At 61.8% G+C, this 112,108-nt stretch carries 107 protein-coding genes and 1 riboswitch (2 of these 108 running past the window's edge); of the genes, 48 read left to right on the plus strand and 59 right to left on the minus strand.

Features of this window, described 5'->3' with window-relative positions; genetic code table 11:
• Together PRI8871_RS09705 and PRI8871_RS09710 are read right to left on the minus strand one after the other, a co-directional pair.
• Positions 1-2,687 carry the 5' portion of an Rne/Rng family ribonuclease gene (locus tag PRI8871_RS09705; RefSeq protein ID WP_108886027.1) on the minus strand. It extends 319 nt beyond the left edge of the window, so the window shows 2,687 of its 3,006 coding nt (coding positions 1-2,687); the start codon lies at positions 2,685-2,687; the stop codon falls past the left edge of the window.
• 535 nt (positions 2,688-3,222) lie between these two features.
• Complete coding sequence (locus PRI8871_RS09710) at positions 3,223-4,098, minus strand: NAD(P)-dependent oxidoreductase (protein ID WP_108886028.1); 876 nt, start codon at positions 4,096-4,098, stop codon at positions 3,223-3,225.
• Positions 4,099-4,209: 111 nt separating this feature from the next.
• Here PRI8871_RS09710 and PRI8871_RS09715 point away from each other — a divergent pair, with 111 nt between their 5' ends.
• On the plus strand, positions 4,210-6,669 hold the full coding sequence (locus PRI8871_RS09715) for a penicillin acylase family protein (RefSeq protein WP_108886029.1): 2,460 nt from the start codon (positions 4,210-4,212) through the stop codon (positions 6,667-6,669).
• Between the two features lie 158 nt (positions 6,670-6,827).
• Here the strand turns inward: PRI8871_RS09715 and PRI8871_RS09720 are convergent, their stop codons facing one another.
• From PRI8871_RS09720 to PRI8871_RS09730, 3 genes are read right to left on the minus strand one after another with little or no spacing between them, the layout of a single operon-like run.
• Positions 6,828-7,493 carry an alpha/beta hydrolase gene (locus PRI8871_RS09720; protein ID WP_108886030.1) on the minus strand — a complete coding sequence of 222 codons (666 nt, stop codon included), beginning with the start codon at positions 7,491-7,493 and terminating at the stop codon, positions 6,828-6,830.
• On the minus strand, positions 7,490-8,131 hold the full coding sequence (locus PRI8871_RS09725; RefSeq protein WP_108886031.1) for a DNA-3-methyladenine glycosylase family protein: 642 nt from the start codon (positions 8,129-8,131) through the stop codon (positions 7,490-7,492). Before PRI8871_RS09725 ends, PRI8871_RS09720 begins: the two co-directional genes overlap by 4 nt.
• The gene (locus PRI8871_RS09730) at positions 8,113-8,919 is read right to left on the minus strand and encodes a precorrin-6A/cobalt-precorrin-6A reductase (RefSeq protein ID WP_181389432.1); all 807 of its coding nucleotides are present in this window, start codon (positions 8,917-8,919) and stop codon (positions 8,113-8,115) included. The genes PRI8871_RS09725 and PRI8871_RS09730 overlap by 19 nt, the downstream gene beginning before the upstream one ends.
• On the opposite strand from PRI8871_RS09730, the gene PRI8871_RS09735 reads away from it, so the two are divergent.
• The gene (locus PRI8871_RS09735) at positions 8,918-10,195 is read left to right on the plus strand and encodes an MFS transporter (protein ID WP_108886201.1); all 1,278 of its coding nucleotides are present in this window, start codon (positions 8,918-8,920) and stop codon (positions 10,193-10,195) included. The two genes, PRI8871_RS09730 and PRI8871_RS09735, sit on opposite strands and share 2 nt — an antisense overlap.
• 90 nt (positions 10,196-10,285) lie before the next feature.
• Here PRI8871_RS09735 and PRI8871_RS09740 read toward each other — a convergent pair whose 3' ends face one another.
• From PRI8871_RS09740 to PRI8871_RS09765, 5 genes are all read right to left on the minus strand, one after another.
• On the minus strand, positions 10,286-11,053 hold the full coding sequence (locus PRI8871_RS09740; RefSeq protein WP_108886032.1) for a squalene/phytoene synthase family protein: 768 nt from the start codon (positions 11,051-11,053) through the stop codon (positions 10,286-10,288).
• On the minus strand, positions 11,043-12,020 hold the full coding sequence (locus PRI8871_RS09745; protein ID WP_108886033.1) for an alpha/beta hydrolase: 978 nt from the start codon (positions 12,018-12,020) through the stop codon (positions 11,043-11,045). The genes PRI8871_RS09740 and PRI8871_RS09745 overlap by 11 nt, the downstream gene beginning before the upstream one ends.
• Before the next feature lie 3 nt (positions 12,021-12,023).
• Complete coding sequence (gene cimA / locus PRI8871_RS09750; RefSeq protein ID WP_108886034.1) at positions 12,024-13,643, minus strand: citramalate synthase; 1,620 nt, start codon at positions 13,641-13,643, stop codon at positions 12,024-12,026.
• Positions 13,644-13,920: 277 nt separating this feature from the next.
• Complete coding sequence (cysS, locus tag PRI8871_RS09760) at positions 13,921-15,336, minus strand: cysteine--tRNA ligase (protein ID WP_108886036.1); 1,416 nt, start codon at positions 15,334-15,336, stop codon at positions 13,921-13,923.
• 168 nt (positions 15,337-15,504) lie between these two features.
• Positions 15,505-15,885 carry a VOC family protein gene (locus tag PRI8871_RS09765; RefSeq protein WP_108886037.1) on the minus strand — a complete coding sequence of 127 codons (381 nt, stop codon included), beginning with the start codon at positions 15,883-15,885 and terminating at the stop codon, positions 15,505-15,507.
• Between the two features lie 213 nt (positions 15,886-16,098).
• Between PRI8871_RS09765 and PRI8871_RS09770 the strand changes: the two genes are divergently transcribed.
• Genes PRI8871_RS09770 through PRI8871_RS09780 form a run of 3 tightly spaced genes read left to right on the plus strand, consistent with a single transcriptional unit; the run spans position 16,099 to position 18,292 of the window.
• Complete coding sequence (locus PRI8871_RS09770; RefSeq protein WP_108886038.1) at positions 16,099-16,764, plus strand: alpha/beta fold hydrolase; 666 nt, start codon at positions 16,099-16,101, stop codon at positions 16,762-16,764.
• The gene (locus tag PRI8871_RS09775) at positions 16,764-17,954 is read left to right on the plus strand and encodes a pyridoxal phosphate-dependent aminotransferase (RefSeq protein ID WP_108886039.1); all 1,191 of its coding nucleotides are present in this window, start codon (positions 16,764-16,766) and stop codon (positions 17,952-17,954) included. Before PRI8871_RS09770 ends, PRI8871_RS09775 begins: the two co-directional genes overlap by 1 nt.
• The gene (locus PRI8871_RS09780) at positions 17,954-18,292 is read left to right on the plus strand and encodes a TfoX/Sxy family protein (protein WP_108886040.1); all 339 of its coding nucleotides are present in this window, start codon (positions 17,954-17,956) and stop codon (positions 18,290-18,292) included. The genes PRI8871_RS09775 and PRI8871_RS09780 overlap by 1 nt, the downstream gene beginning before the upstream one ends.
• On the opposite strand, the gene PRI8871_RS09785 is transcribed toward PRI8871_RS09780, so the two are convergent.
• The gene (locus PRI8871_RS09785; protein ID WP_108886041.1) at positions 18,289-18,825 is read right to left on the minus strand and encodes an NUDIX hydrolase; all 537 of its coding nucleotides are present in this window, start codon (positions 18,823-18,825) and stop codon (positions 18,289-18,291) included. The two genes, PRI8871_RS09780 and PRI8871_RS09785, sit on opposite strands and share 4 nt — an antisense overlap.
• A gap of 84 nt (positions 18,826-18,909) precedes the next feature.
• Entirely contained in the window at positions 18,910-19,332 is a 423-nt protein-coding gene (gene ndk, locus PRI8871_RS09790; protein WP_108886042.1) for a nucleoside-diphosphate kinase, read from the minus strand.
• Positions 19,333-19,521: 189 nt separating this feature from the next.
• Here ndk and PRI8871_RS09795 point away from each other — a divergent pair, with 189 nt between their 5' ends.
• The gene (locus PRI8871_RS09795) at positions 19,522-21,375 is read left to right on the plus strand and encodes an ABC-F family ATP-binding cassette domain-containing protein (RefSeq protein ID WP_108886043.1); all 1,854 of its coding nucleotides are present in this window, start codon (positions 19,522-19,524) and stop codon (positions 21,373-21,375) included.
• Here the strand turns inward: PRI8871_RS09795 and PRI8871_RS09800 are convergent.
• Positions 21,372-21,971: a class I SAM-dependent methyltransferase gene (locus PRI8871_RS09800; RefSeq protein WP_108886044.1), complete on the minus strand. Its 600-nt coding sequence runs from the start codon at positions 21,969-21,971 to the stop codon at positions 21,372-21,374. The two genes, PRI8871_RS09795 and PRI8871_RS09800, sit on opposite strands and share 4 nt — an antisense overlap.
• A gap of 64 nt (positions 21,972-22,035) precedes the next feature.
• Between PRI8871_RS09800 and PRI8871_RS09805 the strand changes: the two genes are divergently transcribed.
• Positions 22,036-22,665: a MarC family protein gene (locus tag PRI8871_RS09805; protein WP_108886045.1), complete on the plus strand. Its 630-nt coding sequence runs from the start codon at positions 22,036-22,038 to the stop codon at positions 22,663-22,665.
• A gap of 102 nt (positions 22,666-22,767) precedes the next feature.
• Here the strand turns inward: PRI8871_RS09805 and PRI8871_RS09810 are convergent, their stop codons facing one another.
• On the minus strand, positions 22,768-23,307 hold the full coding sequence (locus tag PRI8871_RS09810) for an RSP_2648 family PIN domain-containing protein (protein WP_108886046.1): 540 nt from the start codon (positions 23,305-23,307) through the stop codon (positions 22,768-22,770).
• Positions 23,304-24,503 carry an RSP_2647 family RNA methyltransferase gene (locus PRI8871_RS09815; RefSeq protein WP_108886202.1) on the minus strand — a complete coding sequence of 400 codons (1,200 nt, stop codon included), beginning with the start codon at positions 24,501-24,503 and terminating at the stop codon, positions 23,304-23,306. The genes PRI8871_RS09810 and PRI8871_RS09815 overlap by 4 nt, the downstream gene beginning before the upstream one ends.
• Positions 24,504-24,690: 187 nt before the next feature.
• On the opposite strand from PRI8871_RS09815, the gene edd reads away from it, so the two are divergent.
• Positions 24,691-26,496, plus strand: a complete 1,806-nt coding sequence (gene edd / locus PRI8871_RS09820; RefSeq protein WP_108886047.1) for a phosphogluconate dehydratase — start codon at positions 24,691-24,693, stop codon at positions 26,494-26,496.
• Positions 26,497-26,558: 62 nt separating this feature from the next.
• On the opposite strand, the gene PRI8871_RS09825 is transcribed toward edd, so the two are convergent.
• Complete coding sequence (locus PRI8871_RS09825) at positions 26,559-27,299, minus strand: hypothetical protein (protein ID WP_108886048.1); 741 nt, start codon at positions 27,297-27,299, stop codon at positions 26,559-26,561.
• A gap of 233 nt (positions 27,300-27,532) precedes the next feature.
• Between PRI8871_RS09825 and eda the strand changes: the two genes are divergently transcribed.
• Positions 27,533-28,174: a bifunctional 4-hydroxy-2-oxoglutarate aldolase/2-dehydro-3-deoxy-phosphogluconate aldolase gene (gene eda, locus PRI8871_RS09830; RefSeq protein ID WP_108886049.1), complete on the plus strand. Its 642-nt coding sequence runs from the start codon at positions 27,533-27,535 to the stop codon at positions 28,172-28,174.
• Here eda and PRI8871_RS09835 read toward each other — a convergent pair.
• Entirely contained in the window at positions 28,171-29,253 is a 1,083-nt protein-coding gene (locus PRI8871_RS09835) for a PA0069 family radical SAM protein (protein ID WP_108886203.1), read from the minus strand. The two genes, eda and PRI8871_RS09835, sit on opposite strands and share 4 nt — an antisense overlap.
• A 198-nt stretch (positions 29,254-29,451) precedes the next feature.
• Here PRI8871_RS09835 and PRI8871_RS09840 point away from each other — a divergent pair, with 198 nt between their 5' ends.
• The 5 genes from PRI8871_RS09840 (at position 29,452) to PRI8871_RS09855 (ending at position 32,413) form a co-directional block, all read left to right on the plus strand.
• Positions 29,452-30,156: a cobalamin B12-binding domain-containing protein gene (locus tag PRI8871_RS09840; protein ID WP_108886050.1), complete on the plus strand. Its 705-nt coding sequence runs from the start codon at positions 29,452-29,454 to the stop codon at positions 30,154-30,156.
• Positions 30,157-30,253: 97 nt separating this feature from the next.
• A complete protein-coding gene (locus PRI8871_RS19585) occupies positions 30,254-30,427 on the plus strand; it encodes a hypothetical protein (protein WP_181389433.1) in 174 nt (57 codons plus the stop codon).
• A complete protein-coding gene (locus PRI8871_RS09845) occupies positions 30,411-31,055 on the plus strand; it encodes a DUF1638 domain-containing protein (RefSeq protein WP_108886051.1) in 645 nt (214 codons plus the stop codon). Before PRI8871_RS19585 ends, PRI8871_RS09845 begins: the two co-directional genes overlap by 17 nt.
• Positions 31,056-31,092: 37 nt before the next feature.
• Positions 31,093-31,782: a M48 family metalloprotease gene (locus PRI8871_RS09850; protein ID WP_108886052.1), complete on the plus strand. Its 690-nt coding sequence runs from the start codon at positions 31,093-31,095 to the stop codon at positions 31,780-31,782.
• Positions 31,783-31,831: 49 nt separating this feature from the next.
• Positions 31,832-32,413, plus strand: coding sequence for a retropepsin-like aspartic protease family protein (locus PRI8871_RS09855; RefSeq protein ID WP_108886053.1), 582 nt, complete (start codon positions 31,832-31,834; stop codon positions 32,411-32,413).
• Here PRI8871_RS09855 and PRI8871_RS09860 read toward each other — a convergent pair whose 3' ends face one another.
• The gene (locus tag PRI8871_RS09860; RefSeq protein ID WP_108886054.1) at positions 32,414-32,878 is read right to left on the minus strand and encodes a DNA polymerase III subunit chi; all 465 of its coding nucleotides are present in this window, start codon (positions 32,876-32,878) and stop codon (positions 32,414-32,416) included. It abuts the gene before it with no gap.
• 1 nt (position 32,879) lies between these two features.
• Entirely contained in the window at positions 32,880-34,346 is a 1,467-nt protein-coding gene (locus tag PRI8871_RS09865; protein ID WP_108886055.1) for a leucyl aminopeptidase, read from the minus strand.
• 151 nt (positions 34,347-34,497) lie between these two features.
• Here PRI8871_RS09865 and lptF point away from each other — a divergent pair, with 151 nt between their 5' ends.
• From lptF to rsmA, 7 genes are read left to right on the plus strand one after another with little or no spacing between them, the layout of a single operon-like run.
• Complete coding sequence (gene lptF, locus PRI8871_RS09870) at positions 34,498-35,607, plus strand: LPS export ABC transporter permease LptF (RefSeq protein WP_108886056.1); 1,110 nt, start codon at positions 34,498-34,500, stop codon at positions 35,605-35,607.
• On the plus strand, positions 35,604-36,698 hold the full coding sequence (lptG, locus tag PRI8871_RS09875; RefSeq protein WP_108886057.1) for an LPS export ABC transporter permease LptG: 1,095 nt from the start codon (positions 35,604-35,606) through the stop codon (positions 36,696-36,698). Before lptF ends, lptG begins: the two co-directional genes overlap by 4 nt.
• Positions 36,698-38,809 (plus strand): LPS-assembly protein LptD, encoded by a 2,112-nt coding sequence (locus PRI8871_RS09880; protein WP_108886058.1) that lies wholly within the window; start codon positions 36,698-36,700, stop codon positions 38,807-38,809. Before lptG ends, PRI8871_RS09880 begins: the two co-directional genes overlap by 1 nt.
• Positions 38,800-40,020 carry a SurA N-terminal domain-containing protein gene (locus PRI8871_RS09885; protein ID WP_108886059.1) on the plus strand — a complete coding sequence of 407 codons (1,221 nt, stop codon included), beginning with the start codon at positions 38,800-38,802 and terminating at the stop codon, positions 40,018-40,020. The genes PRI8871_RS09880 and PRI8871_RS09885 overlap by 10 nt, the downstream gene beginning before the upstream one ends.
• On the plus strand, positions 40,017-40,970 hold the full coding sequence (pdxA, locus tag PRI8871_RS09890) for a 4-hydroxythreonine-4-phosphate dehydrogenase PdxA (RefSeq protein WP_108886060.1): 954 nt from the start codon (positions 40,017-40,019) through the stop codon (positions 40,968-40,970). The genes PRI8871_RS09885 and pdxA overlap by 4 nt, the downstream gene beginning before the upstream one ends.
• Before the next feature lie 3 nt (positions 40,971-40,973).
• Positions 40,974-41,423 carry an HXXEE domain-containing protein gene (locus tag PRI8871_RS09895; protein ID WP_108886061.1) on the plus strand — a complete coding sequence of 150 codons (450 nt, stop codon included), beginning with the start codon at positions 40,974-40,976 and terminating at the stop codon, positions 41,421-41,423.
• Between the two features lie 6 nt (positions 41,424-41,429).
• On the plus strand, positions 41,430-42,269 hold the full coding sequence (rsmA, locus tag PRI8871_RS09900) for a 16S rRNA (adenine(1518)-N(6)/adenine(1519)-N(6))-dimethyltransferase RsmA (RefSeq protein WP_108886062.1): 840 nt from the start codon (positions 41,430-41,432) through the stop codon (positions 42,267-42,269).
• 59 nt (positions 42,270-42,328) lie between these two features.
• Here rsmA and PRI8871_RS09905 read toward each other — a convergent pair whose 3' ends face one another.
• The 3 genes from PRI8871_RS09905 to prfA form a co-directional block, all read right to left on the minus strand.
• Positions 42,329-42,979 (minus strand): DUF4167 domain-containing protein, encoded by a 651-nt coding sequence (locus PRI8871_RS09905; RefSeq protein WP_108886063.1) that lies wholly within the window; start codon positions 42,977-42,979, stop codon positions 42,329-42,331.
• A gap of 212 nt (positions 42,980-43,191) precedes the next feature.
• Positions 43,192-44,034 (minus strand): peptide chain release factor N(5)-glutamine methyltransferase, encoded by an 843-nt coding sequence (gene prmC / locus PRI8871_RS09910; RefSeq protein ID WP_108886064.1) that lies wholly within the window; start codon positions 44,032-44,034, stop codon positions 43,192-43,194.
• The gene (gene prfA, locus PRI8871_RS09915; RefSeq protein WP_108886065.1) at positions 44,031-45,083 is read right to left on the minus strand and encodes a peptide chain release factor 1; all 1,053 of its coding nucleotides are present in this window, start codon (positions 45,081-45,083) and stop codon (positions 44,031-44,033) included. The genes prmC and prfA overlap by 4 nt, the downstream gene beginning before the upstream one ends.
• A gap of 85 nt (positions 45,084-45,168) precedes the next feature.
• On the opposite strand from prfA, the gene PRI8871_RS09920 reads away from it, so the two are divergent.
• A complete protein-coding gene (locus PRI8871_RS09920) occupies positions 45,169-45,456 on the plus strand; it encodes a hypothetical protein (RefSeq protein ID WP_108886066.1) in 288 nt (95 codons plus the stop codon).
• Here PRI8871_RS09920 and PRI8871_RS09925 read toward each other — a convergent pair.
• From PRI8871_RS09925 to PRI8871_RS09935, 3 genes are all read right to left on the minus strand, one after another.
• Positions 45,400-45,798, minus strand: a complete 399-nt coding sequence (locus PRI8871_RS09925; RefSeq protein WP_108886067.1) for a DUF1499 domain-containing protein — start codon at positions 45,796-45,798, stop codon at positions 45,400-45,402. The two genes, PRI8871_RS09920 and PRI8871_RS09925, sit on opposite strands and share 57 nt — an antisense overlap.
• A 63-nt stretch (positions 45,799-45,861) precedes the next feature.
• The gene (gene speB / locus PRI8871_RS09930) at positions 45,862-46,824 is read right to left on the minus strand and encodes an agmatinase (protein ID WP_108886068.1); all 963 of its coding nucleotides are present in this window, start codon (positions 46,822-46,824) and stop codon (positions 45,862-45,864) included.
• Positions 46,825-46,912: 88 nt separating this feature from the next.
• Complete coding sequence (locus tag PRI8871_RS09935; protein WP_108886069.1) at positions 46,913-48,079, minus strand: M20 aminoacylase family protein; 1,167 nt, start codon at positions 48,077-48,079, stop codon at positions 46,913-46,915.
• A gap of 63 nt (positions 48,080-48,142) precedes the next feature.
• On the opposite strand from PRI8871_RS09935, the gene mazG reads away from it, so the two are divergent.
• The 6 genes from mazG to PRI8871_RS09965 all read left to right on the plus strand — a co-directional run bounded on the left by mazG (position 48,143) and on the right by PRI8871_RS09965 (position 53,550).
• Positions 48,143-48,943, plus strand: a complete 801-nt coding sequence (gene mazG, locus PRI8871_RS09940) for a nucleoside triphosphate pyrophosphohydrolase (RefSeq protein ID WP_108886070.1) — start codon at positions 48,143-48,145, stop codon at positions 48,941-48,943.
• Between the two features lie 79 nt (positions 48,944-49,022).
• On the plus strand, positions 49,023-50,030 hold the full coding sequence (locus PRI8871_RS09945; protein WP_108886071.1) for a Fe(3+) ABC transporter substrate-binding protein: 1,008 nt from the start codon (positions 49,023-49,025) through the stop codon (positions 50,028-50,030).
• Positions 50,031-50,244: 214 nt separating this feature from the next.
• Positions 50,245-51,186 (plus strand): nucleoside hydrolase, encoded by a 942-nt coding sequence (locus tag PRI8871_RS09950; protein WP_108886072.1) that lies wholly within the window; start codon positions 50,245-50,247, stop codon positions 51,184-51,186.
• A 2-nt stretch (positions 51,187-51,188) separates the two neighbouring features.
• Positions 51,189-51,629 (plus strand): GNAT family N-acetyltransferase, encoded by a 441-nt coding sequence (locus PRI8871_RS09955; RefSeq protein ID WP_306418448.1) that lies wholly within the window; start codon positions 51,189-51,191, stop codon positions 51,627-51,629.
• Entirely contained in the window at positions 51,626-52,090 is a 465-nt protein-coding gene (locus tag PRI8871_RS09960; protein WP_245897820.1) for a GNAT family N-acetyltransferase, read from the plus strand. Before PRI8871_RS09955 ends, PRI8871_RS09960 begins: the two co-directional genes overlap by 4 nt.
• A 38-nt stretch (positions 52,091-52,128) precedes the next feature.
• Positions 52,129-53,550 (plus strand): protein adenylyltransferase SelO, encoded by a 1,422-nt coding sequence (locus tag PRI8871_RS09965; protein WP_108886074.1) that lies wholly within the window; start codon positions 52,129-52,131, stop codon positions 53,548-53,550.
• Here the strand turns inward: PRI8871_RS09965 and PRI8871_RS09970 are convergent.
• Positions 53,526-54,434, minus strand: coding sequence for a DMT family transporter (locus PRI8871_RS09970; protein ID WP_108886075.1), 909 nt, complete (start codon positions 54,432-54,434; stop codon positions 53,526-53,528). The two genes, PRI8871_RS09965 and PRI8871_RS09970, sit on opposite strands and share 25 nt — an antisense overlap.
• Positions 54,435-54,552: 118 nt before the next feature.
• On the opposite strand from PRI8871_RS09970, the gene PRI8871_RS09975 reads away from it, so the two are divergent.
• Entirely contained in the window at positions 54,553-55,392 is an 840-nt protein-coding gene (locus tag PRI8871_RS09975) for a DUF533 domain-containing protein (protein ID WP_108886076.1), read from the plus strand.
• A gap of 79 nt (positions 55,393-55,471) precedes the next feature.
• Here PRI8871_RS09975 and PRI8871_RS09980 read toward each other — a convergent pair whose 3' ends face one another.
• From PRI8871_RS09980 to PRI8871_RS10010, 6 genes are all read right to left on the minus strand, one after another.
• Positions 55,472-56,500, minus strand: a complete 1,029-nt coding sequence (locus PRI8871_RS09980; protein ID WP_108886077.1) for an ABC transporter ATP-binding protein — start codon at positions 56,498-56,500, stop codon at positions 55,472-55,474.
• Positions 56,500-57,744 carry an MGH1-like glycoside hydrolase domain-containing protein gene (locus tag PRI8871_RS09985; protein WP_108886078.1) on the minus strand — a complete coding sequence of 415 codons (1,245 nt, stop codon included), beginning with the start codon at positions 57,742-57,744 and terminating at the stop codon, positions 56,500-56,502. The genes PRI8871_RS09980 and PRI8871_RS09985 overlap by 1 nt, the downstream gene beginning before the upstream one ends.
• Positions 57,741-58,943 carry a carbohydrate ABC transporter permease gene (locus PRI8871_RS09990; protein ID WP_108886079.1) on the minus strand — a complete coding sequence of 401 codons (1,203 nt, stop codon included), beginning with the start codon at positions 58,941-58,943 and terminating at the stop codon, positions 57,741-57,743. The genes PRI8871_RS09985 and PRI8871_RS09990 overlap by 4 nt, the downstream gene beginning before the upstream one ends.
• A gap of 205 nt (positions 58,944-59,148) precedes the next feature.
• Entirely contained in the window at positions 59,149-60,393 is a 1,245-nt protein-coding gene (locus PRI8871_RS10000) for a carbohydrate ABC transporter permease (protein ID WP_108886081.1), read from the minus strand.
• A 108-nt stretch (positions 60,394-60,501) separates the two neighbouring features.
• Positions 60,502-61,851: an ABC transporter substrate-binding protein gene (locus tag PRI8871_RS10005; protein WP_108886082.1), complete on the minus strand. Its 1,350-nt coding sequence runs from the start codon at positions 61,849-61,851 to the stop codon at positions 60,502-60,504.
• Positions 61,852-61,888: 37 nt separating this feature from the next.
• A complete protein-coding gene (locus PRI8871_RS10010; RefSeq protein WP_245897821.1) occupies positions 61,889-62,953 on the minus strand; it encodes a LacI family DNA-binding transcriptional regulator in 1,065 nt (354 codons plus the stop codon).
• Positions 62,954-63,124: 171 nt separating this feature from the next.
• On the opposite strand from PRI8871_RS10010, the gene PRI8871_RS10015 reads away from it, so the two are divergent.
• The gene (locus tag PRI8871_RS10015; RefSeq protein WP_108886084.1) at positions 63,125-64,504 is read left to right on the plus strand and encodes an FAD-binding oxidoreductase; all 1,380 of its coding nucleotides are present in this window, start codon (positions 63,125-63,127) and stop codon (positions 64,502-64,504) included.
• A 54-nt stretch (positions 64,505-64,558) separates the two neighbouring features.
• Here PRI8871_RS10015 and PRI8871_RS10020 read toward each other — a convergent pair whose 3' ends face one another.
• Both PRI8871_RS10020 and PRI8871_RS10025 read right to left on the minus strand, forming a co-directional pair.
• Positions 64,559-65,443 (minus strand): methylenetetrahydrofolate reductase, encoded by an 885-nt coding sequence (locus PRI8871_RS10020; protein WP_108886085.1) that lies wholly within the window; start codon positions 65,441-65,443, stop codon positions 64,559-64,561.
• A 112-nt stretch (positions 65,444-65,555) separates the two neighbouring features.
• Positions 65,556-66,932 (minus strand): aminomethyltransferase family protein, encoded by a 1,377-nt coding sequence (locus PRI8871_RS10025; protein ID WP_108886086.1) that lies wholly within the window; start codon positions 66,930-66,932, stop codon positions 65,556-65,558.
• A gap of 97 nt (positions 66,933-67,029) precedes the next feature.
• Here PRI8871_RS10025 and PRI8871_RS10030 point away from each other — a divergent pair, with 97 nt between their 5' ends.
• Entirely contained in the window at positions 67,030-68,217 is a 1,188-nt protein-coding gene (locus PRI8871_RS10030; RefSeq protein WP_108886087.1) for a LysR family transcriptional regulator, read from the plus strand.
• Positions 68,218-68,294: 77 nt separating this feature from the next.
• Here PRI8871_RS10030 and PRI8871_RS10035 read toward each other — a convergent pair whose 3' ends face one another.
• The 8 genes from PRI8871_RS10035 to PRI8871_RS10070 form a co-directional block, all read right to left on the minus strand.
• Complete coding sequence (locus tag PRI8871_RS10035; RefSeq protein WP_108886088.1) at positions 68,295-68,618, minus strand: YciI family protein; 324 nt, start codon at positions 68,616-68,618, stop codon at positions 68,295-68,297.
• Positions 68,619-68,622: 4 nt separating this feature from the next.
• Positions 68,623-69,297: an alpha/beta fold hydrolase gene (locus PRI8871_RS10040; RefSeq protein WP_108886089.1), complete on the minus strand. Its 675-nt coding sequence runs from the start codon at positions 69,295-69,297 to the stop codon at positions 68,623-68,625.
• A complete protein-coding gene (locus tag PRI8871_RS10045; RefSeq protein ID WP_108886090.1) occupies positions 69,294-70,598 on the minus strand; it encodes a TRAP transporter large permease in 1,305 nt (434 codons plus the stop codon). Before PRI8871_RS10045 ends, PRI8871_RS10040 begins: the two co-directional genes overlap by 4 nt.
• The gene (locus PRI8871_RS10050; RefSeq protein ID WP_306418449.1) at positions 70,595-71,023 is read right to left on the minus strand and encodes a TRAP transporter small permease; all 429 of its coding nucleotides are present in this window, start codon (positions 71,021-71,023) and stop codon (positions 70,595-70,597) included. The genes PRI8871_RS10045 and PRI8871_RS10050 overlap by 4 nt, the downstream gene beginning before the upstream one ends.
• A gap of 75 nt (positions 71,024-71,098) precedes the next feature.
• Positions 71,099-72,082, minus strand: a complete 984-nt coding sequence (locus PRI8871_RS10055) for a TRAP transporter substrate-binding protein (RefSeq protein WP_108886092.1) — start codon at positions 72,080-72,082, stop codon at positions 71,099-71,101.
• A gap of 201 nt (positions 72,083-72,283) precedes the next feature.
• Positions 72,284-73,693, minus strand: a complete 1,410-nt coding sequence (gene ligM / locus PRI8871_RS10060; RefSeq protein WP_108886093.1) for a vanillate/3-O-methylgallate O-demethylase — start codon at positions 73,691-73,693, stop codon at positions 72,284-72,286.
• A 136-nt stretch (positions 73,694-73,829) separates the two neighbouring features.
• Positions 73,830-74,564 carry a GntR family transcriptional regulator gene (locus tag PRI8871_RS10065; RefSeq protein WP_108886094.1) on the minus strand — a complete coding sequence of 245 codons (735 nt, stop codon included), beginning with the start codon at positions 74,562-74,564 and terminating at the stop codon, positions 73,830-73,832.
• 57 nt (positions 74,565-74,621) lie between these two features.
• Positions 74,622-76,445 carry a feruloyl-CoA synthase gene (locus PRI8871_RS10070; RefSeq protein ID WP_108886095.1) on the minus strand — a complete coding sequence of 608 codons (1,824 nt, stop codon included), beginning with the start codon at positions 76,443-76,445 and terminating at the stop codon, positions 74,622-74,624.
• 90 nt (positions 76,446-76,535) lie between these two features.
• Between PRI8871_RS10070 and PRI8871_RS10075 the strand changes: the two genes are divergently transcribed.
• The 11 genes from PRI8871_RS10075 to PRI8871_RS10125 all read left to right on the plus strand — a co-directional run bounded on the left by PRI8871_RS10075 (position 76,536) and on the right by PRI8871_RS10125 (position 86,738).
• Positions 76,536-77,315 carry a crotonase/enoyl-CoA hydratase family protein gene (locus PRI8871_RS10075; RefSeq protein WP_245897822.1) on the plus strand — a complete coding sequence of 260 codons (780 nt, stop codon included), beginning with the start codon at positions 76,536-76,538 and terminating at the stop codon, positions 77,313-77,315.
• Complete coding sequence (locus PRI8871_RS10080; protein ID WP_108886096.1) at positions 77,312-77,782, plus strand: MarR family winged helix-turn-helix transcriptional regulator; 471 nt, start codon at positions 77,312-77,314, stop codon at positions 77,780-77,782. Before PRI8871_RS10075 ends, PRI8871_RS10080 begins: the two co-directional genes overlap by 4 nt.
• Complete coding sequence (locus PRI8871_RS10085) at positions 77,779-78,654, plus strand: amidohydrolase family protein (protein WP_108886097.1); 876 nt, start codon at positions 77,779-77,781, stop codon at positions 78,652-78,654. The genes PRI8871_RS10080 and PRI8871_RS10085 overlap by 4 nt, the downstream gene beginning before the upstream one ends.
• Positions 78,655-78,682: 28 nt before the next feature.
• Entirely contained in the window at positions 78,683-79,807 is a 1,125-nt protein-coding gene (gene dctP / locus PRI8871_RS10090; RefSeq protein ID WP_108886098.1) for a TRAP transporter substrate-binding protein DctP, read from the plus strand.
• 76 nt (positions 79,808-79,883) lie between these two features.
• On the plus strand, positions 79,884-80,384 hold the full coding sequence (locus PRI8871_RS10095) for a TRAP transporter small permease (RefSeq protein ID WP_108886099.1): 501 nt from the start codon (positions 79,884-79,886) through the stop codon (positions 80,382-80,384).
• A complete protein-coding gene (locus tag PRI8871_RS10100) occupies positions 80,381-81,682 on the plus strand; it encodes a TRAP transporter large permease (RefSeq protein WP_108886100.1) in 1,302 nt (433 codons plus the stop codon). The genes PRI8871_RS10095 and PRI8871_RS10100 overlap by 4 nt, the downstream gene beginning before the upstream one ends.
• A gap of 59 nt (positions 81,683-81,741) precedes the next feature.
• The gene (gene nanR, locus PRI8871_RS10105) at positions 81,742-82,443 is read left to right on the plus strand and encodes a transcriptional regulator NanR (RefSeq protein ID WP_108886101.1); all 702 of its coding nucleotides are present in this window, start codon (positions 81,742-81,744) and stop codon (positions 82,441-82,443) included.
• Between the two features lie 69 nt (positions 82,444-82,512).
• The gene (locus PRI8871_RS10110; RefSeq protein ID WP_108886102.1) at positions 82,513-83,757 is read left to right on the plus strand and encodes a ribulose-bisphosphate carboxylase large subunit family protein; all 1,245 of its coding nucleotides are present in this window, start codon (positions 82,513-82,515) and stop codon (positions 83,755-83,757) included.
• Positions 83,754-85,118, plus strand: a complete 1,365-nt coding sequence (locus tag PRI8871_RS10115; protein ID WP_108886103.1) for a four-carbon acid sugar kinase family protein — start codon at positions 83,754-83,756, stop codon at positions 85,116-85,118. Before PRI8871_RS10110 ends, PRI8871_RS10115 begins: the two co-directional genes overlap by 4 nt.
• Entirely contained in the window at positions 85,115-85,951 is an 837-nt protein-coding gene (locus tag PRI8871_RS10120) for a phosphogluconate dehydrogenase C-terminal domain-containing protein (RefSeq protein ID WP_108886104.1), read from the plus strand. Before PRI8871_RS10115 ends, PRI8871_RS10120 begins: the two co-directional genes overlap by 4 nt.
• A gap of 190 nt (positions 85,952-86,141) precedes the next feature.
• A complete protein-coding gene (locus PRI8871_RS10125) occupies positions 86,142-86,738 on the plus strand; it encodes a class I SAM-dependent methyltransferase (protein WP_108886105.1) in 597 nt (198 codons plus the stop codon).
• 53 nt (positions 86,739-86,791) lie between these two features.
• Here the strand turns inward: PRI8871_RS10125 and PRI8871_RS10130 are convergent, their stop codons facing one another.
• Positions 86,792-89,014 (minus strand): NADP-dependent isocitrate dehydrogenase, encoded by a 2,223-nt coding sequence (locus tag PRI8871_RS10130; RefSeq protein WP_108886106.1) that lies wholly within the window; start codon positions 89,012-89,014, stop codon positions 86,792-86,794.
• A gap of 449 nt (positions 89,015-89,463) precedes the next feature.
• Here PRI8871_RS10130 and PRI8871_RS10135 point away from each other — a divergent pair, with 449 nt between their 5' ends.
• Entirely contained in the window at positions 89,464-91,212 is a 1,749-nt protein-coding gene (locus PRI8871_RS10135; RefSeq protein WP_108886107.1) for a sugar phosphorylase, read from the plus strand.
• A 43-nt stretch (positions 91,213-91,255) separates the two neighbouring features.
• Here PRI8871_RS10135 and PRI8871_RS10140 read toward each other — a convergent pair whose 3' ends face one another.
• Both PRI8871_RS10140 and PRI8871_RS10145 read right to left on the minus strand, forming a co-directional pair.
• Positions 91,256-92,503, minus strand: a complete 1,248-nt coding sequence (locus PRI8871_RS10140) for a glycosyltransferase family protein (RefSeq protein WP_108886108.1) — start codon at positions 92,501-92,503, stop codon at positions 91,256-91,258.
• Between the two features lie 13 nt (positions 92,504-92,516).
• Positions 92,517-93,290, minus strand: coding sequence for an HAD-IIB family hydrolase (locus tag PRI8871_RS10145; protein ID WP_108886109.1), 774 nt, complete (start codon positions 93,288-93,290; stop codon positions 92,517-92,519).
• A 210-nt stretch (positions 93,291-93,500) separates the two neighbouring features.
• A riboswitch (FMN riboswitch) is annotated at positions 93,501-93,630 on the plus strand.
• 36 nt (positions 93,631-93,666) lie between these two features.
• Between PRI8871_RS10145 and PRI8871_RS10150 the strand changes: the two genes are divergently transcribed.
• Positions 93,667-94,170: a 6,7-dimethyl-8-ribityllumazine synthase gene (locus PRI8871_RS10150; RefSeq protein ID WP_281258631.1), complete on the plus strand. Its 504-nt coding sequence runs from the start codon at positions 93,667-93,669 to the stop codon at positions 94,168-94,170.
• A gap of 36 nt (positions 94,171-94,206) precedes the next feature.
• On the opposite strand, the gene PRI8871_RS10155 is transcribed toward PRI8871_RS10150, so the two are convergent.
• The 9 genes from PRI8871_RS10155 to PRI8871_RS10195 form a co-directional block, all read right to left on the minus strand.
• A complete protein-coding gene (locus PRI8871_RS10155; RefSeq protein WP_108886111.1) occupies positions 94,207-94,974 on the minus strand; it encodes a hydroxypyruvate isomerase family protein in 768 nt (255 codons plus the stop codon).
• Entirely contained in the window at positions 94,971-95,621 is a 651-nt protein-coding gene (gene otnC, locus PRI8871_RS10160) for a 3-oxo-tetronate 4-phosphate decarboxylase (protein ID WP_108886112.1), read from the minus strand. Before otnC ends, PRI8871_RS10155 begins: the two co-directional genes overlap by 4 nt.
• Positions 95,618-96,889, minus strand: coding sequence for a 3-oxo-tetronate kinase (otnK, locus tag PRI8871_RS10165; RefSeq protein ID WP_108886113.1), 1,272 nt, complete (start codon positions 96,887-96,889; stop codon positions 95,618-95,620). The genes otnC and otnK overlap by 4 nt, the downstream gene beginning before the upstream one ends.
• On the minus strand, positions 96,886-97,791 hold the full coding sequence (gene ltnD, locus PRI8871_RS10170; RefSeq protein ID WP_281258629.1) for an L-threonate dehydrogenase: 906 nt from the start codon (positions 97,789-97,791) through the stop codon (positions 96,886-96,888). Before ltnD ends, otnK begins: the two co-directional genes overlap by 4 nt.
• A gap of 1 nt (position 97,792) precedes the next feature.
• A complete protein-coding gene (locus PRI8871_RS10175; protein WP_108886115.1) occupies positions 97,793-98,746 on the minus strand; it encodes an SMP-30/gluconolactonase/LRE family protein in 954 nt (317 codons plus the stop codon).
• On the minus strand, positions 98,743-99,699 hold the full coding sequence (locus PRI8871_RS10180) for an ABC transporter permease (protein WP_108886116.1): 957 nt from the start codon (positions 99,697-99,699) through the stop codon (positions 98,743-98,745). Before PRI8871_RS10180 ends, PRI8871_RS10175 begins: the two co-directional genes overlap by 4 nt.
• On the minus strand, positions 99,696-100,661 hold the full coding sequence (locus PRI8871_RS10185) for an ABC transporter permease (protein WP_108886117.1): 966 nt from the start codon (positions 100,659-100,661) through the stop codon (positions 99,696-99,698). The genes PRI8871_RS10180 and PRI8871_RS10185 overlap by 4 nt, the downstream gene beginning before the upstream one ends.
• Positions 100,654-102,165, minus strand: a complete 1,512-nt coding sequence (locus PRI8871_RS10190) for a sugar ABC transporter ATP-binding protein (protein WP_245897824.1) — start codon at positions 102,163-102,165, stop codon at positions 100,654-100,656. The genes PRI8871_RS10185 and PRI8871_RS10190 overlap by 8 nt, the downstream gene beginning before the upstream one ends.
• A gap of 65 nt (positions 102,166-102,230) precedes the next feature.
• Positions 102,231-103,316: a sugar ABC transporter substrate-binding protein gene (locus tag PRI8871_RS10195; protein ID WP_108886118.1), complete on the minus strand. Its 1,086-nt coding sequence runs from the start codon at positions 103,314-103,316 to the stop codon at positions 102,231-102,233.
• A gap of 257 nt (positions 103,317-103,573) precedes the next feature.
• Between PRI8871_RS10195 and PRI8871_RS10200 the strand changes: the two genes are divergently transcribed.
• Positions 103,574-104,599, plus strand: a complete 1,026-nt coding sequence (locus PRI8871_RS10200; RefSeq protein ID WP_108886119.1) for a LacI family DNA-binding transcriptional regulator — start codon at positions 103,574-103,576, stop codon at positions 104,597-104,599.
• Here the strand turns inward: PRI8871_RS10200 and PRI8871_RS10205 are convergent, their stop codons facing one another.
• Both PRI8871_RS10205 and PRI8871_RS10210 read right to left on the minus strand, forming a co-directional pair.
• Positions 104,600-105,937, minus strand: coding sequence for a histidine kinase dimerization/phospho-acceptor domain-containing protein (locus PRI8871_RS10205; protein WP_108886120.1), 1,338 nt, complete (start codon positions 105,935-105,937; stop codon positions 104,600-104,602).
• Positions 105,934-106,596: a response regulator gene (locus PRI8871_RS10210; protein ID WP_108886121.1), complete on the minus strand. Its 663-nt coding sequence runs from the start codon at positions 106,594-106,596 to the stop codon at positions 105,934-105,936. The genes PRI8871_RS10205 and PRI8871_RS10210 overlap by 4 nt, the downstream gene beginning before the upstream one ends.
• Positions 106,597-106,749: 153 nt before the next feature.
• On the opposite strand from PRI8871_RS10210, the gene PRI8871_RS10215 reads away from it, so the two are divergent.
• The 3 genes from PRI8871_RS10215 to PRI8871_RS10225 are packed head-to-tail and all read left to right on the plus strand — an operon-like array spanning position 106,750 to position 110,336.
• The gene (locus tag PRI8871_RS10215) at positions 106,750-107,220 is read left to right on the plus strand and encodes a DUF2271 domain-containing protein (protein WP_108886122.1); all 471 of its coding nucleotides are present in this window, start codon (positions 106,750-106,752) and stop codon (positions 107,218-107,220) included.
• A gap of 4 nt (positions 107,221-107,224) precedes the next feature.
• Positions 107,225-109,426, plus strand: a complete 2,202-nt coding sequence (locus PRI8871_RS10220; RefSeq protein ID WP_181389434.1) for a PepSY domain-containing protein — start codon at positions 107,225-107,227, stop codon at positions 109,424-109,426.
• Positions 109,407-110,336, plus strand: a complete 930-nt coding sequence (locus PRI8871_RS10225; protein ID WP_108886124.1) for an FAD:protein FMN transferase — start codon at positions 109,407-109,409, stop codon at positions 110,334-110,336. Before PRI8871_RS10220 ends, PRI8871_RS10225 begins: the two co-directional genes overlap by 20 nt.
• 65 nt (positions 110,337-110,401) lie before the next feature.
• Here the strand turns inward: PRI8871_RS10225 and PRI8871_RS10230 are convergent, their stop codons facing one another.
• The 3 genes in view from PRI8871_RS10230 to PRI8871_RS10240 are tightly spaced (at most 18 nt apart) and all read right to left on the minus strand, a layout consistent with a single transcriptional unit that may run on beyond the window.
• Entirely contained in the window at positions 110,402-110,713 is a 312-nt protein-coding gene (locus tag PRI8871_RS10230) for a cupin domain-containing protein (RefSeq protein WP_108886125.1), read from the minus strand.
• Between the two features lie 18 nt (positions 110,714-110,731).
• Positions 110,732-112,012: a TRAP transporter large permease gene (locus PRI8871_RS10235; RefSeq protein ID WP_108886126.1), complete on the minus strand. Its 1,281-nt coding sequence runs from the start codon at positions 112,010-112,012 to the stop codon at positions 110,732-110,734.
• Positions 112,012-112,108, minus strand: partial view of a TRAP transporter small permease gene (locus PRI8871_RS10240; protein ID WP_108886127.1) — the 3' end only. 398 nt of this gene lie beyond the right edge of the window; only the last 97 of its 495 coding nucleotides appear in the window; its start codon lies off the right edge, out of view; it ends in the stop codon at positions 112,012-112,014. Before PRI8871_RS10240 ends, PRI8871_RS10235 begins: the two co-directional genes overlap by 1 nt.

Raw genomic sequence — 112,108 nt, forward strand, 5'->3', positions numbered from 1 at the left:
GCAGGCTCCTCAGTGGTCGTTTCCGCCTCGGACTGTACTTCAACCACTTCGGCGCTTTCTTCCGGCGCAGCATCAGCAGGTGCTTCGGCGGCCTCGGTCACCTCGGCCTCAGTGGCCGCTTCCACGGCTACAGGCGCTTCGGCCTCAGTTACGGCCTCGGCAGATGCGTCACCCTCGGCCGCAGCGGTTTCGACAGGGGTCTCTTCCGACGCGGTCACCTCAGATGCGGCCTCTTCGCCCTCACCCTCAGCGCCGTCATTGCCTGCGCCTTCCTCGGTGGGCTTGTCCTTACGACGACGACGCGAACGGCGGCGCTTCTTCGGCTTGGCCTCTTCTTCGCCATCCTCGGACGCGGCGGCTTGATCGTCGCCTTCATCTTCAGAACCGTTATCATCCGCATCAGAGTCATTGTCCGACCCGTCCTCAGACGATGTACCATCCCCATTGCCACCTTTCCGGCGGCGACGACGACGACGGCGCTTTTTGGGCTTCTGATCGTCATCCGCCTCATCGCGATCTGCTTCGGTGTCGGCTTCGACCTCCAGATCTTCGGCTTCGACCTCCTCGTCGATCTCATCCATGATCGAAGTGTCAACCGACACAACGGGGGTTTCGACCGGGGTGACATTGCGCGTGGCGGTCTTGAACTTTTCAAGCGTGAAATCGGGGCTGACCAGATGCGGGTCGCCTTCGATGCGGACCGACAGACCATAGCGGCCTTCGATCATCGCCACATGTTCGCGCTTTTGGTTCATCAGGTAGTTGGCAATGCCAACCGGGCAGCGCACCAGAACTTCACGCGACCGGTTGCGAACGCCTTCTTCTTCGATCTGGCGCAGAATGCTTAGCGCCATGTTATCGTCCGAGCGGATCAGGCCGGTGCCGTGGCACGACGGGCACGGTTGGGTCGTGGCCTCAATCATACCGGGGCGCAGACGCTGGCGGCTCATCTCCATCAGGCCAAAGCCCGAGATGCGGCCAACCTGAATGCGGGCGCGGTCGGTCTTCAGCTTGTCTTTGATGCGCTTTTCGACGGAGGCGTTGTTCTTACGCTCATCCATGTCGATGAAGTCGATCACGATCAGGCCCGCAAGGTCGCGCAGACGCAATTGGCGCGCGACTTCTTCGGCCGCCTCAAGGTTGGTCTTGAGCGCGGTTTCCTCGATCGAGCCTTCTTTGGTGGCCCGGCCCGAGTTCACGTCGATCGCAACCAGCGCTTCGGTCACGCCGATCACGATGTAGCCACCAGATTTCAGCTGAACCACCGGGTTGAACATACCGCCCAGATAACTTTCGACCTGATAGCGGGCGAAAAGCGGCATCTGTTCGTTGTAATGCTTCACGTTACGGGCATGGGACGGCATGATCATCTTCATGAAGTCCTTGGCGATGCGGTAACCGCGTTCGCCTTCCACCAGCACCTCGTCAATCTCACGATTGTAAAGATCACGGATCGAGCGTTTGATAAGGTCGCCTTCTTCGTAGATCTTGGCGGGCGCGACGGATTTCAGCGTCAGCTCGCGGATCTGTTCCCAGAGGCGTTGCAGATATTCGTAATCGCGCTTGATTTCGGTCTTGGTGCGTTTGGCGCCAGCGGTCCGAATGATCAGGCCCGCGCCCTGCGGCACGTCGATCGAGGTGGCGATTTCCTTGAGTTTCTTACGGTCGGCGGCTTGGGTGATCTTACGGCTGATGCCGCCGCCACGGGCGGTGTTCGGCATCAGGACGCAGTAGCGACCTGCCAGCGACAGATAGGTGGTCAGGGCCGCGCCCTTGTTGCCACGCTCTTCTTTGACGACCTGCACCAGAAGGATCTGGCGCACTTTGATGACTTCTTGAATCTTGTAGCGACGCGCGCGCGGTTTGCGCGGCGGGCGAATGTCTTCGTGATCGTCATCATCGGCGACGGATTCGATGGATTCGTCCTTGGCAGCCGCATCTGCCTTGGTGTCATCTTCATCTTCTTCGGCCTCTGCGTCGGCTTCCTCAGCCTCTTCAGATTCGACCTCAACCTCAGCCGGGGCTTCGGCGGTTTCTGCCTCTGCTTCGGGGGCTGCTTCAACCGCAGTTTCGGCCTCAGCCTCTACCGGTGCCTCTGCTGCGCCCTCTGCGACGGCGTCACCGTCTGCCGGGGTGTCCTGCGGTTCTTCAACCGGAGTTTCGGCAACGGTTTCCATCGGCGACAGACCTTCTTCGTCGTCGCTATCTGTGTCCAGATCGATGGTTTCCATACCCGAGATGGTGTCGGACACGTCTTTAGAGGCCGTCACATCCTTGGGCGCCGACTTTTCAGCCTTGTTCGAGGACCGACGACGACGGCGGCGCGGGCCGCCTTCTTCTTTGTCCTTTTCCTTGCCTTCCTTGCTGTCACCATCTTCCGACTCGCGGATGGATTCGGCATAGACGCGTTCTTCCTCCATCAGCGCCTCACGGTCGGCGACGGGGATCTGGTAGTAATCCGGATGGATTTCCGAGAACGCAAGGAATCCGTGGCGGTTGCCGCCATAGTCGACAAACGCCGCCTGAAGCGACGGTTCGACCCGTGTTACCTTTGCAAGATAGATGTTGCCAGCAAGCTGGCGTTTGTTTTCGGATTCAAAGTCGAATTCCTCAACCTTGTTTCCGTCAACCACCACGACGCGGGTTTCTTCCGCGTGGGTGGCGTCGATAAGCATTTTCTTAGCCATGTGGTCCGTATGCACGTCATATGCAGCCCTTTCCCGGGGGTCTGGAACTAATATGACGGTGACTTGTCTGGGCGAGCGGGCGCACGCAGGTCAAGGGCCGGACCCGTAGGTCTCGTGCTGTTTGCCTCAATCCGGTCGCGCGCTTCATCGCGGTTCTTCTCCGACGCATGCCTTATGGGGGCTGCGCCCGTTTCATGCCCGTCGCTTGCGCGGTCCGGGCGGGGTATGTCGGGCCTTTGCGGGGCCTTTCAAGATCCGGCGCGGCTTGCGGTTTCGCGTCAAAGCCAGCACCGGCGAATCTCAGGGTTAGGCCAGCAGTCGCCTGATAAGGCGGGGCCATAGATCACCATATGCAGATGCAAAGCGATTTTACAATGGCCAAATGACGGCGCTTACCGGCCTAAGCACCCCCAAATGCGCGGTTTTTACAAAAAATCAGCCATTTCCATAGGATTTCGGCGCGCCAATGCTCAAAAAGAAAAAGGCCGCCTCAAATCTGGCGGCCTTTGCGTTGTCCCAAGCGCGGGTCGCGCCATCATCCATCCAGTGCGCGTAGGCGCTTGATCAGGCTCGACGTGTCCCAACGCCCGCCGCCGATTTTCTGCACGTCCTTGTAGAACTGATCGACCAACGCCGTGACCGGCAGGCTTGCGCCGGTTTCATCGGCGGTATCAAGGCAAATGCCCAGATCCTTGCGCATCCAATCGACGGCAAAGCCGTGGTCGAACTTGTCATCAATCATGGTTTCATAGCGGTTGACCATCTGCCAGCTGCCAGCCGCGCCGCCGCCAATCACTTCAACCACCGCGCGGCCATCAAGCCCGGCCTTCTCGGCGAAATGCAGCCCTTCGGACAGGCCCTGTACCAGACCGGCAATACAGATCTGGTTCACCATCTTGCACATCTGACCCATACCCGTATCGCCAAGGCGTTTGCACAACTTGGCAAAGGCATCGATGATCGGTTCGGCCTTGGCATAGGCGTCTTCGTCGCCGCCGCACATCACGACCAACTGGCCGTTTTCCGCACCGGCCTGACCGCCAGACACGGGCGCATCGACAAAGGAAATCCCGGCGTCCTTGGCCATAGCGTACAGTTCGCGCGTCACTGCCGCCGAAACCGTGGTGTGATCAATAAAAATCGCGCCAGCGGCCATTCCGGCAAAGGCACCGTCATCACCAAGGCAGACCGAACGCAGATCGTCGTCATTGCCAACGCAGGACAGAACGAAATCGGCACCGGCCGCCGCCTCGCGCGGGGTTGCGGCGAAGGCGCCACCGTGATCCGCCGCCCATTTTTCGGCCTTGGCCGCTGTGCGGTTGTACACCGTCACCTCGTGACCCGCTTTCGCCAGATGCCCAGCCATTGGGTAACCCATCACCCCAAGCCCCAGGAATGCAACTTTTGCCATGACGTCCTCCGCGCATTGAATTGGTATACCGTTTGTTGCCGCTCTGCCGCCCCTTGGCAAGAGGCCCTGACCGGGTTAGTCCCAAAACATCGACACAAGCGGGGATTTAGGATGGGCACGCTGTTTCGTTGGCTGGTCAAGATCGTATCGGCACTGATCGTGCTGGCGGTGGTGGCCGTTGCGTTGGTCTATTACCTGACCTCGCGGTCCCTGCCCGATTACAACAAGACCATGCCGGTCGCGGGCCTCACCAGCGAGATTGAGATCATTCGCGACAACAATGACGTCCCGCACATCTTTGCCGGAACGGACCGCGACGTGTTCTTTGGCCTTGGCTATGCCCATGCCCAAGACCGTCTGTGGCAGATGACCATCCTGCGCCGCACCGCCCAAGGCCGCCTGAGCGAGATTTTCGGCGCGCGCACAGTTGAGACAGACAAGTTGCTGCGCCGCCTCGACCTCTACACAGCCGCCGTGCAATCGGTCCCGTCACAAGACGCTCGCACGCTGGACGCGCTTGAATCCTACGCCGCCGGGGTGAACGCCCGCATCGATGAGATCAACCGCGACAGCCTTGGTCGTGGCGCGCCCGAGTTCTTCTTGTTCAACGCCGCGATCTCGCCATGGCAACCGGCGGATTCACTGGCGATCATCAAGCTGATGGGCCTGCAACTGTCTGGGCATCTGCAAAGCGAAGTGCTGCGCGCGCGGGCCTCGCTGCTGCTTTCGCCCGAGCGTTTGGCCGATCTGCTGCCCGATATGCCTGGCGCCCCCATTGCCGCCCTGCCGGACTATGCCGCGCTTGTGCCCGGCGTCCTGCCCGGCCAATCGGGCCAGCCCCTGCGCAGTGCCGCGCTCTGGCCGGTCCCCGAACCGGCCCTTGCAGGCGCTTCGAATGCCTGGGCCGCCGCCCCGCACCGGTCCGCCAGCAAAGGCACCCTTCTGGCCAATGACCCGCATCTTGGCCTGACCGCCCCGACCATCTGGTATCTGGCGCGGCTAGAGCTCAGCTCTGGCGGCGTCATCGGCGCGGGCATTCCGGGCGTTCCGGCCATCATGGTGGGCCGGTCGGAACAACTGGGCTGGGGGCTGACCTCGGCCTATCTTGATGACCAAGACCTGCTGATCGAAGAATTGAACCCCGACAACACCGAAGAATATCGCACGCCCGATGGGTTCAAACCCTTCCGCACGCGCAAATCCATTGTCGAAATCAAAGACGCAGCCCCCCTGACCATGACCCTGCGTTGGTCCGACAATGGCCCGGTTCTGCCCGGCACCCAGTTCGATCTGGCCACCGTTACCCCGCCGGGCCATGTGGCCGCCCTGTCATGGACAGCCCTCAGCCCCGCCGACACGTCAATGAGGGCCGCCGTCGGCCTGATGTTCGCCCAAGACATCCCGCAGGCGCTTGAGGCCTCGCGCAGCTATGTCGCCCCGGCGCAGAACCTGACGCTGATCGACCAGACCGGCATCGCCATGCAGGTGATCGGCGCCATGCCCGCTCGCGATCCGGCGCACCAAAGCAAGGGCCGCCTGCCCGCGCTTGGCTGGATGCCCGAAAACCGCTGGTCCGGCACCCTGCCCTATGAAGACAACCCGTCCTTCATCAACCCCGAAGGCGGCATCGTCGGCAACACCAACAACCGCACCACCGATGCCCCCTTTCCCCGCCATGTCAGCTTTGACTGGGGTGACAGCCAGCGCGTCTATCGCTGGGAACGGATGATGCAAAACCGCAAGGTCCACACCCGCGACAGCTTTATCGAAGCGCAGCTTGATACGGTCTCGGTCACGGCCCGCACGCTTTTGCCGCTGATCGGCGCGGATCTGTGGTTCACCGGAGAGGCCGCCCCCGAAGGCACGCCCGCCCGCCGCCGCCAACAGGCGCTGGACATGCTGGCCGCCTGGAACGGCGAGATGAACGAACACCTGCCCGAACCGCTGATCTATGCCGCATGGGTGCGCGCCCTGCAAAAGCGCCTGATCTCGGATGATCTTGGTCCGCTCACGGGCGAATTTGACCATATTGAACCACTGTTCATCGAACGGGTGTTCCGCGATATCGACGGCGCCAGCGCATGGTGCGACGTCCTGCGCTCGGCCCCGATTGAGACCTGCTCAGACGTGGCCCGCCTTGCGCTGGACGATGCGCTGGTCTGGATCGAAGAACACCACGGCACGGCGCTGGAATCGCTGCGCTGGGGCGCGGCCCACACCGCCACCCATGACCACCCGGTTCTGGGCCAGGTGCCGCTGCTGCGCTATTTCGTCAACATCCACCAAAGCACATCGGGCGGCGATCACACGCTGCAACGCGGGCGTACCTCGGGCAAAGACCCGGCCCCGTTCCAGAACGTGCATGCCGCAGGCTATCGCGGCGTCTATGATTTTGCCGATCCCGACAGTTCGGTTTTCATCAGCGCAACCGGGCAATCGGGCCACTTCCTGTCGCGCCATTACGAAGATCTGGGCCAACTCTGGCGCCGCGGCGAATATATCCCGATGTCGCTGGATGTCGGGCTAGCACGCGCCGCCGCGGTCGGCATCACCCGCCTGACCACGCAGTAACCCCGCCCCTGCTTCTTCTCTTTGATAAATACCGCCGGGGGTGAATTTGCGTTGAAAACGCAAAAAGGGGGCAGCGCCCCCTCTCATCACCCGGTGCGCAGCACCGGGCAAACCCTGGGCGCGGGCCCGAAGGGGCCGCGCTCCGCTGGATCAACGGATCACAAGCCGCATTTGTCGCGCATAAAGGCCAAGGCCACCGAAAGCCCATCCGGCGCGATGCCATGGGCGGTGCCCTTCTGAATATGGGCGAACACCTCTTTCCAGCCCGCGCTCTGCAAGGCCTCCGCCGCCTCGGGCAACGATTGCACCGGCACCACATCGTCCTGATCGCCATGCACCAATAAAACCGGCGGGCGGCTGATGGTTTCATCGGCGAGCAGTTCCGGCGCCAGCAACCGGCCCGAAAAGGCCACGATCCCGGCAACCGCATCTTCGCGGCGCGGGGCCACATGCAGGCTCATCATCGTGCCTTGGCTAAACCCGAACAGGACCACCTGTTCAGGCAGCACGTCTTCATCGACCATCAACGCATCCAGAAAGGCGTTCAGATCCTCGGCAGCGGCCCGCATGCCCGCCTCGGAATCTTCCTCGCTCGATCCGTCAATCCACGGGATCGGGAACCACTGATAGCCAAAGGGCGATCCCGCGCAACTTTCCGGCGCGTCGGGGGCCACGAACAGCGTGTCGGGCAGATGCTCGGCCAGCGGATCGGCCAACCCCAGCAAGTCGGCCCCGTTGGCCCCATAGCCGTGCAGGAACACGACAACCGAACGGATTTCCCCGGAAAGCGGCTCTTTGCGGCCAGCCTGCAATACGCGCGTCATGCGATGCCCTCTCGTTGCTTTGCCACATGGTAGTAGGCCCAGAGCGCCCGCGCCGCAACCGCTCTCCATGGGCTCCAGTCTTCTGCCATCTGGCGCATGGCCTTTTCGCGCGGGCGCTCCTCAAGCCCGAACAGCATCCGCGCGGCCTCTTGCAGTGCCAAATCACCGGGCGCAAAGACATCGGCGCGGCCAAGGCTGAACATGGCGTAAATCTCCGCCGTCCAGACCCCGATCCCGGTGACAACGGTCAGCGTCTTGACCACGTCCGCTGTCGGCGCATGGGCCAGCGCATCGAAATCAATCCCTGCCTCAGCCAAGGCGCGGGCGTATCGCGCCTTCTGGCGGCTGAGGCCCAAGGCCCGCAGCCCCTCTTCATCCGTGGCCAAAATCGGCGCAGGCGCGGTCATGCCCGCCGCATCCAGCCGCGCACGAATGGCGCGGGCCGAGGCCACGCTGACCTGCTGGCTGATGATCGCGCCCAGCAATTGGTTGAACCCCTGCGGATTGCGCCGTAGCGGCAATGGCCCCGTCAGTTCCAGCGCGTAGGCAAAGCGCGGCTCGTGACTGATCAGCCATGCCGCCCCTTCGGCCACGCAGGCCTCGGTCTCGATGATCCGGCCTAGATCCGGTTCAGCCATGTCAGCGCCTCCTTAACCGTTTGCACATCCGGACCATCCACCGCAGGACGCTGAAGCAAAGCAACCCGAACCTTGCGCTTTCGCGCGGCCTCCAGCTTGGGCCAGCCGCCCGGCCCTCCGGCATTGCGCAGGATGATCCAGTCGATGCCCAAACGGCGCAGCAAATGCTCTTCCTCGGGCACGGAAAACGGCGGATTGCCAAGCAAATACCGCCCATTGGGCAGCACACAAGGCCGCTGCACCGCCGAGTTTTTGCGCACGTATAAATAACAATCCTTCAGCGCCGCAAACCGCGCCAGCCGTTCATGCCCCGTCGCCAGCAAGACCCGCGATCCGCGCCGCACGACTTGCGCCGCCTCAGCTTCGCTCTGCAATGTGACCCAGCGATCGGCCCGCGTGGCCCGCCATTCCGGGCGGCGCAGGCGCAGGTATGGCACCCCCGCCTTTCGCGCCGCCAAGGCCACGCTGCGCTGGGTCGCGGCATCGCAAGGGTGGCAGGCGTCAATCACCGCACGCATCCCCGCAAGGGCCGGAACCGGCTCGGCTGGCATCGGCATGGCAAAGGGCCAGACCTGCGGCACGCGTTCTTCTTGTGGCAGCCAAACCAGCGATCCCGGCAGCGCCCGCGCTAAAGCCCGCGCCTCGGCCGAACCGGACACGATCAACACGCGCGAATTGGGGACTGTTTGCGTCATGGCCCAGTCGTACCGCATGGCGAAAAACTCCGCTACGCCTGAAACGCATTCACCACTTGCGATGTTCAGCTTTGCGGCATACCCATTCACCATGAACACTGCATCCGATACCCGCGCCAAGCGCAATGTCACCGTATTGGTTCTGGCCCAAGCCGTGCTTGGCGCCCAGATGCCAATGATCTTTACCATTGGTGGTCTGGCCGGGCAGTCGCTGGCGACCAACCCCTGTTTTGCCACCTTGCCGATCTCGATGATCGTGCTTGGCTCGATGCTCTCGGCGACGCCTGTGTCTGCGGTGATGCAGAAATATGGCCGCAAGGTCGGCTTTTTCATGGGCGCCTTTGCCGGGGCCGTTGGGGCGTTGATTGCTGCTTACGGCCTGCAAATCGGCAGCTTCCCGATTCTTCTAATCGGTAGCCTGATCACTGGCATGTATATGTCGGCGCAGGGGTTTTACCGGTTCGCCGCGGCCGATACAGCCTCGGATGAATACCGCCCCAAGGCGATTTCTTACGTGATGGCCGGGGGCCTTTTGGCGGCGGTCATCGGCCCGCAGCTTGGCAACTATTCGTCCTTTGCCTTCGGCGCGATCCCCTTTGTCGGCACCTATCTGGCCGTGGCGGGGCTGAACCTTGTGGGCTGCTGGCTGTTCTTGCTGCTCGATATCCCGCGCCCGCCGGTGCCAAGCGTCGATGCGCCGCGTGGCCGCACCCGGCTAGAGCTTCTGACCACGCCGCGCATTGCCGTGGCGGTGATTACGGCGATGGTGTCCTACGCGTTGATGAACCTTGTGATGACCTCGACGCCGCTGGCCGTTGTCGGCTGCGGCGTTGGCGGCGCGACCGAGGTGCCGTCCTACCTGACCAACCTGATCCCCGAAGGCACCGCCCGCGAACAGTTTCAGTTCATCGCAGGCTACGTCGTCACCGGGCACGTGCTGGCGATGTATATCCCCAGCTTCTTCACCGGCCATCTGATCGCCCGTTTCGGGGTTGAGAAGATCGTCGCCACCGGCCTGTTGATCCTCGCCATTGCCGGCGGCGTTGCGCTGCAGGGCGTTCAGCTTGAGAACTTCTTCATTGCGCTGATCCTTCTGGGGATCGGCTGGAACTTTGGCTTTATCGGCGCGACTGCCATGCTGGCCAGCTCGCACGAACCGCACGAACGTGGCCGGATGCAGGGCATGAACGATCTGATCGTCTTTGGCGGCGTGACCTTTGCGTCGCTGTCCTCGGGCGGGTTGATGAACTGCTCGGGCGGCACCGCGCAGGAAGGCTGGACCGCTGTGAATATGGCAATGGCCCCGTTCCTGGTGCTGGCCGGCGGTGCACTCCTCTGGCTGGCATTGCGCCCCAAGGACGACGCATAGCGCCGAGGCGCGGCCAACGGCCCGCCTCTTTCTCGGCCAAGTGGCGGGCTTGCCCCGCCCGAGGCTGGGAAACGCCCCTACATCCCGTCTTTAGAAACGCCCGGTCATTGCGGCCTTGGTCAGGGCAAAGCGACGTTTGAATTCGCTGACCTGCAAACGATCCTCGGCCACGGCCATCGGATCCCGCGCCGCCAGTTGCAACACCGCCCCCGCCCGCGCCGCGCTTAAAAACGCCGGTCGCGCTTTGACTGGGACACCTGCGCGGCGGGCTTTCTCCAAACGCTCCAGCCCGGTTCTCGCCAAATCGGCCACCGCCTCGGCCCGGCCATCCACCAACGGCACACGGCCTGCGGCCTCTAGCGCCGGCACGGCTTGCAGATAGGCCGCCAGCCCCGCCGCATAGCCAGCATCCATCGCCGCTTGATCGCAAGGCGCCCCAAGCGCCCGCGCCGCCGCAACCGTTAGCAGCCCGCCGGTGTTTTCAAGAAACGCGTGGAAGGCGGCGGCATCCTCAAACGGGTCACGGTAGATATCCCAGCGCCGCGCCAGAACCAGATCGTCCAGTTGCTTGGCGCTGGCTTTGTCCAGCACCATGGCCAATGGCGTGACCACCTCATGACGGCGCACCAATCCGCCCGCCTCGATCTCGGCCAACGCATCGCGCCACCATTGCAGGCGCATCTCGGCGATCATCGGCTCTTGGGTCACCCAAGGCGCGCGGCTGACCTCGACGTTAAAAGCGTAGATCGGAAACAGCACCGCGCGGGCCTGCACCGGCGCAGCCATGGCGGCGGCAAAACGTTCGGGATCGCCCGCTTCGACAATCCGCGCGCAGGCGTGCCAGTTGTCATCTTGCATCCAGCCACTCCTTGATTTTGGCCAAAGTCATCGGGTGATCGACCACGTCCAGATGCTTGACGCCCTCAATCACCGCGTAGCTGCCACCTTGGGTCAAGCCTTCGACGAACGGCTGATACCCCGCCGCGTCAAAGGCCTCATCCTGTGCGCCTGCGACCAAAAGAAATCCCGGCAGCGCCTTGATATCAGACTTGAAATCCGATCTCGGCGCGTATGAGACATTCAGCCGATAGGAATAGCTGCGCGTCGCCAGATGGCCCATCGGCCCTTCCAGCACCGCCTTCGGAAAGCGAAACCAGATCACCGGCAGATGGTTCAGCGCCCGGATCTTCACCGCGTTCAGGATCGACAGGCCGATGATCCGCCGCAGCATCGGCTGCGCCCAACCGCCCGAATTCTTGCGCTGGGTCGGGGCGCGATGGCCCAGGAACGGCGCCAGCAAGATCGCCCCGTCAAAGGCATCGCGATGCGCGCCCCCGGCCATCCGCACCACCAACCCACCGCCCGAGCTATGGCCCAGCAGATAAACCGCCTGCCCCGGCACCCGTTCCGCAGCAATCAAGTCGGCCAGATCATCCTCTAGCTGGCCGATGTAATCCACATCCCCGCGCCGGTCTGGAGATGCCCCGTGCCCGCGCAGATCCACCGCCAGAACACTGGCGCGATCCGACAGCGCCGCGCCCAAAGCGTCGAACTGACGCCCGTTCCAACCGGACCCATGCACCGCAACGATCAAGGGGCCATCCGCTGGCCCCTTGGCCTCATGCACCGGCATGCCCCAACCATCGCGCATCGCTACGGCACGCTGCGGCAAGGGCGTCACATCGCGCCCGATCAGGCCCGAAAACTCAAGCCCCCCCGCGCCATCGGCTTCCGGCACGGATTGCGACGCGATCAGCCCCAAGGCCACCGCCAGTGTCGCCAGCCCGCCCAAGGCAAGCCCAATCGCTGCGCCGCCGATGCCCATCGATTAGCCCTTGGCCCCGTCGCGCACCAGTTTCCAGCGCACCGCATCCAGCAGTGCCTCAAACGAGGCGTCGACGATGTTAGGCGACACGCCCACGGTTGACCAACGCTTGCCCTGTCCGTCTTCGCTGTCGATCACAACGCGGGTCACGGCCTCGGTCCCGCCTTGGGTGATGCGCACCTTGAAATCCACCAAACGCATATCGTCGATCTGTTCCTGATACGGCCCCAGATCCTTGGCCAACGCCCGCGACAGCGCGTTGACCGGGCCGCGATCACAGCCCGCCTCATCCATGGATTCCGACACCGACAGCTTCTTTTCGCCGTCCACCTTCACCACGACCACGGCCTCAGACAGAGACACCATCTGGTTGTACTTGTTCTTGCGCCGCTCGACCGTCACCCGATAGCGCTTGACCTCAAAGAACTCGGGCAACAGGCCCAGCTCATCCCGCGCCAACAGCTCAAAACTGGCCTGCGCAGTGTCATAGGAATAACCATCGGTCTCGCGTTGCTTGATCCGTTCCAGAATGCGGGCCAAGGCCGGATCACCCTTTTCCACCTCAAGCCCCGCTTCCGAGAGCCGCCGGATCAGGTTCGACTGCCCGGCCTGATTGGACATCGGAATGATCCGGCTGTTGCCAACCACACCGGGGTCCACATGTTCATAGGTCGAGGGGTCTTTCAGAATGGCGCTGGCATGCAGCCCGGCTTTATGCGCAAAGGCCGAGGCCCCGACGTAAGGCGCCTGCTTCATCGGCACGCGGTTCAAGATATCGTCCAGCATCCGGCTGACCTTGCGCATCCCCTTCAGCGCATCCAGCGTCACGCCAATGTCGAACTTGCTGGCATAGGGCTCTTTCAGCAATAGCGTCGGGATCAGCGTCGTCAGATTGGCATTGCCGCAGCGCTCGCCAAGCCCGTTCAACGTGCCCTGCACCTGCCGCGCCCCGGCCATCACCGCCGCCAAAGACCCGGCCACCGCGCATTCGGTGTCGTTATGCGTATGGATGCCGACCCGATCGCCGGGAATGCCCGATGCGATCACCGCCGCCACGATCTGGCCAATCTCGCCCGGCAAGGTGCCGCCGTTGGTATCACAGAGCACAACCCACCGTGCCCCGGCCTCATAGGCGGCCTTGCAGCAGGTCAGCGCATAGCCTGGGTTGGCCTTGTAGCCGTCAAAGAAATGCTCGGCGTCAAACAGTGCCTCGCGCCCGTCGGCCACGATATGCGCGATCGAGGCGCGAATATTCTCGACATTCTCCTCCAACGTGATGCCAAGCGCGGTCTCGACATGGAAGTCATGGGTCTTGCCAACAAGGCAAACCGCCTTGGTGCCGGCATTCATCACCGCTGCCAGCACATCGTCATTCTCAGCCGAGCGCCCGGCGCGTTTGGTCATACCAAAGGCCGCCACTTTCGCCTTGGTCTGCAAGGGCTGCTCAAAAAAGGCGCTGTCAGTGGGGTTCGCCCCCGGCCAGCCGCCTTCGATGTAATCCACACCCAGCCCATCCAGCGCCGCCGCAATCCGCAGCTTTTCGGCGGTGGAAAATTGCACGCCCTGCGTTTGCTGCCCGTCGCGCAGCGTGGTGTCATAGATATAAAGACGCTCTGCACCCATCACGCCGCCCTCCTCATCGCAGTTTGCCCCCAACCGGCCAAACCTGCATTTCCCAGTCCACCAGGGCCAAACAGCCCTGCGTCGTCACATTGCAAATCCCGCTGGAACGCGCCCGAAACATTGCCAGACCGCCCAACACACAGCACCGCCGCCCCTGTCATTTTCTGACCCAAAATATCCCGGGGAGCGCGAGGGGCAGCGCCCCTCGCCCCGATCGGCTGCCGCAGGCAGGCGATCCAATCCATCACTTTCGACTGCCGCAGACAGGCGAAACCCTTCATAGCAGCCCCGCCAGTTTGCCCGCATCGAACCCCGGACCCGGCACCAATTCGACCCCGGCCTTGGACATGCGCACTTCCAACCCAGCCTCAACCAAGGCCGTTTTCATCGTATCCACGCCCGAGAAATCCTTGCTCTCCATCGCGGCCGCCCGAAGCGCCGCCAAGGCATCGGCATAGGCGCGCAGATCGACTGAAACCGCCGCCCAATCGCCCAGATCCGCGCCCAGCAAACCCAGCAGCGCGGCACCGGCCTTCAGGCTCGCCGCATCACCGGCACCGGCCAGTTTGTGCAATTCGGCAATCGCGCCTGCGGTGTTCAGGTCATCCGACAGCGCGGCAACCACGGCCTCGGGGGCAACCCCGGCCTCAACGCCCTCTACCATGCTACGCCATTTGCGCAGGGTGGCTTCGGCATCGCGGGCCTTTTCGGCGGTCCAGTCCATCGGCTTGCGGTAATGGGTGGACAGCATCACAAAGCGGATCACCTCGCCCGGCACACCCGCCTCACCATCGTGGCCGTCCAGCAGATCCCGCACGGTAAAGAAATTGCCCAAGGATTTGGACATCTTCTTGCCCTCGACCTGCAACATCTCGTTGTGCAGCCAGACATTGGCAAAGCCCGCGCCATCGCCGGAATGTCCATGGGCGCAGCAGCTTTGCGCGATCTCGTTTTCGTGGTGCGGGAACATCAGGTCGTTGCCGCCGCCGTGGATGTCAAACGTCTCACCCAGCAGTTCATAGCTCATGGCTGAACACTCGATGTGCCAGCCCGGGCGGCCTCGGCCCCATGGGCTGTCCCATCCCGGCAGGTCATCGCTTGAGGGCTTCCACAGAACGAAATCCATCGGGTTTTTCTTATACGGCGCGATCTCAACCCGCGCGCCTGCGATCATATCGTCAACTGATCGTCCCGACAGCGCGCCGTATTTGGCATAGCTGTCCACGGCGAACAGCGCGTGGCCTTCGGCGGCATAGGCGTGCCCTCCCGCAATCAGGCCTTCGATCATCGCAATCATCTGGTCGATATATTGCGTCGCGCGGGGCATGTGGGTCGGCTCCATCACGCCGACCGCGCCCATATCGGCCAGATACCAGCCGATGGTTTCCTCGGTCCGCTCGGCAATCAAGGCCTCAAGCGACCGCGCATCCCCCGCCGCCTTGCGGGCCTGCGCGGTGGCGTTGATCTTGTCGTCCACGTCGGTGAAGTTGCGCACATAGGTCACCTGCGCCTCGCCATAGACATGACGCAGCAGGCGGAACAGCACGTCGAACACGATGGCAGGGCGCGCATTGCCCAAATGTGCCCGGTCATAGACGGTCGGCCCGCAGACATACATCCGCACATTTTGCGGATCGATGGGCGCGAAAGCCTCTTTCGTCCGGGACTTGGAGTTCGTCAGTCTGATCGTCATGGGCCAATCCTCGCGGGCGTCTCGCGGCGGGATTAGCAACTTACCATCGGATATGGAATAGAAGACCGTCCCGCCAGAATGTCAGGCGGTAATGCAGCAGCCAATAATGATGGTCGCATGGGTCATACTGCGGGCGTAGCACACCCGCAGCGGCCTGTCATCAGCCATTCAGCGATACGAGATCATCTCGTATTCCACACCATCCGGCCCCATGAAGTAAAACCGGCGGCCCGGTTCATAATCGGCGTGGGATTTGGGTTTGAACCCGGCTGCGGCGACCTTGGCCTCTATCGCGTCCAGATCCTCGACCACGATGCCCACATGATTGAGCGCCGCCCGATGCGTATAGCGCGGGGCCTGATCCTGCGCGGGCTTCGATTGACGGTAAAGGGCCAGATAGCCGGCGTCGCCCCCCACATGGACGGTGTAACCATTGTCGAGCGCGGCCCCGCTCCAGCGCACGCGCCAGCCCAGCAGATCACATAGGAATGCGGCGGTCAGGTCTGGGTCGGTGACGGTAATGTTCACGTGTTCCAATTGCGCGGTCATGTCAAAGCTCCTTGATTCTTTGAAGATGACACCACGATAATTCCTCAAGTTCACTTGAGGACAAGCGATAATAATCGTGGCCCCACGGCCACCCCGCGCGGCAGGCCGAGGCGACCTCCGCCATGCGCCCTATTTACACCCAAGTTCTGTGCAACCAAACGGGCGCGGCTTCGAGTGGACCGCCCAAAGACAAAAGCAACGACGACTGATTTGATGAAAACCGTATATCTTCACGCCCTGCCCGGCGGCGCACATGAATTGTCCCTGACCCCGTTGGCCCATCTGAAAGTGGCCAATCGCAATCAACGCAGCTTTGACGCGCTGGCCGATGCCATGCCCGCAGGCGAATTGCACTTGGTCGGGTTTTCCATGGGAACGCAGGCGGCTTTGCGGCTGGCCGACATTCTGGGATCGCGCGTGGTGCGCGTGACCTTGGCATCCCCTGTGGTGCCGCCAATACTGGGCGGTGTGCTGCCCAAATTCATCGGCACTGGCGGATTGCTGGGTCGCCTGTCGTCTGGGTTGGCGGCCAAGGCCGTGGCCAAGCCCATTGTCGCCGCCGAGCCAGAGTTCTTTGCAGACAAAGACCAGCACCGCGCCTTGGTCGCCTCAATCCAGCAGGGGCTGACCAGCAATGCACCCGCGATGATGCGCGAATGCGCGGCCTTTGAAAAACCGTGGCACGGCTGTCTTGAGCGGATTCGCTGTCAGGTTTCGATCTGGCAAGGCGAAGATGACGCCTTTGTTGCACCCGAAACAGCCTCGGCGCTGGCACGTCATCTACCCTATGCCGAAGTCAACTGGTGCAGAGCACGTGGACATTATGCTACGCTAGAGCAAACGATGTTCGCCTTGTCTAAACACCCGGATCTTGCCTAATGCCTGAAGTCTCTCGTCGCCTTGTTAGTTTATCCCCCCAAGGACAGGACGGGTGGGAAATCTACCGCGAGGCGCGCGAACGAAATCTGAAGGGCGAAGGCATCATCGAACTGACCATCGGCGAGCCGGATGTCAAAACCGATCCCAGCATTCTGGATGCGATGCATGCCTCGGCCCGTGGTGGGCAAACAGGCTATCCAGTGGTTCCCGGCACGGATGCGCTGCGCACTGAAATTGCCCGGCGGGTGCAGTCCCGTACTGGGGTTCGGACGGTCAAGAACAACGTTCTGGTCACACCCGGCGCACAGATGGCGCTGTTTGCCACGCATTTGCTGACCGCTGGCGATGGGTCGGCGGCGCTGCATGTTGATCCCTATTACCCCACCTATCCCGGCACGATCCGGTCGGCGGGTGCACGGCCCGTTTCGGTGCCGACCTCGGCGGCGAATGGTTTTTTGCCGAATGAACAGGCGCTTGATGCGGCTTGGGCCACGTACCGCGCCCGCAGCCTGCTGATCAACAGCCCGAACAACCCCACCGGCGTCGTCTATCCCGCCGCAACGATTGAGGCGATTGCCCGCGTGGTGCAGCGCAATGATGGCTGGCTGATCTCGGATGAGGTCTATGATACGCAAGTTTGGGAAGGCAATCACGTCAGCCCCCGGTCCCTGCCGGGGATGATGGATCATACGCTGGTCGTCGGATCTATGTCCAAAAGCCACGCCATGACCGGCAGCCGCGTCGGCTGGATCATCGGGCCCGAACGCGTGATCGAAGCGTTGCGAAAACTGGCGGTTGTCACGACCTATGGCGTGCCGGGCTATATCCAAGATGCCGCGCTTTATGCGCTGCAAATGGGTCCGACCGCCGAACGCAAGGTTTGCGAACCTTTCTTGCGCCGCCGGAATATGTTGCTCGACATCGCCAAGGGCTATAACCAATTGGAACTGGTCCGTCCAACCGGGGCGATGTACGCCTTTCTGGACATTCGCAAGACCGGCCTTTCCGGCGAAGATTTCGCACGTAAAATGATGAATGAACAAGGCGTTGCCGTTATGCCCGGCGAAAGTTTCGGACGCTGCGCGGCGGGCCATATTCGCATGTCGCTGACCGTCAAAGATGCCCAATTGCAAGAGGCGTTGCCGAAGGTCTTCGCAATGGCTGTGGATCTGGCCAAACAGAAATCATGATGCAAACCCCCATTTCATCCATGCGCAACCTTGGCCCTGCGGTCGAACGCGAATGCACCCGTGCGGGCATTGCCAGCGCCGAGGATCTGCGGGAGTTGGGCGCGCATGAAGCCTATCGCCGGATGCTGCTGTCCGGCACGCAGGCGCATTTCATCGGCTATTACGTCCTGCACATGGCACTTCAAGGTCGCCCTTGGAATGACTGTAAAGGCAAGGAAAAAGACGATCTACGCCAAGCCTTCGACGCCCTGAAGGCCGAAGTGGCCGGGCACAAAGACCGCGCCCCAGCCGGGATTGACCGCATCTTGGATGAAATCGGCGTGATCGCGCGGCGTTAAAGGTACATCCGCGCAAAGGCCCAGTTGGCCGCCTGATGGACCACGCCAAATTCATTGGCCTTAAGCGCCGCGTCCAATTCCTCAACGCTCATGGTCTCGATCTGCATTTCTTCGTGATCGCCGGAATCGGGGGCCTGCACCCGGCGGCAGTCCTTGGCAAGGAAGTAATGCCCGGTGCAGCCCTGTTGGTTGCCGTTGTCCACATAGGTGCCAAGCGCCGTCCAATCATCTGACACCATGCCGGTTTCTTCGAGCAATTCGCGCTTGGCCCCGTCCATCGGCGCCTCGCCCGGCTCAATGAAGCCTGCAGGCACCGACAGAACCACGCGGCCCGGCCCGTGTTTGTAGTTCCGTAGCACCAGAACCCGGCCATCCTCCATCACGGGGACGATGCTGGCGAAGGTGCGCAGGTGAACCTGAAAGAAATCGTCAATCACCTTGCCATTGGGCAGTTCGATCTTCTGCTGCGAGATCTGGAAAAAGGGTTTGCGTTCAAAAATGATGTCTTTCGACAGGGTCTTCCAGGGTTTCATTGCACCGCCTGCTAGAATTGAAAACGCCGCCCCAAGAATGGGACGGCGTCAGGATAGGTAAGGCTTGGGTCCAAAGGAAGGCGATTAGCCGACCAGTTCGAGGCCCGAGAAGAAATACGCGATTTCAACAGCCGCGGTTTCAGGGGCGTCCGAACCGTGAACCGAGTTTTCGCCAACCGATTCCGCAAACTCAGCGCGGATGGTGCCGGCGGCTGCGTCTGCGGGGTTGGTTGCGCCCATGACTTCGCGGTTCTTGGCAATGGCGCCTTCGCCTTCCAGAACCTGAACAACAACCGGTGCCGACGCCATGAAGTCACACAGTTCGCCGTAGAACGGACGTTCGGCGTGCACTTCGTAGAACTTGCCAGCCTGAGCCGGGGTCAGCTGGATGCGCTTTTGTGCGACGATGCGCAGACCTGCATCCTCGAACTTGGCGTTGATCTTGCCGGTGAGGTTGCGCTTGGTTGCATCGGGTTTGATGATCGACAGCGTGCGTTCGATGGCCATTGTGGTCACTCCTGTTGATGCCGGGAATGGCCCGGCCCGTCTGAATTTCGCGGCTCCGATAGCATGGGTTGCCGCGCTTGGAAAGGCCCGTTTGCCTGCAACCTTCCCCATGCGCGGCCTGATGGGCTGTTTCTTCGGCGCCGTTCAAGACCGCTTTCCAAAGCCTGCCGCCTCTGCTACGCCGCGCCCATGCTGACCATTCGCGATCTTGTCTATAATATCGAAGGCCGCCCCCTGTTTGAGGGCGCAAGCTGCGTTGTCCCTGACGGCCATAAGGTTGGCCTTGTCGGCCCCAATGGCGCGGGCAAAACCACGCTGTTCCGCCTGATCCGGGGCGAGCTGACGTTGGAGTCGGGCGCCATCGAACTGCCCAGCCGCGCCCGCATTGGCGGCGTCAGCCAAGAGGTGCCCTCGTCCGAGGTGTCGCTGATCGATACGGTGCTGGCCGCCGATACCGAACGCGCCGCGCTGATGGCCGAGGCCGAAACAGCGACCGACCCGGACCGCATCGCCGAAGTGCAGACCCGCCTTGCCGACATCGACGCCTGGAGTGCCGAGGGCCGCGCCTCGTCCATTCTGCGGGGCCTTGGGTTTGACTATGACGACCAGCAAAAGCCGTGCAGCGCCTTTTCCGGCGGCTGGCGGATGCGCGTGGCCTTGGCGGGGGTGCTGTTTTCGCAGCCTGACCTGCTGCTGCTCGACGAACCGACAAACTATCTGGACCTTGAAGGCGCGCTCTGGCTGGAAAGCTATCTGGCGAAATACCCCCATACGGTCATCATCATCAGCCACGACCGCGGCTTGCTGAACCGCGCCGTCGGCAGCATCCTGCACCTCGAAGACCGCAAGCTGACCTATTACGGCGTGCCCTATGACATGTTCGCCCGTCAGCGCGCCGAAAAACGCGCGCAGTTGACCGCGACCGCCAAAAAGCAAGAGGCCCGCCGCGCCCATCTGCAAAGCTTTGTCGACCGCTTCCGCGCCAAGGCCACCAAGGCCAAACAGGCGCAGGCCCGCCTGAAAATGATCGAACGCATGGACATGGTCACCGCCCCCGAAGAGGCGGCCAAGCGTGTGTTCACCTTCCCGCAGCCCGATCCCCTGTCGCCGCCGATCATTCGGATTGAGGGCGGCTCGACCGGCTACACCGACACGCCCGTGCTAAAGCGCCTGAACCTGCGCATCGACCAAGATGACCGCATCGCCCTGCTGGGCAAGAACGGTCAGGGCAAATCCACGCTGGCCAAGCTATTGTCAGACCGTCTGGCGCTGATGGATGGTCAGATCACGCGCTCGTCGAAGCTGCGCATCGGCTTCTTTGCGCAACATCAGGTGGATGAGCTTTATGTCGATGAGACCCCGCTTCAGCACCTGCAACGCCTGCGCCCCGAACAGCACCAATCGAAACTGCGCGCCCTGCTGGCGGGCTTCGGCCTTGGTGCCGATCAGGCCGAAACCGAGGTCGGGCGCCTGTCGGGCGGACAAAAGGCGCGTCTGTCGCTGCTGCTGGCCACGCTGGATGCGCCGCATCTGCTGATCCTTGATGAGCCGACCAACCACCTCGACATCGAAAGCCGCGAAGCATTGGTCGAGGCGCTGACTGCCTATTCCGGCGCGGTGATCCTTGTCAGCCACGATATGCACCTGCTGTCGATGGTGGCCGACCGGCTTTGGCTGGTCAAAGACGGCACCGTCACCCCCTATGAGGATGACCTTGACGCCTATCGCACCTTGCTGCTGACCGCCGACAAGGTGGAAAAGGCCGATAAACCCAAGGCTGAAAAACCGAAACGCGCCAGCCGCGACCAGATCCTTGCCCTGCGTTCTGAGGTTCGCAAATGCGAAGACCGCGTGCAGAAAATCACTGAGATGCACGAAAAGCTGTCGGCCAAGATGGCCGATCCCGCGCTTTACGACGAGGACAAGAAAGCCGATCTGGAGCTGTGGAGCCGCAAATTTGCCGAGGTCGAAGACGGGCTGGCCCGCGCCGAGGAGCTGTGGATGGAAGCGCTCGAAAAGCTGGAGACGGCCGAGGCCGGTTAAACCCGCCGCAGTAGCGCATAGATGAAGGGCTGAACGGTGCCTTTGGGGGTAATGTGCTCATGCCGCACGCCGTCTTCCGGCGCACAAATATCTGCAAATTCAGCCACTAAGGCGTCATAGCTATAGCGCCGAACCGGCAGGCCACTACATTTTTCCGGCCCATCTTCGGCAAAGGTGGCAATCACCACCGCGCCGCCCACAGGCACCGCCTTGGCCAATATCGCGCGATAGGCGTCTCGCTGCTCGGCCTCGGTCAGGAAATGAAACACGGCGCGGTCATGCCAAAGGGCATAGGCCCGATCTGGCTCCCACGCCAACACATCCCCAACCACAAACCGCGCCTGCGGAAGTCGCACCCGCGCCCCTGCCAAAGCCGCCTCGGACAGATCCATTACTGTTACGTCAAACCCGCGCGCCGCCAGCGCATCGGGCATAGATGACGCACCCGCCCCCACATCGACCACGGCAGACCCGCGCGGCAAACCCGCCTGATCCACAAGGCGCAATCCAGCCTCAGGTACAGGCTCGTACCATGTCAGCGTCTCAGCAATTGCACCGTCGTAGCGGGCATTCCAATGGTCGGACAAATCACTCATTCCGATTTTCTAATATATCACCCTCCCTCTGGACAGCCCCTTTCAAAGCCCCTACCCCATATCCATGGATACAGCGTTTCTCATCACATCCTTCGCCACGCTTTTCGTGGTGATCGACCCCATCGGCCTAACCCCGGTCTTCATCGCCCTGACCGCAGGGGCCGACAAAGCGCATCGCCGCACGGTCGCTATCCGCGCCTGCGTGGTTGCAGCGCTGATCCTGCTGCTGTTCGCCTTCCTTGGCGAAACGGTTCTCAGCACCATCGGCATTTCGATGCCGGCCTTCCGCATCTCGGGCGGAATCCTGCTGTTCATCACCGCATTGGACATGCTGTTCGAACGCCGCACCAAACGCCGCGACAATCAGGCCGAGGAACAAGCCGAAGAACCAGAACACCCCGACCCGTCCGTCTTCCCCATGGCGATCCCGCTGATCGCAGGCCCCGGTGCCATCGCCTCGATGATCCTGCTCATGGGCCAAACAACCAACGCGATCGGCGTGGCCACGGTCATCGGCGTCATGCTGGCGGTGATCGTCATCGCAGCCGTGATGTTCCTGCTGTCTGGCCCCATCGAACGGGCCTTGGGCAAAACCGGCATCACCGTGGTCACACGCCTGTTGGGAATGCTCCTCGCAGCCCTGTCGGTGCAATTCGTCCTGGACGGTCTTAGCGCCGTGGGCTTCGGCGGATAAAAAACGGGCGCGACCCAAACCGCCGCGCCCCTATATTTTCTGACAAAATATATCCCGGAGAGCACGAGAGGCAGCGCCTCTCGTTCGGCGCTTGCGCCGATCCTACCCCAAAGCCTTGCCCAAACGCGGCAACCGCGCCTTTTTCAGCAAGGCCCGCATCTGCCATTCCTCGCCCGACAAACGCCGCGCGGTGGCCAGAACATCCGCACAGACCGCGCCAACCACCTCGGGCTGGGCCTCATAAAACCCGATCAGAAACCCATCAGGGTCGGCCCGGCTGACGCCTTCTTCGGCCAAGATGTTGCGGGGAAAATCTGACGCGTTCATGGTGACGATCACGTCCGCCGATCCTGCAATCGCCGCTGCCAGAACATGGCGGTCCGCCACATCGGGCAACCACAGCCGATCTTCGAGCGACGGCTTCCACATCACCTCAGCCTTGGGCCAAGCGGCCCGCAAAAGGGCAATCTCGCCGCGTGCCTGCGCCTCGCCCTCTGGCCCCAATTTCCGCGCGGCCCGCGCCCATTCCTCAAGAATGCGCGCCGACCACAGCGGCGTGTATAACCCGGCCCGGGCCACACCCAGCAGCACCTCACGCATCACCGTGGGGAACATCACGCAGGTGTCGAGCAAGACCTTCATTGCAGGCGGAACACCAGCGCTTTCAGATAGCCGCTTTCGGCCAGTTGCGGCATCAGCGGATGGTCAGGCCCGGCAAAGCCGGTGTGGACCAGTTGCGCCCAACGGCCAGACCGGCCAATCCCACGCAGGCACGCGCCTTGGAACGCATTCAAATCCGCCGCGTGCGAGCAGGAGCACAGCACCAGATAACCGCCCTTTTCGACCAGTGGCGCCGACAGACGGGCCACGCGCTCATAGGCGCGCAGACCGGCCTCAAGCGCCGGTTTGTTCGGCGCAAAGGCGGGCGGGTCACAAACCACCACGTCAAAGATGGCGTTTTCTTCGCCAAGCGCGGCCAGCACGTCAAAGGCATCGCCCTGACGGGTTTCGAACCGATCTGCCGCGCCCATGGCGGCCGCGCCTTGCTGCGCCAATTCCAGCGCGGGGGCCGAGCCATCGACCGACAAAGCAGAAACCGCACCACCGGCCAAAGCGGCCAGCGCAAAGCCGCCCACATGGCTGAACACGTCGAGCACCTTGGCCCCATCGGCCAAACGCGCGGTAAAGGCGTGGTTCGGGCGTTGGTCATAAAACAGGCCGGTTTTCTGTCCGCCGGTCAGGTCGGCCATATAGGTCGCGCCGTTCATCTGCACCGGCACCGGCGCATCGGGGGCTGCACCCAGCAGCACCTTGTCTTCGTCATCCAGCCCTTCAAGCGTGCGGCCGCGGCCACCGGCGTTCTTGAGGATGTTCTTGACGCCCGTCACCTCGGCCAGCGCGGCGGCCAGATCATCCATCAACACATCGGCATAGGCGGCATTCGGCTGCACAACGCAGGTGTCGCCGAACCGGTCCACAATCACGCCCGGCAAGCCATCGGATTCGGCATGGATGAGGCGGTAGAATGGCGCATCGAACAGACGTTCGCGCAGTTGCAGCGCATGGGCGATGCGGGCGGCGAACCAGTTCTTGTCGATCACCGCCTCTTCATCGCGGTCCAGCATCCGGCCAATGATCCGCGAATTGGGATTGACCGCCACAATGCCCAGAAAGCGACGCTCGGCGTCTTCCAGTCGGGCGATGGTTCCCGGCTCCAACGCGCGTGTGCGGCGGTCGGTGACCAGTTCATTGGCGAAAACCCAAGGAAAGCCACGGCGCAGGGCGCGGGCATTGGCTTTGGGGATGAGTCGGATGGTGGGGGTGCTGGATTGGGTCATGGGCCCATTTAGCGGCTGCGGCGCATCAGGAAAAGCGCTATTGTGCATTCAGCCCCTTGATCGCACTTTTGCACGCCCCCTCCGTTCGCTCGTCCTGACTGTTAGGCCTTTACTGTTAGCGCTAACCGAGGTAGGAGAAAACCAACTGCCCTCCGGGACGGACCAGAACAACCGCAAAGGACCCGCCATGAGCCTGAACGCCACGATTGCCGCCGTTACCGACCGGATCAAAGCCAGAAGCGCCGAGTCGCGTGGGATTTATCTGGACCGGATGCGCCGCGCCGCCGAAGACGGCCCGCGCCGCGCGCATCTGACCTGTGGCAACCAAGCCCACGCCTATGCGGCCATGGGCGGCGATCAATCGCGCCTTGCCACGGAACGCAGTGCCAATATTGGCATCGTGACCGCCTATAACGATATGCTGTCGGCCCACCAGCCGTTCGAACGCTTCCCCCAGATCATCCGTGATACCGCCCGCGCGGCAGGTGGCACGGCGCAGGTTGCGGGCGGCGTGCCTGCCATGTGCGATGGCGTGACCCAAGGCCAGACGGGCATGGAACTGTCGCTGTTTTCGCGTGATGTCATCGCGCTGGCCGCTGGGGTCAGCCTGTCGCACAACGTGTTTGACGCTGCCGTTTACCTTGGTGTCTGTGACAAGATCGTGCCGGGGCTGGTGATTGCTGCGGCAACTTTTGGCTATATCCCCGGCATCTTCCTGCCGGCGGGGCCGATGCCCTCGGGCCTGCCGAACGATGAAAAAGCCAAGGTCCGCCAGAAGTTTGCCACCGGCGACGTCGACCGCGCCGCGCTGATGGAGGCCGAGATGGCCTCGTACCATTCGCCCGGCACCTGCACCTTTTACGGCACCGCCAACACCAACCAGATGCTGATGGAGTTCATGGGCCTGCACCTGCCCGGCGCGTCCTTCGTGCACCCCAACACCGAACTGCGCGACGCGCTGACCATCGCGGGCACCCAACGTGCGTTGGAAATCACCGCCATGGGCAACGACTACCGCCCCGTCTGCGACGTGCTGGACGAAAAGGCCTTTGTGAACGGGCTTGTGGGGCTGATGGCAACAGGCGGGTCCACCAACCTTGTGCTGCACCTGCCTGCCATGGCCCGTGCAGCCGGTGTGAACCTGACGCTGGAAGATTTCGACGACATCTCCTCCGTCGTGCCGCTGATGACCAAGGTCTATCCGAACGGTCTGGCCGACGTGAACCACTTCCACGCCGCAGGCGGGCTGCAATTCATGATTGGCGAGTTGCTGGATGCGGGCCTGCTGCATGAAGACGTGACCACCATCGCAGGCGATGGCCTGTCGCGCTATGCGCAGGAACCGGTGATCAACGATGGCGCGCTGGCATGGCGCGAGGGTCAGAAGACCACGCTGAATGACAAGATCCTGCGCCCCGCGTCTGATCCGTTCCAGAAAACCGGCGGGCTGAAACAGCTTCACGGCAACATGGGCCATGGCATGATGAAAGTGTCCGCCGTTGCGCCCGAGCGCCGCGTGATTGAGGCAAAGGCCCGCGTGTTCCACACCCAAGAGGCCGTGAAAGACGCGTTCAAAGCGGGCGAATTCACCGAAGACACGATCGTTGTTGTCCGTTTCCAAGGCCCCAAGTCCAACGGCATGCCCGAACTGCACGGCCTGACCCCGACCCTATCAGTGCTGCAAGATCGCGGGCTGAAGGTGGCGCTGGTCACCGATGGCCGCATGTCGGGCGCATCGGGCAAAGTGCCAGCCGCGATCCACGTCAGCCCCGAAGCGCTTGGCGGTGGCCCGCTGGCCCGTTTGCGGGACGGCGATCTGGTGCGCGTCGATGCCGAGGCCGGGACGATTGACTGCCTTGAGTCTGATTTCGACAGTCGCACGCCGGTGACCGCCGATCTGACCGGCAACGGCAATGGCGTGGGCCGCGAATTGTTCGAGATGTTCCGCCAAACGGTTGGCCTCGCCTCCGAAGGCGCGGCCGTGGTGGTGTAATGCAAAACGGGCCGGAGATGATCCGGCCCGTCTTTGTCAAAGCTGTGGGATCGTCTATGCGATCATTGCTTTTCCAACACGTAAGTGCCGGTGCCGCTATAATCGATGATGCCGGCCTTGTTGTTGTCGTCGATGGCCAGTTGCGCCGTGCCGATGGAATGATGCCCAGCCGATCCCATCATATTGCCGCCCAAAGTCAGCAATGCCGAACCGGTTGTTCCAAGCGAGGCCGCGTTGGTCGCCGTGATGTCTGCGCCCAAGATCACGTTGAGACCAGCGGCGCGCGTGGTCACCGTGCCCGAGGCGGGCGCCGGAAGGGTGATCGTGTTTTCGTTCGTCAACAGCGTACCGCTGCCGTTTGCATGTGCGGTATCAAAGGTGGTCGACCAGGTGAAATCGGCCCCCGTGGCATCCTTGCCGCGAATATTGCCAACCGTGCCGGTGATCGACGACTGACCGGATTTGGCAAAGTTGACCGTCAAATCGGCATCGCCCAGAACATCGGTGGCAACCACATTTGTTGGGGTGGCAGCCTCGGCAATATTGGTCAGATAGACATTGCCGGTGTATTTCGCGCTGCCTGTCGACGGCATATCGCTGGTCGGGGCGTTGGACAGCGCCGTCGGATCGCTATAGGTAGCGTAAAGCGCTTTGTAGGATGTCACACTGGCCGCAGCACCTGTGCCGCCAGATCCGCCAGCACCGCCGCCACCGCCGGACCCGCCATTGCCAAGGCAGCCAGCCAAGGCAAAGGCGCCGAAGGCCGCAATTCCGAGTTTGATACTGAGTTTTATAGGCGTCATTTGATAATTCACTCCGCTATGAAATCGTATTCCCGACACAAGAAAGCGGCCCGCAAAATGCAGGCAATAACAATGCGTATTGGCTTAAATATAGCGCCCAGCCCTCCTCCGGGTCAGACGATGCTGTTCGCATTCTGATAGAAAATCAATAAAAAACTCATCTAAAAATCAACCAAAACTCATCAAGTATGGCATACCCCCAGTCGGGCTGCCTCCACTCAGAAAGGACCGACATGACCCCCGCAGAACAAAGCGCCAAAGCCCTAGAGGTTTGCACCCTTGCCCCCGTTGTCCCGGTTCTGGTGATCGACGATGTGTCCCATGCCCGCCCCTTGGCCGAGGCGCTGGTTGCGGGCGGTTTGCCCGCGCTGGAAGTCACGCTGCGCACGCCTTGCGCCTTGGATGCGATCCGCGAAATGGCGCAGGTCGAAGGCGGCGTTGTCGGCGCTGGCACCCTGCTGACCCCCGCCGATGTGGCCGCCGCGAAAGCCGCCGGTGCGAAATTCGGCGTCTCGCCCGGTGCGACGGACAGCGTGATCAATGCCTGTATCGAACATGACCTGCCGCTGCTGCCCGGCGCTGCCACCGCGACGGAAGTGATGCAGCTGCTGGAAAAGGGTTACACCGTGCAGAAGTTCTTCCCGGCCGAAGCAAACGGCGGCGCCCCCGCGCTAAAGGCCATTGGCGCGCCGATCCCACAGGTTAAATTCTGCCCGACCGGCGGCGTATCGATGAAGAACGTTCATGACTACCTGTCGCTGTCCAACACGCTGTGCGTAGGCGGAAGCTGGGTTGCGCCGAAGGACAAGATGATCGCAGGCGATTGGGACGGCATCACCGCCCTGGCCCGCGAAGCCGCTGCCCTGAAAGCCTAAAACAGACTAAGCTGGGTGCCCGGCAATTCGGGCACCCGGAACAGATCACGGCGCAATGCGGGCGGCGACGGATCAAAGCCCAGACGGTTGCGGACCAGTTCGAACCGCTGACCGATCAGGCGGGCATAATGCCCCTCGCCCCGCATCCGATGCCCCCAAGTTGCTGAATAATCCTTGCCGTCGTGCATTTCGCGCAAGCGGGCCATCACGCGGTCTTTGCGGCCCGGATAGTGTTCCTCTAGCCAGTCGCGCCACAGCGGCGACACCTCAAGCGGCAGGCGCAGCATGATCCAACTGGCGGCATCGGCCCCGGCGGCGCGGCCTTCGGACATGATCGCCTCAAGCTCAGGGTCGGTGAGCGCAGGCACAATCGGCGACACCATCAGCCGTACCGGAATGCCCGCGCTGCGCAGATTGCGAATGATCGCAAGGCGGCGCTTGGGCGATGGGGCGCGCGGCTCCATCCGGCGGGACAGATCGGCGTCAAGCGTGGTGACGGATATCCCGACCCGCACCAAACCGCGTTCGGCCATCGGGGCCAGCAGGTCAATATCACGCTCAACCAAGGTGCCTTTGGTGACGATGGCAACCGGATGGTTGAACCTGTCCAGCACCTCAAGAATGTCGCGCATCAGGGCGTAGCGCTTCTCAATCGGCTGATAGGGGTCGGTGTTCGACCCGATCGACAACGGCGCACAGGAATAGCGTTTGCTGCGCAGTTCTTTTTCCAACCCCTTCGCAATGCCGGGCCGCGCCACCAGCCGCGTTTCAAAATCCAACCCCGGCGACAGGCCCAGAAAGGCATGGGTGGGACGGGCAAAACAGTAGATGCACCCGTGTTCACAGCCGCGATACGGGTTGATGGTGCGATCAAAGGGCAGATCCGGCGACCGGACATAGTTCATCGCCTTGGTGATCCGTTCTTCTGTCACCTCGGTTCGAACGGGCGGCAGCGGTTCATCAATGTCCCAGCCATCATGATCGTCACTGCGGCTAAAGGTTTCAAACCGGCCACTGTCGCGGCTGGCGGCCCCCCGTCCGGGGCGGCGATCAGAGGGGATGACGACATTGGCGCACATTGCACAAATGTAGAACAAAACAGAAACGCGCACAATCAGCATGTGCAAATCCCGCACACAATCCGCGTTTTCCGCCGCATTTGGTCGTTCTGTCTGTGGCCAGTGTCGGAAATGGGCGATATCCCCTTGCCAGATTTGACAAATAGTCACACTTAGCCGATGAAGCCCGCCTGCGGGTGCACATGATTAGGATTTGCCATGTCGGAAGAAGAAGACGATATCATCCTGTCCGAACTGGACGATGACGAGCTTGTCCAGCAGATGCAGGACGACCTTTACGACGGTCTGAAAGAAGAGATCGAAGAAGGCGTCAACATCCTGCTTGGCCGGGGCTGGGCCCCTTATGATGTTCTGACCAAGCCGCTTGTCGGCGGGATGACCATTGTCGGGAACGACTTCCGCGACGGTATTCTGTTCGTCCCCGAGGTGCTGCTGGCCGCGAATGCGATGAAGGGCGGCATGGCCATCCTCAAGCCGCTTCTGGTCGAAACCGGCGCACCGCGTATGGGCAAGATGGTCATCGGCACAGTGAAGGGCGACATCCACGACATCGGCAAGAACCTTGTTGCGATGATGATGGAAGGCGCCGGATTTGAGATCGTCGATCTGGGTATCAACAACCCGGTTGAGGCTTATCTGGACACCGCCGCACGGGAAGAGGCCGACATTGTTGGCATGTCCGCGCTGCTGACCACTACCATGCCTTATATGAAAATCGTCATCGACACGATGAAGGAAAAGGGCATTCGCGACGACTATATCGTGATGGTGGGCGGCGCGCCGCTGAACGAAGAGTTTGGCCGTGCCATTGGCGCAGACGCCTATTGCCGCGACGCCGCTGTTGCGGTTGAGACGGCGAAAACCCTGATCGCCCGCAAACACAACCAGCTTGCTGCTGGCTGATTTGCGAGCATTTGCAACATTTTGAAAGCCCCGTCTGCAAGCGGGGCTTTTCTTATGGCCGGTTATCCCCCATATTAAAGGCTCAGAGGAGAGATGAATGCCTATCACCACCTTTGTCGCCATGATCCTATCCGCCGTTGTCGCCTCGGGGCTGACCGTGCTGGCGTTTATGAAATGGGGTGCGATGACTGTTCTGCCGGTCATGATCGTGCTGGCTTTGCTGGCACGCTGGGGTTTGGCCACGGTTCCGGCCGATGACGGCCACGCCTGAAGATTCCGACCTGACAGACCATGGCCTTGATCTGCGCGGCGCAGGCCGCGTGCTGGCCATTGCCTGCGGGGCCCTTGCCCGTGAAATCCTCGATCTGAAACAGGCCAATGGCTGGGATCATCTGGATCTGCGCTGTCTTCCGGCGATTTTGCACAACCATCCCGAACGGATCACCGATGCCGTGCGCAAGGCCGTGGCCGACAACCGCGACCGCTATGATGAGGTGTTCGTCGTCTATGCCGATTGCGGCACCGGCGGGCTGTTGCAGGCGGCCTGCGCCGATATGGGCGTGCAGATGATGGAAGGGCCGCATTGCTATGCCTTCTTCGAAGGCAACGCCGAGTTTACGGATCGCGGCGAAGTCACCGCCTTTTACCTGACCGATTTTCTGGTGCGCCAGTTCGATGCTTTTGTCTGGCGTCCGCTGGGCCTCGACCGGCATCCTGACCTGTTGCAGATGTATTTCGGCAATTACGACCGGCTGGTTTATCAGGCCCAAACCGATGATCCGGCCCTAACCGCGTTGGCGCAATCGCACGCTGACCGGATGGGCCTGCGGTTTGAACGGCGCTTTACCGGCTATGGCGAATTGCAGCGTGATCTGGCGCACTTTGCCGTGCAGGCGTAACGGTTGGAATTGCCATGACACGCCCCATATCTAGCCCATGCTAAAACTGACCCCGATCCTTCTGGCCGTTCTCTATGCCTTTGTCGCCTATCGCTTTTCGGTCTGGCGCACCACGAAAGAGCTGAACGAGAGGTCGACCGAACTGGCGGACCGCACCATGCAGCAGCTGACCGCCAAAATGGCCGAGGCGCTGGATATCCCACGGGTGCGCGTGCACATCTATGAAATTGAGCCGGTGAACGGGCTGGCCGCGCCCGATGGCCGGATCTTCATCACGCGGGGGTTCTACGCGAAATACCGCAACGGCGAAGTGTCCGCCGAAGAACTGGCCAGCGTCATCGCGCATGAGCTGGGCCATGTCGCACTTGGCCATTCGCGCCGCCGGATGATCGACTTTTCAGGGCAAAACGCGCTGCGCACGGCGCTGGCGATGGTGCTGAACCGGTTCCTGCCGGGGATCGGCGTGATGATTGCCAACGGGCTGACCAGCCTGCTGGCCGCCCGGATTTCACGGTCAGATGAGTATGAGGCCGATGCCTATGCCGCCGCCCTGCTGCATAAGGCCGGGATTGGCATCGACGCGCAGATCGGCATGTTCCGCAAACTAGACGCGCTGACCCAATCGCGCGGCGGCACGGTGCCCGCGTGGTTGATGAGCCACCCCAAAACCGCCGACCGCATTGCCGCTTTGGAAAAGCTGGCGCAACGTTGGCAGGTCACCTCTTAAAATCTGATCCAAGCCCCCTAAATCTTAAGACAAGGGAAAGGACCGGGATATGAGCGGCGAACAATTTGGCAATCTGACCTACCTTGTGTTGCTACTGGCCATGTTGTCGGTCGGGCTGATTGCGCGCGGGCGCGGACAGATCCGCCAGCACCTGAAGGCGTTCGGCCAATGGTTTGTCATTATTGCGATTATTGCCGTAGGCGTAGGCCTTTGGGGTGACGTCCGCACCCGCATCATCCCGCAGCAAACCGTGTTTTCTGAGGCCGGTCGGATCGAACTGCCCCGCGCCCCGGATGGCCACTATTACGCCACGTTGGGCATCAATGGGGCCGAGATCCCCTTTGTCATCGACACCGGTGCCAGCAACATGGTTCTGACCCAAGATGACGCCAAAGCGGCGGGGGTTCCGTTGGAGCGGCTATCCTATTTTGGGCAGGCCAATACCGCCAACGGCACTGTGCGCACCGCGCCGATCCGGCTGAACGACGTCAGTTTCGGCCCGTTCGAGGATAGCAACGTGCGGGCCTTGGTGAACCAGGGCGATATGGACAAATCGCTATTGGGGATGAGTTATCTTCAGCGGTTTTCCCGCATTGAGATCAGCAACAACACCCTGATCCTTGAACGCTGATCAGGTGTTCTTTTCGGCCTTCATTTGCCAGCGCCCCGATTCCTCGGACCAGTATTTGGCCGGGCAACCCGCATCGGTCAGGGTTTTCCACTGAACGCGGGCGTGCTGCACCGCTTCGGGGTCGGTGCCGTCAAACAGGATCATCGTGCGGGTCAAAGCGCCCACCTGATCGGCGGTGATATCCGCGCCGTCGATGCTCAGGATGCAGTCGGGCTTGTTCGCAGGCGCTTCTGCCATGGTCAGCAAGATCGGCTGATCGGCGTCATGCGGCCCGCCCTCAAGCCCGTGCGGCAAGAACCCGTCGTCGGGTCCAAGCCATAACTTTTGGTCCAGCCATTCCAACCGTTCGCGGCGCACGCCCTTGATTGCCACCCGCCAGCCTGCCTCTAGGGATTTGCCCAGAAGCAGCGGCAAGGTTTCATCGAGCGAATGCCGCGTCAGGTGATAGAAAAAGGCCTCGCCCATCTTACTCGTAGTGATCTGCGATCAAACGGTTCAGGGTCATGACGCCCCAGCCTGTCACGCCCTTGGGCGACATCGGCAGATCACGCGACACCAGCGCCACGCCGGCAATGTCGATATGCGCCCAAGCGGTTTTGTCCTGAACGAAGCGGGCAAGGAACTGCGCCGCCGTGATCGATCCGGCAGGCCGTCCGCCGACGTTCTTCATATCGGCAACGCCCGATTTCAGCATGTCGTCATAGGCTTGGCCCAGCGGCATCCGCCACGCGCCTTCCTGTTCGACCTCAGCCGATTTCAGCAGCTTGTTGCACAGCGTATCGTCGTTGGAATAAACCGCCGCGTTTTCATGCCCCAGCGCGATGATGGCGGCACCGGTCAGGGTGGCAAGGTCGATCATCGCGACCGGCTTATAGACCTCTTGGGTGTACCACATGATATCGCAGAGCACCAAACGGCCCTCGGCATCGGTGTTGATCACCTCAATCGTGTCACCCTTCATCGAGGTGACCACATCGCCGGGGCGCGTGGCCGTGCCCGACGGCATATTCTCCACCAGACCGACAACGCCCACCACGTTGCATGGCGCTTTGCGCTTGGCCAGCGTCATCATGGTGCCAGCCACGGTGCCCGCGCCGCCCATGTCCATGGTCATTTCTTCCATGCCAGCGGCAGGTTTGAGCGAGATACCGCCCGTGTCAAAGACCACGCCCTTGCCAACCAAAGCCACCGGCGCGGCGTCACGTTCGCCGCCATTCCAGCGCATGACAACGACCTTCGACGGCGAGGCAGAGCCCTGCCCGACCGCCAACAAAGCGCCCATCTTCAGTTCGGCCAGAACATCCTCTTCCAGCACGTCGACCTGAATGCCCAATTCCTCAAACGCAGACAGGCGCGCGGCGAATTCGGTCGTGGTCAGAACGTTGGCGGGTTCGGCCACCAGATCGCGGGTAAAGAACACACCTTCGGCAATGGCGCGCATCGCCTCATATTCGGCCTGCGCCTCCTCGGTCTTAGAGACCATCATGATCGCAGCGGCCAGCGGCGTATCCTCGGCGGTTTTGTGCTGAGTGAAAGCATAGCCGCGCAGCATCAGACCCAGCGCGAACTGGCCAATCCGGCGCACCGGGCTGGCCGCAATCAGCAGCGCGTCACTGCCTGCCACCTTGGCCAGCGCAGCACCCGCGATGCGCACGGTTTCCGCATCGGCGCTGCGGCTGAGTTTGATCACATCCACCGCCTTGGCCGTAGTGCCCGCAGGCCAGGACAGCGTTGAAATATCGCCGTTTTTCATCTTGGACCAGTCAGCCGATTCCGTCAGGCGCAGGATCGCCCCGCGCGTCAGGCGGTTCACCCGGCGACCCGCTTGGTCCATCTTGCCGTCATCGGTGATGCAAATCACCAAACGGCCTTCGAAGGTTTCTAGCGAAGCAAGGTTGAGGTCCTGAAAGGAAATCTCTCTGGGCTGGGTCATGAGCGGGTCCTTTTGGTTCGGTTTGCCAAGATGTACTTTGCCCCGAAGACATTGACCAGAGCCGGGTTTTGCAGCAAACCCATGGAACACGGCAGAGATGCCACGCCAGCCACGTCTTGGGGGACCGCTTTTGGCCAGATTCGACAGGTATATGCTGTCGCAGCTTATGGTGCTGTTCGGCTTCTTTGCGCTTGTGCTGGTGTCGGTCTATTGGGTCAACCGGGCGGTTGTTCTGTTTGACCGGCTGATCGCCGATGGCCATTCGGCGGGGGTGTTTCTGGAATTCACCGCGCTGAGCCTGCCCAAGGTGATCGGGCTGGTGATGCCGATGGCGGCCTTTGCGGCGGCGGTCTATGTGACGAATAAACTTAGCAATGACAGCGAATTGACCGTGGTTCAGGCCACCGGGTTTTCACCATGGCGCATTGCGCGGCCCGTGGTGGCCTTTGGCATCCTACTGATCCTCGCCATGAGCATCATCACCCACTTCCTGATCCCCGCAAGCCTTGCCCAACTACGCATGCGCGAGATTGAGATCTCAGGCTCGGTTTCGGCGCGGCTACTGCGCGAGGGGGTGTTTTTGCACCCAACCAGCGGCGTGACTTTTTACATCGGGGACATTACCGCCGAAGGCGAATTACAGAATATCTTTCTGTCGGACCGGCGTTCAGAAAACCGAGCGGTGACCTACACCGCCGATAGCGGGTTTCTGATGCGCGATGAAAACGGGCCGAAACTGGTGATGCTGCGCGGCATGGCGCAATCGCTCAATCGCAAGTCAGAACGATTGACCACCACGACTTTCGAAGATTTCTCATACGACATCAGCGCCTTTATTCAGACCGACAACGGTTTGCTGCGCCGTCTGGAACATGTGCCGACGCTCGAACTGTTGACCCGGCCCTCCGCGGTCGGGGCGGAAACAAACAACACCGTCGCCCGCGTTCTGGACGAAGCACATGGCCGGTTCCAACAACCACTGTTGTGCCTTGTCGCGGCACTGATCGGGTTTTCGGCGCTGATGGTCGGCGGGTTTAGCCGCTTTGGCGTGGGCCGGCAAATCGTCGGGGCGATCTTCCTTCTGGTGATCGTCAAGCTGGTGGAAAGCGCGGTGACTGATCCCGTGCGATCCAGCCCGGACATGTGGCCGCTGGTCTATGCGCCCACGGTCATCGGCCTGACCATATCGCTGATCCTGCTGCATCTGGCAGCCCGCCCGTTCCGCCGCCCCCGCCGCACCGCGCAGGAGGCCTCGGCATGACCTTGCATTACTATATCGCGCGGCGGTTCTTTTGGATCCTGGCCTCGGTCTTTGCGATCTTCTTTGCCTTTATGACCCTGCTGGATCTGGTCGAACAAATGCGCCGGTTTGACAGTTCGGTCAGCTTTGGCGAGGTGCTGCGCCTGACGCTGCTGAACACGCCCAAATCGCTCTATCAGATCTTGCCGCTTGTGGTGATCCTGTCGGCGATTGCGCTGTTCATCGGGCTGGCCCGGTCGTCGGAACTGGTCGTGATCCGCGCGGCGGGCCGGTCGGCCACAAGTTCGCTGCTGGCCCCGGTCATGGTGGCACTGATCCTTGGCGGTCTGGCTGTGGGGGTGTTCAACCCCATCGTTGCCGCCACATCCAAGCAATACAACCAGATGCGCGAACTTTACCGCAACGGCGGCACCAGCACCCTATCCATCGGGGCCGAGGGGCTTTGGCTGCGACAAGGCGATGAAACCGGCCAAACCGTGATCCGCGCCAGCCGCGCAAACCCCGAAGCGACGGTTCTTTATCAGGTCAGCTTTGTCAGCTACGCCCCCGGCGGCGGCCCCGTACAACGGATTGAGGCCGATACCGCCCGTCTGGACAATGGCCATTGGGTGCTTGACGACGCCAAGGTCTGGCCCCTGAGCGCAACCCTGAACGCCGAGGCTGCGGCCAAGCGGTTCGACAGCGTAGAGGTGTCCTCGACCCTGACCCAAGAAAGCATCCGCGACCGGTTCGGAACCCCATCGGCCGTGCCGATCTGGGAACTGCGCGCCTATATCGCCGAACTGGAACTGGCCGGATTTTCGGCCCGTCGGCATTTCGTCTGGCTTCAGATGGAGATGGCAAAACCGCTGTTCTTGGCCGCTATGGTGCTGGTCGGCGCGGCCTTTACCATGGGCCATTCGCGGCTGGGCAAAACCGGCATCGGCGTGCTTTCGGCGATCTTGCTGGGGTTTGGCCTTTACTATGTGCGCAACTTTGCGCAGATCTTGGGCGAGAACGGCCAAGTAAACGCGGTGCTGGCCGCTTGGGCCCCGCCGGTTGCCTCGGTCTTGCTGGCCTTTGGGCTGATCCTTCACCGGGAGGAAGGCTGATGCGTCATCTGATTGCTGCCGCCGCATTGGCCGCCGGACTGGCCGCGCCTGCCCTTGCCCAAACCGAGAATCAAGCCGCGCTGCTGGTCGCTGACCGGGTTCTGGTCGAAAGCGACAACCGCCTGATTGCCGAGGGTAAGGTCGAAGCGTTTCAAGATGGCGTCCGCCTGACTGCATCGCGCATCGTTTATGACCGCGACGCCGACAGCCTGACGATCGAAGGCCCGATCCGACTGTCTGACTCGAACGGCAATCTGTTGATTGCCGACAGCGCCGATCTGGACATCGAATTGCGCAACGGGCTGTTGCGCGGCGCGCGGCTGGTGCTGGACGAACAATTGCAGCTGGCCTCGGTTCAGGCGCGGCGGGTCGAGGGGCGTTACACCCAGATGTCGAAGGTGGCGATCACCTCATGTCAGGTCTGCGGCGAAGATACGCCGCTTTGGCAAATCCGTGCCCGCAATGTGGTGCATGACGAAGAGGCCAAGCAGATCTATATCGACGAGGCACAGTTGCGCATTCTGGATGTGCCGGTGTTCTACCTGCCACATCTGCGCCTGCCCGACCCGACCCTGACCCGTGCGCGCGGCTTCCTGATCCCGGAAATCCTGTCCAGCACGCTGTTGGGCACCGGGGTCCGGATGCCCTATTTCGTGCCCTTGGGCGACCATGCCGACATCACCTTTGCGCCGTACCTGTCGCCCGTCACCCGCACGATTGAGGCGCGCTATCGCCACGCCTTCCGCACCGGCACTGTGAGCTTCGACACCGCGATCAGCCGCGACACAGTGCAACGCGATACGACCCGCGCCTATCTGTTCGGCGAAGGCGCGTTCGATCTGCGCAATGATTTCAAGCTGACCTTCGACATCGAAGCGGTGAACGACCGCAGTTACCTGAGCGATTACAACTATTCCGACAAGGACCGCCTTGATAGCGAATTGCGGATCGAACGGGTGCGCCCGGATGAGTATATCACCGGCGCTCTGATCCATTATGAATCGCTGCGTGCCAATGAAAGCAACGCAACCCTGCCAACCATCGTGGGCAATGTCGAATATGAGCGCCGGTTCCTGCCCGCCATCGGAGGCGAGCTGCGCTATGATGTAACGGCGCACAGCCATTTCCGCTATTCTGAGACCGATGTCGACGGGCGCGATGTGACGCGTCTGAATGCAGGTGTGACCTATCTGAACCGCTGGACCCTGCCCGCCGGTATTCGCGCGGGCTTTACCGGGTCGGTCTGGGCCGATCACGTCAACACAGTGCAGGATAGCACCGCCGATGCCATGATCACCCAACTGACGCCGCAAGCCGCCGTCGAGGTGCGCTGGCCTTGGGTGCGCAATGACGGGCAAGGCGGCGGGATGCTGCTGGAACCGGTGGCGCAGATCGGTTGGACAGGCGGCACGCGGCCCAACATCGCCAATGACGAAAGCACACGCGTCGAATTGGATGAGGCGAACCTGCTGTCGCTGTCCCGCTTTCCGGCGCCTGACCGGCGCGAACGCGGCTGGGTCGGTGCAGCGGGCATCCGCTGGATGCGCTATGCCCCTGCCGGTTGGTCGGCGGGCCTGACCCTTGGCCGCATTTGGCGCGACACGGCGGATGCCGAATTTTCGCGATCGTCAGGCTTGATGGGTGAAACATCCGATTGGTTGCTGGCGATGCATTTCACCGGTGCCAATGGTCTGGATCTTGTGGCCCGCGGCTTGCTGGACAACGCCGGGCGCTTTGCCAAGGCCGAAATCCGCGGGGTTTGGGACTATAAACGCCTCGGGCTTGAGGCGTCTTACGTGCTGCAATCGGCTGACCCGGCGGTTGCCCGCAATCGGGCCTTGTCCGAATGGACCATGGACGCAACCTATCAACTTGCCGAAAACTGGACCGGCTCGACCCTGTGGCGCTATGATATCGTCGACAACCGGCTGGACCGGGCCGGGGTTGGGCTCGACTATAGCAATGAATGCATCGACGTCGGGTTTTCGGTCTCGCGCCGCTTTGCATCATCCATTAACATAGAACCGACGACAAATTATGGCCTGACCGTTGCCCTGAAAGGCTTCAGCACCGGCGGCAGTGCCAAGGAGTATCGACGCACATGCCGCTGACGCTGATCCGCCCGCCTGTTCTTGCCCTTGGCCTTGTTGGGGCCTCGACCACGTTTGCCGCCGCGCAAAGCCTGTTTTCACCGGCTGTGCGCGTCAATGACAAGGTCATCACCCATTACGAGGTGGAACAACGCGCCCGGATGATGGTGGTTCTCAACTCGCCCGGCGACACGCAGGAACAGGCGATCGAACAGCTGATCGAAGACCGGCTAAAGCTGGAGGCCGCGCAGGCCGCAGGCATCGTGCCCACTGCCGAAGAGATTGAGGCCGCGATTGCCGATTTCGCCGCGCAAGGCAGCCTTGAACCTGCTGAGTTTCTGAAAGCGCTGGAAACCGAAGGTGTCGCAAGCCAGACCTTCCGCGACTTCGTGACCGCAGGCATCGCTTGGCGCGAATTGGTCCGCGCCCGGTTTGGCAACCGTTCCCTCGCGTCCGAGGCTGAAATTGACCGCGCGATTTCCAGTTCGCAAACCGGTGGCGGCGTGCGTGTACTGCTGTCGGAAATCATCATGCCCGCAACGCCGGAAACCCGCGAAGAGGTACGAGAGCGCGCCAACCGCATTGCCCAATACCGCACGATTGCTGAATTTTCTTCAGCCGCGCGTGAATTTTCGGCGACCGCGACGCGGGGCGCTGGTGGCCGTCTTCCGTGGCAAAACGTCAGCGAACTTCCGCCCGTGCTTCAGCCGCTGATCCTTGGGCTGGCCCCCGGTCAGGTGACTGACCCCCTGCCGCTGCCCAATGCCGTGGCGCTGTTCCAGCTGCGCGCGATTGAAGAAACCAACTATGTCGCGCCCAGCTACGCCGCTGTGGAATACGCAATGTACTACCTACCCGGTGGCCGCAGCCCCGAAACGCTGGCCAAGGCGCGGGTGATTGCCCAATCGCTGGACCGCTGCGACGACCTTTACGGCGTGGCCAAAGGCCAGCCGGAGGAGGTTCTGGACCGCATGACCCAACCGCCGGCGGATGTGCCCGGCGACGTGGCGATTGAGCTGTCGAAAATGGACGCGGGCGAAATCTCGACCGCGCTGACCCGCAACAACGGCCAGACCTTGGTTCTGCTGATGCTCTGCGGGCGCACCGCCGCCGTGAACGAAGACGCCGACCGCGAAAACATCGCGCTTGGCCTGCGCAACCGCCGGATCGGCAGTTTTGCCGATGGCTATCTGGCCGAGCTGAAAGCTGACGCCTACATCGTACGCCAATGACCCGCGCGCCTATCGCGCTCACCTCGGGTGAGCCTGCGGGGATCGGGCCTGAACTGGCTGGCCCCGCATGGCAAGCGCTGCGCGGAGAGGTTCCGTTTTTCTGGATCGGCGATCCGTCGCATTTGGATTGCGCCTATGAGGTCATCACCGACCCGTCGCAAGCCGCCCAATGCACCGACCTGCCGGTCCTGCCCCATGACTTCGGATCGCCCCGTACCCCCGGCTCGCCGCAACCGGCCCAAGCGCAGGCGGTGATTGACGTGATCGCTCGCGCGGTCGATCTGGCACAGCGCGGCGCGGCGTCGGCGGTCTGCACCGCCCCCATCCACAAAAAAGCGCTGCAAGACGGCGCAGGCTTTGCCTATCCCGGCCATACCGAATATCTGGCCGCGCTGGCGGGGCAATCAGATGTGGTGATGATGCTGGCCTCAAGCGCGCTGCGCGTTGTGCCCGTCACCATCCATATCGCGTTTGAGGACGTGCCAAATGCCCTGACCCCGGAATTGCTGGAAACCACCATTCGCATCACGCGCCGCGATCTGCAAAACCGCTTTGGTTTGACCGAGCCGCGTATTGCCGTTGCTGGCCTTAATCCGCATGCGGGCGAAGGTGGAAAAATGGGCCGTCAGGAAATCGAATTGATTTCGCCGGTATTGGATCGCCTTAAGAATGAAGGCATGCAAATCACCGGCCCGCATTCCGCCGATACCATGTTCCATGCGGCGGCCCGCACCCTATACGATGTTGCCATTTGTATGTACCACGACCAGGCTCTTATACCCATAAAGACGCTTGATTTCGATCATGGCGTCAACGTAACACTCGGATTACCTTTCATCCGCACGTCGCCAGACCATGGCACGGCATTCGATATCGCGGGCAAGGGACTCGCGAATTCCAGCTCGACCATTGAAGCATTGAAATTGGCTTGGGCAATGAATAAGGATTGAACCATGCAACCGCGTGCTGCCTTTGCGCTATTGCTCTGCGCTATGTGTATCAAGAATATCGAAGAAATTATGTTTCTTCCTGAATGGGGGGATACGAATAACTTCTTTATTCAAATGTCTACGGCGCAGGTGATCTTGGCCGCCACGATCCTGACAGTTGTGTTTGCTGTGATCGGGTTGAAAACCGCTGACAAAACGGTCTGGCCGCTTGCGCTGATTACCGGTAGCCTTATGGCCAGCGCATTGGCGAACTTGATCCTTTCTGTAATCCAGTTTGAGCTGATGCCCGGCGTTTTGGGCGGCGTGCTGTTTTTGATCCCGGCAGCGGTTTTGGTGTTCCGGTCTTTGGATTTCACCATCGGCCGCAGTTCGCTTTATACGCTGGCTGGTCTGCCTTTCGCGCTGACCTCCGGCTACCTTGCCCTTGCCTTGTCGGGCTTTTTGGTGAATTGAGGCCGCATGAGCGGCATTGATACTCTTCCCCCCCTGCGTCAGGTCATCGACACCCACGGGATCGCGGCCAAGAAGTCGCTTGGTCAGAACTTTCTGTTGGATCTGAACCTGACGGCCAAGATCGCCCGGCACGCCGGGGATCTGACCCAATGTGACGTGCTGGAGGTCGGCCCCGGCCCCGGCGGTTTGACGCGCGGCCTATTGGCCGAAGGGGCGCGGCGCGTGCTGGCCATCGAAAAAGACAGCCGCTGTATGCCCGCCCTGGCCGAAATCGCCGAGGCCTATCCGGGCCGTCTTGAGGTGATCAACGCCGACGCGCTTGAGGTCGATCCGCTGGCGCATCTGACGCCGCCGATCCGCATCGCGGCCAACCTGCCCTATAACGTCGGCACCGAATTGTTGGTGCGCTGGCTGACGCCCAAGGAATGGCCGCCCGTCTGGTCGTCGCTGACGCTGATGTTCCAGCGTGAAGTGGCCGACCGGATCGTCGCGCCCCCCGGCAGCAAGACATACGGACGGTTGGCCCTGCTGGCCCAATGGCGCACCGATGCCCGCATCGTCATGAGCCTGCCGCCTGAGGCTTTTAGCCCGCCACCCAAGATCCATTCAGCCGTGGTGCATCTGACCGCCCTGCCCGAGCCACGCTATCCGGCCAATGCCGCGACGCTGGAACGGGTTGTCGCCCGCGCCTTCAACCAGCGCCGCAAGATGCTACGCTCGGCGCTGAAGGGCATCGCACCTGACCTGGAGGACCGTCTGTTGGCCGCAGGCATTCAGCCCACCGAACGGGCCGAACAAGTCAGCCTAGAGCAGTTCTGCGCCTTGGCCCGCGCCATCGACGCCTAACACCAAGCCCGACGCCAGAATCGAAAAACGCGGGCCTAAGCCCGCGTTTTTCTGTTTGGTCACTCTGCCGCTTGGCCGCTGTCGCCACTGGGCGCAGGTTCTGGCGCGGGCGCAGGGGTGCTGTCGCCTTCAGCCGCCGCTTCGGCCTTTTTCGGCGCGGGCTTTTTGCGCGGCTTGCGCGGGGCGCGGGGTTTTTTCGGCTTTTCTTCGGCCGCCGCTTCGGGCGTATCGACCAAGCCAGTATCGCCATCGTCAGAGGCCGAAAAATCAACCACATCCGGCTGCGGCGCTTCGGACGGATCCCGTACCTGCGCGTCTGCCTTTACGGGCTGATCATTGTCATTGTCGCCACCGTTTTGGCCGGTGTCGTCATTGTCGCCTTTGCGGTTTTCGCGGTCGCGATCACGCTGCGCCTGACGTTCGCGGTTTTCGCGTTCCTGCTGTTCGCGGCGCGCGTCAATTTCGCGCTGCGCTTCGCCCAGCATACGCAGGTAGTGTTCGGCGTGCTGCTGAAAGTTCTCAGCAGCAACCCGATCGTTTGCCAACTGGGCGTCGCGGGCCAGTTGGTTATACTTCTCAATGATTTGCTGCGGTGTACCGCGTACCTTGCCTTCGGGGCCCGAGCTATCGAACACACGATTGACGACGTTGCCGACAGAAGACCGGTTCCGGTTGGATTTGGACCGCGAGCGTGACTTAGATGATCTCATAGTTTTGGAGTTCCAGCCTTATCCTTGACTATCCCTGTGCCGTCACATTTCACATGCGCTGTTCTGGGCACCGAATTTTTGGGCTTGGCGTTGCGCGGGACCACCGGAACGATATCCACCGCAGCAACTATTTGCAGTAAGCACGTCCAGACGAACGATACAAGGGCTAGTGTTAAAAAAACATCGCAAAACACGCGATAGAGTGGCGATTGTTACCCAGATGCCCGCGCCAGAACGACGCGGTCGCGCCCATCAAGGTCTGGAATGATCGCCGCATGGATCAAGCCTGCGTTGCGCATCATATCCATCACGGCCTGCCCCTGCGTCGGTCCGATCTCGACCATCAGGCGCCCGCCGGGTGCCAGAAAGGCCGGGGCACCCGACACGATCTGGCGATAGGCGCTTAGCCCGTCCCCCTCGTCGGTCAGGGCCATGCGGGGTTCATGGATGCGCACCTCAGCCGATAGATCGTCCATTTCCGCAGCGGCGATATAAGGCGGGTTCGACACGATCAGATCAAAGCGCCGCCCGCCCTTGGTCAGGGGCGAATACCAGCTGCCGTTGGTCAGCTCAGACCGGTCCTCAAGCCGCAGGCTGTTGCGGTTCCAAAAGGCGACGTTCAGCGCCTCTTCGCTCAGGTCAATGCCAAGGCCCGTGGTCTGGGTCGTTTCCGCCAGTAGCGTCAGCAGGATGCAGCCCGTGCCGGTGCCAAGGTCCAGCACGCGCTCAAACGGTTCGGACAGCGCGGCCTCGATCAGGGTTTCGGTTTCCGGGCGCGGGTCCAGCACCTCGGGCGTGACAAGGAATTCACGGCCATAGAATTGCCGCCGCCCCGTCAAATGCGATACAGGCACCCGTTCGCCGCGCCGTTCGATCAACGCGTTGTAGATCACCGTCAGATCAGGATCGACCGGTTCGGGCAAAAACAGCGTCAGCCGCCCCGGCGGCACCTTCAGCACATGAGCCAGCAGACGCCGCGCATCGCGGCCCGCGTCAGGCACACCTGCCGCTGTCAGAAATATCGTGGCCTTGGCCAGAATCTCGGACCCGGTCATTGCATATCCATTTCGGCCAACAAGGTGGCCTGCGCATCGGCGCTCAGCGCATCAAGGATATCATCCAGATCGCCCTGCATCACCTTGTCCAAGCTGTACAGAGTCAGGTTGATCCGGTGATCGGTCATCCGGCCTTGCGGGAAATTGTAGGTGCGGATGCGTTCGCTGCGATCCCCGGATCCGACCTGCGATTTACGATTGGCCGAGCGTTCGCTATCGACCTTCTGGCGTTCCAGATCGAACAGCCGCGTGCGCAGAACCTGCATGGCAATCTCTCGGTTGCGGTGTTGCGATTTTTCCGAGCTGGTCACAACGATCCCCGACGGCAAGTGTGTGATCCGCACCGCCGAGTCCGTGGTGTTGACGTGCTGCCCGCCCGCGCCCGAACTGCGCATCGTATCGATGCGGATGTCATTGGCGTTGATCTGAATGTCCACATCCTCGGCCTCGGGCAATACCGCAACCGTCGCCGCCGATGTGTGAATCCGTCCGCCGCTTTCGGTGGTTGGCACGCGCTGCACCCGATGCACGCCGGATTCGAACTTCAGCCGGGCAAAGACGTTTTCCCCGGCAATGCGGGCCACCACTTCCTTGATCCCGCCCAGTTCGGTCGCGGCCTCTTCGATGATCTCAAACTTCCAGCCCCGCGCCTCGGCATAGCGTTGATACATGCGCAGCAGATCGCCCGCAAACAGCGATGCCTCATCCCCGCCGGTGCCGGGACGGATTTCCAGGATCGCGGGCCGCGCATCAGCGGCATCCTTGGGCAGCAGCGCCAATTGCAGCGCGTGCTCAGCCTCTGGCAACGCGGCCTTCAGCGCGGGCAGCTCTTCCTCGGCCAGTTCGCGCATGTCTGGATCGTCCATCATGGCCTTGGCTTCGGCGATATCGTCCAGCAGCGTGTTATAGGCGGCGATCTGTTCGACCACCGGGCGCAGTTCGGAATATTCGCGCCCAAGGGCTGCAATATCCCCGCCCCCTTCGGCCATGCGGGCCTCAAGGTATTCAAAGCGCTGGGTGATCTGGGCAAGTCTGTCTTTGGGAAGCATGATGTTCTGTCCCTTATCCCGGCGCTTTGGTCAAGGGTGAGAAATTGCGCTGCGCAAACCCGCGCGTTTGTGCTATCATGGGCTCATGCGATCCTTGGCGTTCTTCCTTGCCCTCTTGGCGGGGCCTGCCTTGGCCGATGCCACCATCGGCGGCAAAACCGTGGACTGCTATTGCACCGACACCCAAGGCGACCGGGTCGAACTGGGCCAGTTCATTTGCCTGACCGTTGGCAGCCGCACCTTTACCGCGCAATGCCAGATGTCGCTGAACGTGCCGATGTGGCGCGAAATTCAATCCGGCTGCTATAGTTCTGCCCTACCGCAGAGCCTTCAGCCACCCATCGACACGGGCCTTGTTGACGCCCAGATCTGATTGACCAAAGCGCAGCCGCGACCAGATTTCCAGCGCGTCATCAGACAGTTGCACCGTGGCATAATCGGGAAAACCAAACGCCTTGGAACGGGTGACATAGGTGACGCGCCCGTCTTCGGGGCGGCCTGCCAACACCTCGGTGCGCGGGGTTTCCAGGATGATCCGGTGCAGCCGCTCAAACGTGGCGGCGTCACCGGGAATGCGCCTGCGCACGCCGCCCGCCAAGTCCTGATCCACCGTCACCATCGGATCGACATGCCAACGCGCCACATCGCTGGGCGCAAGGCGAATCCACGCCAAGCCGCCCAGAACCGCCAAAGCGATAAAAAGTCCGATCCACATGCCCCACCTCTTGCGCTGTCTGCGCTTGAATTGCATGTCCGCCCTCGCGCGTTAAGGCCTAGCCTAGCCGCGCCGCGTCCAGCCCCACAAGCACAGAATTTCCGTCGCAACATGGGCCGCGGCGATGGCCGTCGCCCCTGTTGTATCAAAGGGCGGGGAAACCTCCACCACGTCGCCGCCAACCAAGCGGATGCCCGCCAATTGCCGCAGCATCACCGCCGCCTGATGGCTGGTCAGACCGCCCCAAACAGGCGTGCCAGTGCCCGGCGCAAAGGCCGGATCCAGCGCGTCGATGTCGAAGGTCAGATACACCGGATGATCGCCGACTATGGCGCGGGCCTTTTCGGCAATCGCCTCGGGGCCGTCACGGTGCACTTGCCGCGCATCGAAGATGTTGAACCCCATCGTGTCGGGGTTGTCGGTGCGAATGCCGATCTGGACGGATCGCTTGGGGTCCACCAGCCCCTCCTTCACAGCCTTATACAGAAAGGTGCCGTGGTCGATCCGGCTCATGTCGTCATCGGCCCAAGTGTCGGTATGGGCATCGAACTGGATCACCGACACGGGGCCATGCTTGGCCGCATAGGCGCGCAGGATCGGCAAGGTGATTGAATGATCGCCCCCCAGCGTGACCGTCGCCGCACCTGCCTCCAGAATGCCCGCGATATGGGCCTGAAGCGTGGCCGGGAATTCGCTGACCTTGGCATAATCGAACGCCAGATCGCCGTAATCGGCGATGGCGAAGTCCGACAGCACATCATAACCCCAACCATAAGGCGCATCGCAGGGCTGTAGGGCCGAGGCTTCGCGGATCGCGCGGGGGCCAAGGCGGGTGCCTGTGCGGTTCGTCACCGCCTGATCGAACGGCACGCCCGTAACGGCGATATCCACGCCGCGCAGATCCTTGGTGTATTTGCGGCGCAGGAACGAGGTCGCGCCAGCGAACACATTCTCAAAGCTAGAGCCTTTCAGATCCTCGCGGGTGAACGCGTGGTCGATCTGTTTCTTTGCGTCTTCCAAAGCCATAGGCGATGCCCTTTCTCGCATCGGGGTGGGTGGGCGGGCGATGCGGGAAAGGGCAGCGCCGCGCAAGCCCCAATCGGGGCCTCAGGTCTTAAGAGATACGGTGCCGCGTCTCGATCAGCTTTGCGAAAAAGCTGGCCCCGACGGGCGCGACCGCATCATTGAAGTTGAACTTGGGGTGATGGACCGACGGACCCTTGCCCTGCCCCAAGAACAGGAAACACCCCGGACGGGCGCGCAACATATAGCTGAAATCCTCAGCCCCCATCTCGGCGGGCATATCGCCGATGGCATTGCCCGCGCCAACCACCTCAGACGCCACATCCAGCGCAAAAGCTGTTTGCGCGGCGTGGTTCACCGTTGCGGGGTATTGGCGGTTGTAGTCGAGGTCAGCCTCAACCCCATAGGCCGCCGCCTGCCCTGCCACGATGGCACGAATCCGCGCCTCGGCCAGATCGCGCAGCCCCTCGTCAAAGCAACGCACCGTCCCGGCCATATGCACCGTTTCGGGGATGATGTTAGGCGCCGTGCCGCCTTGAACGGTCGTCAGCGACACCACCAGCGGCAGTTTCGGATCGGCGTTGCGGGCCGGAATGCTCATGAGCGCTTGGCCAATCGCCAATGCGCAGGGGATCGGGTCAACGCAGCTTTCGGGATAGGCTGCATGGCCGCCCTTGCCCGTCAGATAAATGTCGAAATCATCAACCGAGGCCATCAGCGGGCCGGGGTTGGTGGACAGCGTGCCAACCTCGCCAAACGGGTCAGTGTGCATGGCGTAAACCTCTTCAACGCCGAAGCGGTCCATGACCTTTTCATCTTCGACCATGATGCGCCCCCCGCCGATGGTTTCTTCGGCGGGTTGGAACAGCAGCACGACCTTACCGGCGAAATTGCGCGTCTCGGCCAGATAGCGGGCCGCGCCCAATAGCATTGTGGTATGCCCGTCATGGCCGCAGGCATGCATCCGCCCAGGCACTTGGCTGGCGTAGTCCACGCCGGTGTCTTCCTCCATCGGCAGGGCGTCCATATCGGCGCGCAGGGCGGTCACCGGCCCGTCGCCCTTGCCATGGATCACCGCTACAACGCCCGAGGTCGCGATGCCTTCATGAATTTCGTCCACGCCGAATTCGCGCAGCCGTTCGGCCACGAAAGCCGCCGTGCCATGGCAATCCAGGCCCAATTCGGGGTTCTGGTGAATGTGACGGCGCCACGCTGTCAGGTCTTCGGCAAAACCGGCGATGCGATTGATGACGGGCATGGGTGGACTCCTTCGGCGTATTGTCCCATCCCTGCACCAAGCCTGAAAATCGGAGCGCCCGCAATGACTGATCTGATCAATGACCCGACGGGAGGCATGCCGCGCCTTGTCGAAATCATGCGCCGCCTGCGCGATCCGCAGACTGGCTGCCCTTGGGATATCGAACAGGACTTTGCCACCATCGCGCCCTACACCATCGAAGAGGCCTATGAGGTCGCCGACGCGATCGAGCGCGAGGCTTGGGACGAGTTGAAAGGCGAATTAGGCGATCTGCTGTTCCAATCGGTGTTCCATGCGCAGATGGCCGATGAGGCCGGGCACTTCAATTTCGACGATGTGGCCAATGCCATTGCCGACAAGATGGTCAGCCGTCACCCCCATGTGTTTGGCGACGAAAGCAACGCCAAATCCGCCGAACAACAAGTGCAGGACTGGGAGGCGGTGAAAGCCGCCGAGCGGGCCGCGCGCAAGGAAACCGGCGTGCTGGATGGTGTGGCCGTGGGCTTGCCTGCGCTGCTTCGGGCGGTAAAGCTGCAAAACCGCGCGGCGCGGGTTGGCTTTGACTGGCCCAGCACAGATCAGGTTCTGGATAAGGTCATCGAAGAGGCGAATGAGCTGCGCGAGGCCACGGACCCGGCCCATATCGAAGAGGAATTCGGCGATCTGCTGTTCGTGATGGCCAATCTTGCCCGCCATATGAAGATCGACCCTGAGGCCGCCCTGCGCGGGGCCAATGCCAAGTTCACCCGCCGCTTCGCCGCCATCGAGGCGGCTTTAGCGGCGCGGGGCAGTCGCCCCGAGGACAGCACGCTGGAAGAAATGGATGCACTTTGGGATGCGGCGAAGCTGACCGAGAAAAGCTGATTTTATTTATCAGGTATTGACCCAAGCAAAATAGTCAGGATATACGGTGCGCAAATCGAACGCACCGAACGGAGCACACATGTCCTATCGCCTGACCACCGCCCTTCTGGCCCTGACCGTTGCAACCCCTGCCCTCGCCGCAGAAGAGGTGAACGTCTATTCCTATCGTCAGCCCGAGCTGATCAAGCCGCTGACCGATGCCTTCACCGAAGAAACCGGCATTCGCGTCAACGTTGCCTATCTGGAAAAAGGCATGGTTGAGCGTCTTCAGGCCGAAGGCAGCCGGTCGCCTGCCGATGTGGTGCTGACCGTCGATATTTCGCGTCTGGCGCAGGTGGTTGAGGCGGGTGTGATCCAACCCGTCACCTCGGCAACGCTAGAGGCCAACGTGCCCGCCCAGTACCGTGACCCGGACAACCAGTGGTTCGGCCTGACCACCCGCGCCCGCATCATCTATGCCAGCAAGGACCGCGTGGCCGAAGGCGAAGTGACCACCTATGAAGATCTGGCCGACCCCAAGTGGAAGGGCCGCATCTGCACCCGTTCGGGCACCCATGCCTATAACGTCGCGCTGACCGCCGCAATGATCGAGCACCACGGCGCTGAGGCCACGCAGACCTGGCTGGAAGGCGTGAAAGCCAACCTGGCCCGCAAGCCGCAGGGCAATGACCGCGCGCAGGTCAAGGCGATCTGGGCTGGTGAGTGTGATATCTCGATCGGCAACACCTATTACATGGGTCAGATGCTGGCCGATCCTGAGCAGACGGAATGGGCCAACTCGGTCAATATCGTGTTCCCGACCTTCGAAGGCACCGGCACCCATGTGAACATCTCGGGTGTGGCGATGACCGCTGCGGCCCCGAATAAAGATAACGCGCTGAAGTTCATGGAATTCCTGACCTCGCCCGATGCGCAGGAAATCTATGCCCAAGCCAACCACGAATACCCCATTGCGCCGGGCACCGCCGCGTCGGACCTGGTCCTGAGCTGGGGCAGCTTCACCGCCGATGACGTGAACCTGATGACCGTGGCGGCCCACCGCCCCGAGGCGCTGCGCCTGATCGAAACCGTCGATTTCGACGGCTGATCGCGGACAAATATAATGGATCGGATCGCTGGCGCGATCCGACCGATGAGGGGGGCTCTGCCCCCCTCTTTGCTGTCTACGCCAGCAAATTCACCCCCCGGCGGTATTTATCAAAGAGAAGAAGCAGAGGTTTCTGGCCGCCTCGCGGGTCGTGACTTGCAAGGGGCTGGTCTGCGTGTCACAGGTTGGGGGTTGCTAAAAGACCGGAGGCCCCATGGACGCGCGCAAGATCATCATCGACACCGATCCGGGGCAGGATGATGCGGTGGCCATTTTGTTGGCGCTCGCCTCGCCCTCTGAGATCGAGGTGCTGGGCATTACGGCAGTGGCCGGAAATGTGCCGCTGCCGCTGACGTCAAAGAACGCGCGGATCATCTGTGAATTGGCGGGGCGGACCGATGTGAAGGTCTATTCGGGCTGTGACGCGCCCTTGCAGCGCAAGCTGGTGACCGCAGAACATGTGCACGGCAAGACGGGGCTGGATGGCCCGGACCTGCCCGATCCGGTGATGCCGCTTCAGGAACAGCATGCGGTCGATTTCATCATTGAAACGCTGCGGAATGAACCTGCGGGCAGCGTGACGCTTTGCCCGCTGGGACCGCTGACCAATATCGCCGCCGCTTTGCAGCGTGCGCCCGATATCGCGCCGCGCATTCAGGAAATCGTTCTGATGGGCGGGGCCTATTTCGAGGTGGGCAACATCACGCCCACGGCCGAGTTCAATATCTATGTCGATCCCGAAGCCGCCAAGATCGTCTTTGGCGCGGGCGTGCCCTTGGTGGTGATGCCGCTGGATGTGACGCATAAGGCGCTTGTGACCAAACCGCGCAACGATGCCTTCCGCGCCCTTGGCACGCCGGTGGGCCATGCGGTGGCAGAGATGACCGATTTCTTTGAGCGGTTCGACAAGGAAAAATACGGCAGCGCCGGTGCACCGCTGCATGATCCTTGCGTGACCGCCTATTTGCTGCGGCCCGAGCTGTTCACCGGGCGGCGGATCAATGTTGAGATTGAAACGCACGGCGACTTTACGCTGGGCATGACCGTGGCCGATTGGTGGCGCGTGTCGGGCCGTGCGCCCAACGCCATTTTCATGGGCGATATTGATGCAGATGGTTTTTTTGAGGTGTTGACGGAAAGGTTGGGTCGGCTTTGAAAATGTTACAACTGGCCGGCCCGGAGGATCTGCAAAAGATCCTGCCCATGGTCGCGGCCTTTCACGCCGAAATGGGCTATGGCACCGATGAAGCGCATCACGAGCAGGCGATTGCCCCCTTGCTGGAAGGCGTGCCGCATGGCGCGATCTGGTTGATCGGGCCGCGCATGGCGCCGGTGGGTTATGTGGTGGTCAGCTTTGGCTGGTCGGTGGAATATGGCGGGCTGGATGCCATTCTGGATGAAATCTACGTCAGGCCCAAGGTACGCGGGCGCGGCATGGGCAGTGAAGCGCTGGCCGGGATCGCCAAGGGCCTGCGCGAAGGCGGGGTGCGGGCGCTGCATCTGGAAGTCGCCGGTGATGACGCCAAAACGCAGGAGTTTTATGCACGGGCGCATTTTGCCAAGCGCGATGGCTATCTGTTCATGAGCCGCGAGCTGTGACGCCCTATCAGGTGCCGGGCGGGTACGGCGACTGGGAGGCGCTTCTGGCACTGATCCTGGACAGTTTCGCCTATATGGACGGGGTGATTGACCCGCCCTCCTCGGCGCATCGTTTGACGCCCGCAAGCATGGCGCAGAAGGCGCGGGATGAGCATCTGTATCTTGTCGGTGCGCCGCCTGTGGCTTGCGCGTTTTTCCGCCCGGAGCCCGATGCACTTTACGTCGGCAAGCTGGCGGTATCGCCTGCCTATCAGCGGCAAGGGCTGGGCGCGGCGTTGATGGCCGAGGGCGAGGCGCTGGCCCGGCGTCTGGGCCTGCCCAAGCTGCGGTTGGAGACGCGGGTCGAACTGACGGGCAATCACGCGGCTTTCGCACGGATGGGCTTTGTGAAGATCGCCGAAAAGGCCCATGCGGGGTTTGACCGGGCGACGTCTATCACCATGGAAAAGACCTTGGTCTGACCCTTGGTGGCGGGGCCGATGAAAGCTATATCTTGGCCATGACATTGCACATCCCTTTCCAGAACAGCTTTGCGGGCCTGCCCGATGGCATGTTTGCCCGCCAAACCCCGACCCCAGTGGCCAAGCCCGGATTGCTGGCGTTCAACCATGCGCTGGCCGAAGATCTGGGCATCACCGGCACGGATGATCCGCGACTGGCGGCGTATTTTGGCGGCAACGCGGTGCCGACCGGGGCCGATCCGCTGGCGCAGCTATATGCCGGCCACCAGTTCGGCCAGTTCAACCCGCAACTTGGCGATGGCCGCGCGATCCTGCTGGGGGAAGTTCGCGGCAAGGATGGTGCGCTGCGTGATATCCAACTGAAAGGCGCGGGCCAAACGCCGTTCAGCCGACGGGGCGATGGGCGCGCTTGGCTGGGGCCGGTGCTGCGCGAATATGTGGTCAGCGAGGCGATGCATGCGCTTGGCGTGCCGACGACCCGCGCCTTGGCCGCCGTCGCCACCGGAGAGGCCGTCTATCGCGAAACCGCCCTGCCCGGCGCGGTGCTGACGCGGGTGGCGGCCAGCCATCTACGGGTGGGCACGTTTCAGGTCTATCTGTCGCGGCAACGCTATGACCTGCTTGAGGCGCTGTTTGCCTATGCCAAGGCCCGCCACTATCCCGAGGTTGAAACGCCTGCCCAGTTCCTTGAGGCCGTGGCCCGCAAACAGGCGCGGCTGGTGGCGCAGTGGATGGGGCTTGGCTTTATCCACGGGGTGATGAACACCGACAATTGCGCGATCTCGGGTGAGACGATTGATTACGGCCCCTGCGCCTTCATGGACACCTACCACCCCGCGACGGTCTATTCGTCAATCGACCGGATGGGCCGCTATGCCTATGACGCGCAGATGGACATCATCGTTTGGAATATGGCGCAGTTGGCTACATCTTTGGTGCCCCTGTGCGGCGAGGATAGTGAGGCCACGATCAACGAATTCACCGCCATTCTGCACGCCATGCAGGACGTGGTGCGCGACGAATGGACCCGTGTGTTCTGCGCCAAGATCGGCATTGCCGACCCAAAGGGCGATGACGTGCGGCTGGTCACGTCGCTATTGCAGATCATGCAGGACGGTCAGGCCGATTTCACCAATACGTTCCGCGCCTTGCTGGAGGGCAAAGCCCGCGACCAGTTCACCGATCCCGCCGCGTTCGATGCATGGGAGGGCGGCTGGCGCAAGCGGCTAGAGGCTGAGGCCGACCCGCAAGGCGTCATGGCCCGCTCCAACCCGGCCTTCATCCCGCGCAATCACCGGATTGAGCAGATGATCGAAGCCGCGGTTCAGGGCGACTATGCCCCGTTTGACCGGCTGATGCGCGTGCTGGCCCGCCCCTATGACGCCCAGCCCGATGAGGCGGACTTGACCCGCCCGCCGACGCAAAGCGAAGTGGTTCAGGCCACCTTCTGCGGCACCTGACGCTTGGGGCGGCGGTTGATCAGCGTGATCCCCGCCGCGACCAACCCCAGCGCGATCAGCGTATCGACGCCGATATGTTCGCCCAACAACAACCAGCCCATTGCCACCGATAGCACCGGCGACAGAAAGCTGAATGAGGCGATATCCGAGGCCGGGTAGATCATCATCCAGTAGAACCAGAACAGAAAGCCAAAGCTGGCCACCAAGATCACCTGATAGGCCATCAAGGCCGCGTGATAGGGCTGAAACTCTCGGATCACCGGGCCAAACAGCGGCGCGACGCATAGCAGCACAATCGCCGAAACGCCCAATTGCCAGACCAATTGCCCCTCGGCGGTCAGATCCTTGGCGCGGGTCAGGCGCACGATCAGGGCAATCGCCGCCCAGCCGACCGCGCCGAACAGGGCAAACAGATCGCCGCGCAAATCGCCCTGCCCCTGTGCGCCCGGATCGGCCAGCGCCAGCACAACGCCGCCCATGGCCAGTATCAGGCCCAAGCCCTTTCGGCGGTTCAACCGTTCGCCGGGCAAAAGGAAATGCGCGGCCAGCGTTAGCCAGACCGGCATGGAATAGAACATGATCGACGCCCGCGACACGGTGGTCAGATCCAGCGCGGTGAACAGGAACAGAAATTCCGTGCTGAAACAGGCCCCTAGCGCCAGCCCCGGCCAGAGCGCCGCCCGCATCGGGCCAAGCCGTTTGCCGCGCAACAAGACCCAAATCAGCACCACGCCCAAAGACAGCGCAGACCGCAGCCCCGCCGAAAACACCGGCGAAAGCCCTGTATTGGTCAGTTTCACCACCACCTGATTGACGGCCAGAATGGTCGCGAACACGATCATGGCCGATGCGCCAAGCGCATCCATGGAATCTTTGCGTTGCATGGATCTCAGGGACACCGGACAGTCCGCGCCGTCAAGCAGATTGCAGCGGATATCCGTGGACCGGTGCGCCTTGGCTGTGCAACACTAAAATGAAACACCAGTATCGGAGGACCGCCCCATGAGTCTTATCAGCACCCTTACCAAAGTGGCCCTTGGCTATGCAGCCGCGCGCGGCGTCGACAAACTGTCCGGCGGCGGGCTTCAGGGCCTTCTGGGGGGCGGGGCGCAGGTGCCGGCCTCGGACCCGATGGCCAAAAATCAGGCCGATATGGTCAAAGCCATGAGCGGTGACGCAAACCCAATGCAAGGCATGATGGATAAGCTGGGCGGGTTTGATCCCTCGGCGATGATGGGCGCCTTGGGCGGCGCGGGCAATCCCATGGCCGAGATGATGCAGAAGATGCAGGACTTGGGGGGCGTGGACCTATCGGCGCTGATGGGTGGCAAACCATCGGGCGACAAGGGGGGGCTTTTGTCCTCGATGCCGGACGGCGGCGCGGGCATGGCCGGAATGCTGGCGGCGGCTGGCGGTGCGGCGGCGATGGGCGGCAAATCGGTCGAGGGTCTGCTTGATCAGTTCAAGGGTCAATCGCCCCTACCGGATTCCGAACAGATGGCCAGCCTTGCGCTTCGGGCGATGATCCAAGCGGCCAAGGCCGACGGCACCATTGATGAGGCCGAAAAGGTGCGCATCCTTGATACGGTTGGCGATGCCGACGCCGAGGACATCGCCTTTATCGAAGATCAGCTGAACGCCAAGGTCGATATTGCCGGTCTTGCCGCCGACACACCCGAGCCGCTGAAGGCGCAGGTGTATTCCGCATCGCTCATGACGATCCGCGTCGATACCGAGGCCGAGGCCGCCTATCTGAACAAACTGGCCAAGGCGCTGGATCTGCCGGAAACGGCGGTCAACATGCTGCATTTGCAGATGGGCGTGAAGCCACTTTACGCCTAAAGTTTCTGCGCAGCATTGCGCAGCAAGACGTTGATATAAAATGAAAAGCGCCGCGATCATTGCGGCGCTTTTTTCTGCACTATGCTGCGCGGATTGCCAGACCCGAACCGTCGAAAAAATGCAGATGTTCTGGCGCGAATGTCAGCCCGCAAGACGCACCGGGGCGCAGATCGGTGTCGCCTTCGACCCGGACGGTCAGCCGCAGATCATTGCCGCAATCGACGATCACATAGGTGTCCGCGCCAAGGTATTCAGTCACGTCCACCACCCCGTCAATCTGGCCCGATCCTGCCGCGCCAAGGGTGATATGTTCGGGCCGAATGCCCACATGCGCAGTGCCGCCGGGCGCGGAAATGCTGCGCAGCATGGACCCGACGCCGTCGATCATGTTCATCTTCGGGCTGCCGATGAATTGCGCCACAAACAGGTTCGCCGGGCGCAGGTACAATTCGCGCGGCGATCCAACCTGAGCAATCCGCCCGCCTTCCAGCACGACGATCCGGTCGGCCAGCGTCATTGCCTCAACCTGATCGTGGGTGACGTAGATCATCGTCGATTTCAGCGCTTGGTGCAGCTTGGCGATCTCGTACCGCATCTCAACGCGCAGCGCCGCATCAAGGTTCGACAGCGGTTCGTCAAACAGGAAGGCCGTGGGATCGCGCACGATGCTGCGCCCGATGGCCACGCGCTGACGCTGCCCCCCCGACAGATCCTTCGGGCGACGATCCAGAAGCGCATCCAGCTTCAGCACTCGCGCGGCCTCGCCCACTTTGGCGGCGATTTCCTCTTTCGAGGCACCTGCAGCCTTGAGGGCAAAGCCCATATTCTCGCCCACCGACATATGCGGATATAGCGCGTAGGACTGGAACACCATCGCCAACCCCCGCCGCGAGGGCGGCTCGGCCGTGGCATCGCGATCGGCGATCATGATCTGTCCGCGGCTGGTTTCCTCAAGCCCCGCGATCATCCGCAACAGCGTGGATTTCCCGCAACCAGATGGGCCGACGAAGATGATAAACTCCCCCGCCTCAATCGCCAGATCCACGCCCTTGATGACCTGAACGTCACCGTACCACTTTTCAACCGCCTTCAGTTCGATCGAGGCCATCAGTCTCTCCCCGCCCAAGTCAGCCAAATGGCTGCTGTCCATGAAAAATTCGCGCCGCCGCATGGCGATCCGTCCAATGGGTCATGATACTCGGCAAAGCCGCCGATGCGGATCATGTCGGCCGTTTCGCGGCGCAGGCGCGCGTCCCATGCCTCATGCCCCATCCGCTGAAACCCCAGCGCGATCAGCGCATTCATCACCGCCCAGCTTGGACCGCGCCAATAGCGTTTGGGGTTAAACGTCGCGCCCTCGGGGTCCGCCGAAGGAATGCCATAGCGGACCTTGTCCCAGGCCTTGGTCAGCCGCGCATCCATGGCCGCGTTTTCGACGCCCGCCAGATAGGACAGCCAAGCGCCCGTCCCCAGATTGTTGGCCCATTGCCCCGACTTCAGATCATAGGCGTCATAGGCCCCCAGATCGGGGTTCCACATATCCGGCACAGCCGCGCGCAACGTCTCGGCCCAGCCTTCCACCTCAGCCACATCCTGCCCCAGATCGCGGCCTATGGCGGCCAGATCATCCATCGCCCGCAGCAAGATGAAATGCACGGCAGGGTCCGTCATCAGGAACGGCCCTTCGGCCAGCACCCGCGCCTGATCCCAGCCCATCGACCGGCCCGCATAAACGATGGCCAGATAGCGGTCATAGTCGATCTTTTTCGGGCGCATATCGGCATCCACATGGCCCGTATCGCGGCGGTGGTATTCCCCCACGTTTGAGCCATCAACGCCCGCCATCCCGTGATCCCAATCGGGGCAATTGTCGCGCCCAGATTCCCACGGGTGGGTGACAACGGCCACGCCATCGACCACGCGATGCTCCATCCACCAACGGTGCCAAGCCACCATCTTGGGGTAAAGCGCAGTGATCGCTGCACGCCCCGCGTCGCGGTCACCTTCCCACATCAGACGTGCCAGAATGGCGGCCACAGGCGGCTGCGAAATGCCCGAGGTCGGCGGCTCTCCGCCCCCTTGCCAAACATCCGGCCCCGGAAAATAGCCCGGATCGACCTGATGGAAGATGATATGCGGCACCATGCCGTCGGCTTTCTGGCTGGCAAACAGCGTCTCAATCTCAACCCAGGCACGCGGCAGATCAAAGGTCGAAAAGCCCCAAGCCGAAAACACGCTGTCCCAGTTCCACTGATAGGGATACAGCCCATGGGTCGGCACGGTATAGCCGCCCCGATCATTCCCGCGCAGGATCTCTTTCGCCCGCGCATCCAATTCGACAGTCATCGTCATCCTTTCACAGAACCTGCCGTCAGGCCCTTGGTCATAAAGCGCTCAAGCCCAAGGAACAGCGCCATGATCGGCACGGTCGCGATGACCGAACCCGCCATCAAATGCTGGCGCGGCACCTCCGAGGAATTGAGCGAAGAAATCCCGCGTGTCAGCGTGAATTTCGATGGATCGTCCAGCAGCATGAAGGCCAGCAGGAATTCGTTCCACGCGATCATGAAGACATAAAGGCTGACTGAGGCCAGCGCTGGCAGGCTCAGCGGCAGGGTGATCTTCCAGATCACCGCCAAACGGCTCAGCCCATCCATCAACCCCGCCTCTTCCACCTCAGACGGAAGCCCGCGGAAATAACCCTGCAGCATATAAAGCGCGACCGGGATCGTCGTCACCGGATAGATCATCACGATCCCCAGAATGGTGTTGCGCAGGCCGGTCATCGAGAACCCGATGTAGATCGGCAGCGCCAGAACGATCATCGGCACCATATAGATCAGCAGGATCGAACGCGAAAACGCCGCCCGTCCCTTGAACCGCAACCGCGCCACCGCATAAGCGCCGGGAATGGCAAAGGCCAAGGTGATGAACACCGTGAGTACCGAGACAAAGAAGCTGGTCCAAAGGTAGCTGCCGAAATTGAACTGCGAGAACAGCTCAAAATAGCTGCGCAGCAATCCCGCCCCCTTGCTCAGATCAAGCGAGAAATCGAGCGGGTTCTGCAACAATTCAGCCTGGTTCTTCAGGCTGGTCATCACCATTACATAGAAAGGGATCACCACGATGGCGGTAAAGAAGATATAGCCAAAGCCGGTCAGAAAGCGGATCACCGCCTCTTCATAGACATGGCGCGTCAGCGCCGCAGGCTCGGCCTCCTCCAGGATCATCGACAGCCCCAGCGCAGCAAAGCCCGCCACGGCGGCATGGCCCAGCACCTCGGCCAGCATGGGCGCATCGCCCACCACCAACGGGCCGAAACCCACCAACCCGGCGACGCAGACCGCCACCATCGGCCCTAGCAAGACCCGCCAGCCGCGCAACGCCGCAACGCCCAAACCCGCGCCCCAAAGCACCGACCAGCCAATCGACGGCCGAAACGCCGCGCCCGTGGCAAAGCTCAAACACACCGCCACCGTCACCGCGATCACGAAACACCACAGCGCGCCCAGAACGGCCCCCGTCACATAGCCATTGCGCATCAAACTCATAGCGCCGCCCCTTCGCAAATGCTGCCTTGGTATTTTCTGACCTCAAGTATCCCGGGGAGCCCGAGGGGCTGGCCCCTCGGCCCCGCCCTCAACGCAAGATGGCCACCCGCCAATCCAGCGTCTCCATCCCCGTCCAAATACCGCCGGGGAGCGCGAGGGGCAGCGCCCCTCGCATCCGTCGATTGCCGCAGGCAAGCGAAACCCCTCATAGCCCCTCCTCCTTCGACATGAACTTGAAGAAGAAGAACGAGAACACCAGCAAGCAGCTGAAAATCACCACGGCCACAGCCGCGCCCGCGCCGATGTTCGACACGGCAAAGGCTTGCTCATAGACGTTTACCGTCAGGGTCCGCGTCCCGGCGTTGCCGCCGGTCAGCAGGAAAATGTCGTCGAACTTGTTGAAGGTCCAAATGAAACGCAGCAGGAACAGCACGCTCAGGATGCCCAGCAATTGCGGCATCGACAGATACCAGAACTTCTGGAACGGGCTGGCCCCGTCCATATCCGCGGCCTCATACATATCCGTGTCGATCGACTGCATCCGCGCAAGGATGAACAGGAAAGACAGCGGAAAATAGCGCCAGATCTCGAACAGCGTGACCATGATCAGCGCCAAGGGCCGCTCGCCAAAGAAGTTAATCGACTGTTGCGTCACGCCCATTTGCAGCAGCAGCGCATTGGCCGAGCCTGAGAACGGGTCGAACAGCAGGATCCACGAAAACGCCACCGCAATCACCGGGGCCACATAGGGGAACAGGTAAAGCCCGCGCAGGAACCCTTGGCCCCTGAACGACCGGTTCAGCAGCATGGCGGCAAACAGCCCCATGACCAGTGCGCCAACGGTGCCGAAGACGGTATAGAAGATCGTGACGCCGAATACGCTCCAGAACTGCGCGCCGTCGAAGATGCGGGTGAAGTTCTCAAGCGTGAAACTGGCGTTGGTCAGGATGTTCTCGGCGTTGCCAGCAATAGCGGCCTCGGTGTCATCCACATCGCCGCCTGCGTCCAGAAAGGCTTGGCCCACGGTCACATCCAGACGGATTTCGTCGCGAAAGCCGCCCTCCCAATCGCCCAGATCACAACGCAGCGCCTCGCCATTCAGCGTGCAGCGCGGGTCCAGCGCGACGGGCGCCAGCCCCTCAGGCCAGGTATCCGTCAGCACAACGCCCGAAATCACCTTGTCCTGCGAGGAATTGCGCAGCCGGTAGCGGATCGTCGCCTCGTCGCCCGCGGTTTGCGGCTTGCCGCGCAGATCTTCGCGGACCACAGGCGCAGGGGGCCGCAGATCGGCAAGGCCCACGGGTTTGAAACTGATCCAGAACACGGCCAGCAGCGGCAGGATCACCACAAGCGACACGGCCAGCAAAGTCGGGGCAAGCAAGCCCCACGCCAGACGCGCCTCGCGGCGTGCCAAAGGTCCGGCCCCTGTCGGGGGGGTGGAAACGGTCATAGCGATGCCTTCAGAAAATCTCTCAGGTTCGGGGCATCATACAGGCATCCCCGACAACACTGGTACATAGCGTGGGGGCAGCGCGTGGCCGCCCCCACAGATCAAAGGTTACTCGACCTTCGACAGCTCGTCGTTCATTTTCGCCACAGCAGCCGCCGCGTCGATCTGGCCGTCGATATATTCCCGCACCACGCGGTTGATGATCTGGCTGTTGATCATCTTCGAGGCCAGGGCCAACTGGCCTTCTTTCACGCCCCAGCGCTGTGCCACATCCAGGCCGCCGACGATCTCGTCGATCATCTCTTGTGCGTAAAGGCTGCCCAGCGGGGCCTTGCGATCAACGCCAACCGGCAGTTCCGACCACGCCTTGGTGAAGGCCGCCGGATCGCTGCCATTGCCGCGACGGACGGGGAACTTGCCTTCGGGGGCAATCGACAGGGTCTGGGTGTAGCCCTCATCCATCGAGAACTTCACGAATTCCATCGCCGCATCGGTTTCCGCGTCCGAGGTGATGCCGAAGTAACGGATGTCACCCCATGCCGCGCCATCGGGGTTCGACGGGCCAGCAAAGTTGGTGACGATACCGGTTTTCGACGCCAGTTCGGGCGAGGTCGGATCATCGTTGATGGTGGGCGGGGCGCTGTCACGCAGACCGGCCAGTTCGTCAAGGATGAAGGGCGACCAGATGATCATCGCCGCTTTGCCCGCGAAATACAGTTCGCGCGATTGCTGCCAGTAGAGATCCCCCGGAGGCGAGGCTTCTGCGATGGCCTTGTAGAATTCCAGAACTTCGGTGGTCTTGGCCTCATCCAGCGCGGCAAAGCCTTCGCCGCCCACCGGCGACACGCCATTGGCCAGGAACACATGTTCCAGAACCTGGCTCATGAAGTTCTCGTCCACCTTGGTGGCGGCCACAAAACCGAACATTTCCGGCGGGTTATGCAGCTTGCCCAATGCGGCGCGCACGGCGTCGTAGCTGGTGGGCGCAGCAAGGCCTGCGGCGTCGAACAGGTCTTTGCGGTAGACAACCATCTGCGTCCAGCCATCGACCGGAACCGAGGCATAACCGCCATCAACAGCCGCCATGTTCAGCGCGCCGGGGGCAAAGGTGCCTTCGCCCAGATCCTCGATCACGTCCGTGGCGGCGTCGGTGTCCAGAATGCCCGCTTCGGCCCAGGGAAGCGCGTATTGCAGCGTGTGATAGATCACATCGGGCAGATCGCCTGCGGCATAGGCAGCGGTGGCGCGGGTGCCCAAATCGGATTCGGTGACCGGGATCACCTCAACCGTGTGACCCGACTGCGCGGTAAAGGCAGCTGCCATTTCCTGCTGCTTGGCCAGACGCTCGGGCTGTTCTTCGGTGGTCCAGAAACGGATATCATCCGCCATCGCCGCCGAGGCGGTCAGCGCCAATGCCATTGCGGCACTGGACAGGTAAATTTTCTTTGCGATTGTCATATCAGATAACCTCCCATCGGTTTGATATATTTGTGTTTTACTCTTTAACGCTGCGCCCGGCGGATCCGCGATCCAAGAACCGGGCGGTGTCTGTTTCCCGCAGCGCTTCGACCGCCTCGCCCCTGATCCGGCGGATCAGCAAAGCGCCCAGACGTTCGCCAGCGCGGCGGTTATCAACGGCAAAGGTTGACAATGGCGGGGACTGAAACGCGCCTTCGGGCGTTCCGTCATATGCAATGACCGACAGATCGCGGCCAATCCGAAGACCCAATTCTTCGGCGGCGGCATAGATGCCAATGGCCCCCATATCGGTCGCGCAGATGATCGCTGTGGGGTGTTCGGGATGATCCAGCACAGACAGCGCGGCGCGGCGGCCATGCTCGGCAGTTAGAATGTCATCACGGCAATGCTGCGGATCAATCGTCAGCCCCGCTGCCGACATACCCGCGCCAAACCCTGCGGCCCGCAAGCCGCTATAGACATAACCCAAGCCGCCGTTGAAAAACCCGATCCTGCGATGGCCAAGGCTGGCCAGATGCAGCACCGCCTCGGACATGGCCTGCTCGCCCAAGAAGTCAAACCAAGCACAGCCTTCCGGTGCCACGGCCCGCCCATAGAGCACGAACGGCACCCCCGCCTGCCGCAGCAGATCAACGCGCGGATCTTCGCGGCGCGAACGCGGAAGGATAAACCCATCGGCCTTGCCGTCCCGCACCAAAGCGCGCATCGCCTCGAGCGTTTCGGCCTCGCTCGCCGCTGTGGCAACCGTCAGCGTCCAACCTTCGGCACTGGCAGAACAACTGATGCCGGACAGGAATTCGGCCAGAAAGGGACGCTGCGAATCGTGGTCATGCATCTGCACCACCAACCCAAGCGCACGAACCCGCCCCGTGCGGATCGCCTGCGCCTGAGAATGCGGGCGATACCCCATCTTGGTCGCCATCTTCTGCACCTTCAGGCGCGTCGCCTCGGAAATATCCGGGTATCCGTTCAATGCCCGCGACACGGTGCTTTTGGTCAGCCCCAGCGCATCGGACACGTCCGAAATAGTCACCCGACGACGCGCGCCGTGCAGCATCGGAAATGATGAGATTTCAGTCACGTTTCGCTCTCCCGTGCCTTACGGTCTTTTCCGAAACCGGTTTCGGCAAGTCTTTTTCGCAGGGTTAGAAGAAATTTCATTCCGCCGATATTTTGGGCAAGACGATATCGCTGCTTGCTCGGGTCAAGTGAAATGGTATACCAAACATCAGATTATATCAGGGAGAGTTTCATGCAGCACGCTGCCGCCATTGCCCGCCTGACCGAAATTTTCGGCGATCGGCTTAGCACCGCCAACGCCATCCGGGCCGAGCATGCGCAGAATGAAACTCATTACGACACCATGCTGCCCGATGCGGTGGTCTACCCCGAATCAACCGAAGAAATCGCGGCACTGGTGAAGATCTGCGCCGAGGAAGACTGCCCCATCGTCCCCTATGGCGCGGCCTCGTCGTTGGAAGGCCAGCATCTGGCGCTGAAGGGCGGCATCAGCCTTGATATGAACCGCATGAACAAGGTTCTGACGATCAATGCCGAAGATCTGAACGTGGTTGTGCAGCCGGGCGTCACGCGCGAACAGTTGAACGAAGACCTGCGCACCACCGGCCTGTTCTTCCCGATTGATCCCGGCGCGAATGCCTCGCTTGGCGGGATGACCGCCACCCGCGCCAGCGGCACCACCGCCGTGCGTTATGGCACCATGCGCGAAAACGTTCTGGCGCTAGAGGCCGTGATGGCCGATGGCACGATCATCCGCACCGGAACACAGGCGCGAAAATCCTCAACCGGCTATGACCTGACGCATTTGCTGGTCGGCTCCGAAGGCACGCTGGCCGTGATCACCGAAATCACCCTGCGCCTGCAAGGCATCCCCGAGGCGATGTCAGCCGCGACCTGCCGTTTTGAAAGCGTCGAGGATGCGGTGAACACCGTGATCCTGACCATTCAATCGGGCATCCCGATGGCGCGAATTGAGCTGGTGGATGAGGTGATGGTGAAGGGCTTTAACCTGTACACCAAAGGCAGCCTGCCGGAAAAACCGCATCTTTTCATTGAGTTCCACGGCACCCCTGACGGCACCAAGGAACAGGCCGCGGCCTTTGGCGATATCGCCGAAGAGTTCGGCGCCAGCGGCTTCCAATGGGCTGAAAAGGCCGAGGATCGCACCGCGCTTTGGAAGATGCGCCACAATGCGCACCACGCCACCAAAATGCTGGAGCCGGGCGCCAAGATCCTGTCTACGGATGTCTGCGTGCCGATCTCGAAACTGGCTGAGGCCGTGCTGCAAGCGCAGGAAGACAGCAAACGCCTTGGCTTGACTGCACCCATTGTTGGCCATGTGGGCGACGGCAATTTCCACTGCGGCATCAGCTGCAACCCCGAGGATCCGGACTCGATGGCCCGCGTGGCGGAAATGACCAGCGCGCTTTCGGAAACCGCCCTGCGATTGGGCGGCACGGTGTCGGGGGAACACGGCATTGGCCTTGGAAAAATGAAATATATGACCGCCGAACATGGTCCTGCACTGTCCTATATGCGGGCGATCAAAGCCTCGTTCGATCCCAAGAACATCATGAACCCCGGCAAGATGCTGCCGCCGGGCAACGCCTGACCCAAACGAAAAAGCCCCGGCACTGCCGGGGCTTTTGCTTTGCGGGACGCGGTTTCAGCGATTGGCCGAGAGCCATTCGGCCGAGGCCTTGATCCCGCCCAGTGGAAACACATGCGCCGTTTCGATCAGGCTGTCAGGCGTTTGCGCTTTGTGATCGGCCAGCGATTGCACCAAGTCAGTAGGCTCAATCGGGCGCATCAGCTTGGTGATGTCCTTGGCCCGTTTTTGCAGCACGCCCAAGGACGGGCCAACACCGCAGGCAATGGCGAATTTGATCAGGGTTTGCAGCTTGGTCGGTCCGGCAACACCCACATGGATCGGCAAGGTGATCCCCTGCCCGCGCAGCCGGTTTTCCCACGCAATAATCGGGCCAGATTCAAAGGCGAACTGGGTGGCGATGGCCATTTTGGCATCGGTCTGCTCAGCAAAGCCCTGCTTCCACGCCAGCGCCGCATCGACCTGCGCATTGCTGCCATCGGGATCGATGTCCTTGTTGCCCTCGGGGTGGCCCGCGACATGAAGCCGCTTGAACCCGTGTTTGTCAAACAGGCCCGAGACCAGAAGATCCATCGCGCTGGTCAGGGTGCCAAGCGGCGTGGTCGGCCCGCCTGCCAGAACCAGCGCCTGACATGCGCCTGCGTCGGCGTAGCGTTTTAGCCAATCCTCGAACGCTGTCAGATCGGGAATGATCCGCGCGGGCACATGGGGCATAGCGGCGTAGCCCTCGTCCGAGAGGCGGCGCACGGTCTGCACCATGTCCTCAATCGGGGTGCCTTCGATATGGGCCACATACACGCGCGAGCCCTTGGGCAGCAAAGCGCCAAAGTCCTCAACCTTGGCAGCGGTGCGCGGCATTACCTCGATCGAGGCGCCCTCAAGCAGCGCCGTCATGCGCGCTTGCGCGGTGTCTTGCATCTCCAAACGGGTCACAGTTCCCATGGCCTCCTCCTCCACAATGTATACATGATACAGCGATTCACCTACGTTTCAAGAAAAAGAATGGCCGCAAGCGGGATGCCGGCGGCCATTCATGCATACATTTAGCCAATGCCTAGTCTTGCTTACGGTATTCCATCCGGCTTGCGGTATGAATCGGCCACGGCTGTACGGTCGCACCCACGGTCATCTGGCGGTGACGTTCGACGACGGGCTTGCCCGTGCCGCCATCGGCCTCGCCCCAAAGGACATTCACCTTGGTTCCCGGCGCGGCCAGATCCCCGTTCACCACAGCCAGCGAAATCCACGCCCGTTCGTTCGCGGTATAGACCGGATAGGTCGAGATTCCGACGCCCGCGCCGTTAAGCGTGACCGCGTCATAGGGATGCGCCGCGTAATGACCGGCAGGCATTTCCATCAGCTTAGGCGGCAGACCATCGACATCCATCAAGCCGCCGAAGATCTCAAGGATGCTCTCTTTGTCCCAGACCAGCGTGACCTTGGTGCGGTGGCCACCTGCCTCGGTCATCTTTTCCAAAGCGGCGCGGCCGATGAAATCATGGTCAAACTTGATCACGCGGTGATAATCGAGATCCCACGGCGTCAGGTAATAGTCGGTCACATCACCCGATTGATAACTGCCCCCGATCGAGGCCACGGCCTCGAAACTGCGATCTGTCAGCCATTCGCGGAAACCCTTGGTGCTGGCGCCAGTGTAGATCGCAGGCAGCGGCGACGGGATCCAGCCAGATTCCATCGCCACCGTGGCATAGGCGCGGGCACCGGCCTGACGCATACCATAGGCTTTGCCTGCCTCAACCAGCGCAGCTTTGACCTTCGGCCCGTCCTCATACGGCCCCCAAAGCTCTAGCCCCTTTTGGCCGCCCATCCCGTGCGACAGGGTACGCGCCTTGCAGCCTGCAATCGTGATTTCGCCCATATTGAAGAATTTGGTGACAAGCGGCCCGCCTTCGTTCACAGCCTCAAGAATGGCCATGGCGTTGGGGCCTTGAACCTCATAGCGATAGGTGCGGCGCGGCGCATCCGGCGCATCAAGGCGGCGCTCATCGCGGAACACTTCGACATCATACCCACCGGTTTCGGCGTGATACTGCACCCAGTTGGGAATGTTCGGGCGGCCAACGATGTTCACCTCGTCATCCTCAAGCCCAAACAGGATGCTGTCGCCGATCAGATAGCCATCCTCATTGCAGCAGACGATCTGCTTGGCCTTGTTGCGCCCGAACCCTTTGAACGAATTCACCGCAAGATCCGACAGCAGGCGGATGGTATCCGGGCCTTTGACGTAGAGGTCAGTCATATGAACGGATTGGTCGAACAGCACCGCCGTATTGCGCCAGGCCAATTGTTCATCCACCCAGTTCGAGAATTCGGCGGGGATGGGATAAACATATTTGCCGATCTGCGCGTTTTGCAGCATCTGCGCGGGGCTGTCGTAGTCTTTGAGCTTATCTTCGAGTGAACGGGTCATTTGGGTCTCCTCTTGTTGGCTGCATTGGTAGCAGGAGGTGTCGATCAGCACTTATGCGAATATTGAATAGCCAAGACCAAACTGATTATATCATGAGATGGACACCCTATCGCTAAAACAAGTGCGCGTTCTGGACGCTGTGGCGCGCACACGCGGGATCGGCCCCGCCGCCGAAATCCTGAACACCTCGCAATCGGTGGTATCAAGGACCGTCGCCGCCGCCGAGGACGCGCTTGGCCGGGCGATTTTTCAGCGCGGCTGGAGCGGATCAGACCCCACCGCATTCGGATCCATTGTGCTGGATCGTTGCGCACGGGGCCGCGCCGCGATTGCCCAGGCCGAGGCCGCCTTTGCCGCCGAAGGGATCCGCGCCAATCTGGCACCGCATCTGAAATGGTCGCAGCTTGATGCGATTGCCGCCGTGGTGCGCCACGGTTCTACCTTGAGTGCGGCCACAGATCTGGGCGTCAGCCAACCCGCGATCAGCCGCACCCTGTCCGCGGTCAACGGGTTCTGCCCCCCCCTGTTTCAGCGCCGCCGCGACGGGCTTGAGGCCACTGCCGCTGCGCGCCGACTGGCCGAATTGGGCGAGCTTTTGCGCCGGGAGATTGGCACACTTGCGGAAATGCTGGCGGAACGTCCCGGATTAGAGCGCGGGCGGCTGGCGGTGGGGATGCTGCCCTTTTCCGGGCAGGATCTGGTGGCGCGCGCTTTTGGACGACTGACACACAGCCATCCGGGCCTGCGCCTGATGGCCATTCCCGGCAGCTACGCCATGTTGACCGATGCGCTGATGCGCGGGGAAATCGACTGCCTGATGGGCATTTTGCGCCGCCCGCCGAAAATCGCCGCGCTAGAGGAGCGGTTTCTTTATCACGAACGCTACGCGCTGGTGGCGCGGGCCGATCACCCCTGCCATGACGCGCCGCAAACCATGACAACTCTGCGCGATCAGACGTGGATGGTGGCGCAGCATGGCACGCCCATTCGCAGCTATTTCGAACGGCTTTACGCCGCCGAAGGCACGCCGCCGCCCACCCAAACCTGCGAGATTCACAGCTTTGTTCAGGCCGAGGCGGTGGTGATCCATTCGGAGTCGGTCGGGCTATTGGCCTATTCGCGCGACCACTTGGCCGGGCTGGATGCGCGCTTGAAACAGGTGGCCATCGACCTGCCCGATGCCGAGGTTGAGATCGGCCTGACAACACGGCGCGGGGCGGATGTTCGGATGATTGATGCGTTCAGGGGCGCGCTGCGACCAGATTTGCCGCAAACGGTGGGTTAAAACCCACCCTGCGGCGATGGCGCGACGGCGTAGGGTGGGTTTTCAACCCACCGCCCCGCCAAAGTCCACCGCCCCGCCTAGCCCGAGACGCGGCTCATCCACTCGGACACGCGGTCCGATTGGAACCCGTCGGCCAGCCGGGTGATGTGGATTTCGGCCACCACGCCACCAGTGTTGAACGGATCGCCTTCGGCAAAGGCGCGGGCTTTGGCCCCGCTCTCGGCCTGCAAAATGCCGAAATGCCCAAGGGCCGAACCATCGTCCTTCCACAAAGCCGAGCCGATCAGGCAGGACGCCGAATTGCCGCCCGCGCTTTTGACCCAGTCGCGATGGGTCGGGCGCAGGGCATCGCGCTGCGCGTCCATATCGGGGTGGTGAATACAGCGCATCAGGAAGAACATCGGCTTACTCCAGAAAGGCTTTCAGAAGTGCGGCAACGGCTTCAGGCTGTTCAACCGGCGCGAAATGCCCCGCATTCTCGACCACTTCCAGCTGCGCTTGCGGCATCAAGACCTTCATATCTTCGTGCTGGGATACCGGACTCCATTGGTCTTGGCGGCCCACAACCAGCAGCACGGGGCATGTCACATCTGCCAAATAGGACGAGGCATCGGGCCGCCCCACCAGCGCGGCAATCTGCCGGGCATGTAAGGCGGGATTCATCCGCAGTACCATGGCGCGCAGCATGTCCCACACCTGCGGCAGATCCTTGCGGTGGATCATGCCCGGCAACCAGCGTTCGGCCAGCGCCGCCATCCCGTTTTCATTGGCAAAGCGCACGATCTCGGCGCGCTTTTCCGGCTCGCCCTCTTTCAGCGGATGAATGCCGGTGTCCAGCAGCGCCAGCCGCTCGATCCGGTCCGGCGCTTGATGGGCCATCTCCATAGCGACGCGTGCGCCCATGGAATGCCCCGCGACCCGCAGGGGGCCATCATGGCGCGCAAGGCAATCGCGCGCCATGTCCCGTATGTCGGATTGGGTCGATAGATCGGCCACTGCCGCCTGCCCGCCCAAGGCGTCAATCGCGGGCTCCCATACGACGCGGTCGCACAGGAGCCCGGGGATCAGCAGAACCGTCATTGGATCATCGTGTTCGGCAGGATCAGCGCGATTTGCGGGAAAGCCACCAACAGCGCCAGGGTCACCAGCATCGCCAGCCAGAACGGGAACACACCGCGGAAGATATCCGACAGCGGCACATTCGGCGCCACCGATTTCACGATGAACACGTTCAGCCCCACGGGCGGTGAGATCAGCCCCATTTCCAGCGTCAGCACCACCAACACGCCGAACCAGATCGGATCAATGCCCAGCGATGTGATGACCGGAAAGAAGATCGGCATCGATAGCACCAGCATGGCAAAGCCTTCAAGAAAGCAGCCAAGCACCAGATAACACAGCAAGATCACCGCCAGAATGCCCAAGGGCGGCAGGCTCAGACCGGCCAGAAATTCGCCCATGACCTGGGGAATATGGCTTAGCGCCAGAAACGGGTTCAGCATATGCGCCGCGATCAGGATCAGCATGACAGCCGCCGTCGTCACAACCGAGGACCGCGCCGCACTCCAAAACCCGCGCAGGGTCAGCTTGCCCATAGCCGCACCGAACAGAATGACCAGCCCTGCGCCGACTGCGGCCGCTTCGACCGGCGAAAAGATCCCGCCGTAGATCCCGCCAATGGTCAGCGCGATCACCATCAGAATGGGCGTTGCGCCCATCATGGCTTTGGCCTTTTCGCTCAGCGACGTCTTGGGGCCAGCCGGGCCCATCGCCGGATTGATCCAGCACAGAAGGCTGACGGTCAGAACGAACATGGTCAGCAGCAAAAGTCCGGGCAACACGCCTGCAAGGAACAGACGGCCAATGCTTTCCTGCGTCAGGATCGCGTAGATCACGAAACCGGTCGAGGGCGGGATCAAAATGCCCAGCGTACCGCCTGCGGCGACAACCCCGGTGCTGAGGCGCGGGCTGTAGTTGAAGCGGTCCATCTCGGCCAAACTGACTTTGCCCATGGTCAGGGCCGATGCGACGGATGAGCCAGACAGCGCAGCAAAGCCGCCGCAGCCGATCACCGTGGCCGAGGCCAGACCGCCGCGCACCGACCCGATCATAGCATAGGCAGCATCATAGAGCTTACGGCTCATCCCGGTTTCGGTGGCGACGTTGCCCATCAGGATGAACAGCGGCACGACGACCAGTTCGGCTGAGGCCGCCAGCGTGAACGCCTCGGAGGCCAGCGTCGATGTGGCCGAGGAAAAACCGTTCAGGATGGCAATGCCGGTGAAGCCGACCGCGAACATGGCAAAGGCCACAGGTACGCGCAGCGCCAATAGGCCAAACAGGGCAACCATGCCCCAGACGCCAAGTGCAAAACTGCTCATGCTGCGCCCTTTCCTGAGGTGCCGGTCAGCATCAGGCCGATGCCGCGCAGGGCCATGCCGAAAGCGGTGATGATACAGGCCGCCACGACGAAATATTGGAACCATGCCTTGGGCAGGTTGATGATATTGGTGGCCAGGTTCAGCATTCGGCTAAGCGCGGCGCTCTCCAACACATAAACAGCGATGGCGGCGAAGATGATCGCGCCCAACCATGCTGAGATAAAATCGCCAAGCCAGATGACGGTGGGCGGAAATTTCTTTTCGAACAGATCGACGTTGATATGCCCGCCGACGCGGTCACACAGGGCCATGCCGCCAAAGACGATCAGAACCAAGCCCATTTGAGTGATGTCCTGCGCCCCGCGCAATGGCGCGCCAAAGTAGCGGCCCACGACGTCGATCATGATGATGACAACCTCGGTCAACAAACCCAGGGTGCCAATGAGCGCGGACAGGCTGATAAGCCTGTCCGCAACTTTATCCAGCGATGCCAGCAAGGTTTAGTTGCCCTGCATGGTGGCCAGCACCTCTTCGGCGCCCAGCTCGCCCACGATCTTATCCGTGACCGGCAGGGTCAGCGCACCAAAGGCGGCGGCTTCATCAGCGTTCAGGAAGTAGACCGTGTTGTCACCGGCGGCCTTCAGGCTTTCGATCACGTCAGCGGCGCGGCCATTCCAGCCATCCTCTGCCGATTTCGACAGCGGGCGACCTGCGATGGCGTCCAGCGCGGCTTTGTGGTCAGCCGACAGACCATCGTACTTGCCTTTGTTCATGACCAGATAGAAGGAAATCCGGCCCAGCGGCGCACCGATGGTGTAGCTGTTGGCCACTTCGTCCAGCTTGAAGTCACCGACCGCCGAAGCACCGGTCACAACGCCATCGATCAGGCCGGTTTGCAGCGAGTTGTAGATCTCGCCCGCGGGCATCTGAACGGGGGTTGCGCCAAGCGCTTCCATCACAGCGGCAGCCGCCGACCCCGACACGCGCATCTTCAGACCCTTCAGGTCATCGGGGGTGCGAATGTCACGGTCTTTCATGATGAAGATGTTCGGCTCAGACAGCCACAGCGCCAGAGGCTGCGTGCCAGGGAATTCCTTGTCCAGCTGGCCTGCGTCATAGGCATTCCAGATCAGGTCATAGCCGCCCATGCCGTCCGGCAGCGCGCCCGGCAGTTCCGACACCATGGTGCGCGGGAACTGCGACGAGGTATAGCCCTGAAGGCCCCAGGTGATATCGGCCACGCCCTGAACGGCACGGATGTACTGCTCCAGCGGTCCTTTGCCCAGCTCACCGCCCGGATAGACTTCGACGTCCAGACCCGAACCGTTCAGCGCGTTTTGCAGCGGCTCAACGGTGGATTTGGTCAGAATATGCGCCGGCGGCACCCAGTGGGCCAGCTTCAGCGTTTCGGCCATAGCCGGTGCTGCCAGCGCCGTGAAGGCGGCGGCGGCAACTGCTGCCTTGATGATTTTTCCTTGGAACATGTGCGTCCTCCCTTAAGTCACGCGATGTTAAGTGCCACATCTAGTGGCGGTTTCCTCGAAATCCACGGTACTTAGTTGGACTTGTGCCGCCCAATCACTTCCATGGTCCGAGTATTGAAACAGGCTATACGCCTGCGCTGTCCCCCGCAGCTAAAACAGGAATGACGGGCCAAGGCCCGTCATTCTTTTTGAACGCAGCGTTCAGCTTTTCGTCCGCCAGCTGTCCGCATAGTTTTCGCGGGCTTCGCTGGAATACGGTGTCGGCGATACGCGAACGCGAATTTCGGCCTGCTTGTGCACCTCGGTCGAGGTCTTGCCCGTGGTCTCCGGCTCGCCCCACTTCAGGGTCAGAACGTCACCAACCTGCACGTCGTTGTTCACGACACCAAGGCTCAGCATGCAGCGTTCGTTGAACGAATAGCCGTTGAACATTGACATGCCGACCATCTTGCCGCTGTCGTCACAGACCATATCGGCGCTGGACGAGGCATAGTTGGGCTGCGGGAAGTCGATCCACTTATAGGGCGTGCCCTGCTCAAAGGACGAGGCGATGACTTTGAGAATGTCATCCCGGTTCCATTCAAACGTGACCTTCTTGCGCTTTGCGCCTTCCGCTTTGATCTTTTCAAGCGCGGCCTTGCCGATGAAGTCGTCTTTCTTCCAACCGATGTAGAAGTCGTAGCCCAGTTCGAACGGGTTGACGTAATAGTCTTCGATGTTGTCCGAAACGAACGACCCACCGATGGCACCGGCCGCTTCGTACATATCGGCACCCAGCCACTGGCGGTAGTCTGCCATCATGCCATCGCCGCTGTAGATGCCCGGCAACGGCGACGGAATCCAGCCCGACTCCAGCGTGTTGGTCGAATAGGCACGAGCGCCACACTGAACAAGGTTCACCCCTGCATCGCGGGCGGCCTGCATGATGGTCGAGTGGATATAGTCTTTGTCCTTATACGGACCCCAGACTTCCAGACCCGGCGCACCGGACATACCGTGGCGCAGCGCCTGCACCTTCTTCGAGCCGATGTTGATCCAGTCCACGTGGAAGAACTTGATGTCGGGGATCGGGCCGCCGTTCATCTTTTCAAAGATCGCCGTCGCATCGGGGCCCTGAATCTGGAAACGGTAATGTTCACGCAGGACACGCTCGCCTTCGGGGCGGCTGGGGCTGCGCGGGTCGTGGCGCAGACGGACGTTCCAGTTGCCATAGGCCGCCGCGAACATCAGCCAGTTCGAGGTCGGCGCGCGGCCCACCAGCACGAACTTGTCTTCCCGCTCGCGGAAAATGATGTGGTCGCCGATCACGTGGCCCGCCGGGGTCACGGGCACATAGTGCTTGGCGCGGTTCAGACCGAAGTTCGAAAAGCTGTTGATGCCGTGGTGGGCAAGGAACTCTGCCGCCTGCGGGCCTTCGACGATCACTTCGTCCATATGGTGCGACTGATCGAACAGAACGGCGGTCTTGCGCCATGCTTCTTGCTCAACGCGCCAGTTTGAGAATTCCGGTGCGACGACCGGGTATACATACATGCCAATTTTCGAGTTGCGCAGCACATCAACGATGTTGCCGGCCTCATCCATCACGTCCTGAAGGCTGGTTGCAGCCATGGGATCACTCCTCCTCCTAATGAATTGTATACATAGAGGCAGTGATTCAGGGTGAAATCAAGCAAAATCGCCCGCTCGCGCATACATCGCATTGTATGCAGATGCAGCAAATGTTGAAAATCAGATGGTTATCCCATCAATCCACCAACAGCCCATGGCCCGGCATCCGCTCGAGGCCCGCCGCATCCTGACCCAGCAGATAGTTCAGATTGCCGCGTGCGATTCTGGCGTGTTCGCGTGCAATGGATTCGGCGCGTGCACCTTCGCGGGCGGCAATGGCATCGACCAAGGCGCGGTGCTGGCTTTGGGCAATGGCAAGCGAGACATTGAAGGCGCGCGGCTCATTCCCTGATGGCACAAAAGCCGAAGGCGAGGCAAAGGGCAGCGATTTCGCGCGTTCCAGCTCCCGGGCTAGAATGGCGCTACCGGCAAGGCCCGACAGTTGATCGTGAAACCGGGCATTCAGTTCTGAATACAGCGGAAAATCAACATCTTCCACTGTTTCCCCAAAGCATTTATCCAGATCAATCAGCGTCTGACGCACAGGGGCCAGTGCCTTATCATCGACCCCGCGTTCGGCGGCCACGCGCACCACTGTGCCTTCTAGCACGCCGCGCAATTCGATGGCATCAATCACATCGGCCACGGTGAAGGACCGCACCACAAACCCGCCGCCCGAAGCGCGTTCAAGCAGCCCCTCTTCGGCAAGGCGCGACATGGCCTCGCGCACAGGAGTGCGGGACACATCCAGCGCCTCGGCCAAGGCCACCTCATAGAGCCGCTGGCCCCCGGCGAATTCGCCGTTGATGATCTTTTCGCGCAGTTCTAGCAGGGCGCGCTTGGCGTGGGTCTTGGCGGAGGTCTTATCCATGTATACATCCCTCTGTTCAGAGGAAATGTATACACGGAAGCCAGGTTTCGGCAAGTCTCAGGCGGTGATAACGCGCGGATCGTCTGTATAGACCACCTCGGCCAGATCGGCGCGGTGGCGCAAAACGGCCCGCTGGTTGACCGAGCCTTTGTCCGTCACCTCGCCCTTGTCCAGATCCAGCGGGTCGGTCAGGTACATCACACGGCGCACCCGGTTCGACGATCCGGTTGAGGCCCCCACATGCGCGGCCAGCAAACGCGCGGTTTCGGCGCGCACGGCGGGGTGTGCAACCAAAGCCTCATCCTCTAGCGCCGCGCCGCCTTCGACCAACCGCTCCATCGCAGGGCGGAACGGGATGAGCAGAGCCGCAAGCTCCTCATGCCCCTCGCCCACCAGCACCGCGTCACGGGCCAATCCGCCCAAGGCGTCGGTCAGCTTGGCGCGCATTGCGCCGACGGCGACCCAAGTGCCGGTGCCCAGCTTGAAGTTTTCAGCCACGCGGCCATCAAAGAAGAACCCTTTGCGCGGATCTTCGGGATCGGCCAGCCGCAGCGCATCGCCAAAGCAATAGAACCCCTCGTCGTCAAACGCCTCGGTGGTCAGCATCTCGTTGCGCCAATAGCCCGGCGTCACGTTGGGGCCTTTTACGCGGGCCTCCATCTTGCCCTCATTCGGCACCAGCTTGAGCGTGATGCCCTTGGCAGGCACGCCGATATTGCCGGGCGCCTCTTGCGGCTCGACACAGAATAGCGAGAACGGCGCGGTTTCGGTGGACCCAAGCCCGGTGGAGAGTGTGACTCGATAGCCAAGCGCCTCACGCGAGAGGCGCTCAAGCTCAGTCCAGGTGTGCTGGGCCATGGCCGCGCCCGCATAAAGCAGCAGTTTGACGTTGGAAAAGAACGCATCGCGCAGGCCGGGATCACGGTTCATTTCCTCAACCATCATCTCATAGCCTGCTGGGACGTTGAAGAACCAGTTCGGGCGGACTTCGCGCACGTTGCGGATCGTCTCGCCAATCAGCTTGGGCGTCGGGCGACCGTCGTCGATATAAAAGGTGCCGCCATTGTATATGGCCATGTTGAACACCTTGTTGCCGCTGGCCACGTGGTTCCACGGCGCCCAATCCACGATCACCGGCGGCTCGTCCTTGAAATAGGCATAGCAATCCAGCACCTGCGCCATGTTCCCGCACAGCATCCGCTGGGTCTGGATCACCGCCTTGGGCGATCCGGTGGTGCCAGAGGTGAACATGAACTTGGCCACGGTATCGGGGCCTGTGGCGGCGTTGGCTTTATCCACGGCCTCGGTCGGGGTGGTGGCCAGCAGGGCCTCCCACGACATGGCTGCGCCCTGGCCAGTGACGCCCAAACGCGGCAGATCACCGAACACGGCATCTATCGCAGGGGCGAATTGATCCAAACCTTCCGCAAACACCGCGCCCGGCGTGATCTGATCGCGCACCGATTTCAGCTTGCCATAGTCAGTCGACACCAGCGCATAGGCCGGGGCAATCGCCGCAGACGGCACGCCCACATATTGCGCGCCAAGCGCCATCAGCCCGTGCGGAATCGAGTTGGCCGAGAGGATCACCAAGGGCCGATCTTGTGACAAGCCCAGATCCAGCAAAGCCTGCCCAATGGCCCGCACGTTCCGCAAAAGCTCGGCATAGGTCATGCCCTCCCACGCGCCCGATTCGCCGCGTGCCGCCATCCAAAGACGGTCTGGCGCGGCCTCGGCCCAGTGGTGGATCTTGTCGGACAAACGGTCTGGAAACTTGGGCAATTCGCCCTTTTGCCACACATACATGGTGCCATCGTCGCGGGTTTCCCACGCCAGATCGACATCCCAGAATTTGGCCTGCTGCCCCTGCTCTGCGGTCATGAAATCCTCCCTCTTCCGAATTTAGTTTACATGGAAACTTTTTCCATGAATAGTGATTCAAGACGCAAGCAAGACCGGAGTTTTCCCGAAATGGAGTTTTTGACCTTCGACATTCAAGGTGACGTTGCCATCGTTGGGCTGAACCGCCCCGAGAAGCGCAACGCCATTTCCGACCGGTTCGTCGAAGAGCTGAACGACGTGATCTCTATGGCCGAAGCCGGTGCCAAAGCGGCCGTAATCCATGGCCACGGCCCCCATTTCTGCGCAGGTCTTGATCTGGCCGAGCACGTTCAAAAAACCCCGTTCGAGGGTGTCCACGGATCACGCCGCTGGCACGAGGTGTTCGCCCGTATCCAGCATGGCAAGCTGCCGTGGTTTGCGGCGCTGCATGGCGCGGTTGTGGGCGGCGGGTTCGAGCTGGCGGCCTCGTGTCAGGTACGCGTGGCCGATGAAACAACCTTTATGGCCCTACCCGAAGGCCAGCGCGGGATCTTTGTGGGCGGCGGCGGCTCGGTCCGCTGTGCGCGCCTGATCGGCGTGGCCCGCATGACCGACATGATGCTGACGGGCCGGTCGATTGACGCCGAAACCGCCGAGCGTTGGAATGCCGTGCAATATGTCGTGCCCGCTGGCACCGCCGTAGAACGCGCCACCGAAATGGCCGCCCGCGCGGCCACCAACGCCGAGATCACCAATTACGCCATCATCCACGCTCTGCCGCGCATTTCCGACATGGCCAAGGAGGACGGGTTGTTCGTCGAAAGCTTTATCGCCAGCTTCACCGCCACCTCGCCCGAAGCCGAAGATCGCCTGCGCGCCTTCCTTGAAAAGCGTGCCGCGAAGGTGGCCGCGCCGACGGGGGCAAAATGAACGCAGTGACCCCCACACCAACCGAAGACGATATCGTCATCGGAGAGCTGTCAGGCTCGCTTGGCTTCCTGCTTCGCATGGCGCAGTTGCAGGTGTTCGAAGGGTTCTACCGCGAACTGGCCAAATATGAGCTGAAGCCCGGCGAATTCTCGGTCATGTGGGTGATTTCACGGAACCTAGGCATCCGTCAGGGCGCATTGGCCCGCAAGCTGAGGATCAAGCCCGCGCATATGACCAAGCTGATCCAGCGGATGGAGGCTTCGGGCTATGTGGAACGCATCATCCCCGAAGACGACCGCCGCTCTGTGATCCTTGGGCTTACGGAAACGGGCTATCAATTCGTGAACACCCGCAAGGCCGAATTCTTTAGCTACTATCTGCAAGAAAACGCCATGCTGCCCGAAGAAGACATGGCCACGCTGATCGGGCTTTTGCAGAAACTATCCGGTTTCAAGGACGAGACATGAATATCGACGACCTGATCGCCATTGATATCCACACCCACGCCGAGGAACCCTGCTGCGGTCATCGCGACGATGGCTATCACGAATTTCAGGCTGGCATGGCCAAGTATTTCAAGAACCCCGCCGGTGCGGATGGAATGCTGCCCTCGGTTCAGGATACCGCCGCCTATTACCGCGAACGCAAGATCGGCGCGGTGATCTTTCCGGTCGATGCCGAACGCGAAACCGGCTTTCGCCGCTATTCGAACGAAGAGGTGGCCGAGATTGCCGCCGAAAACAGCGATATCCTGATCCCGTTTGCCTCGATTGATCCCGCAAAGGGCAAGATGGGTGCCCGCGAGGCCCGCCGCCTTGTGCGCGATTACGGGGTGCGGGGCTTCAAGTTTCACCCGACATTTCAGGGCTTCTACCCCAACGACCGCAGCGCCTATGCCATCTATGAGGCCATCGCCGAAGAAGGCGCGCTTGCGCTGTTTCACACCGGGCAAACCGGCGTTGGTTCGGGGATGCGCGGCGGCATGGGGATGCGGCTGAAGTATTCGAACCCGATGTATCTGGATGATGTCGCGGTGGATTTCCCCGACATGCCGATCATCCTCGCGCACCCGTCCTTCCCTTGGCAGGAAGAGGCGCTTTCGGTCGCGCAGCACAAACCCAATGTCTACATCGACCTAAGCGGCTGGAGCCCGAAGTATTTCCCGCCAATTCTGGTCCGCTATGCCAACAGCCTGCTCAAGCACAAGATGCTGTTCGGCAGTGACTGGCCCGCGATCACACCCGACCGCTGGCTGGCCGATTTCGAGAATTCAGAGTTTCGGGATGAGGTGCGCCCTCTCATTCTGAAGGAAAATGCAAAGAGGCTACTGAACCTCTGAGCAGGGCGTGTTTCTAGGGAGGAAAACAATGTCTAAGCTCTTTAAAGTCGCAGGTCTGGCCGCTGTTGTTGCCATGACCTTCAGCATGGCTGCCGAAGCCCGCGATATCCGTATCGCGCCTGCGGCACCGCCGGCCCACCCGGCCAACGGCACGCTTTACACCAACTTCGCCAAGTACCTGCCCGAGGAATCGGATGGCCGTCTTGGCACCATCATGCTTGGCCCGGAAGTTGTGAACCTTGGCCAGATGAAGGACGCGATCCAAAGCCAGGTGACCGAAGTTGGCAACCTGCTGCCGCTTTATTTCCCGGCCGATCTGCCGATGATGTCGGTCACCGGCCAGCTTTCGCTGACGGGCACCAACGCGCAGGCTATGGGTGCCGCGATGACCGAATTCATCGTCAACTGTGCCCCCTGTCAGGACGAGATGAAAAAGCTGGGTTTTGTCTATCTCGGCTCGGGCGCGTCGGATGCCTATGAGATCATGTCGACCAAACCCGTTCGCACCGCCGAAGACCTGAAAGGTCTGCGTCTGCGGTCGGGCGGTGCCCCGTGGGCCCGTTTCGCCGAGCATTTCGGCGCGGTTCCGGCGCAAATGTCGGTGTTCGATCAGTTCGAAGCCATCAGCCAAGGCACGATTGACGGCACCATGGCCTCGATCGGCGATGCACTGGCCTTCCGTCTGGTCGAAGTGGTCAAGTATGTCACCTATCTGCCGCTGGGCATGTATATCTCGACCTCGAACTTCACCACCTCGGGCGTGACCTGGGCAAGCCTGTCGGGCGAAGACCGCGCGGCGATGATGCGTGCCGCCAACCGGGCCAACGCCGATTTCACCAACCGCTGGGCGGCTGAGATCCCCTCGATTGCCGAAGGCGCCGCTCAGAAAGCCGGGATTGAGTTCATCCAGGCCGACGAAGCGCTGGTGAAAGCCGCGCGGGACTTCATCCAAGCCGATATCGCCACCGCTGGCACCTTCAGCCAAGAGCAATTCGGCATCGCCGATGCGCCTGAGCAGATCGCCCACTTCCTTGAGCTGGTCAAGAAATGGGAAGCGATTGCCGAAGCTGAAAACAGCGATCCGGTGAAAATGGCCGAACGCGTCTATGACGAAGTCTGGTCGAAAGTGGATCTGGCCACCTACGGCGGCTGATCTTCATAACGACCGGCCGGGTGTTCCCTTGCGCCCGGCTTTTTCTATAAAAACACAGGCTTCAAAGGAGCCGCGCATGCAACGCTTGCACCAAATCAGGGATGGGCTGATGTCCGTTCTGGTGTTGATCGGCGGGCTGGCTGTCATCGCCTTGATGGTTCATGTCGGGCTGGATGTCCTAAGCCGCAACCTTTCCAATGCACCTATCCCCGCCACCTATGAGATCGTCACCGAATATTACATGGTCGGTCTGGCCTTTATTCCACTGGCGTGGGTCGAAAAGAACGGCGGCATGGTTCAGGTTGAAATCATGGACAGCTTCATGGGCCCGCGCATGCGCCGCCTGTCCAATATCGCCGTTTCGCTGATCTCGGGCGTGATCTATGGTGCGCTGACTTGGGTCAGCTGGAGCGTGGCGATCAAGAACATGACCACCGGCACCTTTGTCATGGCGATGAATGTCCCCGTGCCGACGTGGCCTGCGCATTTCATGCTGCCCTTCGGCTTTGGTCTGGCGGTGCTGGTTGTGCTGCTGCGGGCCGTTGACGAAGCCACATCTGACGGAGCCATCGCATGAGCGTCGAGACCGGCATCGCAGGCGTTATAGTCCTGTTCATCCTTCTGGCCCTGCGCGTGCCTGTTGCGCTGGCGCTGATTGCCGTGCCCTTCGGCGGCATCACTTGGCTGCTGGGCATCACCCCGGCCATCGGCATTCTGTCCAACACGCCGCAATCCTTTGTGGCCAACTGGACGCTGTCCGCTGTGCCGATGTTCCTGCTGATGGGCTTTGTCGCCTTTCACACCGGGCTGACGGGGGGGCTTTTTGATGCGGCCAAGGCCGTGCTGCGCCGCATCCCCGGCGCGCTTGCAATCTCGTCGATCTTTGCCTGTTCGGGCTTTGCCGCGGTTTGCGGGTCGTCGCTGGCCACCGCCGCCGCCATGGGCCGGATCGCCATTCCTGAAATGGTAAGGTCTGGCTACGCACCCTCCTTCGCGGCTGGGTCCATCGCGGCGGGCGGCACCATTGGGGCTCTGATCCCGCCGTCGATCCTGATGATTGTCTATGGCGTCTTTGCCGAAACATCGGTCACCAAGGTGTTTGTCGGCGGCATCACCATCGGCCTTCTGACCGCACTCAGCTATGCCATCGTGGTTCTGCTGACCTGCTGGCTGCGCCCCGATATCGCGCCGCCCAAGCCGCTGGACGCCGATGACATCGACACCAAGAAAGCCATTCTGAACATCTGGCCGGTGCTGCTGTTGATGGTTGTGGTCTTTGGCGGATTGTTCTCGGGCGTTTTCACCGCGACCGAGGCCGGGGCCGTTGGGGCCATCGGATCGATCGTGATCTCGCTGGCGACGCGGCGTTTGACGCGGGCGCTGTTCCGCCAATCCATGATTGAGACGTTGATGACCACGTCATCGCTGTTGATCGTGGGTGTGGGCGCGTCGATGTTCACCCGTTTTCTGGGCCTGACGGGCCTATCAAACGCGGTGTCTTCGGCGGTTAGCGGCGCGGACCTCAGCTATGCGCATCTGATGCTGATCGTCGTGGTGATCTACCTGATCCTTGGCATGTTCATGGAACCGTTCGGCGCGATGCTGGTCACCCTGCCCGTGCTGCTGCCGATCTTCAGGGCCGAAGGCATCGATCTGGTCTGGTTCGGTGTTCTGGTCGTCAAACTGCTGGAGATCGGGATGATCACGCCGCCCGTTGGCCTGAACGTGTTCGTCATTCGAAACGTGGCCAGCCAATATGCGACCGTGGTTCAGATCTTCAAAGGGGTCATCCCCTTCCTTGCCGCCGATCTGGTGGTTGTGCTGATCACCGTGGCCTTCCCCGGCCTCGTGCTTTTCCTGCCGTCGCTGATGTGACGGTTCCGGCGGGCGGATGCTGGCTTGAGCCGGACCGCCCGCCGCCCTATCTTGCGCTCATGACTGAGCCAATTCGCCCCCGAAAACTGTCTGACGAAGTTCAGGACCGCCTGCTAGAGCGGATCCGCAGCGGCATGGCGCCGGGCGATGTGCTGCCGTCGGAACGCGAATTGATGGCCGAATATGAAATCGGCCGCCCCGCCATTCGCGAAGCGATGCAGAATCTGCAACGCATGGGCCTGATCGATATTCGCCACGGGGGCCGCCCGCGTGTGGCCGAACCCTCGCTGGATGGGCTGATCGGGCAGATGGCCACCTCGATGCACCACGTCCTGACCCATGGCGCATCGACCATGGATCATCTGAAAGAGGCCCGCGTCACGCTTGAGGCGGAAATGGCCCGTCTTGCCGCGATGCGCCGAACCGATGGCGATTTGGCAACCTTGGAACAAATCCTCGACCGACAGACCGAGGCCCGCGATACCCCCGAACGGTTCCTTGATCTGGACGGAGAGTTTCACCGCACCATCGCGGCGATTTCCGGCAATCCGATCTTTGAAACCCTTAGCGCAGCGACTTTTTCCTGGCTGCGGTCCTTTCACAAGGATCTGGTGCGCAGTCCGGGACTAGAGGCGCTGACGCTCAAGGAACACCGCGCGATTTTGGCCGCCATCGCCGCGCAGGATGCAGAAACCGCCGCCCGCGCCATGGCCGACCACCTGACCCGCGCCAACGCGCTTTACCACCAAAGCCACGGGTAAACACCGCCCTGCAGCAATGGGCCTTTTCTACGCGCCTCAACTGGTATAATGAGTTGACCAGGAGGAGCCATGACCCGCATCGAAGCCGATTACCTGATCGAAACCCCTGTTGACCCCAGCGCCGCCGCCGAGGCGATGGCGGGCGAGCAATCCTCTGGCACCTTCGTGCGCCTTCCCGGCGAGACGGAAGAATTGCGCGAACGGTCATCCGCGCGGGTGGAAGGGCTGGTGCAACTGCCCAATGCCGATGCGCCCTCTCTGCCCGGCGCGCGGGGCGCTGGCCCCGATGGGATCCGCCGCGCCAAGGTCACGCTATCATGGCCGCTTGAAACCACCGGCCCGGACCTGATCAACCTGACGGCCACCGTTGCGGGCAACCTGTTTGAATTGCAGCAGTTTTCCGGCCTTCGCCTCCTGGATATCCGCCTGCCAGACGCGTTCAGCCATTACCCCGGCCCCAAGTTCGGCATAGACGGCACACGCAAGTTGTCGGGTGTCGCCACTGGTCCGTTGATCGGCACCATCGTCAAACCCTCGGTCGGGCTGAGCGCCGAGGACACCGCCGCGCTGGCGGGCACCTTGGCTGCGGCGGGCATCGACTTCATCAAGGATGACGAACTGCAAGCCGACGGCCCGAACTGCCCGTTCGACACCCGCGTGCGCGCCGTGATGGACGTACTGAAAGCCCATGCCGACAAGACCGGCAAAAAGGTGATGTACGCCTTCAACCTCTCGGGCGAAGTCGATGACATGCGCCGCCGCCACGATCTGGTGCGCGATCTGGGCGGCACCTGCGTCATGGCCAGCCTCAATTCCGTGGGCCTGGCCGGAATGCTGGCGCTGGCCCGCCACACCGACCTGCCGATCCACGCCCACCGAAACGGCTGGGGATATCTGTCGCGCCACCCCGCCCTTGGCTGGGACTTCACCGCATGGTCCAAGATCTGGCGCTTGGCCGGGGCGGACCACATGCACGTCAACGGGCTGCGCAACAAGTTCTCGGAAGCGGACGACAGCGTGATCACCTCGGCCCGTTCGCTGGGCCAGCCGATGTTCGAGGGCAAACCCTGCATCGCCATGCCTGTGTTTTCGTCGGGCCAATCAGCGGTTCAGCCGCCTGAAACCTACGCCCGCCTTGGCCATGCCGATTGCATCTATGCGGCAGGCGGCGGGATCATGGCACATCCGCATGGCCCCGCCGCAGGCGTGCAATCGCTGCGCGACGCATGGGACGCCGCAATCGCGGGCATCCCCGCCCAAACCTATGGCGAAACGCACCCCGCCCTTGCCGCCGCGTTGGAGACCTACGCATGAGCCTGCCCGGCGGCCTTTTGATCGGCTGGGTCGGCGACGATTTTACCGGCTCTGCCGCCACGATGGAGGCGATGGCCTTCTCTGGCCTGCCTGCCGTGCTGTTCACCGATGTGCCAACGCCGGACCAGCGTGCGCGCTTCGCGGATGTACGCGGGCTGGGCATTGCCACCACCGCCCGCGCCCACGGCCCCGGCTGGATGGAGGCGCACCTGCCGCAAGCCTTCCACTACCTGACCACGCAGACCGCGCCGCTGGTGCATTACAAGACCTGCTCAACCCTCGACAGCGCTCCGCATGTCGGCTCGATCGGGCGGGCGATTGATGTGGCCCTGTCGGTGGTGCCAAGCGCCTATGTGCCCTTCCTTGTCGCCGCCCCCGTGATGCGCCGTTATCAGGCCTTCGGGCATCTCTTCGCCTCGGCCCCCGGCGGGGTGTTCCGGCTGGATCGCCATCCGGTGATGGCCCGCCACCCCGTAACCCCGATGGAGGAAGCCGACGTCGCGCGGCATCTGTCGCTGCAAACCCTGCTGCCCTGCACCAATCTGGATGTCGAGGCGCTGGACAGCGCCCCCGAAGCCACCCTGCAAGAGCGCGCCCAGAACGGCGGCATCGTCACATTAGACGCCATGACCGAGGCGCATATGCGCAAGAACGGCCGCCTGATTTGGGAAGGACGCGCTACTGCCCCCCTCGTCGCGGGTTCGCAAGGCATCGAATACGCGCTGATCGCCCATTGGCAGGCCCAAGGCCTGATCCCCACGCAAACCCTGAGCCAAGGCGCAGGCGCAGTGGATCGGATCGTTGCCGTTTCTGGTTCTGTCTCGCCCATCACCGCGCGCCAGATCGCTTGGGCCGAGGGCAACGGCTTTGCCGTTATCCCGCTTGATGTCGCCGCAATGCTAGGCGGCGATGTCACCGCCGAGGCCGCCACCACCAAAACCGCCCGCGCCGCCCTAGACGCAGCCCAAGACGCGCTGATCGTCACCGCGCGGGGCCCCGATGACCCGGCCGTCGCGCAGGTGCGCGCCGCCATCAAGGCCAGCGGCATGACTGGCGAACAAGCCAACACCCAGATCGGCGCCGCGCTCGGGCGCATCCTGAAACGCGTGCTGACGGAAACCGGCCTCACCCGCGCCATCGTGTCGGGTGGCGACACCTCGGGCGCGGTCACGCGGCAACTGGGCCTTTACGCCTTTACCGCTCTGGCCCCCACCACCCCCGGCGCGGGCCTGCTCACGGGCTACTCAAACGATGCCCGTTTTGACGGTCTGCAAATCGCGCTGAAAGGCGGGCAGATGGGCAGCGACGACTATTTCGGATGGATCAAACGCGGCGGTGGCGCCGCAGGAGGAAAACAATGACCAAGATTGCCCTGCTGGGTGCCGGTGGAAAGATGGGCGTGCGCCTGTCCAAGAACCTTGCCAAAACCAATTACGATGTGGACCACGTCGAGATTTCGGAAGAAGGCCGGGCGCGCCTTATGGCCGAGGTTGGCGTAGACGCCGTCGATCAAGCCGTCGCTCTGGCGGGCGCTGACGTCATCGTCATGGCCGTGCCCGACCGCCTGATCGGCAAGATCGCCCATAGCTTCATCGATCAGGTCAAACCCGGCGCGCGGATCATCGTGCTCGACGCCGCAGCCCCCTATGCGGGCGAAATGCCCGTGCGCGAGGATGTCAGCTATTTCTGCACCCATCCCTGCCACCCGCATATCTTCGACCCAACCCCAAATGAGGCCGTGCAGCGCGACTATTTCGGCGGCATCGACGCCCCCCAAGGCATCGTCTGCGCCCTGTTCCAAGGCCCCGAGGAAGATTACGCGATCTGCGAGGACGTGGCCAAAGCCATCTACGCCCCGGTCGCGCGCTCGCATAAATGCACGCTGGAAAACATTGCCGTGCTGGAACCCGCCCTGTCGGAAACCGTCGCCGCCACCTTCTGCCTTGCCCTGCGCGAAGCAACCGACCGCGCCGTCTCGATGGGCATCCCCGAGGCCGCGGCCCATGATTTCGTGCTCGGCCACCTGAAAATCGAACTGGCCATCGCATTTGGCATCTTCCCCGAAGGCAAATTCTCGGACGGCGCGCTTCTGGCCATCGACAAGGCCAAATCGGTGATCTTCAAAGAAACCTGGCTCGACGACGTGTTCAACCTCGACGCCGTGAAACAGTCGGTCAAAGACATCTGCGCCTGATCTAGGTGCACCCGCCCCCTGTCATTTTCTGACCGAAAATATCCCGGGGGGTCCAGGGGGGCAGCGCCCCCCGAAAGGCTCGGGGCCGCAAGGCCTCGGGCCTTTTCATATCTCCGCCTGTTACAGCGCTGTCACATAACTGCGCCACATCCTGCAATCACTACAGCGACCGGATCTCAACAAAACCCAAATGGACAAGCAAACCCACGCCTTTTACGCCTCAACCGCACAAACCTATGTCGCGAGCGGAGCCAATGGCACCAGTCGCCATCTTCTTGGATTTCTGGCCCGCCTGCCCGCCGGGGCCCGTATTCTGGAGCTCGGTTGCGGTGGTGGCCGCGATGCCGAGGCGATGCTTACCGCCGGGTTTGACGTTGATGCGACCGACGGCACACAAGAAGTCGCCGCACAGGCCGAAACGCGCCTTGCCCGCCCCGTGCGCGTCATGCGGTTTGATCAACTAGACGCAGTGCGGGCCTACGACGCGGTCTTCGCCAATGCCTCGCTGCTGCATGTGCCGCGCCCCGATCTGCCCGATGTCCTGACCCTCGTGTATCGTGCCTTGCGCCCCGGAGGTCTGTTTTTTGCAAGCTACAAATCCGGCGGCGTCGAAGGGCGCGACGCACAAGCTCGGTACTACAATTACCTTGATCGCCCGGCGTTTGAAGCCGCTTATGCGCAGGCCGGGGATTGGCGCGCGCTCGATATCATCGAATATATCGGAGGGGGTTTTGGCGGCACGACAGGGCCATGGATCGCCGGTACATATCAAAAGCCGAGGGCCTAAAACAAAAAGGCCCCGGCTTTCGCAGGGGCCTTTTCTAAGTCAGATCAAGTGGTTCAGCCGATGATCGCGTTCAGCGTGGCGCTCGGGCGCATCACGGCTGCGGTCTTGGCCGGATCGGTGTGGAAGTAACCACCGATGTCCACCTTGTTGCCTGCGCCAGCGGCCAGTTCGGCCAGAATGGCGGCTTCGCCTTCGGCCAGAGCCTTGGCGATAGGGGCAAAATGCGCGGCCAGATCGGCGTCGTCACCCTGCGCGGCCAGAGCCTCGGCCCAGTAACGGGCGAACCAGTAGTGGCTGGCGCGGTTATCCGGCTCACCCACTTTGCGGCCCGGGCTGCGGTTGTCGTCAAGGATGCCTTGCGTTGCGGCTTCGGCCGCGCGGCCCAGGACGCCCGCTTTGGCATTGCCCTTGGCATCGGCGAGGAAGTTCAGCGACTCGCCCAGAGCGCAGAATTCACCCATCGAGTCCCAACGAAGGTGGTTCTCATCGACCAACTGTTCGACGTGCTTGGGGGCCGAGCCGCCAGCACCGGTTTCGAACATGCCGCCGCCGTTCATCAGGCCAACAATCGACAGCATCTTGGCCGAGGTGCCCAGTTCCAGGATCGGGAACAGGTCGGTCAGGTAGTCGCGCAGAACGTTGCCGGTGATGGCGATCGAGTTCTCACCTGCGGTGATGGTTTCCAGCGAAGCGCGGGTGGCTTCACGGGGCGCCATGATCTCGAATTTGTCCGCAACACCAGCCGCTTCCAGAGCGGGTTTCACATAGGCGATCAGCTGTGCATCGTGGGCGCGGTTTGCGTCCAGCCAGAAGATCGAGCGATAGCCGGTCAGGCGCTGACGGTCGATCGACAGCTGGATCCAGTTCTCGATCGGGGCCTTCTTCACGGTGCAAGCGCGCCAGATGTCGCCTGCCTCAACCTCATGGCTGTGCAGGGTTTCGCCGTTGGCCAGAACCACGCGGATGATGCCATCTGCGGGGGCCTCAAACGTGGTCGGGTGCGAGCCGTATTCTTCGGCCTTCTGGGCCATCAGACCGATGTTCTGAACGGTGCCAGCAGTGGCCGGGTTCAGAGCGCCATTGGCTTTGAAGAAGTTGACCGACTCGTCATAGACCGGCGCATAGCAGTTGTCGGGGATGACGCAGTTGGTGTCGCCCTCGTTGCCATCCGGGCCCCAGCCCTTGCCGCCTGCGCGGATCAGAGCGGGCATGGATGCGTCGATGATCACATCCGACGGCACGTGCAGGTTGGTGATGCCTTTGTCCGAGTTCACCATATACATGGCCGGACGCTCGGCGGTCAGGGCGGCGATATCGGCGTTGATCTCGGCGGCGTTGTCCAGCTCGTTGATGCGGGCCAGAACGGCACCCATGCCCGAGTTCGGGTTCACACCGGCAGCGGCCAGTTGATCGCCGTACTTGTCAAAGATCGGGGCCAGCCATGCCTTAACGGCGTGGCCAAAGATGATCGGGTCCGAGACCTTCATCATCGTGGCTTTCATGTGCAGCGAGAACAGAATGCCGTCTTTCTTGGTGTTCTCGATCTCTTCGGCCAGGAAAGACGACAGCGCCTTAGCCGACATGAAGGTCGCGTCAACGACTTCGCCTTCGATCAGCTTCCAGCCGTCTTTGAGAACCGAAACAGCGCCGTCTTTGCCGACGAATTCGATCTTGGCGGCGCCTGCTTGCGCGGCGTTCAGCGTGGCCGACACTTCGTTGGCGTAGAAGTCATTGCCGGACATCGACGACACGTGCGTCTTGCTGTCCGAGGCCCATTTGCCCATGCGGTGCGGGTTCTTCTGGGCGAAGTTCTTCACGGCACGTGCGGCGCGGCGGTCGCTGTTGCCTTCGCGCAGAACCGGGTTCACGGCCGAGCCCTTGATCGCGTCGAAACGGGCGCGGATCGCCTTTTCTTCGTCGGTCTGCGGGTCTTCGGGGTAGTTCGGGATGTCATAGCCCTGCGCCTGCAGTTCTTTGACGGCGGCGCTCAGCTGCGGCACCGATGCCGAAATGTTCGGCAGCTTGATGACGTTGGCTTCGGGGGTTTTCACCAGCTCGCCCAGTTCGGCCAGATCGTCCGAGATTTTCTGCGCATCGGTCAGCTTTTCGGGGAAGGTCGCCAGAATGCGGCCCGCCAGCGAAATGTCCTTGATGCCGACGGTCACGCCAGCGGCGGAGGCAAAGGACCGGATGATGGGCAGGAACGAGGCCGAGGCCAGCTCGGGCGCTTCGTCTACCTTGGTATACAATAGATCTGGCTTCGATGTATCGCTCATGATTTTCTACCTTTTCGCATGGCTCAGGCTGTAAAACACATCGGTCGCGCGGCAGGCCGCAGGTTTGGTTCGACCGCGCGCCCGGACAAGACTCGGGCAGGCGCACGACCACGGTTTCGCGGCTGCTTATGTCAGAAGCGTTTGAATTTCGAAAGACCTTCAATCTCCGCAAAGGCCGGTTTTCGCCGGGGCGCGACCATTCGCCTTTGTTTGCAGCAATCGCGCGAATAATTGTCATGCGCAAACAGTCGCTGCGCCGCCGCAAACACGGGGTGAGTCGCGCCAAGTGCCAAAGAATACGGCAGATGCCTGTCCGCAATCCCAGACAAACAAAACGAAACCCTGTTTCGTTCCCAAGAGGCGTTGCATTTCGGGCATTTAGGCGAAAAAATTAAACAAATTCGCGGCCTTTGCGGGCCTCCTGACAGATTAAAAGACGAGCGGACAAAATGCAAAAATCACCCCCACAGTTGAAATCCCGCATCCGCGACCTTCTGGACGGTGTCTATAAAGGCAATGACAATGCCGCGCTGGCCGAACAGGTGATTGCCGCCTTCTGGCCGGAAGAAGACAACCAGCCCCGCCGCCGCCCGCGCCGCCCCGGCAACACGCTTTGGACCCAAGGCGACGCGGTTCTGATCACCTACGGCGACTCAATTCTAGATGGCATTCACAAGCCGCTGGATTTGCTGCGGGACTTTTTGCTCAACCATATGTCGGGCGCGGTGAATGGCGTGCATATCTTGCCGTTCTTTCCCTTCACGTCGGACGATGGATTTGCCGTCACCGATTTTCGCAAGGTGAACCCGAGCCTTGGCGACTGGCCGGATGTGACGCGGATCGGGGAACGTTTCTATCTGATGTCGGATCTGGTGCTGAACCACGTGTCCAGTCAGGGGACTTGGTTCAACGCCTATCGGCAGGGCAAAGAGCCTTTTGACAAGTTCTTCTTCGAAGCCTCGCCCGAAGACGATCTGTCGATGGTCGTCCGCCCGCGCACCACGCCGCTGCTGCAAGAGGTGGATACCGTCAACGGCAAGAAACACGTCTGGTGCACCTTCAGTCATGACCAGATCGACCTGAATTTTGCCAACCCCGAGGTGCTGCTAGAGATCATCCGCATCATCCGCCTGCATGTCGATAAGGGCGTTCGGATCGTGCGCTTGGATGCGGTGGCCTTCCTGTGGAAAGAGGTCGGCACCCCGTCGATCCACCTGCCCCAGACACACCGGGTGATCAAACTGCTGCGCCTGCTGTGCGACTTTGCCGCCGAACCGGTGGTTCTGTTGACCGAAACCAACGTGCCCAAGGCCGAAAACCTAAGCTATTTCGGCCAATGCAATGAGGCGCATTCGATCTACAACTTCCCGCTGCCGCCCTTGGTGCTTTATGCGCTGCTGTCCGGCTCGGCCCGGTATCTGAGCGGCTGGTCCCGCGCCATGCCGCCCGCGCCGATGGGCTGCGCCTATCTGAACTTCACCGCCAGCCATGACGGCATCGGGATGCGCCCCGCCGAAGGTCTGCTGCCCCAGCCCGAGATTGACCGCATGATCGACACCGTCAAGCAAAGCGGCGGCGTCGTGTCCATGCGTACCCTGCCCGATGGCCGCCAATCGGTCTATGAGCTGAACAGCGCCTATTTCTCGGCCATGGCGCGGACGTTTGAAGGCGAAGACGATCACCAGATCGCGCGCTTTGTCTGCTCGCAGACCATTGTCATGTCGCTAGAGGGCATCCCGGCCTTCTACATCCATTCCATGCTGGCCACCCCCAACGATCTGGAGGGGGTCGAGCGGCGTCAGATGAACCGGGCCATCAACCGTCACCGCTGGGATTACCCGACGCTGCGGGCGAAACTGGCCGACCCGGATTCCAATCAGGCCCGCGTTTTGGGTGCCATGACGGAACGGCTGCGCCTGCGGTCGCGTCAGCCTGCGTTCCATCCCAATGCCACGCAGTTCACCCTGTCGATGGATGAACGTATTTTCGGCGTCTGGCGTCAGTCACTGGACCGCACGCAATCCATCTTTGCGCTGCACAATGTCAGCAATGACACCGTGACCGTGCCCTGTTCGGCACTGAACCTGATCGAGGATGAAAGCTGGGTGGATCTGTTGTCGGGCGAAAAGATCGACCCGCATGGCGAAACGATCGAAGTCGGCCCCTATCAGTGCCGCTGGATCACCAATCTGCACTAAGAAACGGTTGCGGGGCGATCTATGGCCCCGCAACCTTCGCACGTCAGGCCGCGGGCGCGCGAAAGGCCAAAGGTGCGAACTCGGCCTGATCTTCGGCGGCGGCGGTTTTCATCGCGGAAATCAGCTGCGGATCGGCGGCATGAACGCGGTTCCAGTTTGGAATGAACGGCGTTTCATGCGGGTTCTCAAGAAAGATCTGCCCGGCCCGCATGATGTTTTCGGCAAAAAGTTCAATCGTGCGTTCCTCGGCGTGGCGATCGACAATCAGCCCGTTCATCGCCGCATCATTGGCGTAGACCTCGACCAGATCCAGCGCGCGGCGGTAATAGGTGGCCTTCAATGTGCGGAAGACATTCGGGGTAAAGACGGTGCCTTCGGCGGCCAGTTTGCGGAAGATTGCCTTACAGATGTCGGTGGACATCCGGTTGAGCCCGGCATTGGCATCCTCGGGGCTGACGGTTTGGTGCTTATGGTCGTAAGCGTCCGAAATTTCGACCTGACATACGCCCTGACGGCCCAGATTGCGCCACGCCTCGGACAGCACGCCAATTTCCAGCCCCCAATCTGACGGGATGCGCAGATCAGGCAACATGCCGGTGCGCAGGGCAAATTCACCCGACAGCGGATAGCGGAACGACCGTAGATAATCGATATAGTCGTGATCCCCGATCACCTTCTTCAGCGCAATCAGCAGCGGGCTGACCAATAGCCGCGTCACCCGGCCATTCAACTTGCCGCCGCCGACACGCGGATAGAACCCCTTGGACAACTGATAGCTAAAGTTTGGATTGGCCACCGGATAGACCAGCCGCGCCAGCATGCCCCGTTCATAGGTGACAATGTCGCAATCGTGAATCGCCATCACGGAACTGTCGGCGCAGCCGATCAGATAGCCGATGCAAGACCAGACATTCTTGCCTTTGCCGGGTTCTTTCGGGGCCAATCCATGGCTTTCCAGTTTGTCACCCAAGGCCTTCATACGCGGCGAGTCGTTCCACAACACCACATGTTCCTGCGGCAGGCGCGAAAAGAAATCCCGTGCCATGCGGTATTGGTCTTCTGTGGCCCGGTCCAGCCCGATGATGATCCGGTGCAGATAGCGCACCTTGGACAGCTCATCGATGATGTGCCCAAGCGCGGGGCTTTCCAGCTCGGAATATAGCGACGGCAGGATCAGGCTGATCTTGCGGGTCTGAGCAAAGGCCTCAAGCTCGTACTCCATTTCCTCAAGCGAGCGCGTGCGCAGGTTGTGGAACTGAGCGATGTTACCGTTTTGGTGAAAGTCTGCCATGTCGTCCTAGTCGTTATGATCGGGTCAAATTATCAAGTCTGTGCAGCACCGCTTGGTTCCATCCGGCGGGTCCGGTCAGGTGCGTTCGGGTGACGGTGCCGCTGTCTTCGCCCGCAAGGGGCGGCATGGGCGTGCCGTGGTCGTTGCGGATAATGACGCCGTAGTCAGCGGCCAGCAGCATTTCGGTATCATTAGGTGCATCGCCCAAAGCCATGGTCACATCGGCCTTTAGCGCCTGCGCAACCTCGGCCATGGCGTCGGCCTTGGTGCGGCCAAAGGACAGGGTCAGAAACCGCCCGCCCCGCCGCGCGGTGATGCCTTGGTCCGCCAGTACGGCAATGAATATCTGTTCTTTCGCGGGGCCAAGCGCCCAAAGGCCCGGTTCGGAATGCTGCCGCTTCCGCGCCATGGCCGCCGCCTCTGGCGCAAGCCCGGTCACATCCGCCACGCCCTGATCGGTCATATCGCCAAAGCCGCGAAACCCGGCGCGTAGATCGGCGGGAAGCGCGGCCAGCGCATCGCGCAAACGGGAGTAATCGTCAGTGCCTGCGCTTGCCTCTTGCCCCGGCCACACGACACCTGCACCGTTCTCGACAATCATCGGCGCCGCGCCCAGCCCCATCTGACCATGCAGAACGCGGATTTCGTCTGCGGTTTTGCTAGAGGCCAAGACTAAGGGAATGTCTTTTAATTTCAGAGCATTCAACGCCATAATTGCCGCGTTGAATGAATAGGTGTCGTGATCCAGAAGCGTGCCGTCCAGATCTGAAAACACCACCAAACGCATATTGCCCCCTGCAAGCCGTTTCTGCCTATTTCTGAGTATAGGGCGCATTGGCGGTTTGAAACGGTTGGCCCTGTAAGATCGCGCCAAGTTTGGACAAATGACAGGCAAGCGCCTAAAAATTGTGCAAGAGCTTCGCACAACTGTGATCGGCCTTGCACAAAGGTCCATGCACCACCGGCTTGACGGGGCGGCCCCCAATGGCTAGCTGAAGGGTATTCTCAGGGCGGGGTGAAATTCCCCACCGGCGGTTATAGCCCGCGAGCGCCTGCATACGCAGGGTCAGCAGATCCCGGTGGAATTCCGGAGCCGACGGTTAAAGTCCGGATGAAAGAGAATGCGCATGCGTTCCCGTAAGGGGGCGGTGTGCTGACGTGCTCTGGGATCTTGTCATAGCGAAAGGACACCAGAGATGACAAAATCCCCTACCTTCGCCTTCATCAAGGCCCGCTGGCATGCGGATATCGTGGATCAGGCCTATGCCGGGTTTGTGGCCCGGGTCGAAGAACTGGCCCCCGGCGCAACGGTCGAAGCCTTCGACGTGCCCGGTGCGTTTGAAATGCCGCTTTTGGCGCAGAAACTGGCCCGCACCGGACGGTTTGACGGAATTGCCGCTGCCGCGCTGGTGGTCGATGGCGGGATCTATCGCCACGACTTCGTCGCCCAAGCCGTTGTGTCGGGATTGATGGATGCGCAACTGGCCACCGATACGCCGATGTTCTCGGTCTCGCTGACGCCGCATCACTTTCAGCCGAAGTCTGAACATGAACAGTTCTACTTTGACCATTTCGTGCACAAGGGCCGTGAAGCCGCAGATGCCGCGATGCAGATCTATGCGTTGAACCAGTCGCTGGCCGCAAACGACAACGTGCGCGCTGCGTAACGCGATGGGCGGGGCGCAGAACGCGCCCCTGCCCGCTTAGATCTTCTGCGCCTCGGCCATCCAGCCAAGGGTCGGATCGGTCGGCCCGCCGGGTTTGTATTCGGCCCCCAGCGGCACATCCCACCCCAGCGCCTTGATGGCGGCGAACACCGTTGGGTAATTCAGTTCCCCATGATCGGGCGTGCCGCGATCGGGGACCGATGCGAATTGAATATGCCCGATATCGCCCAGCAATGCCGCCAAGCGCGTGGTCACGTCGCCTTCGGTGCGGCCCACGTGATAGCAATCAAACATCAGCTTCAGGTTCGGACGGTCCACGCGGCGGATGATATCAACCGCCTGATCGGTGGTGACCAGAAAATACCCCGGCGCGTCATGGCGGTTTAGCGGCTCAATCAGGATGGTAACGCCCAAAGGCGCGGCCTGATCGCAGGCATAGGCCAGATTGGCCACGAAGGCGGCATGGGCATCGGCGCCACTGGCAAACCCGGCCATCACATGCACTGCGCCTGCGCCAATGGCCTGCGCATAGCTTAACGCCTCATCAATCGCGGCGCGGGCGTCCGTTTCGCGGCCCGGCAAGGCGGACAGACCGTTTTCAGGAACGCTCAGATCACCGCGACGGGTGTTCAGACCCAGCATCCTCAGCCCGGTGTCATCCAGCGCGGATTTGACCTCGGAGGCAGGCACATCATAGGGCCAATGGCATTCCACCGCGTCAAAGCCGGCGGCGGCGGCGGCCCGGATCGCATCGGGCAAGGGCCGGTCATTCCACAGAAAGCCCAGGTTGGCGGACAGTTTCATACGTCCCACTCCACATCAAATTTCGTCACAAGCGCCTGCACCTGATCGGGCGACAGCCCGCGCGGGCTCATCCCCCGTGTCATCATCGCAAGGCGCGCGGTGTCTTCCAGTTCCTCGATGGCGTTGCAGGCGGCCTCGATGTCTTTGCCCGCCACGACAGGCCCGTGATTGGCCAGCATCACCGCCGTGCGTTTGCCTGCCAGCCCGCGCACCGCATCGCCCATGGCCGGATCACCGGGCAGGAAGAATGGCAGCAGTTTGACCTTGCCCAGCTTCATGATCCCGTAGGGCGTCAGCGGCGGCAGGAAATTGTCCTCATCCACATCGGGCATCATCGACAGGGCGACCGAATGGCACGAATGCAAATGCACCACCGCGCCAGCCGTTGACCGCGTGTCATAGAAGGCAGAATGCAGTGGCATTTCCTTTGTCGGCTTGTCCCCGCCAATCAACCGCCCCGAGGCGTCAAACCGGCTGAGCCGCCCCGGATCAAGCCGCCCGAAACTGGTGCCTGTCGGGCTGACCAGCAGCCCGCCATCTTCTGTCCGGGCCGAGATATTGCCCGTCGATCCGCCCGTCAGGCCACGGTCGAACATCGACTTGGCCAGCAGACAGATCTGTTCGCGCAAGGCGGCTTCGGTGCTCATGACGCCTCCAACACGGCCAAGGCGCCGCTGAAGAAATCGACCGCGCCGAAGTTCCCGGATTTGAGAGTGATCGCAATGTCATGGCCCGCACTGGTGGCAAAGCACCACGGCACGCCGGGGGCGATTTCTGCGCCGATGGTCAGTTGATCGACGCCAAGCGCCTGCGTCACCGCGCCCGAGGTTTCGCCCCCCGCCACAACGATGCGCCGTGCGCCTGCGTCCCGTGCCGCCACAGCGCAGGCCGACAGCGTGCGTTCCACCAGTTCGCCTGCCTCGGCCACGCCCAGCTTGGCCTGCGCGGCCTTGACGCTGTCGGGATCGGCGGTGGCGTAGATCAGCGGAGCCTTTGACAGATCTTGATCGGCCAGCCACGCCAGAACCGGATCAGCACCCTGTTCGGTCAGCGCCAGCGGGTCCAGTCGATAGGCCGCTGCGCCGGTTTCCAGATAGGCCGCGACCTGCGCGTTGGTCATGGCCGAACAGCTGCCCGACAGGATGATGCTTTGATCCGCCAGAACCGGCGGTGCGCCTGCGGCTGCGCCCTCGGGCAGATCGCCATCGGCGCGGTAAAGGTCTGGCAAAGGCATGGCAATCGCGCTGCCGCCGGTCATCAGCGGCATGTCGCGGCAGGCTTCGGCAATACGGTACAGGTCGGCATTTTCGACCGCATCCACCACCACATGCGCCACGCCGTCGCTGCGCAAACGGTCCAGTTCGGCGCGGATCGCTTCGGGGCCTTTGGCGACGCAAAGCCGGTCCACCAGACCGACCTTACCTGTCACCTGCGGCTCAATCAGTTTGACCAGATCGGACTGGCGCATCGGCGTCAGCGGGTGATCCTTCATCGGGCTGTCCGACAGCAGTTGCCGCCCGACGAACAGATGGCCCATAAAGATCGCCCGCCCGTTTTCCGGGAAGGCCGGGCAATAGATCGTCTGATCGGTGCCAAGCACTTGCATCAGCCCTTCGGCCACCGGGCCGATATTGCCTTCGGGCGTGGAATCGAAGGTCGAGCAGTATTTCCAGAAAAACCGCTGCGCCCCTGCGGCCTTGAGCCAATCCAGCGCGGCCTGCGTTTCGGCCAAAGCCTGATCCACCGGCGCAGTGCGGGATTTCAGGGCGATGACCTCAAAGGCGGCGGTGTCTTTGGGCGGCGTCGTGGGCACGCCCATCCGCAGACTGACACGCACGCCCGACCGGGCCAAAAGCCCGGCCAGATCGGTGGCCCCGGTGAAATCATCGGCGATTGCGCCCAAAAGCGTTGTCATTTGTCGCCCTCCGGAAGGGTCAAGCCAGCGTTGCGTGCATAGACCTTGGCAACGGCGGCGTCGTCCTCATGGCCCAGCCCCATACCGGCGGCGGCCAGATATTGCTGCATGGCAGCGGCGGTGATCGGTGCACTGAACTTGGCCGATTTGGCGATGTCCAGCACGATGCCCAGATCCTTCGGCCAGATATTCACCGAAGAATGCGGCGTGTAATCGCCCGCCACAATATGCGGCGCGCGGTTTTCCAGCATCCAGCTGGTTCCAGCACATTTCGAAATCACGTCAACGAATTTGGCAGGCTCCACCCCTTGAGTCATGCCAAAGGTCAGCGCCTCGGCCATGGTAGCGATATGCACGCCCGCCAGAAGTTGGTTCACCGCCTTCATCGCGCTGCCCGCGCCTGCGGCATCGCCCAATTCAAACACCGTCTCGGCCGTCGCATCCAGCACAGGTTTCAATGCAGCGAAGGCATCGGCCGTGCCAGAGGCCATGACCGACAGCTTGCCCTGCGCCGATTTCGCCGCCCCGCCCGAGATCGGCGCGTCGAGGTAGAGCACGCCAGCGGCGGCGCATTGCGCCTCCATCCGGCGGGCGAATTCTGGTGGAACCGTGGCCGAGGACATGACCGCCGCGCCTTTGCGCAGATGCGGGACGATGCCATCTTCACCAAACAGAACCGCCTCGGTCTGGTCGGCGTTCAGCACCACCACAACCACGGCGTCCAGATCCCCGGCGGCTTCGGCCAGGGCGCTGCCCTGCCCGCCTTCAGCGCGAAACTGATCCATCCGAGCAGTCGCGATATCGACGCCCCAAACGCTATGCCCCGCCCGCAATAGCGATTGCGCCATGCCGTATCCCATTGACCCAAGGCCAATGACGGCAGTCTTGATTGTGGTGGCCAAGTCAGGCTCCTTTGTTTTTGGCCAGTCGCAGCTGAGCTGCATCCCGGCGATTTGTGCGCACCCGCCAGACCTTGTCCGATGACGTAATGAACATGTCTGTTCCCTCCGATCCGCCGAAACACAGGTTGGCGGTTGGTGCGGGCATCAGGATCTTTCCCAGACAATGCCCTATCTGGTCAAGGCAACGCACCCCATCCATTGCGCTGGTCCAGATATATCCTTCGTGATCGACCCGAAACCCATCGGGCACGCCCGGTTCGATCTCGGCCAGAACGCGGCCATTGGACAGGGTCGTGCCATCAACATCGAAGGCGCGGATGTGATGCGGCAAGCTATAGTCAAAGCCTGGAAAGCTGGCCCCTTTGATCGCGCCGGAATCCGCCACGTAAAGCACGCTTTCATCCGGCGAAAAGGCCAGCCCGTTGGGTTTGTCGAAATCGGTGACAGTGGCAGTGATCTGACCATCTGGCGTGACGCAGAACACATAGCAGCCGCCGATCTCGCTCTCGGCCGGGTAGCCTTCGACGTCGGAATTGATGCCGTAAGGCGGATCGGTGAACCAAACAGACCCATCAGACCGCACCACCACGTCATTGGGCGAATTCAGGCGCTTGCCCTGATAGCTGTCGGCGATGACCTCAACCGCCGACAGATCGTTCGGGTCCAGACGCCGGATCACCCGCCGTCCGCCATGTTCGCACGACACCATGCGCCCTTCGGTGTCCAGCGTGTTGCCATTGGCAAATTCGCTATTCTCAAGCGCCACGCGCACGCCTTTGCCGGGCTGCCAATGCAGCATCTGCTTGCCGGGGATGTTGTTAAAATACAGCCCCCCATCCAACCAAACCGGGCCTTCGGTCCAGATATAGCCTTCGGCAATCAGCTCGGGCGCGGTGTCGGTGTCGATCATCTGCGCAAAGGCGGGATCAAAGGACTGGTAGCCAGGGTTTGTCATGATGCAGCCTTTCTGCGCAGGTTTTGGAACAATAGAACGCCAAGGATAATCAGGCCAAAGATGATGCTGCGCCACGCGTTCGAGATTTGCATAACCGACAGGATCGAGGTCAGCAAAGTGATAAACAGCGCCCCGCCGATGGTGCCAGCCAAGCCTCCGCGCCCCCCAAGGATCGAGGTGCCGCCAATCACCACCGCCGCGATTGTGGGCAGCAGGTAAGGATCGCCCATCGACTGATAGGCCTGATTGGCATAGCCTGCCAAAAGCACCCCGCCAAGCGCCGAACAAGCGCCCGCCAGCGCGAAAGCGGTAAAGATCACCCGCGGCGTGCCGACGCCCGATAGGAAGGTTGCCTTTTCGTTATAGCCAATCGCCGCCAGATAACGGCCAAAGCCGCTTCGACCCAGAAACAGGGTCAGCCCGGCGGTCAGCGCCATCCACAACACAAAGGCCACCGGCAGACCCAGCAGATGGCCCGAGGCCATCCAGACCATGGTCGCGCTAGCCTCGCCCTTGGGGTTGAAGCCGCCAGTGTTCAGCACCGCCACGCCCAGCAGCATGGAATTGACCGCAAGCGTCCAGACCATCGACGGGATGCGCATGATCGCCACACCAAACCCGTTGATCACCCCGATCAACGCGCCAAACAGCAAGGCCGCCGGAATGGCTATTGCCCCAAGCAGCGCATCGCCACTGCCGACCAGAGCGGTTGACATAATCGCCGCGCCGCCCACGACCCAAGGCACCGACAGGTCGATATGCCCCAGCAGAATGACAATGGTCGCACCCATGGCAATCACGCCCAAAAAGGCCGAGATTTGAAGCTGTTGTCCCAAATAGGTCAGCGTCAGGAACTGCGGATAGACAAGGCTGCCGCACAGGATCAGGGCCACAGCCCCGATGAACGGCACCAGCGTGTCGGTGTCGGGTTTCGAAAGTCGCAGGCTGGTCATCGTCCGAACACCTCTAGTCTGTTGCGCACGCGCAGAACATCTGCCCCGCCGATGGAAATGGCGCCCGCAAGGATCAGCCCTTCGACAAAGGGTTGCGCCAAGGGCGGCAGGCCGGAAAAGAACATCAGCGCACCGATGGTCTTCAGGATAAACGCCCCCGCCATCGCCCCGATCAGCGATCCAACCCCGCCGCGCAGGGCCACGCCGCCCAAGACGACCGCCGCAATGGAATTGAGCGTGAAGTTCGGCGCAATCCCCGCATCGCCCGTGGTGGTCACAAAGCTGAAGTACAGCCCCGCCAGCGCGGCAAAGACCCCTGCCAGCCCAAAGGCCGCAATGCGGATCAGGCGCACATTGATGCCCGATTGAAAGGCCGCCTGCTCGGACGAGCCGACGGCATATAGCCCCATGCCCAGCCCCGTCCGGCGCAGCGGCAGCCAGAACGCCACCACCACCAGCGCCCCGAGGATCAGCGAGCTCGGAACCCCGCCCAGATCAAGCGTCATTGCATCGGCCAGATCATAGTCAATCGCCCCGCCCGGCGTGGGCCGCAGGATCAGCGCCAGCCCCACCAGAACGGACGCCGTGGCCAGCGTGACCACGATGGGCTGAATGCGGCCAAAGACGATGAACAAACCATTGACCACTCCGGCCAGCAGGCCCGCGCCGACCACCAGCAAACAGCCGAAAAACAGGTCAATCCCGGTCCCGCCAAGAACGTGCGAGGCAAGGCTATTGCACAGCGCCATGATCGCCCCGACCGACAGGTCGATGCCGCGCACGATCACCGCAAAGAACTGCGCCGCCGCCGCCAAAGCCAGGATCAAGCATTGATTGCCCCAGATGGTCAGAACATAGGTCGATGCGCCGCGCGGATGTGTGCCCAAGTACAAGGCCAAAAGCAGCACCAGAACCGCCACCGCGATTGTTTCGCGCCGGTTCGAACGTAGAAAGTCAGGCATGGGAAGCCTCCGAAACGGCCATGTTCATCGTGGCGGCAAGGATGTTCTCGGCGGTGACGTCATCGCCGGACAAGTGCCGCACGATCCGGCCATCGTAGAAAATATGGGTCTCATCACATAGGTGGATGAACTCTTCGTAATCGGTGGACAGCAGCAGGATCGCCGTGCCTTGATCGGCCAGTTGTCGCAACAAGCGATAGATCTGCGTCTTGGTCTTGACGTCGATCCCCCGTGTTGGGTCCGCCAGCAGCAGGCAGCGCGGTTTCAGTGCCAGCCATTTGGCCAAGGCGACCTTCTGCTGATTGCCGCCCGACAATTGCCCGACCGGCTGATCGAGCGAGGCGCATTTCAGTTCAAGCGCGTCGGTAAAGGGTTGATAAATCGCGGGATCTTCGGCGGCGACGCCCGGCACGCCAAGCGCGGCCAGTTCCAGATTACGCGCGATGCTTTGATCCAGGATCAGAGCCTCGGTCTTGCGGTCCTCGGGCACCAGCGCGATGCCCAGTTCGGGCGATTTCGCCGCCTCAGGCGTGGCGATGCGCACCGGATTGCCGCCGATACGGATCTCTCCGGCCGTGCCTTTCAGCAGGCCAAACAGCCCTTGAAGCACGCGCGATTGGCCCTGCCCGTCCAGCCCGCCCAAGCCCACGATGGCCCCGCGCCGCAGGCTGATCGAAACATCCTCGATCCCGCCGGGCCAGCCGAACCCGTCAAGGCGCAAAACCTCATCCCCTGGCGGGGTGCTGCGTTTGGGCGGGAAAAGATCGTCGATGCGCTGGCCCACCATCTTGCCAATGATCGCACCATAGCCGTAATCGCCATTGCGGAAGGTGTCCACGTGGCGGCCATTGCGGAACACGCTGATCTTATCGGCCAGCGCTTCGATTTCATGGAACCGGTGCGAAATGAACAGAACGCCGATGCCACGCGCGGTTTCTTCGCGGATCATCGCAAAGACCTTGTCCACCACCGATGCGTTCAGGGCCGAGGTCGCCTCGTCCAAAATCAACAGACGCGGGTTGCGGGTGATCGCCTTGGCAATCTCGACCTGCTGGCGTTCCGCAAGGCTGAGGTCGGCCACGCGAGCCGACATGCGAATATGCCCGCCATCAATCCGCGCCAGAACGGCCCGTGCGGGCGCGACCACGTCGCGGCGCAACCGGCCAAGCCCGGTGCCGGGCGCGCCCAGCATCAGGTTTTCCAGCACCGTCAAATCCGGAACCAAGGACAATTCCTGGAACATACAAACCAATCCACGCGCCACGGCGGCGGCGGGGTTGGGCAAGGTGCAGGGCTGGCCATCGACGCGAACCTGTCCTTCGGTCGGTTGGATCACCCCTGCGATCAATTTCATCAGTGTCGATTTGCCTGCGCCGTTTTCGCCCAGAACGGCGTGCACCTCGCCCGCGTGGCAGGCGAAATCCACCCCCTCCAACGCGGCAGTTGCGCCGTAATGTTTGCTGATGCCGACAAGCTCGACGATTGGGTTTTGGTCAGGGCTCACCTGCACCTCCGTCAACGAAAAACCCCGGCGCGGATGGGCCGCGCCGAGGCCAAGTGCCTGTCAAATCAGTTGTTATCAGCCGACTGGCCCAGCAGCTCTTCGGGCGTGAACGGCTCAAAGCATTCGGCAAAGCCGGTGCCGGTGTTGAACGATTTCGGCAGATCCGGGAAGTAGTTGACACCCGGTGCCAGATCTTCGGCCTTCACCTGCGGGATCGGCAGAGCAAGGTTCTGCGGCAAGGTGTGGCCTTCCAACAGGGCAACCGCCGCCTCCAATGCGATGGCCGACAGCGCGGGCGATTGGCTGGCCGAAACGCCGGGGATGTTCAGCTCATCCATCAGCATCCGCACACCGTTTTCGGCATCGACGCCCATCGGCACAATCGGATGACCCGCCGCCTGCATGGCGTTGATCGTACCGGCCGCACCGTGCTGCGAGACGACGCCGTCAAACTGCCCATGCGTTGCCAGCGCGTCCGAGACGACCTTCTGGCTGGTGCCGGTGTCCCAGTTGCCCACGACTTCGACGATTTCCAAACCTTCGACCTGGCCCAGTACCTCCATCATGCCAACGCGGCGATCACGGTCCGTGGCATTGCCCGGCAAACCGTTGACCATAAGGATTTTTTTGGCCTTACCGCCAAGCGCATCCATCACGGTCTGGGCCTTCAGATGGCCAAGGCCGATCTGGCTTTCGTTGACCATCACGACCTTGTCGCTGTCCAACACGTTGTCAAACGGCACCAGAACCGTGCCTGCGCGGGCGGCGCGGCGGATGACCGGCTCAAACGCGGTGGGGTTCACGGCGATGAAGGTCACCGCGTCGTATCCAGCGGCGATAAAGTTGTCGATTGCGGCGATTTGCGCGGCGCTGTCATTGCCAACCGAGACGACTTTGAAATCTTCGATCTTGGCGGCGTTTTCCGGGCGTGCCGCCCAAGCCTTGGCCGACTGGATCGCCTGAATGCGCCAGTCATTGCCCGCGAACCCGTTCACAAAGGCGATTTTGTAGGGGCCGTCCTTGGCCTCATAGCTGATTTCGCCCGAACCCGGTGCCGCTGCAAAGCATTCAGGGCGATAGGTTTCGGCCGCAAGACTTCCTGCGGCGGCCAAGGCGACCGCCGTTCCCAGCAATACAGATTTGAATGTCATTTATTCCTCCCATTGCGGCCCGTATGGCCGCCTACTCCAACGTTGGTACGCAAATCCGCTCCAAAGATTTGTTTACGTAAACAACAGATACCATCTATTGTGTTTACGTAAACATGAGTCAACCGTTTTCTTGCACTTCCAAGTGGAGGCTATACCCCCGCACTCAGCGCGACCTTGCGTCCATTGGCGCAACCGCTTTGAAATGATACGAGGACCAAACCCCTTTTCGCCCAACCCCGAAACACCCCGCAGAGCCGATGAGCACAAAACAGTTTGGCAAGACCAAAGCAGGCACTCGCGTGACCATGCATGACGTTGCCGCCCGCGCGGGTGTCAGCCAGATGACCGTGTCGCGTGTGATGCGCGATGCGGGCGCGATATCGCCCGAGGTGCGCAAAAAGGTGGTGAAGGCCGCCGCCGAAATTGGCTATGTTCACAATCGGTTGGCGGGCGGAATGCGCACAACGACAACGCCGCTCGTGGGCGTGGTGGTGCCGACGCTTCAGAACCGTGTGTTTACCGAAGTGCTGACCGGGATCAGCGATGCGCTGGCCACCCAGGGCATCCGCCCGGTGTTCGGCGTGTCGGAATATTCGCTTGAGGCCGAAGAGGCCTTGGTGCTGGATTTCCTGTCATGGCGGCCGCGCGGTCTGGTGCTGGCGGGGCTTGAACACACCGACACCGTGCGGCAGATGATCGCCGCCGCCGATATCCGCGTGTCCGAAGTGATGGATATGGACGGCGACCCGATCATGGCAAGTTTCGGTGTCTCGCAGGCCGAGGCGGGCCGCGATATGGCGCGGCACATGCTTGACCGCGGCTATCGCAGAATCGCTTATGCCGCCTCGCAAGGGGGGCGCGACAAGCGGGCGGGAAAACGGTTTGAGGCCTTTGCCGCCGTAATCCGCGACGCGGGCGGCCAGATCGTTGATGACATCACCGCCGAAGATCCGTCATCGCTGGTGCTGGGGCGGCAGTTGACCGGCACGTTGCTGGCGCGTTCCTGCCCCGACGCGATTTACTTTTCCAACGACGATCTGGCGGGCGGCGGCTTGATGCATTGTCTGGCCGAAGGCATCAGCGTGCCTAAGGATGTGGCCTTGGCCGGGTTCAACGGGCTGTCGTTTCTTGAGGCCCTGCCCCAGCGCATCACCACCACCGCCACTCCGCGCTATGAGATCGGGCGCGACGCAGCGCTGTTTGTGGCCGATCCAAGCCGCCCCGCGCCGGACGGCGGGCGTCAGGATTTTGGCACGCGGCTGATTGTCGGCAACACCACTTGATCAGAAGGTAAACTTAACGGTGAACCGTTGGGCATCGCCATCTTGCGGCGCGGTGATCTCTAGGCCTGAGTTGCTGCGTTCGGCAATCACATGCGCGATGGACAGGCCAAGCCCGCTGCCATCCCCGGCCCCGTCGCCACGCGCAAAACGCTGGGTCACACGTTGCAGCGTGGCGGCATCCAAGGGCTGACACAGGTTGCTGACGCAAAGCTCATGCGTATCGGTCAAACGGACATCGACAACCGATCCCGGCAAACGGTGACGCAACGCATTTTCCAGCAGATTGCGCAGTAGAATGCCAAAGGCGTCCGCGTCCAGATCCGTCTTGATCGGGTGATCGGGCAGATCAAGGCGCAGCGCCTCGCCCTCGCCCTGCCGGGCGAAATCATCCACCAGCATCGACACGACGGGCCGGATGTCGATCTTGGTATCGACCCGCAGACGGGCACCTTCGGCCCGCGCCATCTGCATCAGTTTTTCAGAATAGCGGTTCAGGCGTTTCAGCGTCGCCTCAATATCGCGGGCACGGGCGACAGCTTGGGGATCGCGGCTTTCGGCCTGAAGGCGCTGCGCTTGGGCAATGGCCCCGGCAACCGGCGTGCGCAACTCATGCGCGGCATTGGCGGCAAAGCTGCGTTCGGCCTCAAATGCGGCCTTCAGACGGGCCATCAGGGTGTTGGTGCTGGCCACAACCGGCACCAGTTCGCGCGGCATATTGCGCACCGAAATTGGCGACAGGTTGTTCGGCCCGCGCTGCGCCATGTCCTGCCGCAGGTGGTCAACCGGGGCCAGGCCGCGCCCGACCACGCCAAAAATACCCAGAAACGTCAACGGGATAACCACAAACAAAGGCAATGACAGCCCCATGATCGCGGCCACCGCCAGTTCTTTGCGCTCGTGCAGGGGCTGGGCTACGGCAATCAGCGCCTGCGACCGGCGCGATACATCCACGTAAAACCGGTGCACGGCATCGGTTGAAAACCCGCGCTGCGCAGGTATGGCCAGATCCACCCAACTGCGCGATTGCAGCAGGATGCGGCCATCGGCGGTTGTGACGATAAAGGCAATGTCGCCGCTTTCCCGGTCCAGCCGCTTGATATCCACGCGCTTGCGGTCGTCGTCGTCGTCATCGCCCCCGCGCCCTTCGCGCAGGTCATGCAGCACGATGGGCAGGATGCGTTCGGCGGTGGCGCGTAGATCGCGGTCCATCATCCGCGACATTTCATTGATATAAAGCCGCCCGGTCATCACTGCCGCGCCCAACCAAAGCACGCAGACCACCGCCCCGACGACAAAGCCGATGCGCAGTTTCAGCGATAGGTTTTCCGGCGTTTTCATGACGCTTTGCCCAAACGGTAGCCAAGGCCGCGTTCGGTTGCGATGACCCAGCGGCCCAGTTTCTTGCGCAGATGGCTAACATGCACTTCGATGGTGTTCGACCCGATTGTGTCGTCAAAACTGTACAGCACATCCTCAAGCTGGGTTTTGCCGACCACCTGATTGGGCCGCTGCAGCAGCGCCTCAAACACCGCCCATTCGCGTGAGGTCAAGGCCACCGCCGCACCGTCTTTGAGCACGGTGCGCCCGGCCAGATCCACCTCTAGCGGGCCAAGGGTGATGAACGGGTTTGGGTTTCCGGCATAACGGCGCGACACAGCGCCAATGCGCGCGGACAGTTCGGCCAGATCGAAGGGTTTGACCAGATAGTCATCGGCCCCTGCCTGCAATCCGGCGATCCGGTCCGAGATCTGGTCAAGCGCAGTCAAAATGATCACCGGGGTCACATCGCCTTTGGCCCGCAGGGTTTGCAGATACCCAAGGCCGCGCCCGTCGGGCAGCATCAGATCCAGCAAGATCAGATCGAAGGCTGTGCCTGTGACCGCAGCCTCGGCATCGCCAAGGCGCGTGACATGATCCACCCCATGCCCATCGGCACGGATCTGGTCGGCCACAGCCGCGCCCAGCACTGCATCGTCTTCGATCAATAGAACGCGCATTGCGTTCGCCTCCTGCTATCCCGTCTTGGTTCATGACACGCCAAGCTGAAGCGAAGCTGAAGCAATATCTTTTGGCACTTCAGGAAGGCTTCAGTTTCGCGCGCAAAACCGGTCAGGCCGGGGATATGCCCCCGACTCACTCGGAGACAAGTTATGAAACCAGTATACGCCGCTTTGGCCGCATCCACCGCCCTGACCCTGCCCGCCATGACGCAGGCCGCGCAGATCACCTTGGACACGGATATGCGCCGGTATGGCGGCGAAGATGCCTATCTTGCCTATTACATCACGGATGCAAACGGCAAATATGTGCGCCATCTTTGGCTGGCCTCGGGCAAATCGCGCTGGTGGGACTCGCTCAGCAGCTGGTACGCCGCCACGCAAGGCAGTTCGTCCGAAATCGCCGGGCTGTCTGGCGCGTCAGTCGGCTCTGGCCGGTCGCTGAGCGTGACGGTCGATGTTGAGGATGCGCTGATCAACGCAGGCTATCAGATCCGCGTCGATGCGGCGGTCGAACATATGCCGCGCAGCCCCGCCGAAATCATCGTGCCGCTAACCGATGCCGCCGCAGGCCAACCCGTTGCCGGGCGCGGATATATCGCCACCTTCACCTTCGACATGTAATCCCATGATCCGCAGCATCCACCGCCTGGCCGGATTGGCCGCCGCCATTGTCTTGATCGTCGTATCCCTGACCGGGGCCATCCTGTCGGTCTTTCCAGTTGTCGCAGCCGACCGCACCGCGCAACCGCTGAACGCGGGCGCTTTGATTGAAGCTGTGCAACTGTCCGTACCGGGGGCCGAGCAGATCACCGTCGATGACAATGGCGCCATGACCGCCGTGCGATTTGGTGCCGAGGGTCTAGAGCAGCTGCGGATCAACCCCGCCAATGGCGAGGTTCTGGGGCCAGTCACGGCCAACGGCGTTGAGCTTTGGTTTGAAAACCTGCACCGGGCGTTGTTTCTGTCGGACACCGGCCATATCGTCGTGCTGATCGCCACGGCGGCGATGATCGCGCTGTCAATCTCGGGGTTGTTTCTGGCGGCGCGGCGTCTGGGCGGCTGGCGCAAGCTGCTGTCGCGGGATCGCGGCGCAGGCGCGGGCAAGCTGCATCTGAAACTGGCGCGGTTCGCGGTGGTTGGTCTGCTCATCTCGTCTGTGTCGGGGCTTTGGATGGGGGCGTCAACGCTTGGCCTGATCCCCGAAGTCGCGCCCTATCCTGATTGGCCGACCAGCGTCAGCACCGGCCTCAGCCCCGCAAGTGAGCTGCCTGCCCTGACAGCCATTCCCGGAGGCGAGATCCGCGCCATCACCCTGCCCCGCACGGGCCTGCCCGATCAAGCCTATCTGGTCGAAACCGATGCAGGTGCGGGCTATGTCGATCCCGGCACGGGCGAGATGCTGACTTGGGCGGACCGCGATGGCTGGTCGCGTGTGATGGATGTGATGCACCTTTTGCACACCGGTCAGGGTGCATCATTCCTAGGGTTGATCCTTGGGCTTGCCTCGCTTGGCGGTGTTGGGCTGTCGGCTACTGGCGGGCTGATCTGGCTGGACGGCAAAACCCGCCGCCGCCGGGACAGCGTGGCGAATGCCCCTGCGCATCTGGCGAATGTGGTGATCTTGGTCGGGTCCGAAGGCGGCAGCACTTGGGTCTATGCCCGCGCCTTGGCCAAACGGCTGACGGCGGGCGGCACTCCGGCGCATGTGGCCGCGCTCAACGATTATACCGCCGCGTCTTATGCCACGGCAAAATCGATCGTCATTATGGCGGCGACCTATGGCGACGGCGATGCGCCCGCCTCGGGGGCGCGGTTCTTGGCCGAACTTGCGGGCCAGTCGAAACTGCCCAAAGCGCCAGTGTCCATCGTCGGATTTGGCGATAGCAGCTATCCCGCCTTCTGCGCCTTTGCGGGCCAGATCGCCCAAGCGGTACATGACCGTGGCTGGAAACAGCAGCTAGAAGCGGTCAAGATCGACCGCCAAGCGCCGCAACAGCTTGAGGATTGGGCGCGCGATTATTCTGAGGTGACGGGCTTTGACGTGACGGGTTTTACCGACGACCTGCCCGCCCGTCAGACCACACACCTGCGGCTGGTGTCCAAGCAGGTCTACGGCGAACATGCCCAAGCGCCGACCGCCGTGTTGCGCTTTGCCCGCCCGCGCCCCAGCCTGACAGACCGGCTGCTATCGCGCGGCTTTGCCGGATACCGCGCGGGCGATTTGCTTCAGGTCGTGCCCGATGGCGACACACGCAGCCGCGCCTATTCGCTGGCCTCGGGCAGCCGCGACGGGTTCATTGAGATCTGCGTGCGCAAACAACCGGGCGGCCTGTGTTCATCCCAGCTTTTGGCGCTGGAGCCCGGCGACAGCATTGAAGCCGCAGTCCAGGTCAACCCGACTTTCCATAGCGACCCAGGCAAATCCCCGCTGATCCTGATCGGTGCCGGTGCCGGGATCGGGGCCTTGGCCGGGTTCATCCGCGACAACCGCCGCAGACGGCCAACCGCGCTCTATTTCGGGTTCCGCAATCGCCAGGACGGCCTGCCCTATGAGGACGAGCTGACCCAATGGCAAAAGGACGGGCGCTTGGCCGCGCTGGACCTTGCCCTGTCGCGCGGCAGCAAACCGCGCTACGTGCAGCAGGCCTTGCTGGATGATGCCGACCGGTTGACCGATCTGATCGCGCAAGGCGCGCGGGTGATGGTCTGCGGCGGGCGCGAAATGGGCGCGGGTGTGCGCGATGCGCTGGACCGAATTCTGACCCGCGGCGGCAGTTCGCTGAGTGCTTTGCGGCAAGAGGGGCGCTATGTCGAAGATGTGTTCTGATCTGATCCGCCATGACCTAAGCGGCGCAACCATGGGCACGCGCTGGCACGCGCAGCTTTGGACCGATGCGGATGCCGCGCCGGGGCTGACGCAGGCCATGCAAAATGCGGTTGACCGCGTCGATGCGCAAATGTCGCTGTGGAAACCGGATAGCGATCTGAACCGCCTGAACGCCGCGCCGGTCGGCGCTTGGACCGAACTGCCCGCCGAAATTATGACGGTGCTGGACCGGGCCTTGCAGATCGGTCGCGCCTCTGGCGGGGCGTTTGATATCTCGGTCGAACCGGCGGTGCGGGCTTGGGGCTTTGGCCCCGGCACTGCGGATATGGACCGCGCCCGCGATTTGTTGTCCGAAACCCGCCACCGCCCGGCGCATGAGGTGCTTGAGCTGGACCGGGGTCGCGGGGCGGCCCGCAAAGCCGCCCCTGCCCGGTTCGATCTGGGCGGCATTGCCAAGGGATACGGCACAGATTGCCTGATTGCGGCGGCAATGGCCCAAGGGACCACGGCGCTGACCGCTGGTATTGACGGTGATTTGCGCAGCATCGGCTTGCGGCCCGACGGCACGGCATGGCCCGTTGCGATTGAGGCACCAGACTACGACCGCCGCGCCGCGCATTCGTTGATTGAGCTGACCGATATGGCCGTCGCCACCTCGGGCGATTATCGCCACTGGGTGCAACTCGGCGACAAACGTCTGTCGCACACGATCAACCCGCGCCTTGGCTCGCCGCTGACCACCTCGCCTGCATCGGTGACCGTACTGGCCGAGGAATGCATGAGCGCCGATGCATGGGCCACAGCGCTGATGGTCTTGGGCGCTGAGGACGGCAACACCGTGGCCCGCGCCCTTGGCATCAAAGCGATGTTTCTGGAACGGCCCGGCGGCGAGACGCAGCCTGCGGCATGAAAAACGCCGCGCACCCCCATTTGTGCGCGGCGTTCTAACCCAATCCAGCCAAGGCCGGACACTCGTTACAGAAAATCGTCCCGGCGCGGGGTGAAGCAATCCACCAATTCGCCCGGCTCCAGACAGACGCAGCCATGGACTGCGCCCGACGGAATGACGAAACTGTCGCCCGGTCCGACCTCGAATTGCTCGCCGCTCATCTCAAACCGGAAGCGGCCTGAATTGACATAGGTCGATTGCACATGTGGATGGCTGTGCAGCGCGCCTTCGGCCCCTTCGGCATCAAACCGGAATGAGACAACCATCAGCGACGCATTGTCGGCCAGCACCTGACGGCGCACATTTGGCCCGGCCTCAACCACTGGAAAATCGGACATCTCCAAAGCTCCTTTTTGTTATTGTTGCAACAGGGTTGGCAGCCACAGCGACACTTGCGGCACATAGGTCACCAGCATCAGCGCCACCAAGATCGCCAAATAGAACGGCCAGATCGTTTTGACGACGTTCTCGATCCGCTCTTCGCCGACGACGCAGCCGACGAACAGACATGCGCCAACCGGCGGCGTGGTCAGGCCAAGGCCAAGGTTCATCATGATGATGATCCCGAATTGCACCGGGCTCATGCCCATATCGACGATGATCGGCAGGAAGATCGGCGTGGTGATCAGGATCAATGCGGCCATGTCCATCACCATACCAAGCACCAGCAGGGTCAGGTTCAGCAGCAGCAGGATCACGAATTCGGATTCCGAGATCGACAGAACAAACCCGGCCAGCATGTCAGGCACCCGGTTCAGCGTCAGCAGATAGGCAAAGGCCGAGGCGCAGGCGACAAGGATCATTACCATTGCCGTGGTGCGGACCGAGACCAGAACCGCCTGTTTGAAGTTCTGCCACGTCAGTTCGCGGTAAACCAGCGCCGTGACGACGATGGCATAGATCGCCCCAAAGGCCCCTGACTCGGTCACCGTCATGATCCCCGACAGCACCCCGCCGACGATGATCACGGCCGTAAACAGACCCGGCAGCGCGACGATAAAGGACACCATCAGGCTGGACAGGCCCGGAAACGGTTCCGCCGGATAGCCGCGGCGCACAGCCACCAGCCACGCCACAACCGCAAGGCAAAGGCACATCAGAACGCCGGGGATGACACCGGCCAGAAACAACTGGCTGATCGGCAAACCGCCTGCGGCGACGGCATACAGGATCATGTTGTGGCTGGGCGGAATGACGACGCCCGCGATGGACGAGGTGACCGTCACGTTGACGGCATAATCGCTGTCATAGCCTTTTTCCTTCATCACCGGCATCAAGATCGACCCGAGCGCCGAGGTATCGGCCACCGCAGATCCCGAGATCCCGCCGAACAACATGGATGAGGCGACGTTCACAACGCCAAGCCCGCCGCGCATCCAGCCCACGGCCGAGGAAGCCAGCCGCACCAGACGCGCCGCGATCCCGCCTTGCAGCATCAGTTCTCCGGCAAAGATGAAGAACGGGATGGCCAGCAGTGAAAAGACCGAAATGCCCGATACAATGCGCTGGAAGGCGATAAACAGGGGCAGACCTTCGTAAAGGAAGCCCACGACCGATGCGATGCCAAGGCAGAAGGCCACGGGAACGCCCGCAATCAGGCCCAGAAAGAAGACCCCGAACAGTAGAACCAGACCCATTAGCTGCGATCTCCGGCAAGAAGTGTTTTGATAAGCTCATCAAGGCAGAACAGCGCAATCATCGCGCCGCTTAGGGCCACAGGCACCGCGCGCCAG

The sequence above is a fragment of the Pseudoprimorskyibacter insulae genome, assembly GCF_900302505.1.
Classification (GTDB): domain Bacteria; phylum Pseudomonadota; class Alphaproteobacteria; order Rhodobacterales; family Rhodobacteraceae; genus Pseudoprimorskyibacter; species Pseudoprimorskyibacter insulae.

Excerpts from the sequence above, each read along its gene's own strand:
- PRI8871_RS09710 (WP_108886028.1), bottom strand. The coding sequence starts at position 4,098 with ATGGCAAAAGTTGCATTCCTGGGGCTTGGGGTGATGGGTTACCCAATG.
- PRI8871_RS09715 (WP_108886029.1), top strand. The coding sequence starts at position 4,210 with ATGGGCACGCTGTTTCGTTGGCTGGTCAAGATCGTATCGGCACTGATC.
- PRI8871_RS09720 (WP_108886030.1), bottom strand. The coding sequence starts at position 7,493 with ATGACGCGCGTATTGCAGGCTGGCCGCAAAGAGCCGCTTTCCGGGGAA.
- PRI8871_RS09725 (WP_108886031.1), bottom strand. The coding sequence starts at position 8,131 with ATGGCTGAACCGGATCTAGGCCGGATCATCGAGACCGAGGCCTGCGTG.
- PRI8871_RS09735 (WP_108886201.1), top strand. The coding sequence starts at position 8,918 with ATGAACACTGCATCCGATACCCGCGCCAAGCGCAATGTCACCGTATTG.
- PRI8871_RS09730 (WP_181389432.1), bottom strand. The coding sequence starts at position 8,919 with ATGGTGAATGGGTATGCCGCAAAGCTGAACATCGCAAGTGGTGAATGC.
- PRI8871_RS09740 (WP_108886032.1), bottom strand. The coding sequence starts at position 11,053 with ATGCAAGATGACAACTGGCACGCCTGCGCGCGGATTGTCGAAGCGGGC.
- PRI8871_RS09745 (WP_108886033.1), bottom strand. The coding sequence starts at position 12,020 with ATGGGCATCGGCGGCGCAGCGATTGGGCTTGCCTTGGGCGGGCTGGCG.
- cimA (WP_108886034.1), bottom strand. The coding sequence starts at position 13,643 with ATGGGTGCAGAGCGTCTTTATATCTATGACACCACGCTGCGCGACGGG.
- cysS (WP_108886036.1), bottom strand. The coding sequence starts at position 15,336 with ATGACGATCAGACTGACGAACTCCAAGTCCCGGACGAAAGAGGCTTTC.
- PRI8871_RS09765 (WP_108886037.1), bottom strand. The coding sequence starts at position 15,885 with ATGACCGCGCAATTGGAACACGTGAACATTACCGTCACCGACCCAGAC.
- PRI8871_RS09770 (WP_108886038.1), top strand. The coding sequence starts at position 16,099 with ATGAAAACCGTATATCTTCACGCCCTGCCCGGCGGCGCACATGAATTG.
- PRI8871_RS09775 (WP_108886039.1), top strand. The coding sequence starts at position 16,764 with ATGCCTGAAGTCTCTCGTCGCCTTGTTAGTTTATCCCCCCAAGGACAG.
- PRI8871_RS09780 (WP_108886040.1), top strand. The coding sequence starts at position 17,954 with ATGCAAACCCCCATTTCATCCATGCGCAACCTTGGCCCTGCGGTCGAA.
- PRI8871_RS09785 (WP_108886041.1), bottom strand. The coding sequence starts at position 18,825 with ATGAAACCCTGGAAGACCCTGTCGAAAGACATCATTTTTGAACGCAAA.
- ndk (WP_108886042.1), bottom strand. The coding sequence starts at position 19,332 with ATGGCCATCGAACGCACGCTGTCGATCATCAAACCCGATGCAACCAAG.
- PRI8871_RS09795 (WP_108886043.1), top strand. The coding sequence starts at position 19,522 with ATGCTGACCATTCGCGATCTTGTCTATAATATCGAAGGCCGCCCCCTG.
- PRI8871_RS09800 (WP_108886044.1), bottom strand. The coding sequence starts at position 21,971 with ATGAGTGATTTGTCCGACCATTGGAATGCCCGCTACGACGGTGCAATT.
- PRI8871_RS09805 (WP_108886045.1), top strand. The coding sequence starts at position 22,036 with ATGGATACAGCGTTTCTCATCACATCCTTCGCCACGCTTTTCGTGGTG.
- PRI8871_RS09810 (WP_108886046.1), bottom strand. The coding sequence starts at position 23,307 with ATGAAGGTCTTGCTCGACACCTGCGTGATGTTCCCCACGGTGATGCGT.
- PRI8871_RS09815 (WP_108886202.1), bottom strand. The coding sequence starts at position 24,503 with ATGACCCAATCCAGCACCCCCACCATCCGACTCATCCCCAAAGCCAAT.
- edd (WP_108886047.1), top strand. The coding sequence starts at position 24,691 with ATGAGCCTGAACGCCACGATTGCCGCCGTTACCGACCGGATCAAAGCC.
- PRI8871_RS09825 (WP_108886048.1), bottom strand. The coding sequence starts at position 27,299 with ATGACGCCTATAAAACTCAGTATCAAACTCGGAATTGCGGCCTTCGGC.
- eda (WP_108886049.1), top strand. The coding sequence starts at position 27,533 with ATGACCCCCGCAGAACAAAGCGCCAAAGCCCTAGAGGTTTGCACCCTT.
- PRI8871_RS09835 (WP_108886203.1), bottom strand. The coding sequence starts at position 29,253 with ATGTGCGCCAATGTCGTCATCCCCTCTGATCGCCGCCCCGGACGGGGG.
- PRI8871_RS09840 (WP_108886050.1), top strand. The coding sequence starts at position 29,452 with ATGTCGGAAGAAGAAGACGATATCATCCTGTCCGAACTGGACGATGAC.
- PRI8871_RS19585 (WP_181389433.1), top strand. The coding sequence starts at position 30,254 with ATGCCTATCACCACCTTTGTCGCCATGATCCTATCCGCCGTTGTCGCC.
- PRI8871_RS09845 (WP_108886051.1), top strand. The coding sequence starts at position 30,411 with ATGACGGCCACGCCTGAAGATTCCGACCTGACAGACCATGGCCTTGAT.
- PRI8871_RS09850 (WP_108886052.1), top strand. The coding sequence starts at position 31,093 with ATGCTAAAACTGACCCCGATCCTTCTGGCCGTTCTCTATGCCTTTGTC.
- PRI8871_RS09855 (WP_108886053.1), top strand. The coding sequence starts at position 31,832 with ATGAGCGGCGAACAATTTGGCAATCTGACCTACCTTGTGTTGCTACTG.
- PRI8871_RS09860 (WP_108886054.1), bottom strand. The coding sequence starts at position 32,878 with ATGGGCGAGGCCTTTTTCTATCACCTGACGCGGCATTCGCTCGATGAA.
- PRI8871_RS09865 (WP_108886055.1), bottom strand. The coding sequence starts at position 34,346 with ATGACCCAGCCCAGAGAGATTTCCTTTCAGGACCTCAACCTTGCTTCG.
- lptF (WP_108886056.1), top strand. The coding sequence starts at position 34,498 with ATGCTGTCGCAGCTTATGGTGCTGTTCGGCTTCTTTGCGCTTGTGCTG.
- lptG (WP_108886057.1), top strand. The coding sequence starts at position 35,604 with ATGACCTTGCATTACTATATCGCGCGGCGGTTCTTTTGGATCCTGGCC.
- PRI8871_RS09880 (WP_108886058.1), top strand. The coding sequence starts at position 36,698 with ATGCGTCATCTGATTGCTGCCGCCGCATTGGCCGCCGGACTGGCCGCG.
- PRI8871_RS09885 (WP_108886059.1), top strand. The coding sequence starts at position 38,800 with ATGCCGCTGACGCTGATCCGCCCGCCTGTTCTTGCCCTTGGCCTTGTT.
- pdxA (WP_108886060.1), top strand. The coding sequence starts at position 40,017 with ATGACCCGCGCGCCTATCGCGCTCACCTCGGGTGAGCCTGCGGGGATC.
- PRI8871_RS09895 (WP_108886061.1), top strand. The coding sequence starts at position 40,974 with ATGCAACCGCGTGCTGCCTTTGCGCTATTGCTCTGCGCTATGTGTATC.
- rsmA (WP_108886062.1), top strand. The coding sequence starts at position 41,430 with ATGAGCGGCATTGATACTCTTCCCCCCCTGCGTCAGGTCATCGACACC.
- PRI8871_RS09905 (WP_108886063.1), bottom strand. The coding sequence starts at position 42,979 with ATGAGATCATCTAAGTCACGCTCGCGGTCCAAATCCAACCGGAACCGG.
- prmC (WP_108886064.1), bottom strand. The coding sequence starts at position 44,034 with ATGACCGGGTCCGAGATTCTGGCCAAGGCCACGATATTTCTGACAGCG.
- prfA (WP_108886065.1), bottom strand. The coding sequence starts at position 45,083 with ATGCTTCCCAAAGACAGACTTGCCCAGATCACCCAGCGCTTTGAATAC.
- PRI8871_RS09920 (WP_108886066.1), top strand. The coding sequence starts at position 45,169 with ATGCGATCCTTGGCGTTCTTCCTTGCCCTCTTGGCGGGGCCTGCCTTG.
- PRI8871_RS09925 (WP_108886067.1), bottom strand. The coding sequence starts at position 45,798 with ATGTGGATCGGACTTTTTATCGCTTTGGCGGTTCTGGGCGGCTTGGCG.
- speB (WP_108886068.1), bottom strand. The coding sequence starts at position 46,824 with ATGGCTTTGGAAGACGCAAAGAAACAGATCGACCACGCGTTCACCCGC.
- PRI8871_RS09935 (WP_108886069.1), bottom strand. The coding sequence starts at position 48,079 with ATGCCCGTCATCAATCGCATCGCCGGTTTTGCCGAAGACCTGACAGCG.
- mazG (WP_108886070.1), top strand. The coding sequence starts at position 48,143 with ATGACTGATCTGATCAATGACCCGACGGGAGGCATGCCGCGCCTTGTC.
- PRI8871_RS09945 (WP_108886071.1), top strand. The coding sequence starts at position 49,023 with ATGTCCTATCGCCTGACCACCGCCCTTCTGGCCCTGACCGTTGCAACC.
- PRI8871_RS09950 (WP_108886072.1), top strand. The coding sequence starts at position 50,245 with ATGGACGCGCGCAAGATCATCATCGACACCGATCCGGGGCAGGATGAT.
- PRI8871_RS09955 (WP_306418448.1), top strand. The coding sequence starts at position 51,189 with ATGTTACAACTGGCCGGCCCGGAGGATCTGCAAAAGATCCTGCCCATG.
- PRI8871_RS09965 (WP_108886074.1), top strand. The coding sequence starts at position 52,129 with ATGACATTGCACATCCCTTTCCAGAACAGCTTTGCGGGCCTGCCCGAT.
- PRI8871_RS09970 (WP_108886075.1), bottom strand. The coding sequence starts at position 54,434 with ATGCAACGCAAAGATTCCATGGATGCGCTTGGCGCATCGGCCATGATC.
- PRI8871_RS09975 (WP_108886076.1), top strand. The coding sequence starts at position 54,553 with ATGAGTCTTATCAGCACCCTTACCAAAGTGGCCCTTGGCTATGCAGCC.
- PRI8871_RS09980 (WP_108886077.1), bottom strand. The coding sequence starts at position 56,500 with ATGGCCTCGATCGAACTGAAGGCGGTTGAAAAGTGGTACGGTGACGTT.
- PRI8871_RS09985 (WP_108886078.1), bottom strand. The coding sequence starts at position 57,744 with ATGACGATGACTGTCGAATTGGATGCGCGGGCGAAAGAGATCCTGCGC.
- PRI8871_RS09990 (WP_108886079.1), bottom strand. The coding sequence starts at position 58,943 with ATGAGTTTGATGCGCAATGGCTATGTGACGGGGGCCGTTCTGGGCGCG.
- PRI8871_RS10000 (WP_108886081.1), bottom strand. The coding sequence starts at position 60,393 with ATGACCGTTTCCACCCCCCCGACAGGGGCCGGACCTTTGGCACGCCGC.
- PRI8871_RS10005 (WP_108886082.1), bottom strand. The coding sequence starts at position 61,851 with ATGACAATCGCAAAGAAAATTTACCTGTCCAGTGCCGCAATGGCATTG.
- PRI8871_RS10015 (WP_108886084.1), top strand. The coding sequence starts at position 63,125 with ATGCAGCACGCTGCCGCCATTGCCCGCCTGACCGAAATTTTCGGCGAT.
- PRI8871_RS10020 (WP_108886085.1), bottom strand. The coding sequence starts at position 65,443 with ATGGGAACTGTGACCCGTTTGGAGATGCAAGACACCGCGCAAGCGCGC.
- PRI8871_RS10025 (WP_108886086.1), bottom strand. The coding sequence starts at position 66,932 with ATGACCCGTTCACTCGAAGATAAGCTCAAAGACTACGACAGCCCCGCG.
- PRI8871_RS10030 (WP_108886087.1), top strand. The coding sequence starts at position 67,030 with ATGGACACCCTATCGCTAAAACAAGTGCGCGTTCTGGACGCTGTGGCG.
- PRI8871_RS10035 (WP_108886088.1), bottom strand. The coding sequence starts at position 68,618 with ATGTTCTTCCTGATGCGCTGTATTCACCACCCCGATATGGACGCGCAG.
- PRI8871_RS10040 (WP_108886089.1), bottom strand. The coding sequence starts at position 69,297 with ATGACGGTTCTGCTGATCCCCGGGCTCCTGTGCGACCGCGTCGTATGG.
- PRI8871_RS10045 (WP_108886090.1), bottom strand. The coding sequence starts at position 70,598 with ATGAGCAGTTTTGCACTTGGCGTCTGGGGCATGGTTGCCCTGTTTGGC.
- PRI8871_RS10055 (WP_108886092.1), bottom strand. The coding sequence starts at position 72,082 with ATGTTCCAAGGAAAAATCATCAAGGCAGCAGTTGCCGCCGCCGCCTTC.
- ligM (WP_108886093.1), bottom strand. The coding sequence starts at position 73,693 with ATGGCTGCAACCAGCCTTCAGGACGTGATGGATGAGGCCGGCAACATC.
- PRI8871_RS10065 (WP_108886094.1), bottom strand. The coding sequence starts at position 74,564 with ATGGATAAGACCTCCGCCAAGACCCACGCCAAGCGCGCCCTGCTAGAA.
- PRI8871_RS10070 (WP_108886095.1), bottom strand. The coding sequence starts at position 76,445 with ATGACCGCAGAGCAGGGGCAGCAGGCCAAATTCTGGGATGTCGATCTG.
- PRI8871_RS10075 (WP_245897822.1), top strand. The coding sequence starts at position 76,536 with ATGGAGTTTTTGACCTTCGACATTCAAGGTGACGTTGCCATCGTTGGG.
- PRI8871_RS10080 (WP_108886096.1), top strand. The coding sequence starts at position 77,312 with ATGAACGCAGTGACCCCCACACCAACCGAAGACGATATCGTCATCGGA.
- PRI8871_RS10085 (WP_108886097.1), top strand. The coding sequence starts at position 77,779 with ATGAATATCGACGACCTGATCGCCATTGATATCCACACCCACGCCGAG.
- dctP (WP_108886098.1), top strand. The coding sequence starts at position 78,683 with ATGTCTAAGCTCTTTAAAGTCGCAGGTCTGGCCGCTGTTGTTGCCATG.
- PRI8871_RS10095 (WP_108886099.1), top strand. The coding sequence starts at position 79,884 with ATGCAACGCTTGCACCAAATCAGGGATGGGCTGATGTCCGTTCTGGTG.
- PRI8871_RS10100 (WP_108886100.1), top strand. The coding sequence starts at position 80,381 with ATGAGCGTCGAGACCGGCATCGCAGGCGTTATAGTCCTGTTCATCCTT.
- nanR (WP_108886101.1), top strand. The coding sequence starts at position 81,742 with ATGACTGAGCCAATTCGCCCCCGAAAACTGTCTGACGAAGTTCAGGAC.
- PRI8871_RS10110 (WP_108886102.1), top strand. The coding sequence starts at position 82,513 with ATGACCCGCATCGAAGCCGATTACCTGATCGAAACCCCTGTTGACCCC.
- PRI8871_RS10115 (WP_108886103.1), top strand. The coding sequence starts at position 83,754 with ATGAGCCTGCCCGGCGGCCTTTTGATCGGCTGGGTCGGCGACGATTTT.
- PRI8871_RS10120 (WP_108886104.1), top strand. The coding sequence starts at position 85,115 with ATGACCAAGATTGCCCTGCTGGGTGCCGGTGGAAAGATGGGCGTGCGC.
- PRI8871_RS10125 (WP_108886105.1), top strand. The coding sequence starts at position 86,142 with ATGGACAAGCAAACCCACGCCTTTTACGCCTCAACCGCACAAACCTAT.
- PRI8871_RS10130 (WP_108886106.1), bottom strand. The coding sequence starts at position 89,014 with ATGAGCGATACATCGAAGCCAGATCTATTGTATACCAAGGTAGACGAA.
- PRI8871_RS10135 (WP_108886107.1), top strand. The coding sequence starts at position 89,464 with ATGCAAAAATCACCCCCACAGTTGAAATCCCGCATCCGCGACCTTCTG.
- PRI8871_RS10140 (WP_108886108.1), bottom strand. The coding sequence starts at position 92,503 with ATGGCAGACTTTCACCAAAACGGTAACATCGCTCAGTTCCACAACCTG.
- PRI8871_RS10145 (WP_108886109.1), bottom strand. The coding sequence starts at position 93,290 with ATGCGTTTGGTGGTGTTTTCAGATCTGGACGGCACGCTTCTGGATCAC.
- PRI8871_RS10155 (WP_108886111.1), bottom strand. The coding sequence starts at position 94,974 with ATGAAACTGTCCGCCAACCTGGGCTTTCTGTGGAATGACCGGCCCTTG.
- otnC (WP_108886112.1), bottom strand. The coding sequence starts at position 95,621 with ATGAGCACCGAAGCCGCCTTGCGCGAACAGATCTGTCTGCTGGCCAAG.
- otnK (WP_108886113.1), bottom strand. The coding sequence starts at position 96,889 with ATGACAACGCTTTTGGGCGCAATCGCCGATGATTTCACCGGGGCCACC.
- PRI8871_RS10175 (WP_108886115.1), bottom strand. The coding sequence starts at position 98,746 with ATGACAAACCCTGGCTACCAGTCCTTTGATCCCGCCTTTGCGCAGATG.
- PRI8871_RS10180 (WP_108886116.1), bottom strand. The coding sequence starts at position 99,699 with ATGACCAGCCTGCGACTTTCGAAACCCGACACCGACACGCTGGTGCCG.
- PRI8871_RS10185 (WP_108886117.1), bottom strand. The coding sequence starts at position 100,661 with ATGCCTGACTTTCTACGTTCGAACCGGCGCGAAACAATCGCGGTGGCG.
- PRI8871_RS10195 (WP_108886118.1), bottom strand. The coding sequence starts at position 103,316 with ATGACATTCAAATCTGTATTGCTGGGAACGGCGGTCGCCTTGGCCGCC.
- PRI8871_RS10200 (WP_108886119.1), top strand. The coding sequence starts at position 103,574 with ATGAGCACAAAACAGTTTGGCAAGACCAAAGCAGGCACTCGCGTGACC.
- PRI8871_RS10205 (WP_108886120.1), bottom strand. The coding sequence starts at position 105,937 with ATGAAAACGCCGGAAAACCTATCGCTGAAACTGCGCATCGGCTTTGTC.
- PRI8871_RS10210 (WP_108886121.1), bottom strand. The coding sequence starts at position 106,596 with ATGCGCGTTCTATTGATCGAAGACGATGCAGTGCTGGGCGCGGCTGTG.
- PRI8871_RS10215 (WP_108886122.1), top strand. The coding sequence starts at position 106,750 with ATGAAACCAGTATACGCCGCTTTGGCCGCATCCACCGCCCTGACCCTG.
- PRI8871_RS10220 (WP_181389434.1), top strand. The coding sequence starts at position 107,225 with ATGATCCGCAGCATCCACCGCCTGGCCGGATTGGCCGCCGCCATTGTC.
- PRI8871_RS10225 (WP_108886124.1), top strand. The coding sequence starts at position 109,407 with ATGTCGAAGATGTGTTCTGATCTGATCCGCCATGACCTAAGCGGCGCA.
- PRI8871_RS10230 (WP_108886125.1), bottom strand. The coding sequence starts at position 110,713 with ATGTCCGATTTTCCAGTGGTTGAGGCCGGGCCAAATGTGCGCCGTCAG.
- PRI8871_RS10235 (WP_108886126.1), bottom strand. The coding sequence starts at position 112,012 with ATGGGTCTGGTTCTACTGTTCGGGGTCTTCTTTCTGGGCCTGATTGCG.